The following is a 113,619-nucleotide window of genomic DNA, read 5'->3' on the forward strand; positions in this document are numbered from 1 at the left end:
ACAATGGCTATGGGTTTATAACCATGAGCGGCCCAATATGGCGCTGGATGGTTATACCCCAAAGCAGCATCTGACAAAGGCTGCATGACCTCTACTTTTGAATGCCCCTAAAAATGGGGGGATTACCACGCCGCTGTCAAAAAGGTGGGCAAAAAGGTGGGTGTCCCAGTTTTCCCCTATCCCAGTTTTCCCCTATCCCAGTTTCCCCTACAACCTGTTTTCGCGATCGTCTGATTACGTTTTATGAATCAGACATCATTTATATTTACCAACTCAGTTATCAAGAATAATTTGGTGCGAGACATAAAAGCAGATCTAGATCACGATAAAGTATCACTTTATGGTGTTAGCCTTCGACAATTAATATTAATCATTAAACTCTCTTACTGTATAAAGCAAAGCGACAATTTCTCAAACATATATTATAAAAATGTATCTAGCCACCGAAGCTATAATGAAAGAGTAACCATGAAAAATACCATTACATTACTGTCATTGTTTCTATTGCTGATCAGCCCGGTCCATGCCAAAAACTGCAAGAAGGGGCAACTATGTGGAAATTCATGCATTTCATGGAGTAAAACATGCCGTATAAACACACATAACTACCAATTAGCTACTCCATCGACTTCATCAACATTATCCACGCCAAGAAATCATGAAGAAAAAGTGACCGAATCGAAGTCTAGTAATTACTTATCAGATACGTTATACCCTTGAAATTGAATGTCCGTACGAAGCCAAATACGTCATCATATATTGCGACAAGACTTATAAAAGGGGATTTTGTCTTGCTATATAAAGTAGAGGGAAGCTGGGCTTATATCAGTAAGCAAGGGATTTATGGATGGGTTAAGGATGAATACCTTTCTTTGTCCCCGGTCACCTGAATTTAGAAAAGAAAGGAGCGATTATATCACTCCTTTCTTTTGGTAGTACGTTCTTACCCTTCCTGATTTTCCCCAGTTGCAGGCTCGGCACCGGCGGCGGGTTCAATCTCTATCCTGTCCACCCGCTGCAAACCGCGGGGCAGCTTGGCACCACGGCGACCGCGCTCGCCACGGTAGTAGTCCAGATCCGAGGGCTTGAGGGTCAGCTTGCGCTTGCCGGCAAACAGGGTGACATATTGCCCCTGCGGGATAATGGCGGCCATCACCATAAACTCTTCCCGTGCCTTGACCCGCGCCGACGGAATGCTGATCAGCTTGTTGCCCTTGCCCTTGCCGAGCACCGGCAGTGTGCTCAGCGGGAACAGCAGCATGCGGCCCTCGTTGGAGATGGCCATGCAGAGATCGGTCTCTGGCGAGCCAATCTTCTGGGGCGCCATCACCAGGCCCCCTTCCGGCACCGTCAGCAGCGCCTTGCCGTTCTTGTTCTTGCCAATCAGGTCGTCATATTTGCAGACGAAGCCGTAACCGGCGTCACTGGCGATGAGATAAGGCTCGCCCTCGTTGCCCATCACCAGATGGCGTACCTCTTCCCCCGCCCCCAGGGCGAAGCGGCCGGTGAGCGGCTCCCCCTGACTGCGGGCGGAAGGCAGGGTGTGCGCCTCCAGCGAATAGGTGCGACCCAGGCTAGAGAGGAAGACCGCCTGCTGGTTGCTGCGCCCGCAGGCGTGGGCCAGATAGCCATCCCCCGCCTTGTAGGAGAGGCCTTCCACGTCCACCTCGTGGCCCTTGGCGGCCCGCACCCAGCCCTTGTCGGACAGAATGACGGTCACCGGCTCGCTCGGGGTGAGCTCTTTTTCGGTCAGGGCCACTGCGGTGGCACGCTCCACCAGCGGGGTGCGGCGATCATCGCCGTACTTCTCGGCATCCGCCAGCAGCTCTTTCTTGAGCAGGGTGTTGAGGCGACGCTCGGAGCCCAGCAGCAGTTCGAGCTTGTCGCGCTCTATGGCCAGTTCGTCCTGCTCGGCGCGCAGCTTGAACTCTTCGAGCTTGGCCAGATGGCGCAGTTTGAGCTCGAGGATCGCCTCGGCCTGGGTCTCGCTGATGTTGAAGCGCTCCACCATCACCTTGCCCGGCTCATCCTCGGTGCGGATGATCTCGATCACCTCGTCGATGTTGAGGTAGGCGACCAGCAAGCCTTCGAGGATGTGCAGGCGAGCCAGCACCTTGTCGAGGCGATATTGCAGACGGCGGCGCACCGTCTCGCGGCGAAAGACGATCCACTCGGAGAGGATCATCTTGAGGGTCTTCACCTGGGGGCGGTTGTCCAGCCCCAGTATGTTGAGGTTGACCCTGTAGTTCTTCTCCAGATCCGTGGTGGCGAACAGGTGGGCCATCAGCCCCTCCACATCCACCCGGTTGGAGCGGGGAATGATCACCAGACGGGTCGGGTTCTCGTGGTCCGATTCATCCCGCAGGTCGGTGACCATGGGCAATTTCTTCGCCACCATCTGGGCGGCGATCTGCTCCATGATCTTGGCGCCTGAGGCCTGATGGGGCAGCGCCGTGATGACGATGTCGCCATCCTCCTCGCTCCACACCGCCCGCTGCTTGATGGAGCCCTTGCCGGTCTCGTAGATTTTGCGTATGTCGTCCCGGGGCGTGATGATCTCGGCGTTGGTCGGATAGTCCGGCCCCTGAATGTGCGTCATCAGCACATCCAGCCCCGCATTGGGGTTGTCCAGCAGCTCGGCACAGGCAAGAGCCACTTCCCGCGCGTTGTGGGGCGGAATGTCGGTTGCCATCCCCACCGCAATACCGGTCACCCCGTTGAGCAGTATGTGCGGCAGGCGGGCGGGCAGCACCACCGGCTCTTTCATGGTGCCGTCGAAGTTCGGCGTCCACTCCACCGTGCCCTGGCCGAGCTCGGAGAGCAGCAGCTCGGAGAAGCGCGACAGCCGCGCCTCGGTGTAACGCATGGCGGCGAAGGATTTGGGATCGTCCGGCGCACCCCAGTTGCCCTGACCGTCCACCAGCGGGTAGCGGTAGGAGAAGGGCTGGGCCATCAGCACCATGGCTTCATAACAGGCGCTGTCGCCATGGGGATGGTACTTACCCAGCACGTCACCCACGGTACGGGCGGACTTCTTGTGCTTGGAGAGCGCGGAGAGCCCCAGCTCGCTCATGGCGTAGATGATGCGCCGCTGCACGGGCTTGAGGCCATCGCCGATATGGGGCAGGGCCCGGTCCATGATGACGTACATGGAGTAGTTCAAGTAAGCCTGCTCGGTGAAGGCGCGCATGGGCTGGCGCTCTACCCCGTCCAGACTGAGCTCGATAGCATCACTCATATGTTTTTCTCTTGCTATGGCGCGCCCTCAGAGGGCACGCCGGAAATGCGGGTCGGCTGGCGGCCGACGGTGAATCACAAGACCCCATCCCAACCTCCCCCCTCCATGAGGGGGAGGAGAGGCTTGGCCCCCTCCCCTTGCGAAGGGGAGGGCCGGGGTGGGGTACTTGCGACTCGCTTTAGATGATGGCGAGGTTGCCCTTCTCTTCCAGCCACTCACGGCGATCCGGGGCGCGCTTCTTGGCCAGCAGCATATCCATCAGTTGCAGGGTCTCGTCCCCCTCCTCCAGCTCGCCCATGGTGAGCTGCACCAGGCGGCGGGTATTGGGATCCATGGTGGTTTCCCGCAGCTGTTTCGGGTTCATCTCACCCAGCCCCTTGAATCGGGTCACCATCACCTTGCCCTTCTTCTTCTCGGCCTCAACCCGCTGCAGCACGCCGTTCTTCTCGTCCTCGTCGAGGGCGTAGAAGACCTCTTTACCGATATCGATCCGGTAGAGGGGCGGCATGGCGACATAGACGTGGCCCTGATTGACCAGCGCGCGGAAGTGCTTCACGAACAGGGCGCAGAGCAGGGTGGCGATGTGCAGACCGTCCGAGTCCGCATCCGCGAGGATGCACACCTTGCCGTAGCGCAGGCCGCTGAGATCCTCGGAATCGGGATCCAGGCCTATGGCCACAGAGATGTCGTGCACCTCCTGCGAGGCGAGCACCTGACCGGCCTCCACCTCCCAGGTGTTCAGGATCTTGCCGCGCAGCGGCATGATGGCCTGAAACTCGCGATCCCGCGCCTGCTTGGCACTGCCGCCCGCGGAGTCACCCTCCACCAGGAACAGCTCACCCTGCATGGGGTCGGCACAGTTGCAGTCGGTCAGCTTGCCGGGCAGGGCCGGGCCTTGGGTTATCTTCTTGCGCACCACCGTCTTGGCGGCGCGCATCCGGCGCTGGGCGCTGCTGATACAGATCTCGGCGATCTGCTCCGCCAGCTCGGTGTTGCTGTTTAAGTAAAGGCTGAAGGCATCCTTCACCACACCCGACACGAAGGCCGAGCTCTGACGGGACGACAGCCGCTCCTTGGTCTGACCGGCAAACTGGGGATCCTGCATCTTGACCGAGAGGATGTAGGCGCAGCGATCCCAGATATCTTCCGGCGTGAGCTTGACCCCGCGCGGCAACAGGTTGCGGAACTCGCAGAACTCGCGCATGGCGTCCAGCAGGCCCTGGCGCAGGCCGTTGACGTGGGTGCCGCCGAGCGCAGTGGGGATCAGGTTCACATAGGATTCGGCGAGGCACTCGCCCCCCTCCGGCAACCAGCACAGGGCCCAGTCCACCGCCGATTGATCCGTGCTGAAGGCGCCGACGAAGGGCTGCTCCGGCAGGCAGGTGAACTGCTTGACCGCATCGATCAGGTAATCCTTGAGGCCATCTTCGTAGCACCACTCCAGCTTGATGCCGGTGTTCTTGTCGAGGAACTTGATGGTGAGGCCGGGGCAGAGCACGGCCTTGGCTTTGAGCAGGTGCTCGAGCTTGGAGACAGAGAAGCGGGGCGAGTCGAAGTAGCGCGCCTCTGGCCAGAAGCGCACCCGGGTGCCGGTGTTGCGGCGCCCGCAGGTGCCTGTGATGGTGAGCTCCTGCACCTTGTCGCCGCGCTCGAAGGCGATGTCGTAGACCTGGCCGTCGCGACGCACCGTCACCTCGACCCGATCGGAGAGGGCGTTCACCACAGAGATCCCCACCCCGTGCAGACCACCGGAGAACTGGTAGTTCTTGTTGGAGAACTTGCCCCCCGCGTGCAGCTTGCAGAGGATCAGCTCCACGCCGGAGACCCCTTCCTCCGGGTGAATGTCGACCGGCATGCCGCGACCGTCGTCGATCACCTCGAGGGATTGGTCCTCGTGCAGGATCACCTCCAGATTGCGGGCGTGACCCGCCAGCGCCTCGTCGACGCTGTTGTCGATGACCTCCTGGCCGAGGTGATTGGGCCGGGTGGTGTCTGTGTACATGCCGGGGCGACGACGCACCGGTTCGAGGCCATTGAGGACCTCAATGGCATCCGCATTGTATTGAGTGGACATGGAGGGCCTTGCGAATTGACGTTTGGGGGGGATCTTACTCGCTGGGAGGGCCTTGGACAAATAGGGCGGTGGCAAAGGGTGATCCAGACCGGAGAGGAGGCCCCGGGAGAGGCTCACCATCCGGCCATGGTCTGGCCCAGCCCTATGGTGCCCCCTTGCCGGCCATGCGGCATGGGACGGATGACGCCTTGTCAGCCGTCTAGTCGAACAGGGTATGACGCCGCCCCTGCCGCACATGGTCGTGAAGACTGTGCAATTGGGACGCCACCACCCGGTGACAGGAGAGCGGGGGCAAGGCGTCGATGGGGAAGTAGGCCGCGCCCCGGGTCTCGTCGGTCTCGCTGAGCAGAGCGCCGCCGGTCACCTCGCACAGGAAGAAGGCCTTGTGGGCATGGGGCAGTTGCGGAGGATGGGGATGCTTGAGCTTGTCGAACAGGGCCAGCAGTTGCACCGCCCGGCAGGCGAGGCCGGTCTCCTCCACCACTTCGCGCACCACGGCAGCCGCTGGCGAGTCGCCGATATCGCACCAGCCGCCGGGCAGGGTCCAGAGCCCGTCGCTACGCTCCTGCACCAGCAGGAGATGGCCGTCATCGTTCTGAATAAACGCCCGCACATCCAGCTTGGGGGTGGGATAACCGTTATCCAGGGCGATCCAGTCGGCGATGGCTTCGGGCGCCAGCTCGCTCTGGCTGGCGATAAGCGTGGCAGCCGCGTTTCGCAGCGCCTCGAAGCGGGCGATATCGAAGGGATCTTGGGAGTAGGTGAGCCCCGCCTGTGCCGTGGCCAGCACCTGTTCGAGGAAGGCGGCCAACGGCGGTTGCACGGCTAGAGCCCGAGGAAGCGGACGATCTGGGCGGGGTAGCGCTCGAAGCCTGTGAAGGCGTGGTCGCCACCGCACTCCAGGGAGAGGCGGGCAAAGCGGTATTCGTCCAGCGCCTTGCGATAGTCGAGCACCTCGTCCTCCTGCTGTTGCAGCACCCAGAGCCGCTCGGGAGCGGTCACCGGCACCGCCAGCGCTCGCAGCTCGTCCATGTGCTCAGGCAGCAGCTCATAACGCTCGCCGCTGTAGGGGTTGGTCTGGGGACCGAGGTAGTCGCAGAGCAGCTCGTGCGGGCGCACCGCCGGGTTGATGAGGGCGGCGCGGCAGCCATGCAGCTCACTGACTCTCGTCGCCATGAAGCCACCGAGAGAGCTGCCCACGGCGCCGAGCCGCAGCGCGCTGCCGTGACGGGCCTTCAGGTCGGCGATGGCCTGCTCGATGGCAGACCAGGCGGCGGCCGGCGTGCTGGGCTGGGCCGGGATCACCACCTCGATATCGGGCCTGTGCTCGGCCACCCAGGCGGCCATCTGCTGCGCCTTGGCGGAACCGGGGGATGAATTGAAACCATGCAGATACAGGAGAGCAGGCTTCATGCAGGCCTCCTCCCTTGCTGCGCCTTGGCGGAACCTGGTGAGGAATTGAAACCGTGCAGATACAGGAGAGCAGGCTTCATGCAGGCCTCCTCCCTTGCTGCGCCTTGCCCGAACCAAGCGAGGAGTTGAAACCGTGCAGATAGAGCAGGACGGGCATCATGGCTGCTCCTCAATACCCGGTGGCATCGGGGTCTGGCACGAACTGCCCCAGCGGCAGGCGCCACACCTGGCTGGCGATGCGACCATCCGGATGCAGGGTGAGATAGCGCCAGCCCGGGCCGGACTCGTCGAGCGTGAAACCATCACAGAGCGGCTTGAACTGGATGCAGGTGGAGGGGCTGGCGATCAGCCTCACCCCGCGATGCACCTCGTCAAACTCCTGATGCACATGGCCGAACAAGATGGTCTTCTGCTGGGGATGGCGGGCCAGCACGGCGAAGAGATCGTCGGCATTCTTGAGATTGTGCTGATCCAGCCAGGCACAGCCCACCGGCACCGCCTGATGGTGCAGGGCGATGAGGACATGGCGCTCTGGGTGCTGACGCAAGGCCTGATCCAGCACGGCCAGCTGGTGATCGCCGAGCACGCCGTGGGGTTTGCCGCGCACCTGGGTGTCCAGCAGGATCACCTGCCAGTGATCCCCCACCAGCTGCTTGGCTTCGCTGATCCCGGCCGCGTGGAGGTATTCGGTCATCAGGGGGCCGTCGTCATGATTGCCGGGCAACCAGTAGATGGGGCGGGCCAGGGTGGCCATCATGGCGGCGAAGCGCTGATAGGATTCCGGGCTGTGATCCTGGGAGAGATCCCCGGTGGCGAGGATGAGATCGAACGGGTGCGCGTTGACACGCACCTGGTCCAGCACGGCGGCCAGGCTGTCTGCGGTTCGCACGGCCAGCAGGCTGCCTTCGCCGCTGGCAAAGAGATGGGTGTCGGTAATCTGTAACAGGCGCACACTGCCGTCGGGCGCCTGAGGTAGCTCTGTGTCCAAAATCACGCTTCTTTTTTATGGGTTCGACTAGAGGATGTTAATCAGGCTGGTGCCGTGTCTGAGACAAAACTTGAGCCAATCGGCGAGGAACAGATTTACCTGCTCTTTTTCATCCCGCTGGTGCATTTTTGTATTGGGGTAATCATAACGTGGTTGCAACCTGGAAATCTGTTGCGCCGCACACACTTCCGCCATCCGCACATCGTGATACAAACGAATCTCTATCCGGGCCTGCAAGTAGCTCGGCAATTCGGGGTTGTGCTGGGCCAGGATCACCTGGCTGGTGAAGCGGCTCTCCTCGCTGACGGTGAGCTGGAACTGCAGGCCGTTGCCCACCTGATAGCGTCGCTCCGCCCCCACGCTGCCGCCGGGGGGCAGCAGTTTCATCAGTGCCATGTAATTGACCTCGCAGGTACGCTGCAAGGACATCAAATCAGGCACATAACGCTTCACCGGGCTCTGGACTAATGGCATATCGCGGCTCCATCAATCAGGGTCCATGGATAATTCACCCCGCAGGTACGCTGCAAGGACATCAAATCAGGCACATAACGCTTCATCGGGCTCTGAACTAATGGCATATCGCGGCTCCATCAATCAGGGTCCAAGGGTCACGGGTCTCGCGAAGGCGCGGCCAGGTGATCCAGTCAGGCACACCGCACCTGACTTGGGTCTGAACAGGCGCCACCTCAGCGCTCCGCCAGCCAGCGGGCGCGCAGCTCGCCATGGTTGAGGGCCAGCCATTGCAGGGCGATGACGGAGGCGGCGTTGTCGATGCGCCCCTCCTTGAGCCAGGTATAGGCCTGTTCGCGGCTCACCCTGTGCACCCTGATGTCTTCCCCCTCCTCCGCCAGACCGTGGATCCCCTCGGCCTGGCTGGCATCCACCTCGCCCACGAAGACCTCGATGCGCTCCGTGCTGCCACCCGGGCTCACTAGGTAGCTGATGGCGTGTTCGCAGCGACCCACCTCGATGCCCGCCTCTTCCACCGCCTCGCGCCGCACCACGGCCTCGGCGGTCTCCCCTTCATCTATGATGCCGGCCACCAGTTCCAGCAGCCAGGGGGTGGGACTGGTCTCGATGGCGCCGATGCGAAACTGCTCCACCAGCACGATCTCGTCCCGAACCGGGTCATAAGGCAAAAGAGCGGCGGCATGGCCACGCTCGAACAGCTCGCGCACTATGGGCTCATTCCAGCCCCCAGCAAATAACCTGTGCTGCAAACGATAGACATTCACCTTGAAAAATCCGTTATATCCAGCTGATTTTTCAATGATTTTTATATCTTCCACGCCGTAGTGGCCGGTTTCTGGCAAGGCTTGCTGCGACATCCGCGACTCCCGTCGGCTTGACTTGGCCCGGTTAGACCATAAAATCCGAGTTCATGAATGAACATTCATTCACTCACGCTCGGCATCGATGAGCGATGGATTTTAGCAGTCACAGGGCATTTGGCTAGGCGTTGGAGGGAGAAACCCCTGCCGCGTCTGCCCGGCGTCCCCGACCAGAACCGGATGGCTTTCGTTAAATTTTGCGGATACTGACTCGATTAAGCTGAAATCCGGCTTGGTTGGTGACAATATCTTTCCTACATCCAGCGGCAGCTTCGAGTTAATACATAAGGTTAAGAGAATCTATGAACAGAACACTCCTGTCAGTCATGGTCCTGCTCGGCCTCAGCGCCAGTGCCCAAGCTGAAAACTTGCTCGACATCTATACCCAGGCGCAGCAGAAAGATACCCAGCTGCTGGAGTCCAAGGCCGTTCGCGATCAGGCTTTCGAGAAGATCAACGAATCCCGCGCCACCCTCTTGCCGCAAATCAACCTCGGGGCCGGGCTCAACTACCTGGACAACAAGAACGACACCCAGACCAACAGCAATGCCACCGGCAGCCTGTCGCTGGATCAGTCCATCTATCGTCGCAGCAACTGGGTCAATCTTGACCTGACCGAGAAGAGCGCCACCCAGTCCGACGTCGCCTATAACCTGACGGTGCAGCAACTGATGGTGCGTACCTCCCAGGCGTACTTCGATGTGCTCAAGGCCCAGGACACCCTGGAGTTCGTGCGCGCCAACAAGGCGGCGGTCGAGCGTCAACTGGAACAGACCCAACAGCGCTTCGAGGTGGGTCTGACCGCCATCACGGACGTGCATGAAGCGGAAGCCTCCCGCGACCAGGCCCTGGCCGACGAGATCAGCGCCGAGAACACCCTGGACAACAGCTACGAAGTCCTGCGCGAGCTGACCGGGGTCGATCACCGCAACCTGGACGTGCTCAACACCGAGCGCTTCACGCCGCAGAAGACCGCCTTTGCCTCCGACAAATGGCTGGAACTGGCCCTGGACAAGAACCTGGAGCTGCACAGCGCCCGCATCGGCAAGGACATCGCCAAGGAGCAGATCGATCTGGCCAAGACCGGTCATGAGCCCACCCTGGATCTGGGCGCTGGCCTCAGCACCGGCTATTACGACTACAAGAACGAGAACATCAACTCGGACGGCAACACCCATCAGGCCAACGTCGGGCTCACCTTCTCGCTGCCGCTCTACAGTGGTGGCGCGACCAGCTCCCAGGTCAAGCAGGCCCAGTACAACTATGTCGCCGCCAGCGAACAGCTGGAGCGCAGCTTCCGCTCGGTGCAGAGCAGCGTGCGTTCCTCCTATAACAACGTCAACGCCAGCATCGGTTCGGTCCGCGCCTACAGCCAGTCCGTCATCTCCGCCGAGAGCGCCCTGAAGGCGACCGAGGCCGGTTACGAGGTGGGGACCCGTACCATAGTCGACGTGCTCGACTCCACCCGCAAGCTGTATGAAGCCAAACAGAAACTCTCCGAGGCGCGCTATGACTACATCCTCAGCATCCTCAGCCTCAAGCAGGCCGCCGGCGTGCTGGAGCAAAAGGACATAGAGGAGATCAACCAGGGGCTGATGCTGGCCCCGGCGGATGCCCCCAAGAGCAGCAACCGCAGCTACTGATCCGGCTCCTCCGAGTGAAAAGGCGACCCCAGGGTCGCCTTTTGTCTCTCTACTGGTCAGGTTTGGCCGGATGCGTCACGCCATGCCATATTCCCGCTCCACCAGGGCAATGCGCACCCGATAGGCGCTGTACCAGTCCTGACGCCCCCGCCGCTGGGCCACACCGTGGTCGACCTGCCCCTTCCACTGGCGGATGGCGTCCAGACTCTGCCAATAGGAGACGGTAATGCCGAGCCCGTCCCGGGCCGACTCCATCCCCAGAAACCCCGGCTGCTCCCGGGCCAGGGCGACCATCTGCTCGCTCATGGCGCCATATCCCGCATCCCCCTCCCGGCGCAGGGAGCTGAAGATCACCGCATAGTAGGGCGGGGTCAGTGCCAGCAGGCCGGTGTCACTCTCGCTCATCGCTCACGTCCTCTCTCCTTGATAAAAGCGGGTCATAAAAAAACCCGGCCGGGGCCGGGTCTGGTTGACTCATCCGCGCTCGCGGATGGTCTTGATGATGTCGCTGGTGGAGCAGCCATCCTCGAAGTTGAGGACCCGCACCTCGCCACCGTTGGCGGTCACCTCGTCATAACCGGCGATCTCTTCGGGCTGGTAGTCACCGCCCTTGACCAAGAGGTCTGGTAGGATCTCGGCGATGAGCCGCTGGGGAGTGTCTTCGCCAAAGGGCACGACCCAGTCCACGGCGCCCAGGGCCGCCAGCACCGCCATGCGGCGCTCGGTCGGGTTGACCGGACGACCCGGCCCCTTGAGGCGGCGCACCGACTCGTCGGTATTGACCGCGACGATCAGCCTGTCCCCCAGCTTGCCGGCGTTGGCCAGGTAGGAGACGTGACCGGCGTGCAGTATGTCGAAGCAGCCATTGGTCATCACCACCTTCTCGCCGCGGCGGCGGGCGGCATCGACCGCAATCTTGAGCTGCTGCTCGGAGAGCAAGCCAAAGCCGGTCTCGTGCTCGTTGTAAAGAGCATTGGCCAGCTCGACCGGGCTGACGGTGGAGGTGCCCAGCTTGCCGACCACGATACCGGCGGCGGTGTTGGCCAGGGCGCAGGCCTCGTCCAGGCTCTTGCCCGCGGCCAGGGCGGTGGCCAGGGTGGAGATAACGGTGTCACCGGCACCGGTCACGTCATACACCTCGTGGGCCTGGGCCGGCAGGTGCAGCTCATCCTGGCCGGCGCGGATCAGGGTCATGCCGTTCTCGGAACGGGTCACCAGCAGGGCATCCAGTTCGAAGCGCTCCACCAGCGCCAGGCCGCGGCTGACCAGCTCCTGCTCGCTCTTCACCTTGCCCACCACGGCCTCGAATTCGGACATGTTGGGGGTGAGCAGGGTGGCACCACGGTACTTCTCGAAATCCGTCCCCTTGGGGTCCACCAGCACGGGAATGCCGGCGGCGCGGGCGCGGGCTATCATGCCGGGCACGTCGTTGAGCGCGCCCTTGCCGTAGTCGGAGAGGATCATCACATCGGCCTGGGGCAGTGCCTGCTCCACCTTGCTCATCAGCAGGGCAGGGTCGACGGCGTGGAAGCCCTCCTCGAAATCGAGGCGCAGCAGCTGCTGGTTGCGGGACAGCACCCGCAGCTTGGTGATGGTGGGGTAATCGCCGAGGCGCACGAAGTCGCAGGCGACCTTGACCCCGGCCATCTGGCCCGCCAGCGCGTCGGCGGCCTCATCCTGCCCGGTCAGGCCCAGCAGCACGGCGTGGGCGCCGAGCGCAGCCGAGTTGAGCGCCACGTTGGCCGCGCCACCCGGGCGCTCCTCTATGTGCTCCACCTTGACCACGGGTACCGGCGCCTCCGGGGAGATACGACCGGTGGGGCCATGCCAGTAGCGATCCAACATGACATCGCCGACGACCAGGACGCGGGCTTTTTCAAAATCGGGCAGGGTGATCTTCATCTGTATCGACTCTCAAAACCTGAAAAATCAGCAGGGGATTTTATCACACTCTCCGGCGCCGTGTTAAAAAAGCCATGGGGCGCACCATTCGCCAGCGGCACGGCTTTTCGGCTAGAATCCCCCGATTGCGAGTGACCCATTCGCACGGGCAGCCATCCCCCGTGCCGGTTGGGCTCCCCTAGTGTGCATCTGCGAGCGAGAGACTCTTCATGGCCCAAGACAATGTTCCCCGCCTCACCCCAAGGCTGTTTCATCCCCGCTACTGGGGCAGCTGGCTTGGCCTGGGCCTGCTCTGGCTGCTGGTGCTGCTGCCCTGGCGCAGCCAGATGTGGCTCGGTCGCCAGCTCGGCACCCTGGCCCGCAACGTATTGAAATCCCGTGTCAAGATTGCCCGCCGCAATCTGGAGCTGGCCCTGCCCGAGCTCAGCCGCGATGAGCGTGAAGCCCTGCTCAGGCAGAACTTCGAGAGCGTGGGCTGCGCCATCTTCGAGGTGGGCATGGCCTGGTTCTGGCCCGACTGGCGCATGCGCCAGCTGATGACGGTCAAGGGGGAGGAGCATGTGCAGGACGCCGTGGCCCGGGGCCAGGGCATGCTGCTGCTCTCCTGCCATTTCCTGACCCTGGAACTCAATGCCCGCTGCTTCGGCCTGGTGCGGCCCGGGGTCGGCGTCTATCGTCCCAACACCAATCCCGTGCTGGAATATGCCCAGTACCACGGGCGCTGCGCCTCCAACAAATACCTGGTGGATCGCACCGACGTGAAGGGGATGATCAAGGCCCTGCGCAACGGCGACGCCCTCTGGTACGCGCCGGATCACGACTATGGCAGCCATGCCAGCGTGTTCGTGCCCTACTTCGCGGTGGAGCAAGCCGCCACCATCACCGGCACCGCCACCCTGGCCCGGGTCAAGAACAGCGTCACCCTGCCCTGCTACAACATCCGCACCCGCCATGGTTATGAGCTGCACATTGGCGCGCCGCTGACCGACTACCCCAGCGGTGACGAGGTGGCGGACGCCACCCGGGCCAACCGGGAGATAGAAGCCGCCGTGCGCCAGGCCCCCGAGCAGTACATGTGGCTCCATCGTCGCTTCAAGACCCGGCCCAGCAAGAGCGACCCCGGCTATTACTGATGCATTCAGTGTTGAAAAAACCGCCACGGCGGTTTTTTTTAACATTTTTTGCCGTAAAAGGTTTTCAATCGCAGCCTAATATTTTATTAATAATCAAAGTGATAAGCAGGGCCTGGCCCACGAAGGGAAGCAAATGCACATGATGAGAAGCCTGTTTCTAAGCGCCGCCACCCTGATGGTCTGCGCCTGCAGCCAGCAGTCTCCCCCCCTGGATCTCGGCCCCAGAGCGCTGAGCACCCCCGCCGAGATTGCCGCCCACTGGCAAGCCAGCCGCAAGATAGAGCCCCGCTATCCCAGGGACGCGGTCGCCGCCGCCGAGATGGGCTGCGCCACCCTGGAGTACCTGATCACCCCGACCGGCGAGGCCGCCCAGGTGCGCATCGTCTCGCGCAGTGATGAGCGTTTCTCCGACGCCGCCATCGAGGCGCTCTCCCGCTGGCAGTGGCAAGCGACCGAATTCAACAAGAGCCATCAGGCCCTCAAGGGCCAGACCCGCTTCGACTTCTGCATCGAGGTCAATGGTCAACCCTGCGAGCAGGCCCCCCTCGCTCAGACCTGTCAGGGCAGCGACCCCGTCATCAGCACGGCCCGGATCTATACCCAGGTGCGCTGAGCGCCGGACTCGGAAAGCAAAGCGCGGGGCCCAAGGCCCCGCGCTGCTTTTACCCCGCCCTCGCCTGCGGCCGGCGCTGACCTATTGCCGCAACCAGGCGATGATGGCGAGCTGCAACACCACATAATCGGCCCGGGCCAGCCAGCGGCGGCGCCCCGCCTCATCGAGCTGTGCCAGCTCGGCCAGCAGCGGCGCCATCTCCTTGCCCCACTCGGGGGCCGGCTCGCCCATGGCGACGCTGTGCGCCACTGCCTGGCCTATCAATGCCAGACCCGCCACCAGGTCGGGCCAGGCGCTCATATCTTGTTGCAGCGCACAGATCTGCTCGTGATGTTGCCACTGCTCCAGCCCCAGCTGTATCCGTTGGCGCGGCGAGAGTGCATCGAGATCGCCTGGCTGCGGCAAGACCCTGGCCACCAGGGCCTTGCCGAGTCCGGCCAGCCGATAGCCCCGCTGCGCCTTGGACTGTACCCCCAGCCGCAACCCGGGCATGGCCCCCAGGCGCTCTGCCAGGGCGAGCAGGGCCGCCGGCGAGCCGCTCTTGAGTTCCAGTTCCAGCTCGTCGATGGCCTCGCGCCCCTCCTGGCCGACTATCTCCCCCCTGTCCCAGGCCAGCTCTATCTCGGCCCCCTGCCAGGCGATCAGCCAGTGGCGGCGCAGGAAATCGGTCCGAAACTGGGGCACCAGGGCCACCTGCAACGCGGCCAGATCCTCTCCTTGCGGCCAGATGCTGGCGGGAAAATCCGCCAGGCAGGGGCGTTCCCCTCGCACCGGCCCGTTGTATTCGGGCCTGGCGTGCAAGCCGCCCAGCCCCTCCCCCCGGCACTTGATGGTCTGTTCGGCAAGATCATCGCTGCGGCGAATGCGCAGCCCCATGTCGAGCCGGCGCAGGGCCAGGTCCCGGGTATCGAAATAGATGTTGCCGAGCTCAACCTCGGAGTGAGAGACAATAGTGAGTGAATTCAAAAAGATATCCAGCTTGTTCGCCATGCTGTCGGCGGGGTCGCCGAGGGCGGGATCGGCGACGAGGAATTTGATTTCAATCTCGGTTTGCATAGGTTTTCCGGGCGAAAAGGGTGTTGGGGGAGGCGATGGCCACAGGCCGCGGATATAATGCCTGCGTGACGTTAAGATGAAGTTCGCTGTTTTATTGGTCGCGCAGTTCGGTTACCATGCGCGCCTCATAGAATCGTATCGAGTGTTTTTTCACCGACACAGGTTTGACCATGCCAGTAAATACTATTTTGGGCCTTTTTGCCAAGTCACCCATCAAGCCGCTGCAAAAGCACATAGTGAAAGTTCACGAGTGTTCCCAGCAGCTTATCCCCTTCTTTGACGCCATCGCCGATGGTCGTTGGGACGATGCAGAGCGGATCCGCCAGCAGATCTCCCAGCTGGAAAAGGAAGCCGACATCCTCAAGCGCGAGATTCGTCTGAAACTGCCCCGTGGCCTGTTTCTGCCGGTGGCGCGCACCGACTTGCTGGAGCTTTTGACCCAACAGGACAAGATAGCCAACCGTGCCAAGGATATTTCCGGCCGCATGCTGGGCCGTCATATGGAATTCCCCTCCGAGATGCGTGCCGACGTCATGGCCTATCTCAAACGCTGTATCGATGCGACCGCCCAAGCCGAGAAAGCCATCGGAGAACTCGATGAGCTGCTCGAGACCGGCTTCAAGGGACGTGAAGTGGAGATGGTTGCCGAGATGATCCATCAACTGGATCTGATCGAGGACGATACTGACACCATGCAGATTGGTTTGCGGCAGAAACTCCAGACCCTGGAGCACAACTACAACCCGATCGACGTTATTTTTCTGTACAAGATCCTCGAATGGGTAGGTGATCTGGCGGATCAGGCTGAGCGTGTAGGCGCCCGTCTGGAACTGATGCTGGCTCGTTCCTAATCGACTGACTGGGTAAAAATTACTAATGGACATTATCGCGAATTACGGCACCACTCTGGTGCTCGTGGCGGCCTTGTTCGGCTTTTTGATGGCCTGGGGCATAGGCGCAAATGACGTCGCCAATGCCATGGGCACATCGGTCGGCACCAAATCCCTGACCATTCGTCAGGCCATCATCATCGCCATGATCTTCGAGTTCGCCGGGGCCTACCTGGCCGGTGGTGAGGTCACTGCGACCATACGCAATGGCATCATAGACACCACAGCCTTCACCGACAGCCCGGATATCCTGGTGCTGGGCATGATTGCCTCCCTGCTGGCGGCCGGTCTCTGGCTGATCCTGGCCTCCTACTTCGGCTGGCCCGTCTCCACCACCCACTCCATCATCGGCGCCATCGTCGGCTTCGCCGTGGTGAGCGTGGGCCCGGAAGCGGTGCAATGGAGCAAGTTCGGCGGCATCGTCGGCTCCTGGGTGGTCACGCCGGCCCTGTCCGGAGTCATCGCCTACTTCATGTTCATCAGCGTGCAGAAGCTCATCTTCAACACCGATGATCCCCTGGCCAACGCCAAGCGTTACGTGCCCTTCTACATGTTCCTCACCTCCCTGGTGATCTGCCTGGTGACCATCAAGAAGGGGCTGTCCCACGTCGGTCTGCACCTGAGCAACGGCGAAGGGATCCTGCTCTCCGTGGGCATCTCTGTGGCCGTGGCCATCGCCGGCTGGTTCTACATTCGCGGTCAGAACTACAACCCGGTCGATGACAACAAGATGCACTTCGCCAACGTGGAGAAGGTATTCGGCATCCTGATGGTGATCACCGCCTGTGCCATGGCCTTCGCCCACGGCTCCAACGACGTGGCCAACGCCATCGGTCCCCTCTCCGCCGTGGTCTCCACCGTTGAGAGCGCCGGCCAGATCACCGGTCAGTCCTCCATCGCCTGGTGGATACTGCCGCTGGGCGGCATCGGCATCGTCATCGGTCTGGCGACCATGGGCGAGAAGGTGATGGCGACCGTCGGTACCGGCATCACCCACCTGACCCCGAGCCGTGGCTTCGCCGCCCAGCTGGCGACCGCCGCCACCGTGGTCATCGCCTCCGGCACGGGTCTGCCCATCTCCACCACCCAGACCCTGGTCGGTGCCGTGATGGGCGTTGGCCTGGCCCGCGGCATCGCGGCCCTGAATCTGGGGGTGCTGCGCAACATTGTGGTCTCCTGGGTCATCACCCTGCCCGCCGGCGCCATCCTGGCCATCGTCATCTTCTACGTGCTGGAAGCCTGCTTCTCCTGACGCGGCCAAGCCAGCCAGCAAAAAGCCCGGGTCACAGACCCGGGCTTTTCTTTATCTGAACCGGCGTCACTCCTCGCCGAGGAAGGTCCAGTCGTCGCGCACCCGGCTGATGGCATCGAGCCGCCGCTTGGCGAGCTGCTGGCGGATCTCCTCCCCCTTGAACCCCGCCGCCACTATCTCCTGCACGGGCACCGCCTGCGCACCAGCCAGGGCCGCCGCCACATAGTCGGGTTCGGCATAGACCCGCTCCTCGAAGCCGGTGCGGCCATGGAAGTCGGCGCGGCAGGCGTCCAGCAGCTGGGCGAACCGCTCGGGCCTGCGCCAGGCATCCGCCTTGTCGAACACCTTGAGCAGGGTGGCCGGCTTGAGCTCGAAGGCGATGTGGATATGGGTGTGCAGATCGCTCACCAAGAGCGCCAGATCCCGGCACTCCCCAGGCACCTTGAAGCGCTCACAGAAATCACGGATGAGGGGCAGTCCCTTCTGGCCATGGCCGTGATGGCTGGGCCAGAACGCGGGCGGGGTCAGCCCCTTGCCAAAGTCGTGGCACAGGGCGGCGAAGCGCACCGCCAGCGCGGGGGAGCGTTGGCAGGCCTGATCCAGCACCATCAGGGTGTGGATGCCGGTGTCTATCTCCGGGTGCCACTTGGCGGGCGCCGGAACCCCGAACAGGGCGTCGAGCTCGGGGAAGAGAGCCTTGAGGGCGCCGCACTCGCGCAGCACCTCGAAGAAGACCGCCGGAGTGGGCCCCATCAGCACTTTTTCCAGCTCCTTCCAGACCCGCTCCGGGGTCAGGTGGGCCAGCTCGCCGGCCGCGGTCATCTCCCGCATCAGCCCCAGGGTCTCGGGCGCCACCACGAAGCCCTGGCCGTGGAAGCGGGCTGAGAAGCGGGCGACCCGCAGGATGCGCAGGGGATCCTCACTGAACGCCGGGGAGACGTGGCGCAGCAGGCGCGACTCGAGATCCGCCAGACCGCCATAGGGGTCATGGAGGTTGCCCTGCTCATCCTCGGCGATGGCATTGATGGTGAGATCCCGGCGCAGCAAGTCCTGCTCCAGGGTAACATCCGGCGCCGCGTGGCAGACGAAACCGGTATAGCCCAGGCCCTGCTTGCGTTCGGTGCGCGCCAGGGCGTACTCCTCATGGGTCTCGGGATGGAGAAACACGGGGAAGTCGCGGCCGACCTGGCTATACCCCAGCGCCAGCATCTGGGCCACGGTCGCCCCCACCACCAGGTGATCCTGATCGCCTTGGGGCAACCCCAACAGGCGATCCCGGATCGCCCCCCCTACCAGATAGATCTGCAAATCGACTCTCCCCTCATGGATCCAGTCCCGATTATATCGGCTTTGCCCCCCGGGTACGATGACCCCACCAGATAGGGTTTCCGGGTCTTTGACATAACCCCGGTGAGGCTTTAACCTGCCGCCATCACAATGGAATGGATCCTTATGTACACACAGTTCTTCGGTCTGTCGGAAGCGCCCTTTTCCATCTCCCCCAACCCCAAGTATCTCTACATGAGCGAGAGACACGGGGAGGCGCTCGCCCATCTCAATTACGGCCTGCAAGATGGCGGTGGCTTCGTGCTGCTCACCGGCGAGGTGGGCACCGGCAAGACCACTGTGTCCCGCTGCCTGCTGCAACAGCTGCCCGCCGACACCGAGATCGCCTACATCCTCAACCCCTCCCTCACCGAGCGGGATCTGCTGGCGGCCATCTGTGACGAGTACCAGCTCCCCTATGACAAGGATGCCAGCCTCAAGACCCTGTTCGACCTCATCCGCGATCACCTGCTCGCCAATCTGGCGGCGGGCAAGCGCAGCGTGGTGCTGGTCGACGAGGCCCAGCACCTGCTGCCCGGAGTGCTGGAGCAGTTGCGCCTGCTCACCAACCTGGAGACCGACGAGAAGAAGCTGCTGCAGGTGATCCTGATAGGCCAGCCCGAGCTGCAGCAGATGCTGCGCCAGCCCTTGCTGCGCCAGTTGGCCCAACGCATCACGGCCCGCTACCACCTGCTGCCCCTGTCTGCCGGGGATCTCGATGCCTATGTCCGCTTTCGCCTGCAGGTGGCCGGCTGCGTGCAACCCATCTTCACCCCCAAGGCCATCGCCACCTTGCACCGGCTCTCCGGCGGCATTCCCCGCCTCGTCAACCTCATCTGCGACCGCGCCCTGATCGGTGCCTTCGCCCGCGCCAATCACAAGGTGAACCACAAGGACATCAGTGTGGCCGCCTATGAGGTGAGCGGCATCCGCGACGAGGGGAGCTGGCAATCCGGTCTGGCGGTCGCCCTGGCGGGGGCCCTGCTGGTCGCCCTCGGCTGGTGGGGCTGGCAGCTGGCTGGCATCTTCCCCGAGCGCCCCCGCATCAAGGTGGAGGTGCCGGTGACGGTCGATGAGACCGCAGAGCAGCAGGAGCAGCTGACCCGCGCCATCAACCAGGCCTTGGAGCCCGAGGTGGCCATGCAGAATCTCTACAAGGTGTGGGGCTATCAGACCAGCCGCGAGGAGGCCAGCTGCGACAGCGCGCCCCGCGCCGGGTTGCGCTGCCTGGAGGGCGAAGGCTCCCTGGCCGATCTCCAGGCCCTGCAATACCCGGCCCTCGTCAGTCTGAACGACGAGCTGGGCGGCCTCTACTACGCCACCCTCACCCAGCTCGGGCCCGACAAGGCCTCCCTGCTCATCGGCAAGCAGAGCTGGCAGGTGGAGCGCCAGTGGCTGGAAGACAACTGGGGCGGCAGCTACACCCTGCTCTGGCGTCTGCCCAAGGGGGGTGTGGCCCTCATTGGCAGCAATGCCGGCGCCGAACAGGTGCAGTGGCTCGACACGGCCCTGAGCCGCGCCCTGCAACAGCCCGAGCGCAAGGTGCGCCGCTTCGATGCACAGCTCAAGGCCAAGTTGCAGCAGTTCCAGCGCGAGCAGGGGCTGACCCCGGACGGCATCGCCGGCAGCAATACCCTGCTGCGCCTCAACGTGATGGCGGGCGAGCCCATGCCCAAGCTGGAGGAGGCCTCCTGATGCCGCGCCCGTTTCGCCCCCGCCCCCTACGTTCGTTTGCTGGAGTGACCGCCTGATGTCGACCCTGCTCAAGGCCCTGCGCCGGGCCGATGCGCCCCAGCATGCCCCCCACATTCCCGCCATGGGCCTGCCAGTCAGCCGGGAGGAAGAAACCGATCGCCCCTGGCTCTGGTGGGCGCTGGTGCCCCTGGCCATCGTCATGGGGGCGGCGGCCAACTACGGTTGGCATCTGCTCCATAACAAGCCCATCGAGGAGCGGGTCGAGGTCGAGGAGCGGGTCACGGCCCCCTTCATGCGGGTCGAGCCCAGGGCCATGGTCACCCGCCCCCTGCCGCCGCCCCTGCCCGAGCCCGTGGTCATCCCCAAACCGGCCCAGGCCCAGGCGAGTCAGACCAGGGACAGCCAGGATCTCGCCCAGCTGCTGCAAAACGCCCTCAACAACGTGCCCCTGGCCCCCGAGCCCAGTCGCCCCGCCGCCGCGCCCCAGGTGATGCCCATCGCGGCCCTGTCACCCGAGCTGCGCCAGCAGGTGCCAAGACTCGCCTATGGGGCCCACCTCTACTCCTCCAACCCGGCCAAGCGCAGCGTGGTGATCAACGGCCGCGAGGTGCGGGAGGGCAATGAGGTGGCGCCCGGGGTACAGCTCCAGGCCATCGCCCAGGATTACATAGTGCTGGGGGTGGGCGGCCAGTCCGTCAGCCTCAAGGCCCTGCAGGACTGGCCGGGCTGATCCCGAGGCGACCGAGCCCCATTGGCGGGCCGAATGACAAGAGTGGAGAGGGAGCCCGAGAGCTCCCCTTTTTAATCAACAAGATGAGAGCCAATGTGGGTCAATTGCGCCACCCGTCGCCCCGGATACCCGGGGCCTGGAGCATGACCCGGTTGGGCTTTTCATCCCTGACATGAGCACAACGTGAGCAATTCGAGCAACGCCACCTTCGCCAGCCGCATCCTCGACTGGTATCAGATCCATGGGCGCAAGACCCTGCCCTGGCAGCAGGAGAAGACCCCCTACCGGGTCTGGGTCTCCGAGATCATGTTGCAGCAGACCCAGGTCGCCACCGTGATCCCCTACTACGAGCGCTTCATGGCCCGCTTCCCCGATGTGCTGGCCCTGGCCGATGCCCCCGTCGACGAGGTGCTGCACCACTGGACCGGCCTGGGCTACTACGCCCGCGCCCGCAACCTGCACAAGGCCGCCCGGCAGATCCGCGATGACCATGGCGGCCTGTTCCCGGAGCGGCTGGAGGAGGTGATGGCCCTGCCCGGCATAGGACGCTCCACCGCGGGCGCCGTGCTCTCCCTCTCCCTCGGCCAGCCCCACGCCATCCTGGATGGCAACGTCAAGCGGGTACTGACCCGCTGGCTGGCGCTGCCGGGCTGGCCCGGCCAGAAGCAGGTGGAGCACGATCTCTGGGAGCTGGCGACCCGCCTCACCCCAAGGCTCGGGGTCGCCCACTACAACCAGGCCATGATGGACATGGGCGCCACCGTCTGCACCCGCAGCAAGCCCGCCTGTGACCGCTGCCCGGTGCAGAGCGATTGCCAGGGGCTGTCGCAGGGCAACCCCACCGCCTACCCCCACTCCAAGCCCAAGAAGAGCATCCCGGCCCGCAGCGGCATCATGCTGATGATCCGCCAGGGCGACCAGCTGCTGCTGGAAAAACGCCCGCCCCAGGGGATCTGGGGCGGGCTCTACTGCTTCCCCCAGGTCGACAGCCTGGAGGCCGTCACCGCCTGCCTGAGCCGTCTGGGGCTGAGCGAACAGCCCTATCGGGAACTGGCCGGTTTTCGCCATACCTTCAGCCACTTTCACCTGGATATTCGCCCCCTGCTCATCGAGCTGACGGCGCCGCCACCCGCCTCGCTCATGGAAGCCGATACCCGACTCTGGTATAACTTGTGCCATCCCGACGAGGTCGGTCTGGCCGCCGCCACCGCGCGCCTGCTGCGCTATCCCGACTTGCAACCACAGAGGTCAACATGAGCCGTACCGTATTTTGCCAACGCCTGAAAAAAGAGGCCCCCGGCCTGGATTTCCAACTCTACCCGGGTGAGCTCGGCAAGCGCATCTTCGACAACATCAGCAAGGAAGCCTGGACCGAGTGGCAACGCAAGCAGGTGATGCTGATCAACGAGAAGAAGCTCAACATGATGAACGTCGAGCATCGCCAGCTGCTGGAAAAGGAGATGGTGAGCTACCTGTTCGAGGCGGGTGAAGTGGACATCGAAGGTTACACCCCCCCCCAGCCAGTAACCAGGCGCCAAACCCTAGAGTGAGCCGGGCCCGTCCCCATCCGGGGGCCTGGCCACCACAGACAAGCAGTACAGTGAGCCAGGAGGCGACGCCTCTGCCGGCTCGCAACCGATGCGTGACGGGCGGCCTGACCGCCCATTTTTGAGGATCCTATGGGCCGAATTTTTTGGTTGCTGTGTGCCACCTTGCTGCTTTTTGCCTGCTCATCCAGCCCCAAGCCCGGCGGCGACAAGGATGAGGATCTGGTCAATGGCAAGGATGTGCGCGGCTTCGAGCACATGATCAGCGCCCTCTCCCATAACGTGAACGAGATATGGGGCCGGGAGGCGCTGTTTGCGGGCAAGTTTGACTACGTCAAATACACGGACGAATACAAGAGCCGGGCCCACATCGACTTCTCCAGCGGCCACATCATGGTCGAGACCGTCTCCGGGCTGGATCCCAAGGCTCACCTGCGCCGCGCCATCATAGAGACACTGCTGACCCCGGATGATCCGGCGGAAGTTGACCTCTATTCGGATCGGGAGATACTGCCCGGCGGCGAGCCCTTCCTCTATGGCCAGGTGCTGGACAACCAGGGTCAGCCGATCCGCTTCGACTGGCGCGCCGAACGCTACGCCGACTACCTGCTCAGCACCGCCATGAAGAAGCGCACCCTGGGCATTCGCAACATCTTCTACGTCGATATCCCCATGGTGGCGAACCACGAGGACAAGCGCGGCTACAAGTACGCCAGCATCATACGGGAGGCGTCGCGCAAATACGGGGTCGCCGAGAGCCTCATCTATGCGGTGATCAAGACCGAGAGCAGCTTTAACCCCTATGCGGTCAGCCACGCCAACGCCTATGGCCTGATGCAGGTGATCCCCGCCACCGCGGGACGGGACGTCTACGTGCGGGTCAAGGGCAAGAACGGCCAGCCCACCCGGGAGGATCTGTTCAACCCGGCCTACAACATAGACGTGGGCACCGCCTACCTGCACCTGTTGCAGACCGTCTATCTGGCCAATATCGAGGATCCCCGCTCCCGGCGCTACGCGGTGATCTCCGCCTACAATGGCGGCGCGGGCGGGGTGCTCAACACCTTCTCCCGGGATCGCAAGGCCGCGCCCGGCATGATCAACCGCCTCTCCCCCGAGGCCGTCTACCAGATCCTGACCGAGCAGCACCCCAAGGCGGAGGCCCGTCGCTACCTCTACAAGGTCAATCAGGCCGAGAAGGGGTTCAAGCGTGCCGGCATCAGGCGCGCCGGCTGATCCTGGCCAAGATGACAAAGAGGGCGCTCCAGGAGCGCCCTCTGTTTTTCCAGCCCGAACCGGTCGGTTACTTGGCGATAAAGCCACCCTTGCTCTGGGGCGTCGCCCCCACCTTCTCCAGATGCTCCACCTCGACCTCGGTCTTGTTCCAGCTGTGGTCCACTTCGCCGCGGATACGGATCAGGTCGTTCGGGCCCACTTCGGTGCCGCGCCACACGTCTTCGTCCACTTCCACCTCCACCTCGCCGCTGTCATCGCGGAAGGTATAATTCTCGCCGCCCAGATGCTTGACCAGCTTACCCTCCAGAGTCACCCACTGATCATCTGCCACGTCTTTCAACTGGGCGACCGAGACCTTGTTCTGCTCCTGGGGGCCGGTATAGGCCGCCATGGCGAAAGAAGAGACGGACATCAGGGCCACCAGGCCAATTACCTTTGCTTTGTTCATTTCATGCTCCTGTGGTTTCAGCAATGACCCCGTCAGTGGGGGTATGGGCCCATGATGTCAGGGGGAGCGTGAAACGAACGTGAAGCAACCCATTTGGGTGAAGCCGCCATGAGCGCAATCGCTTTCGGGCTAAACGGTGATTGTTGGATCAAATTCGGCAGGGTTACCATCCTCAAATGACTCGCAACCCTGGCGAGTCCCTGCCCGATGAGATACTCCATGTTAAGAGCCTGTTTTGTCTGCCTGCTGGGTCTGCTGGCCCAGACGGCCCAGGCGGCCGAGCCGCCCGCCTTTTCCCGCATCGTCATGTTCGGCGACAGCCTGTCCGACACCGGCAAGATGTATGGCAAGATGCGCGGTTACCTGCCGTCCAGCCCGCCTTACCACCAGGGGCGCTTCTCCAACGGTCCCGTCTGGCTGGAGCACCTGGCGACCCATTTTCCCGGCCTGAAGATAGCCAATGAGGCCGAGGGCGGCGCCACCGCCGTGGCCTATAACAAGATCTCCTGGCATCCCAAGTACCAGGTGATCAACAACCTGGATTACGAGATCACCCAGTTCCTGCAAAAGGATGCGCTCCAGCCGGACGATCTGGTGATCCTCTGGGTCGGCGCCAACGACTACCTGGCCTACGGCTGGAACACGGAGCAGGATGCCAAGCGGGTGCGCGATGCCATCAGCGATGCCGCCAACCGCCTGGTGCTAAATGGCGCCAAACAGATACTGCTGTTCAACCTGCCGGATCTGGGTCAGAACCCCTCGGCCCGCAGCCAGCAAGTGGTCGAGGCCGCCAGCCATGTCTCCCGCTACCACAACGCGCTGCTGCAAAACCTGGCGCGCCAGCTCGCCCCCACCGGCCTGGTACGCCTGTTCGACATCGACAAGCAGTTCGACGAGATGCTGCGCGAGCCGCAGAACTTCGGGCTGAGCGACACCGAGCACGCCTGCTATGACGGTGGCTATGTCTGGAAGCCGTTCAGCGCCCGCAGCGCCGCGAGCGACGACCAGCTCGCCCCCTTCGCCCCCGCGGAGCGCCTCGCCATCGCCGGCAACCCCCTGCTGGCCCAGGCGGTGGCGAGCCCCATGATGCGCAAATCGGCCCCCCTGAACTGCGAAGGCAAGATGTATTGGGATCAGGTCCATCCCACCCGGGTGGTCCATGCCGCCCTCGGCGAGCGGGCCGGCGCCTTCATCGAAAGCCAGTACGAATTTATCCCCAGATGACGCCTCCTCCCTGGGCAAGGGCCAGCCCTTGCCCGTCCCCGATATCCCCTCAATCCCACCCTGCTGCCATGGGAAAATAACTATCGTTATTTCAGTTAGTTGAAACCTTTTCAAAAGCGACTAACTTTAATGCGTCCTACGGCCATGACCGCCGGACCAAAAAGGGAAGGCCATGACGGCATGCTTCCTTCATATGAAACTGCAGAGGCACGATATGAACAAGTCATTGATTGCATTGATTGTTTCTGGATTGCTGGCGGCAAACGCCCAGGCGGCAGGACAAGACAACACCTGGTATACCGGTGCCAAACTGGGCTGGTCCAACTTCTATGGCGTCGATCACAATGACGCCATCAAGGACGCGGCCGACATCACCAAGGAAGATAATGACGATCTGGGGGCCGGTGCCTTCGTCGGCTATCAGGTCAATCAGAACGTCGGATTCGAGCTGGGTTACGACTGGCTCGGCAAGTACCGCTACGAGGCCACCGACAAGCTGGACTCCACCATGAAGGGCAAGGATGACGTGAGTGCCCAGATGGCGCAGCTGACCATGAAACTGGGCTACCCGGTCGCCGACAGCCTGGATCTTTATGGCCGGCTCGGTGGCGGCTACGCCTGGACCGACAGCCGGGAGCTGGACCATGATCGCGGCGCCGTCTTCGTCGGTGCCCTCGGCGCCGAATACGCCATCGATCGCAACTGGGCCGCCCGCTTCGAATACCAGTACACCACCCCCCTTGGCGACATGGGCATGGACCAGACCGGGGTCGAGCTCGACAACGGTCTGCTCTCGGTCGGCATGCTCTACCGCTTCGGCCAGGAGGCGCCGGCCCCGGCCGTGGTACCGCCCCCTCCTCCCATGCCGCAACCGGTCGAGCACACCTTCAGCCTGAGCTCGGACGTGCTGTTTGACTTCAACAAGGCGACCCTCAAACCCGAGGCCAGCCAGGCCCTGGATACCCTCTACTCCCAGATAGAGGCCGCCAGACCGACGGACGGCACGGCCACCGTCATGGGGTATACCGACCGGCTCGGCTCGGATAGCTACAACCAGACCCTGTCCGAGCAACGGGCCCGGTCGGTCGCCGACTACCTGGTCGGCAAGGGACTGCCTGCCGACAAGGTGCAAATACAGGGCATGGGCGAGAGCAACCCCGTCACCGGCGACAGCTGCGCCAGCGGCAGCAAGCGCGAGCTGATCGTCTGCCTGGCACCGGATCGCCGGGTCGAGGTCAAGGTGGAAGGGGTCTCGGAGATGGCGCAGTAAACGGCGGCCCATCTGACATACAACAACGGGAGGCCTGGCCTCCCGTTTTTCATGGTCGCGTTCGGCCAGGCTGGCGCCGGTGCATCACCCCTTGCGCAGCTCGGCGGCAATCTGGTCGAGCAGCTGCTGCCAGCCCAGACCAAGCTCGCTCACCAGGGTGCCGTAGCCATCGCTTGGCAGCACCCGCTCCAGGTGGAAGGGGGTATCTTGCAGCACACGGCCATCCTCGGCCAGCAGACGCCAGCGCCCGCTCAGCACGGCACGGCCGTCGAAGCGTCCCTGAAAACGCTGGACCCTGATGGTGAGCACAGGCCCCTGACGGGCCCCATCCTGACGCACCACCCAGCCCGGCAGGCGGGCGGAGAGACCATTTTGGGTCAGCTGGTTGAGCTGGCCATCGAGGGAGCCGGCCCAGCGCTGGTACTCGGTGAAGTAGAGCTCCTTGCCCTCCATCTGATAGACCAGCTTGCTGGCGTCCAGCTCATCCGAGAGGATGACAGGATGCAGCACCAGCTGGTGCTGGGGGCGGCTGATGGGCGCCGCCTGGGCTGAACCGTCGGCATCCAGGGAGTAGTAGTGCAGCGCCGGGGCGCTGCTGCACCCGGCCAGCAGACCGGTCAGGGCCAGGGCCGTGATGAGTCGTTTCATTGGGTACCTCGCTTGGGTTCAGGATCCTTGGGTCGGGCCCGATCGAAGATGAGTGAGCTCGGCTGTTCGTTAAGGGAGTGCACCAGGGGCTGCAGTTCACGCATCAGCTGATTGAGAGACTGCACGGACTGACGCAGCTCCTGATTGGTCTGGGAGGCGCCGTCATAGCTGCGCAGCGTCTCCTTGAGCTGGAGCAGGCTGGCGTTGAGGGAGGCCGGCAGCTGCTGGGTCGCCTGCTGGCTGGTGAGCTTGTCCAGATTGGCGCTGAGGGAGCTGACGTTCTTCATGGTCTTGTCCAGGTTCGCCAGGCTGCTGTTGACCTGGGCCAGGGTGGTTTCCATGTCCATGTCGACAAACTTGTCGAGGATGAGGTTCACCTTGCGCTCTATCTGATCCAGGCCGCCCTGGGTGGTGGGGAAGACTTCGAAACCGGCCATCTTGTGCGCCACAAACCGGGGGGCATCCGGATAGAAGTTGAGATCGATCACCTTGCCCCCGGTGAGCAGGCTGGCGGTCTTGAGGGTGGCCCTCAGCCCCTCCTGGAACTGCTTGCTGAACAGCTTGCGCCACTGCTCACGCTCGGCGTTGGCATAACGATGGGAGAGACGCTGTACCTCGATCCGCGCCAATACCGGGATCACCTTGCTCTTGAAGATCTGGGTCGCCTTGTCATCGATCAGGTAGGGGGCCGACACCACTGTGCCGACCCGCACGCCCCGATACTCCACCGCCGCCCCAGGATGCAGCCCGGCCAGGCTGGCATCAAACAGGAAGACATAATCGATGAACTGATCCAGGCTACCGGCCAGCACGCTGCTCTGATCCTTGAACAGGGTAAAGGTGTCGCTGTTGCTGACCGCGTCCCCCGCCACCCAGCCGGCGGGCAGGCCGACCGTGATGCCGCCATCGAGCAAGCCCTCGAGCGAATCCATCTTCACCTTCATCCCCTCACTGGTGAGGGAGGCCTCGAAGCCCGGCGTCATCCAGAAGCGGGAGTTGCTGGTGATCAGGGCGTCATAGGGAGCATTGACGAAGATCTGGTACTCCAGTTCGCTGCGCTCGGGCAGGAACTTCACCTCCTCTACCTGGCCTATGGTGTAGCCCTGGTACTGGATCGGCGAGCCGATGCTGAGGGAGCGGGTCTCCCGGCTGAGCAGGGTCAGCCTGAGCCCCTTGGCCGAGAGGGAGGCCAGGGGCGGCTTGTCGAGAATGGCGTAGCGGCTCTTGGCCTTGCCCTGCTTGCCCGGAGAGAGCTCGATATAGGCGCCCGATAACAGGGTGCCGAGCCCCGAGACCCCATCACGACCCACCCTGGGCTTGACCACCCAGAACTGGGTGTCGCCCTTGAGCATGTTGGCCGCGTTGTTGGAGAGACGCGCCGTGATGACGGCATGGCTGTAATCGTCGCTCAGCTCCACCGTCTCGATACGGCCCACGTCGACCTCACGGGAGCGGATCACCGTCTTGCCCGCCACTATGCCCTCGGCCGTGGCCACGGTCAGCTGGATGCTGGGCCCCTGTGAATACCAATGCTGAAACAGCATCCAGACGCCGATCAGCAGGGCCACCATGGGCACCAGCCAGATGGCCGCCGCCGAACCGAGCAAGTCAGAGCCGGCCTGTTTTACTGTCTTACGCTCACTCACGTTCGCGCTCTCCTTGTTGTAAATCCCAGATAAGACGGGAATCGAAACTCATGGCCGCCACCATGGTGATCAGCACCACACCGGAGAAGGCGACGGCGGCGGGACCCGGATAGATGGTCATCAGGTTGTCGAGGCGGATGAGGCCGGCCAGTATGGCCACCACGAACACGTCGATCATCGACCAGCGGCCGACAAATTCCGTCATGCGATAGAGCTTGAGCTTGCCCAGCGGCGAGGCGCCGTCCCCGCACTGCACCCGATAACAGAGCCAGAACAGCGCCAGTATCTTGGCCAGGGGCACCACCACGCTGGCGATGAAGATGACGGCGGCGATGGGGTAGGAACCCATGGACCAGAGCAGCACCACCCCCCCCAGGATGGTGGAGGGGCTGGTATCGCCGAGAAAGACGGTATCCATGATGGGATAGAGGTTGGCCGGGATATAGAGGATGGCCGAGGTGATCAGCAGGGCCCAGGTGCGCGCCAGCCCCCCCGGCTTGCGGCTGTGCAGGTAGGCGCCGCAGCGCCGGCAGCTGTGCTGGCCCTGCTCGCCCAGGGCGCCGCAGAGGTGGCAGTTGACCAGGCCGGCCTCCCGGGCCCCCATGCCGGGATCCAGCTCGCGCGCCTCGGTCGGCCCGAACAGGCGCTGCCACAGCCAGCGCCTGTCCAGGGAGGAGATGGTCTTGATCAACAGCAGGGTGTAGCCAACGAAGGCCCAGAAGGAGAGCCCCATCTTGATGTCGGCCATGCCCATCAGCTTGACCAGGGAGATGAGGACGCCGATGAGAAACACGTCCACCATCAGCCAGGGCTGGATCCGGCACAGCAGGCGGCTGAGAGATCGCAGCGCCTTGTCGTGCATGTGTTTGTCGAGGCGCCACAGCACCAGCATGATGGAGCCCAGGTAGACCAAGGGCAGGCCGATCAGGGTCAGGCTGAGCACGGCGCCGAGGAACAGGTAGCCCTCCTCCACCAGGGTGGTGATGCACTGCAGGAAGGTCATCTCCTGGCCCAGGCCCTTGGCGGAGAACGACATGAAGGTGAAGCTGTTGGCGAGCACGAACATGACGATGGCCGCCATGCCATAGGCGATGGGACGGCGCGCCTGATCCGGCAGATTGCGGGTCAGCACATGACCGCATCGCTCGCAATGACGGGCCTCTCCCGGCGCCAGCAGGGTGGCAGGGGCCAACAGATCGCACTCTTCACAGGCGGTCGGATCGTGGCGATAGGGTGACAATGGGGAGCTAGCAGGCAATTCGACATCTCTGTTTGGGGCCAACTTTGGCCATGAAGCCACGATTATCGCAGCAGGGCGTCCGGGCCACCAGCCCCTATCTCACCCCATCGATGGGGCCGCGATAGAATGACTTTGACAAGCCAGTGGCCATTTAGCACAATCAAACGCCACTTTTTTTCCGCGGGACAATAATTTATGACAACCGAATCCCCCAGCTACGCCACCATTGAGCAGGCCTTCTCCCTCGGGAACGGGCAAGATTCTGCCCTCAACTGGCTGCGCAAGAACCGCAGTCAGGTCGCTATCTTCCTGGTGAGCGGCATCAAGCTGGAAGGCACCATCAGTGGCTTCGACCAGTACAGCGTCTTGCTGACCGATGCCCATGGCAATCAGCAACTGGTCTACAAGGCCAAGATCTCCACCATCGCCATGCACTCGGGTCGCCCCCAGGTCAACATCCAGCGTGCCCGCAAGCCCCGTGTCTCCATGGCGCCGCGCCCCCATGGCGCCCCCGGCCGCTACGACAACAACGACCAGGGCGGCAGCAGCGAGCAGTAAGCCGCCTTGCCAGCGAGCCCGCCTCTCGGGCTCTTCTCCTGCATCTGGCGCCTGGCCACAGGCCGCCGACAGAGGTTCACTCCCCATCAGCTTGTCCCGCCGGGAGTGACCCTTCTCCTCCAGATCCCCTCCGCCATGGCCGCGCCACTTGCCTGGCTGCCCCGGCCTGCGCCGGGGGCAGCGGTTTAATCCGGCAGATTGCCGGGCACGCCATCCTTGATGAGGCATGACGCCATGCCGGCCGCCTCGGCGGCGGCCAGCCCTATGCCGGTATCCTCGAACACCAGACAACCGCCAGGAGCGACCCCCAGCCGCTCGGCCACCAGCAGGAAGGTATCCGGATTGGGCTTGTGCCGGGTCACGTCGTCCGCGGTCACCACCACGGGGAAGTAGCGATCAAGGCCGGTATTGCGCAGCACGGCCTCGGCATTGACCCTGGGCGACCCCGTGCCCACCCCCATGGGGATGCGGCCATGGTAGCGCTGCACCAGCTCGAGCATGGCGGGGAAGACGGTCGCCTTGTGCAGGTTCGCCACATAGTGATCCGTCTTGCAGCGGGTCACCGCCAGGGGATCGAGGGCGATGCGCTGATGCTCGGCCACCAGCAGGGCTATCTTGCGGCTGGGCATGCCCCCCAGCTCGTAAAACCAGTCGGCGTCAAACGCGAAGCCGAACTCGCGGGAGGCATGCTCCCAGGCCGCCAGGTGCAGCGGCATGGAATCGACCAAGGTACCGTCCAGGTCGAAGACCAGGCCTTGATATCGGGAGAGGGTCATGGGCTCTGTCACATCGAAAAAAGGAGCCCCATTCTAGCAGCCCGCCGGCAAGAGGCCATGGCCTGGGCGGTCAAAATGTGCGCCGCACTGGCGGCTGGTGGCGTCAGATGCCAGGGCCCGGCCGTCGCCACGCAAGGGGTTGGATGTGTGATGCGGCCAAGGCTGCCCACCAGGCCAGGCTTGATTGGCGCTGGGCCATCATCTAGGCGATCGAGATATGCTCGGTGGGCAAGTCATGGGGATCGAAGCTCCGGCTGCAGGCCCGTCCCGCCGACTTGGCGAGATAGAGTCCCTGATCCGCCTGCTCGAGCAACTGCTCCCATTGCATCTCCTGATCCGGCGCCCGATAGCTGAAGCCGATGCTGACCGTGAGGTGGGCCTTGACCCGGGAGGCGGGGTGGGGAATGGCGAGCCGGGCCAGCTGGTGGTGGATCCGCTGGCAGAGGAACTCCGCCTCACCGGGCTGGGGATTGCACAGCAGGATCACGAACTCCTCGCCCCCATAGCGGGCCACCAGGTTGGTGCGGCGCCGCTCGCACTCCTGCAGCAGCTGGGCGACCTGGCGCAGGCAGAGATCCCCCTTGCTGTGACCGAAATGGTCGTTGTAAGCCTTGAACTCATCGACATCTATCATCAGCACCGCCAGCAGGCCCTGCTGACGTCGAGCCGCCTCCCACTCCCGCGCCAGGGTCAGATCCCATTGGCGGCGATTGGCGATGCGGGTGAGGGGATCCTCCATGGAGAGCAGGGCGAGCTGCTGGTTGGCCTGCTCCAGTGCCTGATTCGCCTGCGCCAGCGCCTCGTTGGTTTCGGCCAGCAGCCGGGTGCGGGCGGCGACCCGCTCCTCCAGATCCCGGTTGAACAGCTCGAGGGCGGCGTGGTTGCGCTGACGGATCAGCAGCTGGGAGAGCATGGCGGCAAACTGCTTGAAGATCTCGCCATGGTAGGTCTTGATGGGCCGGCGCTGGAGCAGGTTGTCGGCGGCTATCCAACCGATGGGGGTGTCACCGTCCCACAGGGAGACCATGGCGTTCCAGCCACGGCCCACCTCCTGCTGCTCGTAATAGAGAGGGGCATCCTCGAGCACCAGTACATAATCCTTGCGGCGCAGGGCCTCCTGCACCACGGGGTGGGACGGGATCGGGCTGACGAAGTGACGCTCGTCCGTGATCTCTCCCGCCTCGTTGGTGCCCCAACTGCCCTGCATGGTGGTGAATTCGGCGTCGATCAGGAAGATGGCGACCCGATCGAACTGCAATGAACTGCGCGCCAGCATGACGGCATCGTGCAGCAGCTCCGACTCGCCGCGACAACCAGAGAGATGGACGCCAACCTGGTGCAGGGACTGCAGCAGATCGAGGAAGGATTGCTGCAATGCCTGGCTCCGGGCGAGGGAGTCCTGGGTGGTGAGCCGCTCGCTGCGCTCCTGGCTGACCAGGTTGCTCAGCATCCGGCTCTCCAGCTCGGCGGCGAGGTAGTGCATCAGCAGCTGGATGCCCTGCTTCTGACGGGGGGTGAGGCGATCGAGCCGACGGCGGGTTTCCAGATAGACACCCCCCTTGAGCCCCTGCTGGCGCTTGAGGGGAAAGCAGGCCCTCAGCTGGGTCGGCGGCGCCTCCACCGACTCCTGCCAGCCCCCGGCGTCACTCATCAGCTCGATGAGCAGCTGGCCCTTGGTCAGCGCCTGCTCGATGAAGGGAATGGGCAACCCCAGTCTGCCGGCATGGTCGGGCACCATGGCAACCAGGCCATGCTCGGGATCGAAGGCGAACAGCTCCCGCTGAGGCTTGTTCAGCCACAGATAGATACGGTCTGCCTCGGTCTTTTCCCTGATGGTCGCCAGCGTCACCTCGCAGAGGTGCTCAAAGCTGGTGAAGTGCTCCGGATCCCATTCCAGCATGTCAATCATCCTCAACTGAACCCGGGCAGTATATATAGCACGGGGTATATTGACTCGATTAACGGTGAAAAGGTCGATCCAGAGCCCACTTTTTCGCCATCAGATGAGGTTCAGGGTCACCATGGCATCCCGGATCCGCTGCTTGGTCGCCTCGCAAAGGGGCATCACCGGCAGGCGGCACTCCTCGCTGCACAGGCCGAGCAGGGAAACCGCATACTTGGCCCCGGCCGGGCTGGGCTCGGCAAACATGGCCTGATGCAGCGGGATCAGCCTGTCCTGCAGCTCGCGGGCGGCCTGCCACTCGCCGGCCAGGGTCAGGTTCTGCACCTCAGCCAGCAGCTTGGGCGCCACGTTGGCGGTCACTGAGATGCAGCCCTGGCCGCCGCCTATGTTGTAGGCCACGGCGGTCGCATCCTCGCCCGAGAGCCAGGCGAACGGCTTCTTGATCAGCTGGCGCTCGGTCCAGGGACGGGCCAGATCGCCGGTGGCATCCTTGACGCCGGCGATGCGGGGCAGCTCGGCGAGCCGGGCCAGGGTCGCCGGCTGGACATCGACGATGGCCCGCGGCGGAATGTTGTAGACGATGATGGGCTTGGTGGTGGCGTCATGGACCGCCTTGAAGTGATGGTAGAGCCCCTCCTGGTTCGGACGGTTGTAGTAACCGGCCACGTGCAGGGTGCCATCCGCACCGGCCTGTTCGGCGAAGCGGGTATATTCGATGGCCTCCACCGGGTTGTTGGAGCCGGCGCCGGCGATCACGGGCACCCGGCCCGCCACCTGCTTGACCACCAGCTCGACCACACGGCAATGCTCATCGTGGCTCAGGGTGGGGCTCTCCCCCGTGGTCCCTACCGGCACTATGCCGTGGGTGCCCTGCTCGATATGCCACTCCACCAGACGCAGCAATGCCGCCTCATCCAGTTGGCCATCACGAAAGGGGGTGATCAGCGCAACGATCGAACCTTGAAACATGGAATCTCCTTCTCCGTCGACTCTCGACATCAACAAAAAACCCCGCTACGAGGTGCGCAGCGGGGTTTTAAACATCTCAGGGTGGTGAGAGGGTTACGCGCGCACGCCAGCAGGCCCAAGTTTTGAGCTCTTTTTATGCTTTCGTTTCAACGCGTTGAACCGCATTACGCCATCCCTGAGGAAAAATAAGTGTTCGGGCATCTTTCTGGAACCCGGCATAAATGTCAAGGCGAAAGCGGCCATGTATAATGGCCGGCCACCAATCCCCGGAGAGAGTCATGAGTCATCCCCTGAGTGCCGTCAGCCAGATGCTGGAACGTAATCAAGCCCTGTTCGAGGGCAAGCACCTGCTGGTGTGCGGGGCACTGGAAGATGAGTACCCCAGGGAACTGGCCGGGATAGTCCGCGATCTGACGGTATTCACCACGGATTACAGCTACTTTCGGGGGCAGGGGGAGGCGCTGGGAGAACGCATCGTCTTCGGTCATGAGCTGGAGGGGGAACCCCGCTTCGACGCCCTGCTGCTGCTGATGCCCAAGGCCAAGGCCGAGGCCCAGTTTCTGCTGGCCATGATGACGCCCCTGCTGCTGGCGGGGGCGGATATCTTCCTCGCCGGCGACAACCGGGGTGGCATCAATGGCGCCGACAAGCTGATGGCACCCTATGGCGGCAAGCCCGTCAAACGCGACTCAGCCAGGCGCTGTTCCCTCTATCATGGCGAGTTGAGCCAGGCCGTCCCCGCCTTCCGGCTCGATGACTGGTTCAGCCAGTATCAGTGCCGGCTGGGTGACACACAACTGACGGTACAAGCCCTGCCCGGGGTCTTCAGCGCCAGCGAGCTGGATCTCGGCAGCCAGATGCTGCTCGCCAGCCTGCCCCCCCTGAGCGGCAGCCTGCTCGACTTTGGCTGCGGCGCCGGCGTCATTGGTTCCGTGCTGGCCAAGCGCAATCCCGGGCTCGAGGTCACCCTGGTCGATATCAACGCCCTGGCGCTGGCGTCCAGCCGCCGCACCCTGGCGGCCAATGGCCTGACGGGCACAGTGCTGGCCTCGGATGTCTACTCGGATCTGCCGGGCAGCTTCGATCAGATCGTCTCCAACCCGCCGTTTCATGCCGGGCTCAAGACCCACTACGCCGCCACCGAGACCTTCCTGGCCGAGGCGCCCCGCCACCTCAACGGCCGTGGCGCCCTGACCATAGTGGCCAATGCCTTTTTGCGGTATCAGCCTATACTGGAAGCCGTCTTCAAACAGACCGAGATCCGGGCGATGGACAACAAGTTCAGGGTGTATCGCAGCCAGCGCTAACGGCTGTCACAAAACTTGTATAGAGTCTCGCTTGGAATCTGTTATGGTATCCGCAAGACGTAAAACACCCCTTTAGGGGTGTTTTTTTGCAGTACACTGAAAACCTTTTCACATCGACTTCGGAGCGTAAAGAGACCATGGCTGGGATACTCACTATGATACTGGCGGGCGGCGAAGGCACCCGACTGCAACCGCTGACCACCACCCGCAGCAAGCCGTCCGTTCCGTTCGGTGGCAGCTACCGCCTCATCGACTTCGTGCTCAACAACTTCGTCAACGCCGACTTCCTGCGGATTTATGTGTTGACCCAGTTCAAGTCCCAGTCCCTCTATCTGCACATGAAGAAGGGCTGGAACATAGTCGGCATCACGGATCGCTTCATCGACCCCATCCCGGCCCAGATGCGGATGGGCAAGCGCTGGTACGACGGCACCGCCGATGCCATCTACCAGAACCTGCGCTTCATCGAGATCTCGGATCCGGAACATGTCTGCATCTTCGGCTCGGATCACATCTACAAGATGGACGTGAGCCAGATGGTCAGCTTCCACAAGCAGAAGGCGGCGGCCCTGACGGTGGCGGCCCTGCGCATGCCCATCGAGGAGGCAAGCGCCTTCGGGGTGATCGAGGTGGACGACGAGGGACGCATGATAGGCTTCGAAGAGAAGCCCAAGCACCCCAAACACATCCCCGGGGATCCCAGTCAAGCCCTGGTCTCCATGGGCAACTACATCTTCGAGACCGAAGCCCTCTACCGCGAACTCAAGCGGGATGGGGCGAACGAGGAGTCGAGCCATGACTTTGGCAAGGACATCATTCCGCACCTCTTCCCCCGCGCCCCCGTCTATGTCTATGACTACAGCACCAACGTGATCCCGGGGGAGGGACCGAACGTCTACTGGCGCGACGTGGGCACCCTGGATGGCTACTGGCAAACCCACATGGATCTGGTGGCCGACAACCCCCCCTTCTCCCTCTACAACCGCAAGTGGCCGCTGCACACCCACTACCCGCCGCTCCCCCCCGCCACCTTCGTCGACACCGACCAGTGCAAGGTGAAGATCGCCAACTCCCTCATCTCGGGGGGCAGCTTCATCCAGGGCAGCCAGATCCAGCGATCCGTGCTCGGTTTTCGCTGCAACATAGGCCCCTGCAGCCACATCAGCGAGTCCGTCTTGCTGGGGGATGTGAAGATAGGCGAGGGCTGCACGATCCGTCGCGCCATCATAGATAAAAACGTTGAAATTGCACCTGGCACCGTGATCGGTGAGAATCTGGCCCATGACAGGGAAAGGTTCACTGTCTCTGAAGGGGGAATCGTCGTGATCCCCAGGGGAGCGAGAGTTGGCTATTGACCCGTTAAAAATTCTATTTGTTGCCTCCGAAGTCGAGGGGCTGATCAAGACTGGCGGACTGGCGGATGTGGCCCGTGCGCTGCCGCGCTACCTGGCCCAGCAGGGCCATGACGTGCGCATCATACTGCCCTTCTACCAGACCATGAAGCGACGAGACGAGGCCAGACTGCTGGCCTCGCGCTGGCTGCCGACCCCGGCCGGGCAGGAAGATATCGGCTACCGCCTGTATCAGCTGGAACTGGACGGTTTCCCCGTCTACCTCATCGACTGCCCCCGCTACTTCGAGCGGGCCCAGCCCTATGCCGAATTCAACCAGGCCTATGGTGACAACGGCGAACGATTCGCCTTCCTGGCCGCCGCCGCCCTGCATGCCACCGAGCAGCTCGGCTTCGCCCCGGACATAGTGCACTGCAACGACTGGCACACAGGCCTGCTGCCACTGTTGCTCAAGACCCGGCACGCCCACAACCCCTTCTTCGCCCACACCCGCAGCGTCATCAGCATTCACAACGCCGCCTTTCAGGGCGTGTTCGATCGGGGACAATTCGGTGCCGTGCCCGAAATCAGTCACTACGAGCAGCGGGTGGCCCATGATTACGGCCACATCAACCTGCTCAAGTGCGGCGTGCTCTACGCCGACAAGATCAATGCCGTCAGCCCCAACTATGCCAGCGAGCTGCTGACCCACCTCGGCGCCCACGGCCTGGCCAGCGTGTTCCAGCAGCGGGCGGCGGATCTGCGCGGCATCCTCAACGGTTGCGACTATCAGGACTGGGATCCGGCCACCGACCCTCACCTGCCTGCCAACTACAGCGCCCAGGACTTGAGCGGCAAGCGGCTGTGCCGCGCCCGGCTGCAACAGGATGCCGGCCTGCCGGTCAGCGACGACCCCATCTATGGCATGGTGTGCCGCCTGACCGAACAGAAGGGGGTACACCTGCTGATCCCCGCCCTCGAATCCTTCCTGCGCCACAAGGTGCAGCTGGTGATCGTCGGCTCGGGCGATCCCACCCTGGCCGCCCAGTTGCAAGCCCTGGCCGCCCGCTTCCCGACCCGGCTCGCCTTCATCAATACCTATGACGACCGGCTGGCCCATCTGGTGGAGGCGGGGGCCGACCTCTTCCTGATGCCCTCCCTGTTCGAGCCCTGCGGCCTCAACCAGATGTACAGCCTGGCCTATGGCACCCTGCCCCTGGTGCGGGCGGTGGGCGGCCTCAAGGATACGGTCGTGGACTGGGATGCCGCCGAGCAAGCCACCGGCTTCTGCTTCACGGATCCCACCGCCAATGGCCTGCTCGATGCCATGCGCCGCAGCCTGCTCTATTGCCTGCAAGACCCCGAGCGCTTTGCCCGGGTGCAACACACCGCCATGCAGACCCGCTTCGACTGGCCCGACTCGGTCGCCCAGTACGTGCAGATGTATCGGGACGCCCTCGGCCGCTGAGGCACGCCTCACCCGACAATTGCTGAAGTTTTGCGCCCTTGACACGGCTTTCGTGGTCAAGGGCGAAAAAAGTCCGCTTCTGCTGTTGACGCCCCCCCAAAACTCTATAGAATCCCCGTCCGCAGTGATGCGAAGGTGGCGGAATTGGTAGACGCGCTAGCTTCAGGTGTTAGTGTCCCACGGATGTGAGGGTTCGAGTCCCTCTCTTCGCACCATACTGCAACATGCTTCATCAATGGCATGTAAAATAAGATTGATGACCGAATGTGCGAAGGTGGCGGAATTGGTAGACGCGCTAGCTTCAGGTGTTAGTGCCCCCCGGGTGTGAGGGTTCGAGTCCCTCTCTTCGCACCATGCTTCTCCAGACAGCATGTCAATCAAAACTGGTAACACAATGTGCGAAGGTGGCGGAATTGGTAGACGCGCTAGCTTCAGGTGTTAGTGTCCCACGGATGTGAGGGTTCGAGTCCCTCTCTTCGCACCATGCTTTCTCCAGACAGCATGTAAATCCAGACTGGAAACCCGATGTGCGAAGGTGGCGGAATTGGTAGACGCGCTAGCTTCAGGTGTTAGTGCCCCCCGGGTGTGAGGGTTCGAGTCCCTCTCTTCGCACCATGTTTCTGACATGTCAAAACAGAAAATGCGCTCCAACCGCATTTAAAACTCGCTGGAGAAAATCAGTGTGCGAAGGTGGCGGAATTGGTAGACGCGCTAGCTTCAGGTGTTAGTGTCCCACGGATGTGAGGGTTCGAGTCCCTCTCTTCGCACCATTCATTCTTGCAAAAGGCCCGTCACGACAGTGTCGGGCCTTTTGTATTTGCCCCCGGCTGACTATCCTTGCCCCAACCAGGTCAAGGAGACCCATCATGAGACTCAGCCCAGAGATCCACAACTTCTACGAACAGCTGGTCGGCAAGGCCATCCAGCGCCAGGGACTGGCCCAGCGCCTGAGCGAGAGCGAGCTGGCCGACCTCGGCTGCCTGACCCTCAACCAGCTCCCCGCCCACTATATCCGCCACGATGTGGACATGTTCTATTTCCTCGACCAGGCCAGACGCGAGGCCATGGCGCTGGAGGTAGATCTGGCGCTGGCCAATGCGCTGGAGCGGGTCACCAGCTCGGCCAATCGCGACTAGAGCCAGGGATCCTGCCACAGCAGGGCCACCACCCCGGTCAAGCCGGCGACCGGCAGCAGGATCAGCGCGGGCCTGAGCCTGGGCTCCTGCATGATCCAGGCGGCGAGAATGAAGCCCAGGCTCCAGAGCCCGTACTCCTTGTCATGACCCCAGAGCCCCACCCCCCCCAGCGCGAGCAGCAGGACGAGTCGGTATAACCAATTCATCTGTCATCCCCAGATATCAAATAATAATCATTATTATTTGACAGTTAACTCTATGCAACCCCTATCTATCCCTATTGCTCACTGGGGTCTCAGGACAATCGGCTAAAAAGTGCTACAAAAGTCAAATTTTGTATAAATTTTTAAACTAGACCTTCAAAAATGCTTGGTTGGTTTGAATTCTCGGGGAGGCGTCTGTGGTAGATTGCCGCCTCATTTGGCGTGCCCCTCGGGATGCGCCAACCTTGGCGAGCAAGAAGTTTAGGGAGCATCTATGCAAAACCAGCAAGACCAACAAGACCAGCAACACCACATCCGATTACCTGGTATGTCCCAGGTATTTGCCTGCCTGGCCGTTTTCCTGGCTCTGGCCTTCTCGTTCACCAGTGTGCTCAACCTGCCGATCCAGTTGGCGTTGTTCATCGCCTGGTTCGTCATCATGGGGCTCGGCATCCGGCTCGGCCATGATTACAAATCCCTGGAGCAGGCCGCCGTCGATGGCGTCGCCAAGGGGATGGGAGCCATCCTGATACTGATCTCCGTTGGCGCCCTGGTGGGCACCTGGATCGCGGGCGGCATAGTCCCCAGCATCATCTACTTCGGCCTCAAGGTGATACATCCCTCCATCTTCCTGCTGGCGACCCTGATCATCTGCTCCCTCACCTCCCTGGCCACCGGCACCTCCTGGGGTTCCGCCGCCACCGCCGGCATCGCCATGATGGGGATAGGCCACAGCCTGGGCGTCCCTGCCCCCCTGGTCGCCGGTGCCGTGCTCTCCGGCGTCTACTTCGGTGACAAGCTCTCCCCCCTCTCCGACTCCGTGGTGCTGGCCTCGACCATGTCCAACGTCGACGTGGTGGAGCACATCAAGGGGATGCTGCCCATCAGCCTGTTCTCTTACATCATCACCGCCGCCCTGTTCACCGTGGTCGGCATGCAGTACGCCGGCAACGTCAGCCTGGAGCAGGTCAACCTGGTGATGGCGGCCCTCGACAGCCAGTTCAACATCACTCCGCTGGCGATCGTGCCCGTGGTGCTGGTACTGGGCCTCCTGGCCAACCGCAAGCCCGCCTTCCCGGTGATCAGCTTCGGCGCCCTGCTGGGCCTGGTCTGGGCCATCGCCTTCCAGGGCATGGATCCGGTCAAGGCGATGCACTCGGCCTACAGTCCGTTCGCCATCACCTCAGGCGTCGACTTCATCGACAACATCCTGGGCCGTGGCGGCATGGAGTCCATGCTGGGCTCGGTGGCCGTCATCATCTTCGGGCTGGGCTTCGGCGGCCTGCTGGAGAAGGTGGGCATACTGGAAGTGATCGCCAACGCCTTCGAGAAACGCATCAACAGCATCGGCAGCCTGACCAGCCACACCATAGGCACCGCCTTCCTGGCCAACGTGTTCGGCTCCGCCATGTATGTGTCGCTGATCCTGACCCCCAAGATCATGGCCAAGAACTACGACCGACTGGGACTGGCGCGCAAGAACCTCTCCCGCAACGCCGAGTTCGGCGGCACCCTCACCTGCGGCATGGTGCCCTGGAGCGACAACGGCATCTTCATGGCCGGGGTGCTGGGGGTGGCCACCCTCGACTACCTGCCCTACATGTGGCTCAGCTTCACCTGCATCATAGTGACCATCACCCTCGCCTATCTCGGCAAGGCGGTGAACCGGGTGCCGGCGATCGAGGCCGCCAGCTCCCGCTGACCACCAGAAAGCAAAGAGGCGCCTCAGGGCGCCTCTTTCGTCTGTGTAACGTCTTACAACAGCCGGACCATCAGGGCGCGCAACGCCTTGATCAGGGCCGGTTTACCACTGACTCCCAGGCGGCGGGCCAGCAGATCCCAGCTGGCATATTGCCAGATGCTGGCGATGAGCAGGGCCCGCTCCTCCCGGGTCAGCATTCCCAGCCTGGCCAGGTTGGTCGCCAGCCAGCGCTGCAGGCTCGGCTGGCACAGCTCGAACGGCTTGTGCTGATGGGCAAAACAGCTCAGCTCATCCCAATCGAATCGCGCCAGACACTCCCCTTCTCCCTTCTCCATTGCCTCCCCCTCGAGGGGCGCCAGGCACAGCCACACCAGCTCGGGATCCAGCTCGCGCAGCGTCCCCGCCAGCAGCGTCGGCAACTGGCGGCGAAAACGCTCGTGCCAACGGCCCAGCTCGGCTTCCCGCTCGGGGCGCAGGGCCCGCAGCAGCAGGGCGGCATGGCTACCGCTGGCGGCATCCCGTTGCAGGCCGATGCGCAGGGCTCGCAACCCGGCCTTGCGCCAGAACGGCAGCAGATCCGCCGTGGCGGAGAAGGCGGCCCCCAGATAGTCGCACCCGGCCCCGGCGTAATGGTCGATGAGCGCCTCCAGCAGGCGGCTACCCAGCCCCTGCCTGTGCAGCGCCGGATGCACGGCGATGCGCAGCACCCTGGCATAGCCGGGCGCGCCGGCTTCCCGCAGGCCGCCATGGGCCAGCAGGGATTGCGGCAGCAGCTGACCCCGCGGTCGCCGCCGTCCCGCCCAGATGGCCTCGGCCAGCTCGGCGGGGATCCTCCCCTCCCGCGCCACCAGGGCCACCCCGACCAGGTTATCCTCTTGCTCCAGCAGATGAATATCGAGATCCGGGCTCTCCAGCAGGATGCGCAGATCGCTCGGGCTGGTCTGGTAGTGCGCCAGCACCAGCAGACCGAATACCTGGCCGAGCAGCGCCTCGTCCCCGGCCAGGGCCTGCTGGCTGATCTGGCGCCGCCGCGGCGCCGAGGGCGCCACCGGGGCCCGCACCCGGGCGTCCAGCCCCAGCAGGCGAAACACCAGAGCCTCCAGCGGGCAGCCGGCACGCCAGCGTATGGGCTCGCTCAGGCGCAACTCCTGCCATCCCGGGGTCTGCCGGTCGAGGTGAGCCTTGAAGCGCAGATGAAAGCCACGCCCCGTCCCCTCATAGCCATGCTCTGTGGTGGCGAAGACGATGCGGCCATAGCGGGCCAGCATGGCCTCGAGCAAGGGGGTGGGAATGGCGGCGGCCTCATCAACGAGCAGCAGATCGCAAGGGATCGCCTCCTGCAGCAGTTGCAGGGGGGAGAAGAACCCCAGCCCCTCAGACTCGGGCCCGGCATGTTCGAACAGGCTGGCCACCGTGGCCCTAGCGGGCGCCGTGACGGCGATGCGCAGCCCGGGATTGTTTCGCAGCAGGGCGGCCGCGGCCAGCCCGAGCGCCGCGCTCTTGCCGCGACCGCGGTCGGCGCACAGCACCAGGGGGCGACGACGATGGCCGTGCAGCATCTGCTCGATGGCCGAGATGGCTCTCCCTTGATCCTCCGTCACCGGGCACTCGGCCCGGATCGGCTGCCAGGTTTCTCTGCCTTCTGCCAGGGTGAGGGAGAGGGCGGGATCATTGGGCAAGAGGCGCGCCAGGCGGGCGATGAAGCCATGGCCTGCCCGTGGCAGCTCCTCCGGGGTGGAGACCAGCCGCAGCCTATCGGGATCCGCAAAGCCGGGCCACTCGGCGCGAGGCGGGGTCAGCAGGATCAGCAGGCCACCGGCACGCAGGGTGCCCGCCAAGGCGCCGAAGGCATCGGGATGAAAGCCGCTGAAACCATTGAAGACCAGGGTGTCGCACTCCTGACCGAGCCGGCGCAGCGCCTTGGCGGCGGGCTGGGGTGCATACTCCGCCGGCCCCTCGCCGAGCCAGAAGATGTCGCCACAGAGCCAGCTCTGCGCCGCCACCATGGTCTCGGACTCGCTCCCCTCCAGCCAGACGAGGCGCCGCTCCCCGGCTTCGCGCAGCCCCTGGCGCAGTGCCTTCATGCGCCCTGACCGGATCTAGGCTCGAACATCTTGTCCCCCATCTGATCGATGAAGGTGTGCGCCTTCTGCACCATGAAACGCTCGGCATCGGCCGGGTTGGCGAACAGGTCGGAGCGGATGAATCTGTGGCTGTGCAGCACCCCTGCTATCTCTTTGGTGATGCGTCCGGCCAGCCGATACTGACCCCCCTCGGCCATGGGCTCGGGGTAGATGAGATAGCCGGCATATTCGGTCGGCGTGACCTGAGGGGCGGCGGGGGTGTCGCCACCAAACAGGGACTTGAACAGGGTCTTGAACATGGCACCTCCGTGATGAAGGAACATTGTCCCCAAGGGGCTGAGGGCTGGCAAGGGGGGCTGCTTATTCCCAATCGTTATTTGCATGGAGAACCATTCTCATTTAGATTTCAGCCTATCCCAACATGAGGTGTGAATATGTACGTTTGTTTGTGCCGCGGCATTACCGATACCCAGATACGTCAGGCGGTACAGGCAGGCAAAGGCGAGTTGCGCCAGCTCAAGCAGGAGCTGGGACTGGGCAGCCAGTGTGGCAAGTGTCTGCCCATGGCCAAGGCGATCATCAAGGCCGAGCTCGACAAGGCGCCCCGCTACTACGAAGTGGCCTGAGGCCCCTCGCCCCTCTCCTTCCAAGCGGGCTCCTGCCCGCACGCCCTGTTGTTGTCCTCTTCCTGGTCTAAGCTTGACGGATCCAGCAAGGAGGATTGACGATGAAAGGTGATACCAAGATTATCGCGCACTTGAACAAGGTACTGGCCAACGAGCTGGTCGCCATCAATCAGTATTTCCTGCATGCCCGCATCTATGATGACTGGGGCCTCAAGGCCCTGGGACACAAGGAGTACCACGAGTCCATCGACGAGATGAAGCACGCGGACGAGCTGGTCAAGCGCATCCTGTTTCTGGAGGGGTTGCCCAACTTGCAGGATCTCGGCAAGCTGCGCATCGGCGAGACGGTGGAAGAGATGCTGCGCTGCGATCTCTCCCTGGAGATGGATGCCATCCCGGATCTGAAGAGCGCCATCTCATATGCCGAATCCAAGCACGACTACGTCAGCCGGGATCTGTTTCAGGATATTCTCGAGGACGAAGAGGAGCACGTGGACTGGCTGGAGACCCAGCTCGATCTCATCGGCCGCATCGGCCTGGAGAATTATCAGCAGTCCCAGCTCCATCACGGCTCCTGACCCCGGAGTCTGTGCCACCCCCGCTCCTGTCCAGACCCGCTACGGCGGGTCTTTTTCATGGCAGGGCGCCCAAGTTTCACCCGGATCACAGATATGGCGCGCCGATAGGCAGGGAGCCGCGCTTTCGATTAGGATAGGCCTCTTTCCTTTTTGACCCGGATACGACCATGGAACAGATAGCCAGAGAGATGGCGCCCCACAAGCGGGTAGCCCTGGTGGCCCACGACAACATGAAGACAGCCCTGCTCGACTGGGTTGGCCGCCGCAAGGAGGCGCTCAAGCTCCATCACCTCTACGCGACCGGCACCACCGGCAGCCTGCTTGGCAAGGCGGCTCAGCTGCCGATCACCTGCCTCTTCTCCGGCCCCATGGGCGGAGATCAACAGCTCGGCGCCCTGATTGCAGAGGGCAAGATAGACGTGCTGATCTTCTTCTGGGATCCCCTCAATGCCGTGCCCCATGATCCGGACGTGAAGGCACTGCTGCGCCTGGCCGCGGTCTGGAACATCCCGGTCGCCACCAATGAGGCGACGGCGGACTTCATCATGGACAGCCCCCACATGAATCAGGCGTTCCAGGTGCAGATCCCGGATTACGCCGGCTACCTCAAGGCGCGCACCCAATAAACTTTGCGCCGAACGGACACGAAAAAGGCGCCAATCTGGCGCCTTTTTGCTGGCTTGAGCCGACTCAGCGTTGCAGGCTCTTCTGGGCGAACTTGGGCCTGGCGTTCATGATCTGCTCCACCTGCTCGTCGCTCATCTTGCCACGGGACAGGCCCAGCACCTTGTAGGTGAGCAGGGGGCGGGCCGGCAGGGCAATCATCAGGGCGCGGATCTGGTTCTCGTCATCCTTGTCCCGTGCCGGTTTGCCATAGGCGTAGGTGAGCACCCCGGCGTCTATCAGGTTTTTGACGGCGGGCTCGGTGATCGGCAGGTTTATGACGCTTTTACGCTGCAGCACGAACTCGCGCAGCACCGCCTTCTCGTTGAAATCGAGGAAGGTGATCATTCGGGAGAGCTGCCCCTTCTGCTTGCGCGACTGCCACTCGTCACAGATCCACTCCCAGGCGATCAACATGCCCTGGCTGCAGAAATAGGAGATGGCAATCAACATGCCGACCCCGAGCCAGGCGGCGTGCTGGTCGGCCCAGACACTCACGGCCCCCTTCATCAGCCCGGTCGGAAACAGCAATATGATGCTGCAGCACAGCAGCAGCCAGACCATGAGCCAGTTGAGGCGGTTCAGTTGGTAAAAATGTTGGATCCACCGTTTCATCGTTCACCCTTGCCAGATCATTGTGGACAGTAGTCAGGTCAAAGCAAGGGGTGTGCCAAGGCGCAAGAAATGACAAGGGGGGCACCAGGCCCCCCGCTCATTCTCAGCCGCGCCTCAGAACTGCTGGAACCAGCGCTGGATCTGGGCCGGATCCTTGCTCTGGGTCAGGGAGAGCATCAAGAGGATGCGCGCCTTCTGCGGGTTGAGAGTTTCGGCGGCGACGAAGCCGTACTTGGCGTCGTCGATCTCCGCATCCAGGGTGGTGGCACCGGTCGGCACGCGGGCGGAGCGCACCACCCGAATGCCGTCCTTGCTCGCCTGGGCCAGGGTTTCGAACAGGCTGTGGTAGAGGTTGCCGTTGCCCACCCCGGCGCTGACGATGCCGTCAAACCTGGCCTCCACCAGGGCCTTGGCCGGCAGATCCGAGGCGTTGGCGTAGCTGTAGACGATGCCGACCTGGGGCAGCGTGTCGAGCTTGCTCACGTCGAACGGGGTCTGGCTGGTGTGCTGGCGGGCAGGGCTGCGCTGATAGTCAATCTTGCCGTTGTGGATGTAGCCGAGCGGGCCGAAGTTCGGGGAGGCGAAGGTCTGTACCCCCGTGGTGCTGGTCTTGGTGACGTCGCGGGCATCGAGCACGGTGTCGTTCATGGCCACCATGACCCCGCGCCCCCTGGAGGCGGGATCGGAGGCGGTGACCACGGCGTTGTAGAGGTTCATGGGGCCGTCGGCGCTCATGGCGGTGGAGGGGCGCATGGCGCCCACCAGCACCACCGGCTTGTCGCTCTTGACGGTGAGATTGAGGAAGTAGGCGGTCTCTTCCATGGTGTCGGTGCCGTGGGTGATGACGATGCCGTCCACGTCATCCTTGGCCAGTAGCGCGTTGACCCGCTTGGCCAGCGTGAGCCACACCTCGTCGTTCATGTCCTGGGAGCCGATCTTCACCACCTGCTCCCCCTGCACCTCGGCCAGGTTCTTCATCTCGGGCACGGCGGCGATCAGGGTCTCGATGGCCACCTTGCCCGCCTCGTAGTTGGACTGGGTGGCGGACTGGCCCGCCCCGGCGATGGTGCCGCCGGTGGCCAGTATATGCACCTGCGGCAGCGCCATGGCCAGGGGGGAGAGGGTCAGGCCGAGTACGGCGGCGATCAGGGTCTTGCGGATCGGTAGGGTCATGCTGCAAATCCTTCTGGATGATAAAAATTGCAGCAAGTTTGCGCTTTCTGTTGCGGTGGTTTGTGATGACTCTCACCAAAAAACAGCTGAGTACAGAACTTTAACCTGATTTATACCTCTATAGAGATGATTTAACTCCCCCCAAAACCCTGGGCCTGGATCAGGGCGATCAGCTCTGCCTTGCTCAGTTCACTCTCGATGACGGCCTTGCCGCTGGCAAAGTCGACAGTGGCGGTGCTGACCGCAGGCTGGGCCAGCAGGGCCTTTTGCAGGCTGGCGGCGCAGCCGCCGCAAGACATGCCGGATACGGTGAGTTCGATGGTCATGGGCTCTCTCCTCTGTTGATATGCAGTCAGCCTAACGCTGCCGCCTCCGGCAAGGTCAAGCCCTAGCGTGCCACCACGGACTCGCGCACCACAAGACGACCATGGAACTTCAACTGCTCATCGACAGGGCGCAGGCTCTGCTTCAGTTGGGCCTGCAACATCCGCACACTCTCCTGGGCCAGCCGCTCGCTCGGGTACTCGATACAGGTCAGAGTGGGGGTCAACTGACTCGCCAGCGCCGATCCTTCCAGGCTGATGACAGACACATCCTGGGGAATATTGAGGTTGAATTCGCGCAGCAAACGCATGGCATCGGCGGCCTGGGCATCCTGCTGCACCACCAGCGCGGTAAAGGGGAGATAGCGGTTGAGCAAGCCGAGCAGCGCCTGCTGGTTGTCGGTGCCATCGATCACCAGCTGGCTGTTATAGGGCAGGGACTGCTGTTGCAGAGCCTGTTGATAGCCTTGAATGGCACTTTTTCCCGCGGGCGATAGCTTGTCGTCAAGCATCAGCACCAGTTGGCGATGACCCTTGCCGAGCAGGAAGCGGCAGGCACTCTCGGTGGCAAAGGTCAGGTCATAGCAGAGATTGAGATTGTCCGTCTCGCTCACCCCGTCCAGCTGGACCAGGCGCTCATCCTGTTCCAGCGACTGTTTGGCGCCGAGCACCAGCACACCATCGCAACGACCACCCAGCAGTTCGTCCACCGCCTGCTGCTGCTGTTGCGCCTCGTCGGCAAAGCGCACCAGCATGCTCTTGCCCGCCTTGGCCAACGCCCCTTCCAGCAACGGCAGCATGCAGGCCAGACGGTTGCCTAGCTGGGGGGAGAGGATGATGCCGACGCAATCCGTCGCCTGGGTCGCCAGGGAGCGGGCCGTGGCATTGGGGCGAAAGTTCAGCTGTTCGGCGGCCTGCAGCACGGCCAATCGACTCTCTTCACGCACACCGCGCGAGCCGCTCATGACGCGGGAGACGGTGGCTTTAGATACATTCGCAAGGCGAGACACGTCGGTAATATTGGCCATGGTTTCACTTCCGGTAACCGGTTTACAACAGGTTGCATCCTACCATGCCCCCAACGAGGCGGGAACCTCCAGACTCCCGCCCCGTGAGCCAGGTTTTATTGCAGTGGAGACGCCGTCTGACGAATGCCATCCTCACCAAATACGATGTCATTGCCTCGAGGCGAGAGATCCATGCTGCCGTAGTCGTAGGACATGTCGAGCACCTCTTCTTCCCCTGCCCCATTTCCCTTCCAGGACCAGGCGATCCAGCCCACAGACTCGCTCTGGGACTTGCTCAGCAGGTGGTAGTGATCGACGTTGTAGGGCGCCTGGAAGCGCTTGTCGCCGAACTCGCCGAACAGGAAAGCCAGGCGCTGCCCCTTCATCTGGGCGATGGCGGTGTCGATCTCGGCCGTGGTGTCCCACAACCAGTGGTAGGCGTGCAGGGAGAAGATCAGGTTCTGCTGCGGGTCGGCACCCAGCAACGCGCTACCGCGGCCACCGAGGAAGCTCTGCACATACTGGCCGCAGTGGGCCCCATCGATCACCAACGGCATGGTGTAGCCGCCGTCGCGCAGCTGCTTGATGAGACTCTTGTAGGTCGTGACGAAGTCCGCGTAATGGTTGGTGTCCTCTCCCCACTCGTTGGCAATATTGAGCAGGATCTTGCCCTGGTACCTGGCATCCTGCATCACCGCCTTCCAACTGCCGAGCCAGAGCGTGCTGACGGCGCTTTGCAGCGGCTGTGGGTTGCTCTGGCAGGTCACGTCACTCTCCCAATACATGGGCATGGCGACCATGTTGCGCGCGACGATGGCATCGAGCGCACGGCGCAGCTCCTGCGCCGTGGTGAACTTGCGCAGTTGCAGCCGCACTATGTTGGCACCGGTATCGGCGATCGGCGTGATGGCGGCGAAGGCCGCGCCCGGGTTGTCGCCATATTGCAAATTGATGCCGCGGGCAACGAAGCGCTGGCCGTTGGCGGAGTAGAGCTGGCCATCCTTCACATACATCTGGCCCGACGTCGATGGGATTGAGCCACCACCGCTGCCGTCCGCCACCTTGCAGCTCTGGTTGTTCTCCCAGCCCCAGCCGTCGCCATCCGGGTCACTGGCGGACGAGGCACAGGTCGGATAGGTGGTCGAGCCACCCGAGCCGGTCGCCACCTGACAGCTCTGCCCATTCTCCCAGCCCCAGCCGTCGCCATCCGGATCGCTGGCCGCCGAGGCGCAGGTCGGGTAAGTGGTCGCGGCCAGGGCCGGGGTGCTCAGCAACAGCGCGGGCGCGGCACTACACCCCAGCAACATGGCGGCGATGATTGTTTTTTTCTTCACGTTGACATCCTTCTTGTATTTCCATGAAATAAGCGGCCATCCCATTATCACTGACAGTGATACGGCAAATGTCATTGTCACGTAAAAAGTAAATTAACCGCTGCGCATTATTCTGAGTGATACAAACAAGCACCAGCGCTCAGAAATAATAATGGTCCGTCTATTCTCACCGAGAGTTAACAGGAAAATAGAATGGGCTGCGCCATTGCGGCGCAGCCAGTGCGGAATATTAATTTGTTGCTATTTTGATGGATTTGACAAACATATAACCCCAGTCATTGGGGGACTTGCCAAAACTGATGCTGTTCTTGCCTTCCTGCAAGGTAACCGGGATCACCTTGTTCTGACCTGTATCACTGGTCTGAGGGAAGTCGAGTTGCTGCGGCTCACCGCCGTTGACCACCAGGGTATTCTTCTTGCCGCCCCACTTGGCGTTGAAGAAGAGGTGTAACTGGTATTCACCTGCCTTGGGCACCTCTACCGTCCAGGTCACCTTGTCCCCTTCGCTGGCGAACGGGCCGAGAAAGCCGTCATCGTCGATGGCCAGTTGATCCTTGGCGCTGGCAACCACATTGAGCTGGCCTTCCTTGGCCGACTGTTCGAGCAGATAATCCGCCGCCATCGCCTGCATGGCGAAGGCCGGTAATGCCCACCAGAGGGCGCCGAGCAACATATGCTTTTTCATCTTACTCTCCCTAATAGAGACGGTCCTGCTGCTATATTCCTGGTCATGTGAAAGACAACCCCGTCATTTATATCAACCGTACAACAATGCTTTTCATGACCGATAAAAATAGGGCGCATCAGACACCTTCTCTTGATTGAATGAAATAGCGTTGAATATGGGCTATGCACAAGGCACAGCCCATCTGTGCTTATTCAGCCACCACCTTGACGGACTTCACGAACATATAGCCCCAGTCACCGGCGAACTTGCCGAAGCTGATCTCGTTCTTGCCCTGCTTGAGCTGTACCGGGATCACCTGCACCTGACCGGCCTCGTCGGTCTGCGGGAACTCGATCGGGTAGCTGTCGCTGCCATTGATGACCACGCTGTTCTTTTTGCCGCCCCACTTGCCGTTGAAGTGCAACTGCAGGTTGAAGGTTCCTGACCAGGGTGCCTCGACGCTCCAACTGATCTTGTCGCCCTCGCTGGCGAACGGGCCGGCAAAACCATCTGCCGCCACTTCCAACTGGTTCTCGGCGCTCTTGACCACGTTAAGCAGCCCCTCCTTGGCAGTGAGTTCGGCGGAGCTGAACGCGCAGTAGCTGGCCGGCAACTCGCCCTTGGCCTCCCCCACCTGCACCTTGATGGATTTGGCACTCTGTTCGAGGCCGTCATCGGCGCTGAAGGTCAGCTCGTACTCGCCGGCCTGGGGGAACCAGGCACGGGTTTCAGCCTGGTCGGCGTGACAGAACCTGGCCTCGAGGGCCCCTGTGCTGCGCCAACCCGCCTTGACCTGCGGGGTCGGCAGCTGGTCGTCACGCCAGCTGGCGCTCAGCAAGACGCCCTGATCCACGGTCGTGGCAAGGTCCTTGCCCGCGCCGACCACGGGCGCCAGGTTCTGCTGGGTGTGCTTGACCGCGATGACGTTGGAGGGCCGGGATACCCCAGACTCGTTCTTGGCGACCACCCGGTAGTAGTAGGTCTGGCCCAGTTTGAGCGCACTGTAGTCGTCGCTAAACAGGCTCATCTTGCTCGGATCCCATTCGTTGATGCCGTCCGAGACATCCTTGCCGACCCGGGTCCAGGGACCCTCGGCGGAGGTGGCACGCTCGACGTCATAGGCACGTCCCACCGGCGCCCCCATCCAGTTGATGGCAAACGGCGACTCGGTATCGCGCAGCAGCGGGGCATCAGGTACCGGCAGGGCCGGGGCTTCGTCCAGACCCGCCATCTGGGCCGAGGCCCGGCGTACCAGGTTGACCACGTCCACCTCCTGGTTGGCCTTGCCCTCCAGCGGGAAACCGGGCAGGTGGTAGCTGTAGTGCCCCGTGTACTCCTTGTGCCAGTAGAAGCCACCGTCGTGGCGATGACCCCGGAAGCCCCAGATCAGTCCCCCCACCGCCTTGGCGCCGTCCACCTCGGTGTGGACGATGGATTGCATGATGTTGTTCAGCTCCTGATGATCGAGCAGGCCGAACTCGCCCACCAGATAGACCTTCTTGCCAGCGATGGCGGTCAGATCCTTCTTCACCTGATCCGGGTGGTTGTTGCCGGCGTTGGTGTAATAGTGGTTGCTGATGATGTCGACGTTCGGATCCTTGAGGGAGAACTCATTGATCTTCTTGTAGGTGCCATCGATGACCAGCTGATGCGGAGCGAACCGCTTGATCCAGGCCGCGGTTTGGGTCAGGAAGGCCTCGTTGGTGTGCTCCAGCTCGTTGCCGGTCTCCCAGGCCATGATCGCCTTCTCGTCATAGTAGTGACGACCGGTAATGGTGTTCTTGCGGGTGATCACCTGGCGGATGATGTCCTGATAGGCCTTGTAGGTCTTGCTCGAGGTCTTGTAGAAGTCATCGGCCGACTCCTTGTAGAAGGCCGCCAACTGCTCGCGCCCCCCCCACCACCACCAGTGATCGATGAAGGGCAGGATGAGGCGCAAGCCCTGCTTGTCGGCCTCGGCAATCATGTTGTCATAGACCACCATGGCTTTTTCGTTCAGCACGGGCATGCCATCCGGAGTGGTCGGCGCCAGAATATGGGTCTCACGCTCGCAGGCCTGATCGTTCTCCTGCTGCACCGACAAGACGTAGACGCGCTGGGCCTTGGTCCCCGTCTGGACGATCGCCTTGATCCAGTTGGCCTGCTCCTCGGCGGTCGGCCACTTGAAGTACTGACCCCAGCCGCGCGAGTCGGCCTTGCAGACGCCGCGGGCATCGTCTTCGATGCGGTGCAGCTCGGGGGCATGAATGCCGGCGAAGCGAAATGCCTGCTTGCCATCCATCAGGGCGGCGCCCTGACGGGTGATGAAGTGATCAAACTGCGATCCGGCCGCCAGGGCACTGCCGGCCAGGGCCGACAGCACACAGGTGCTCAAGGTATTGAGTAATATGCGTTTCATGGTCGTTCTCCTTAGAACCACACTTCGCCCTGGACACCGAAGTTCCAGGTGTCCGTCTTGCCGCTGCGCGAATAGGCGCCGGCGGAGAGGGTGCTGGTGTCCCAGTTGTAATTGCCGTCGATGGCGTCGGCGACACCGCTGTCCCACTTGGCGTAGGTGGCGAACAGGCGCAGCTGCGGGCGGCTCCAGAAGCCGGAGTCGAAGGTCAGGGTCGGCGCTATGGTCGCCTTGGTCATGCCCCCCTTGCCCTTGCCGTCGGCGCCCTTGTAGTTGTCGTCGTCGAGGTACTCGTAGCCGACCTCATACTGCATGGCGAAGTGCTTGGTGATCTGCTGCATGGGGCGCACGCCCGCCACCCACATGGAGCGACCCCAACCGCTGTCATCACCGGTCCACCAGCGGTAGTTCTTGTCTTTTTGATAGAAGGCGAAGGTGGAGACATCCCAGCCGTTGCCAAGGGAGGCCAGACCGTCGAGCACCAGGCGCCAGGATTGGGTGTCATCCAGGTTGGACCAGCCCCAGCCGTTCTTGCCGAGAGAGTCCCCGGCCGCCAGGCCTTTGCCGAGCTGGGCCACGAAGCGGGAGTAACCGCCGGTCAGGCCGTAGAAGCCGTCGAAGTTGTAGATACCGGTCACGCCATAGCCCTTCTCGGCGCTCTCCTTCCAGGCGTTACCCTCGTTCTGGTTCATGTGGTGGGCGACCAGTTGCAGGTCGATGGGACCGCCGCCGATCTTCTTGAACCAGAGATTGAGGGAGTAGTCGTCCGGGTAGCCCTGATCATCCGCGTCCTTGGGGTAGCGCTTGCCCTCGTCGCTCGGGGTGAAGGCGTAGACACCGACGTCAAACTTGGCGAAGCCGAGATCGATGTTGTCGGCGCCGCCGCCGGTACCGTTGTACTGGATGTACTCCCAGTCATATTGGTGGCTGGAGGTATTGGAGCTGCTGTAACGCTTGCCGGCCCAGAACACCACCTCAGGGGCGAAGTCGAGATTGGTCATCTGGGCGAAGGCTTCACGCACCTGGATATCGTGACCGTCATCATCGACGCAGTTCCAGTCAGACGTGCAATCGGTCTCGTGAGTGAGGTTGGCCTGGATCTTGGCGATCGGGCCTGCGTCCGAGGTCAGGGTCACCTGGGGGATCAGCTCGAGCTTGGTGTTGTCTTCGTTGCCAAGACGCCATTTGCCGTCCGGCATCAGGCCGACGGAGTCGACCCGGTTGCCGTCCTGGTTGGCCAGGATGCCGGAGCGGACATAGCCGTGCATGGCGAAGTCATACTTGTCTGCCAACGCCGGGGTGCTGAGCATGGCCAGGGTCAACAGGGAAAGGGGCATGACTTTGTGCATATTTTCCATCTTTGCTCTTCCTTTTTGTAACGTCCTATCGTGGTAAAAAAGGCCCCGGCAGCCCTGGTGCGGGCCGCCGCAGGCAAGAGGCGGCCCCACGGTGCTGCCGGCACCGTGTATGGGTACTGTGGTGAGAGAGTCAGATCAGGGGGTAGGCAACCAGGCCGCGCCCCGCACCCCGCTGCTGTCACCGTGCCGCGCAGGCAGCAGCCTCGTCAGGCAGCGGTCGGTGAACAGCCAGGGAGTGATGGCCGCCGGCAGATCGTCGTAGAGACGCGCTATGTTGGAGAGGCCTCCGCCGAAGACGATGACGTCCGGATCCAGCAGGTTGATGACGCTCGCCAGACTGCGCCCCAGCGCATGGAGGAAGTGCTCGTAGTGGGCCTGGGCCTCGCCATCCCCCTCCGCGGCCGCCATCAGGATCCCCTTCGGCGACAGGCTGCGGCCGTGGCGCTCGACGAAACGCCCCGCAAACCCTGTGCCCGAGACGAAGCGCTCGATGCAATTGCTGCGTCCGCAGTAACAGGGCTGGGCCGGACCATCCCGCTGTGGGTCGTAACCCGGCAGCGGGTTGTGACCCCACTCGCCGCTGATGGCGTTGGGGCCCACCAGCAGGCGCTGGTGCGCTACTATGCCACCGCCACAGCCGGTGCCGAGGATGACCCCGAACACCAGGTTGGCGCCGCTGCCGGCCCCATCCATGGCCTCGGACAGCGCGAAGCAGTCCGCATCGTTAGCCATCCACACCGGCTGGCCGAGGGCGGCCTCGAGATCGGCCTTGAGCGGATGGCCATTGAGGAACAGGCAGTTGGCGTTCTTGATGCAACCGTTGTCGGAACGCACCGCCCCGGGCAAGCCAATACCGATGCTAAAGGGGGCGCCGGCCTCCTCGGCAAAGCCGCGGATAAACCCGGTCACCACCTCGATGAAGGTGGCGTAACCCTGCTGCGGGGTTGCGATGCGGCGCCGGCACAGCTCGTTGCCGCTGCCATCGAGCAACAGCCCCTCCATCTTGGTGCCGCCGATATCCAGTCCCAGTCGTAACATGCCACTGCTCCTTTCCGATCAGGCCGCCTGACGGCGATAGAGTTCGATGAGCTCGACCACCAGCTCCTTGGCCAGCATGGAGGTCATCAGGTGATCCTGGGCGTGCACCAGCACCAGGGTGACCGGGATCTTGCCCTCTCCCTGATCCGCCTCGATCAGCTTGGTCTGCACCGCGTGGGCGGCGTTGGCCGCCTCTGTGGCCTGCTTGAGCAGATCGTCGGCCTCGGTGAACTGGCCCTGCTTGGCGCAGCGCAGCGCCTCGTAGCAGAGGCTGCGGGACTGGCCGGCATTGATGATGATGCCCATGACGGTTTCTTCGAGATCAAACATGTCGTGATTCCTTGTGGTTGGTCGGTTGCGGGCTCAGAAGCCACCGTTGCGCGATACGTCGGCGAACCATTCGCCACTCTTCTTGATGCGGCGCTCGCCGCTGGCGAGATCGAGGCGAACGAAGCCATAGCGGTTCTTGTAGGCATTGCTCCACGACCAGTTGTCGATGAAGGTCCACAGGTGATAGCCCAGGCACTGACACCCCTCGCCTATTCCCTTGTGTACCCAGCGCAGGTGGTCGCTGACGAAGGCGATGCGGTAGTCATCCTGGATCTGGCCATCCTCGCCGAGGAACTTCTCCTCCCCCTCGACCCCCATACCGTTCTCGGAGATGAAGCAGGGAATGTTGCCGTAGTGGTCACGCAGGTTGACCAGGATGTCGTAGATGCCCTGTTCGTAAATCTCCCAGCCCCGGTGCGGGTTCATCTTGCGTCCCGGCATCTCGTAGTAATCGAAGAACCACTCGGGCATGAAGGGGCTGGCGGGGTTGACCGCGTTGCTGCGGGCCTTGACCCGGCGCGGCTGGTAGTAGTTGACCCCGAGCAAGTCCACCTTGCCGGCGGCCAGCAGCGCGCGATCGCCCGGCTCGCAGACCGGCAGTTGATCGTATTCACGCAGCAGCGCCACCAGCTCGGCTGGAAATTCGCCCTTGACCGCCGGATCCAGGAAGCTGCGGTTGAACATCAGATCGGCGATGTTGGCCGCCTTCAGATCCGCCGGGTGCTGGGAGCGCGGATAGGAGGGGGTCAGGTTGAGGATGATGCCGATCTGGCCATCCTGGCCCTGACTGCGATAAGCCTGCACCGCCTTGGCGTGGGCCAGCATGGTGTGGTACGCCACGGTGGCGGCCCGGCGAAAGTCCACCACGTTCGGGTAGTGGAAGTCGTAGAGGTAACCCCCCTCCACCGGCACGATCGGCTCGTTGAAGGTGAACCAGTGCTTCACCTTGCCCCCGAACAGTTGGAAGCAGGTGGCGGCGAACTCGGCGAAGGCGTCGACCACCTCCCGGCTCTCCCAGCCCCCCAGCGCCTGCATGCTCATGGGCATGTCGAAGTGGAACAGGTTGATGAAGGGAGTGATGCCGTTCGCCAGTAGCTCGTCGAGCATGGCGTGGTAGAAGCGCACCGCCTCCGGGTTGGGCTCCCCGCGCCCTTCGGGCAGCAGCCGGGCCCAGGAGATGGAGGTGCGAAAGCTGTTGTGGCCAATCTGCGCCATCAGGGCGATGTCATCGCGAAAGTGCTGGTAGAAGGTGGAGGTGTCGGCCGGACCCACTTGCTGGTGGAAGCGGCTCGGCGACGTGGCGAACCAGTGATCCCAGATGGTCGGAGCCTTGCCCCCTTGCAGGCTGGCGCCTTCGGCCTGAGGGGCGGATGAGGCACTGCCCCACCAGAAGGTGTCGGGGAAACGGTACTGCATGGTGATTCTCCTGTGTGGCCGCCACGATGGCGGCCGGTTGGCGATGGGATTAACGGGTGGCTCGGGTTGCCATGGTGACGTCACCGGTGAAGGCCTTCTCTGCCTCCTCGGTCTCCTCTTCCTGCTTGAGCAGACCGCGCTCATAGGCCTTGAGGAAGGGGTAATACATGACGGCGGCGCTGCACATGCAGAGAATGCACATCAGGGCCGGGCTGATGGCCCAGTTGGCGGCCCAGGAGGCACCTATCGGCGCCGGTGTCGTCCAGGGAGTGAGGGAGACCACTCGCTCGACCAGACCCAGATCCAGGGCGAACCAGGCCAGGGTGGCGTTGATCATGGGCACCAGGATGAAGGGCAGGAAGAACACCGGGTTCATCACGATGGGCGCACCAAACAGGATGGGCTCGTTGATGTTGAACAGGCCGGGTACCACCCCCATCTTGCCGATGGATCTCAGGTGGGCTGCCTTGCTGCGCAGCAGCAGGAAGGCCAGGGGCAGGGTGGAACCGACGCCGCCGATCAGCAGGTAGTGATCCCAGAAGCCTTGCAGGAAGATGTGGGGCAGGGCTTCACCTGCGGCCATGGCGGCCTGGTTGTTGGCCAGGTTGGCCATCCAGAACGGGTTCATGATCCCGGTGACGATGAGGGCGCCGTGGATCCCGGCGAACCAGAGGATCTGGCACAGCAAGACGGCCAGCAGCATGGCGGGCAGGGAGTCGGAGGCGGCGACCAGGGGTTTGATCAGCGCCATGATGGCCTCGGGCACTATCATGCCGGTGGCACTCTCCAGCAACAGATTGAGCGGGTGCAGGGTCAGGATGATCACCAGCACCGGGATCAGCACCTCGAAAGAGCGGGCCACACCGGTCGGCACCTGAGGCGGCAACTTGATGGTGATGTTGTGCTTCTTGAGGAAGGCATAGACCTCGGCCGCATAGATGGCGGTGATCAGCGCGGTGAAGATCCCCTGACCGGAGAAATACTGCATGGACATGGTGCCATCCTTGACCGGCGCGGCCACCAGCATGAAGGCCATCAGGCAGAGCAGGCCGGTGGTGACGGGGTCCAGCCCGTTCTGGCGGGCCAGGCTGGCGCCTATTCCCACCGAGATGAACAGGGTCATCAACCCCATGCTGAGCTGGAACGGCAACAGCAACTGGGCCTGATAGGTGCTGGCAAAATCGAGCCAGGCCCGGGCGAAGCCCCACTGGGTCTCTTGCGAGAAGGGGGGGAAGATGAAGACCAGCATGAAGCTGCCGACGATCATGAAGGGCAGCGCGGCGATGAAGCCGTCACGAATGGCCTGGATGTACTTCTGTTGCCCGAGGCGGCCAGCCAGCGGGCTTATCTTCTGCTCGATCACCGAGACGAAGCGGTCGTAAAGCGTGTTCATGGACTCTTCCTTGTTGTGGTAATCGAAGTCAGCCAATCAGCGACAGGGCGTGATCCAGCACCTTGTCACCCCGTTGCATGCCGTAGTCGATCATGTCGATGACGGCGACAGGGACACCGTGCGGCGCGGCGCGCCCCGCCAGCTCGGCCTGCATGTACTTGACCTGGGGGCCCAGCAGCACCACCTGGTAGTGGGGCATCTGGACATCGAACTCGCTGGCACCGAAGGCATTGATCTCGGCAGGCAGGCCGCGCTTGGCCGCCTCTTCCTTCATCTTCTTCACCAGCAGGCTGGTGGACATGCCGGAGGAGCAGCACAACATGATCTTCTTCATCACTTAATCTCCTTGGGGTGGTATGAGGTGGATTGTGCCGCTCGAGAAAAGATTTGGAAACCGGTTTCCATTTCAAGTCACGACATTTGTGATCCACGTCCAGCATTGGCTGGATAGCCAGGCTTTTTTTGTGAGCCAGCTAGAAAAATGGGGAAACTTGGTGGGCCGATACGGACGCTGAGTCCAAAAGGGAGCAAAATGGGGGCACACCGGAGCGCCTGGTAACCCGAGGAATAGCGCAACAATGAACATGCAAGTGATGGGGATGCTGACCAGCATCGTCGAACAGAGGATGATACCGGTTGCCAACTGGTTGACCCGCAGTCGCCATGTGATGGCGCTGCGGGATGGATTCCAGCTCGCCATGCCCTTCATCATAGTAGGGAGTCTGTTGGTCCCCCTTCTCTACCCCCCGATCGCCAGTGACAATGGCCACCCACTGGCCATCGCCATACGGGATCTCTCCCGGCAGCTGATGCCCTGGCTCTATCCCGTTTACAGTCACACCGCAGGGCTGGTCTCCCTCATCATCGCCTTCGGGGCGGCCGCCAGCCTGGCCAAGGCCTATCAGATGCCGGAGCGCCTATCCGGTCTATGTGGCTGTGTCGCCTTCTTGCTGCTCATCGACTTTCGCTCGGTGCAGGGGGGGGTCTTCGGTTATCTCGGCGGGCTTGGCATCTTCACCGCCCTGCTGGCGGCCTTCTACACGGTGGAGGCGATCCGCCTGTTTCAGCGAGCCGGCTGGATCATCAAGTTCCCCGAGGAAGTCCCCCTGATGACCCGGCAGGGCTTCCAGCTCATCATCCCGCTGCTGTTCGTCACCCTCTCCCTCAGCTTGTTGCGACTCTGGTTGCAGCAGCATTTCGGCATCTCCCTGCCGGAGCTGATGAGTCACCTGTTTCACCCCCTGGTGACCGGTGCCGACACCCTGCCCGCCCTGCTCGTCGCCCTGCTGGTGGCGCACCTGCTCTGGTTCATGGGGGTGCACGGCGCCCTCATCGTCAACGGCCTGCTCTCCCCGTTCTGGATGGCGGGGCTCAGCGTCAACCAAGCGGCGCTGATGGCGGGCGAGCCCCTGCCCCACATCTTCCTGCAGGGGTTCTGGGACTATTACCTGCTCATCGGCGGCATAGGTACCACCCTGCCCCTGGTGTTCATGGCGATGCGCAGCCGCAGTCGCACCCTGCACTCGGTCGGTCGGCTCGGCTTCATCCCCTCCCTGTTCAACATCAACGAACCCATCCTGTTCGGCTTCCCCATCATCATGAACCCGCTGTTCTTCCTGCCCTTCATCGGAGTCCCCATGGTCAATGCCACCCTGGCCTGGCTGCTGACCGAGTGGGGCTACCTGGATCGCTTCGTGGCCATGCTGCCCTGGTCCATGCCCTCGCCGCTGGGGGCCGCCTGGGCCGCCAACGGTAGCTGGGCCAATGCCTTGATGGTGCTGGTCTGCATCCTCAACAGCTACGTGCTGTATCGCCCCTTCTTCATCGCCCACGAGCGAATGCTGCTGGCCCAGGAGGCGGAGCGCAGGGCCCACTGACCCCAGCCTCCTTGGGCGATTCAAGCGGTCGCCTCCGCTCTGACACAGATCCCATCGCGAGAGGGGGGCATCATGCCTCCCTCTTTACATTTAGCCGCGCCTCCAGAGGAGGCCTGGTTCAGCGGTTGCCCGCCCGGGCAAAGCAACCCTGTGCACTCACCTCATAGGGGCCCAGGCAGGCAGGCAGGAAGGCCGATTGCCCCCTCGCCAGCGCCAGCGGCGGCTGGCCATCCCAACGCAAGATCAGGGAGCCGTTGATGGCAAACAGGATCTCCGCACTCGTGGTGGCGAGGCTGTGAGTGCCGGCATCGTAGACGCTGAAGGTAAAGTCGGACACGGGCACGTCGAAGTGCTGGGCCAACCCCGCCCGGCGAGGTGATAGCAGGAGCTCGTCGGCGGGTTTGGGCTGACAACGGGTACAGGCGATCAACTCGTCGACATCCAGGTGCTTGGCGGTGAGACCGGCGCGCAGCACGTTGTCGGAATTGGCCATGATCTCGAGCCCGGTCCCATGGACATAGGCGTGGGGGGTACCCGCATCCAGATACATGGCCTGGCCCGGTTTCAGCGTCACCACATTGAGCAGCAGCGGCGCGAACAGGCCCACATCCCCCGGATACTGGTCGAACAGGGTCAGTACCAGAGCGAACACCTCCTCGCCCTGATGATCATCGGCATAGGCTCTGAGGGCGACGAGGGCCGCCTCCTTGCACTCCCCCTCCAGGGTCAGCAGGGCGCGAAAGAAAACCGAGAGGCCGGCCGGGCTCTGATCGGCGGCAAACGCCCCCACCAGCGGGGCCAGACTCGGTGCGGCTACCCGCTCAAACAGCGCCAGGATGGCGCCAAACTCACGAAAGCCGTTCATCGCCTGATAGGGGGTGAGGGCAAACACCAGCTCGGGTTTGTGGTTGTCATCGCGATAGTTGCGATGGGGCGCATCGACGGCGATGCCCGCGGCCTCTTCACGGGCAAAGCCCACCTCGGCCTGGGCCTTGCTCGGATGTACCTGGATGGAGAGCGCCTTCTCGGCGCACAACACCTTGAACAGGAACGGCAAGGAGCCAAAGCGAGTCACTGTGGACTCCCCCAGCATGGCGAGGGAGCGCCCGGCGATAAGCTCGGACAATCGAACCGACAGACCCCCCACCTCGACGAGGGAGCAGCCATTGGCATGGGCTCCCATCCAGAGTTCGGCCTGAGGGGCGCCTGCGGGATTCTGGATCCCGAACAGACGGGTCAGGGCATCTGTACTGCCCCAGTCGTATCCCTGGATAGGGTTGTTCATCAGCAATGCGGTTGGCAGGTGCATGGTATGGCGTCTCATTGATCACGTAAGGGAACAGGACGAAATGTACCATGGTCAAATCCAAAAACGGAAACCGATTTCCGTTTTTGGATCACTGCGGCAACTTGGGAGGGCTGGGTTGGCGGATCAGGCGACAGCGAAGTCCCAGGATTGGGTCAGCTGGATGTAAAGGGAGGCGGTGAAGAACGAAGGAGGCGGTAATGATGCTGGCAGCCAATGGGCTGTGGCCGCCCCCAGGCTGGTGGTAACCAGGGAGTCGAGCTGGGTGGTGGCGAGGATGGGGCTTGATCGCCGATGCGCGCCCCCTGGCAGGGGTCATCCCATGGAGATAGCGGCTTAGCCCATCAGCCCCAGCTAGTTCATCATGGCCGCTCCCGGTCCGACGGCTGGTGACCCGCGAGCCCGGGGTGGTGGCGATAATGTGATGGACGACCGCCCCTTCAGCCCATCAACCCCAGGTAGTTCATCAGGGCGGCGCCCAGACTGGTGGTGACCAGAGAACCTAGCGTGGTGGTGGCGATGATGTTCGCCGCCAGGGCGCTGTCACCCCCCATGGCGCGGGTCATCACATAGCTGGCGGCGGCGGTGGGGGTGGAGCTGATGAGGAAGAGGATGCCGAGGGCCTGGGGGCTGAAACCCAGGGCCCAGGCCCCCGTCACCAGCAGCAGCGGAATGCAGAACAAACGGTTGGCGGTAGCCCAGCCGGTCAGCATGGCGCCGCCGCGCAGGGCCTTGAGGTTGAGGCTGGCGCCGGTGCAGAGCAGCGCCAGCGGCAGTGTCATGTTGGCGAAATAGTTGCCCGTAGTGGTGACCAGCTGGGGCAGCTCTATGCCGAGCAGGCCGAACGGCAGCGCCGCCAGGATGGCGATGATGAGGGGATTTTTGACGATCCCCTTGAGGATGGGCTTGAGCCCTTTTCCGCCCCCCAGGCTGCGGGTGAGGGTGATGACGGCCAGGATGTTGTAGAGCACTGTGATCGAGCCCACCAGCAGGGCGGCGGCGCCTATGCCCTCGGGGCCATAGGCGTTCTGCACATAGGCCAGGCCCATGATCCCCATGTTGCCGCGAAAGCTGCCCTGCACGAAGATGCCGCGTTGGGCGCGCACTGGGATGAAGCGAGCCGCCAGGGCTTCCAGCACCAGGAAACCGGCCAAAGTGCCGAGCAGGCCATAGACGATGAGCCAGGGGCTCGGCATGGTGGAAAAGTCGGTGCGCACCATGCTGAGAAACAACAGGGCAGGCAGGGTGACCTGGAACACCAGGCGGGAGGCGGACTCCACGAAGCTGTCGGGCAAGAGCCCCAGCCGCTTGAGGCCTATGCCCAGCGCCAGCACCACGCAGATGGGGCCAGTGATGGAGAGGGAGAAGTGAAGGCTGGCGGTCAAATCCATGGTTCGCGTCCTGCGGCAGAGGAGGCCCTGGCGGGCAGAAGGCCCATTCTAGCGCCATGGGCTTGTATTCACAGGCTTTAATCACAACAATGTCTGCATCCCGGTTGTCGCCCTCCCCTGTCACGGATCCCCCATGGAAAAGAAACTGACCATCCTCGATATCGCCCGCCTGAGCGGGGTCGGCAAGTCGACCGTCTCCCGGGTGCTCAATCAGGATCCCAGGGTCAATGCCCAGACCCGGGCCAGGGTCGAATTGGTGATCGCAGAGCACGGCTTCGTGCCGAGCAAGTCGGCCCGGGCCATGCGCAGCCAGAGCCAGCAGGTGGTCGGCATAGTGGTGTCGCGCCTCGACTCCAGCTCGGAGAACCAGGCGGTGCGCGGCATGCTGGAGACCCTCTACCAGCGCGGCTACGACGCCGTGCTGATGGAGAGCAAGTTCTCCCCCGCCAAGGTGAGCGAGCACCTGGCCGTGCTGGAGCGGCGCGGGGTGGACGGCATCATCCTGTTTGCCTTCAACGATCTCGACTATGCCGCCATGGCGCCGCTCAGGGAGAAGCTGGTGCTGATGGCCCGCGAGCGCCCCGGCTTCTCGTCGGTCTGCTTCGACGATGAGGGCGCGGTGCGCGCCGTGCTCGCCCACCTAGGGGAGCGCGGCCTGACAGAGGTCGCCTATCTCGGGGTGGAACGCAGCGATCTCACCACAGGTCTGCGCCGGCACCAGGCCTATCTGGACTACTGCCGGGAGCGTGGGCGCACGCCCCGCAGCGCCCTAGGGGATCTCGGCCTGCACAGCGGCTACCGGCTGGCGGCCGAGCTGCTCACCCCCACCACCCAGGCCATGGTCTGCGCCAGCGACACCCTGGCCATCGGCGCCGCCAAGTACCTGCAGGAGCAGGGTCGCACCGACATTCTGGTGAGCGGCCTTGGCAGCAATCCCATGTTGACTTTCCTCTTTGCCAACACCCTCAGCCTGGATTTCGGCTACAAGGATGCCGGCATCCTGGCCGCCAGACAGCTGCTCGACCAGATTGAAGAGGGGCAGGCCCCCAGGGCCACCATAGCCCCCTGCCAGCCCCTGTAGTCTATCTTTTCCCCCCATGACCGGTGTTTTGCGCTTTTTGTGACCACCACCACGAATTGGGAACGTTCCCATTGCTGATGTCCGCCACTGGCTTCATGCTGATTGGGAACGATACCAATAAGCGGGCGGTCATTGGCCAGCCGGCAAAGAAACGACCATTATTCATGGAGTCACAGAGGGAAGGCTCATGTCAAAAGTCAACACACAGCATCTGGCGCAGCTGATCGAACGGATCGGCGGCAAGGACAACATCACCACCGTCAGCCACTGCCTGACCCGGCTCAGGTTCGTGCTGGCCGATCCGGCCAAGGCGGACCCCAAGGCCATCGAGACCATTCCGGCGGTCAAGGGCAGCTTCACCCAGGGGGGCCAGTTCCAGGTGGTGATCGGCAACGAGGTGGATCAGTGGTACAAGGCGCTCACCGAGGAGATAGGGGTGAGCGGCGCCAGCAAGGATGCCGCCAAGCAGGCCGCCCGCCACAACATGAACCCGCTGGAGCGCGGCATCTCCCACCTGGCGGAGATCTTCGTCCCCCTGCTGCCCGCCATCATCACCGGCGGCCTGATCCTGGGTTTTCGCAACGTCATCGGCGACATCAAGATGTTCGATGACGGGACCCACACCCTGGTGGAAATCAGCCAGTTCTGGGCCCAGGTCCACGCCTTCCTCTGGCTCTTGGGTGAAGCCATCTTCCACTTCCTGCCGGTGGGGGTCTGCTGGTCTGCGGTCAAGAAGATGGGCGGCTCCGAGATCCTCGGCATAGTGCTGGGTATAACCCTCGTCTCGCCGCAGCTGATGAACGCCTATGGCATCGGTCAACAAACCCCGGAAGTGTGGGACTTTGGCCTCTTCGTCATCCAGAAGGTGGGCTATCAGGCCCAGGTCATTCCGGCCCTGCTGGCGGGTGTCTTCCTCGCCTGGGTGGAGACCAACCTCAAGCGCATCATCCCGGCCTACCTCTACCTGGTGATAGTGCCCTTCATCTCCCTGCTGCTGGCGGTGATCGTGGCCCACGCCCTGATCGGCCCGTTCGGCCGCTGGATTGGTGACGGCGTCGGCTTTGCCGCCAAGGCCGCCATGACCGGCTCCTTTGCCCCCATCGGCGCCGCCCTGTTCGGCTTCCTCTATGCCCCCCTGGTCATCACCGGCATCCACCACACCACCAACGCGGTGGACCTGCAACTGATGCAGAGCATGGGCGGCACCCCCATCTGGCCGCTGATCGCCCTCTCCAATATCGCCCAGGCGTCTGCGGTCGTCGGCATCATCCTGATCAGCCGCAAGGAGAACGAGCGGGAGATCTCGGTCCCGGCCGCCATCTCCGCCTACCTTGGCGTGACCGAGCCGGCCATGTACGGCATCAACCTCAAGTACAAGTTCCCCATGCTGTGCGCCATGGTGGGCTCCAGCTGTGCGGCCCTCATCTGCGGCTTCAGCGGCGTGATGGCCAACGGCATCGGGGTGGGCGGCCTGCCGGGCATCCTCTCCATCCAGCCCCAGTACTGGGCCATCTACGCCGTCGCCATGCTGGTGGCCATAGTGGTGCCCGTGGTGCTGACCCTGCTGGTCTACAAACGCCAGCAGGCGGCCGGCAAGCTGGATCTGGCCACCGCCTGATCCCCAAGACATCGGCGGAGCCCTGGCTCCGCCCTTTTTATTGGCCTGTTCAACCCAGTTTCAACCAATGAGCGATCCAACCATGACACAGACACCCTGGTGGCAAAGCGCCGTGATTTACCAGATCTACCCCAAGAGCTTTCAGGATTCCGGCGCTCGCGGCACCGGCGATCTCAAGGGGATCATGGCCCGCCTCGACTACCTCAAGACCCTAGGTGTCGATGCCCTCTGGCTGACCCCGGTCTACGTCTCCCCCCAGGTGGACAACGGCTACGACATCGCCGACTACCTGGCCATAGACCCGGCCTACGGCACCATGAGCGATTTCGAGGCGCTGCTGGCGGCCGCCCACGAGCGCGACATCCACATCGTGATGGACATAGTGGTGAACCACACCTCCACCGAGCACGCCTGGTTCAAGTCGGCGCTGGGGGATAAGAACAGCCCCTACCGCGACTACTACATCTGGAAAGATCCGGTGGATGGCGGCGTGCCCAACAACTGGCAATCCAAGTTTGGCGGCAGCGCCTGGGAGCTGGACCCCGCCACCGGCCAGTACTATCTGCACCTCTTTGCCCGCGAGCAGGCGGACCTGAACTGGGAAAACCCGGCGGTGCGCGCCGAGGTCAAAAAGATCATCCACTTCTGGGCGAAGAAGGGGGTGGACGGTTTTCGCCTCGACGTCATCAACCTCATATCCAAGGATCAGCGCTTCCCGAGCGACGACCTGGGTGATGGCCGCCGCTTCTACACCGACGGGCCGCGCATCCACGAATTTCTGCAGGACATCAGCCGCGACGTCTTCGCTCCCGTGGGGGCCATGACGGTAGGGGAGATGTCCTCCACCAGCCTGGAACATTGCCAGCGCTATGGCGCACTGGACGGCTCCGAGCTCTCCATGGTGTTCAACTTCCACCACCTCAAGGTGGATTACCCCAATGGCGACAAGTGGACCAAGGCGCCGTTCGATTTCCTCGAACTCAAGCGCATCTTCAACCACTGGCAGAGCGGCATGCACGGCAAGGGCTGGTCGGCGCTGTTCTGGTGCAACCACGACCAGCCGCGCATCGTCTCTCGCTTCGGTGATGAGGGTGAACATAGGGTGGTGGCCGCCAAGATGTTGGCCAGCACATTGCACGGCCTGCAAGGCACTCCCTACATCTATCAGGGGGAGGAGATCGGCATGACCAACCCCGGCTATCAGTGCATCGACGACTATCAGGATGTGGAGAGCCGCAACATCTTCGCCATCAAGCAGGCGGAAGGCATGGCGGAGGCCGAGATCCTCGCCATTCTGGCGGCCAAGTCCCGGGACAACTCCCGCACGCCCATGCAGTGGAGCTCGGCCCCCAACGCAGGCTTCACCCAAGGTTCGCCCTGGCTCAAACCCGCCGCCAACTACCCCGAGATCAACGCCGAGGCGGCGCTGGCCGACCCAGACTCGGTGTTCTGGCACTACCGGGATCTCATCGCTCTTCGCAAGGCGCACCCTATCTTCACCCAGGGGGATTATCAGGAACTGCTGACGGGGCACGAGCAGATCTGGGCCTATGCCCGCCGCGCCAAGGGCCAGACCCTGCTGGTGGTGAGCAACTTCTACGGCGAGCCGGTGACTTTCGAGCTGCCCGCCGAGCTGCAAACCGGCGCAGGCCGATTGCTGCTTGGCAACTATCCCGACAGCCCAGCCCGGCCACAATCCTGCGAGCTGCGCCCTTATGAATCCCTGATCTGGCTGATGGAATAGATGATGACAGAGACAATGACAGTGGTGGCCACAGAGGCTCGGCAACCCGTGCATGGGCCCGAGTGGCAGAAGATGGTGGCGGGGGAGCCCTATGATGCGGGGGACCCCGAACTCAGGGCGGCGCGGGAGCAGTGCCGCTCCCTGCTGGGGGAACTGAACCGGGAGCGGACCGATGCCCCGGGCCGGGATGAGCGCCTCACCCGCCTGCTGGGCGGTCGCGCTGCGCGCTGCTTCATCACGCCTCCCTTCTTCTGCGACTATGGCGCCAACATCTTCGTCGGCGAGAATTTCTACGCCAACTTCAACTGCACCATCCTGGATGTGTGCGAGGTGCACATAGGTGACAACGTGCTGCTGGCCCCCGGGGTGCAGATCTACACCGCCACCCACCCGGTGGCGGTAGCACCTCGGGTGGCCGGAGTGGAGCTCGGCAGGCCGGTGCGCATCGGCAACAACGTCTGGATTGGGGGCAGCGTCGTCATCTGTCCCGGCGTCACCATAGGGGACAACAGCGTCATCGGGGCGGGATCCGTGGTCACCAAGGACATTCCGGCAGGCGTGGTGGCGGTCGGCAACCCCTGCCGGGTCTTGCGCCCCATGACGGCAGAGGAGCTGGCGGCCGGGGAGCCAGGCTGACACAGAGGGGCAGGTCGTACCTGCCCTTTTATTTTTCCTGACGACCCCTTCGCGTTCCTTTGCTCCGGAAAGGAACGTAACGAATAGGCGGGACACCAACGAATAGGCGGGACACCCACCTTTTCCCACCGGACGGAGATAGACAGGACACCCATCTATTTTCCTATGCAAAAAGCCATGACATCCAGCCCTTGCCCCTTGTCACACTCTGCCACACAAAGATGCCGCCGATGGCACACTCTCGCCACAAACGGAGTATGCAATAAGAGGTAGATAACAAGGAGGCTAGTATGAAACCCACATCCCTCAGCTGGGCACTGCCACTTGGGCTGACCCTGATCTGGCTGGCCGGACTGCCCGCCTGGCCAAGCAACATCTGGCCCTGGCGCCACGATCTGCTGATCCTGACCGGTCTGCTTGGCCTCGGCGCCATGACCCTCTCCCTGCTGCTGTCCCTGCGCCTGCCAAGGCTAGAGGCTTGGTGCGGCGGGCTGGATCGCATGTTGCACCTGCACCGCAGCAGCGCCCTCTGGGCTACCGGCACCCTGATGGCCCACTGGCTGCTGGTGGAAGCCCCCAAGTGGGCCGTCGCCGCCGACTGGCTGACCCGACCAGCACGCCGCGGTGCTGGTGCTGGTGCTGGTGCTGGTGCTGGTGCTGGCAACGATGCCCTCTGGCACAGCCTCGGCAATACCCTGGGGGAGTGGGGTTTCTATCTGCTGCTGGCCCTGGTGGTGGTGAGCCTGCTCGCCGTGGTGCGCTACGAGCGCTTCAAGGTGGTCCACCGGCTGGCCCCCGTCATCTACCTGATGGGCTGGCTGCACGCACTCTGCCTGCTGCCGCGCATCGGCGTCATGACACCGGTCGGCCTGACCCTGATCATCGGTGGTGGGATGGGTGCCATGGGGGCCCTCTACTCCCTCTCTGGCCGGGTGGGCCAAAACGAGCGCCGCCAGGGGACGGTAAGCACCCTCTCCCCTCTGGACCAGCGAACCCTGGAGATCCGGGTCAATCTGGCCTCTCCCCTGCCCGGCTACCGTCCGGGTCAATTCGCCTTCTTCGATTTCGCCGGGCGCGGCGAGCCCCACCCCTATACCCTGGTGGATGTCTCGGCAGATAGGCGCACCCTGACCCTGGCCGTACGTGCTCTCGGGGATCACACCCGCTGGTTGCAACAACACCTCAAGATTGGCGATGCCGTCACAGTCACCGGTCCCTACGGCGCCTTCTCCCTGCCCTTGTCGGCCCAGGGTCTCTGGATCGGCGCAGGCATTGGCGTTACGCCGTTTGTGGCCTGGCTCGAAGCACTGGCACGACGCGGCGAACGCCGCCCTGGCACCACGCTGCTCCAGTGCGCCCCCAGCATGGAGGAAGCGCCTTACCATGAGCATCTGGCACAGCTGTGTCGCCAGACCGGGGTCGACTATCGGTTGCATCTGGAACGCGAGCAGGGCCGACTCAATCTGGCAGAGCTGGGCGAGCGGCAGCGAGATCCTGTCTGGTTCTGCGGCCCGGAGCCCATGGCACATATCCTGAGCGAACACCTGAAACCCTCCCTGCACCGGGAACTGTTCCGCTTCCGCTAACGAGCAAAGTGCCCATGCAGACAGTGCCGTTCAGACTGAACACCTGAGCGGCATTTTTCTTCAGGACGCTTTCTTCAGGACACCCACCGAATCAATAAACCCATTTTTCTCAGGACATCCATCAAATGAATGCACTCAGATGATGTTACTTAGAGACTCATCAGCAAATTCAAGCGCACCTCTTACCTGATGAGGCGTGCCGATAATGCTCACTTCGTTGGGATATCCAAAACGGTCTCAATCGGGCGAAAACTTGCCGCGAGCCCCCCTTGCCAGGGACGGATATCAGATAACAATCGACACAGGCACAATCGCTATAACCGGGGTTGGTAACATCGTGTTTGACCGCAATGTTCGGCATATCGCTGGCAACCGACCTTGTCGCCTACCACTCTGATGCCCCGATGTCGAAACAGAGCGACCTGCCTCAGCCACTGTGATTCATCCAGCCCAAGGCGCCGCATGATGGGAGCCAGGTCCGCGGGAATATGTCCTCGCTTGTCCGCTCTGATAGCCCTCCCAGTCCAATCCATCAGGGTCAGATAGTCGGCAAACCCGTAAGGCAGCGCCTCGGGCTCATGCTTGGTTGAGAAAGGAAGCAGATGCAGGGCAGGTGTTGCATCCGCTGTCGATGCGTCAATCCGCTGCTGGATACTGGTGTAGTCACTCTCTTCTGGCGTATCAGCAATGCCCGCCCGAACCGGGTTGAGATCCACATAGGCCATGCCAGAGAGCAGAGCGGCTTCAGTAAGCAACGCCTGGCTCTTAAAACGCCCCTCCCAGAAGTGACCTTTGCAGCCATCCTCCTCGTTGGCCTGGCGGGCCAGGGATTCATTCAGCAGACGCACCAACCAGCTGATGGAATAAAGGCGTTCGCGCCATTGTGCTATCAGCGACTGCAGCACGGCTTGCTCCGGGACCAGAAGTACCTCCTCCTGATACCAGCGGCGCAGCAAGGGAGGCCAGTGGAACAAGATGGCCCAGCGCTCCGCCACCTCGCGATCACTCCAACCCTTGGCTTTATCGGGCGCCACCTTGAGCACCAGATGATAGTGATTATTCATCACCGCATAGGCGCAGATCTCGATGGCGAATACCTGCGAGAGCAACCCCAGCTTGTCGACCACCCACTGCCGCCTGTGCTCATAACTCTGGCCCGAATGACTATCTTCCCCACACAGGAAGGCCCGCCGCACACAGCGGCTGACCACATGGTAATAGGGCGTGTCTTCCAGGCTGATTTGACGTGAACGGGCAATGGTCATGGGGCTTTCCTCCAGTATCACGACATAAGCCAAGCCCAGCACACAAGCCCTGTCAAAGCCTGAAAAGGTGGGTGTCCCAGACTTCATGAAGAAACAAATAAGGCTCCCACCGGGAGCCTTATTGCATTCATAACAGTGCTCTGCTTCAACCCAACGGCGGCGTACGCGGCGGTACCATACGCTTGCTGCCGGTGGACTCGAAGGCCGAGGCGACGCGCAGCAGGCTGTTGTCGTCATAGGCGCGGCCGGCGAAGGTCAGCCCCACCGGCATACCGATATCGGCCATCACCCCCATGGGGACGGTAACGGTCGGCACGCCGAGGTGGCGAATGGCGAGGTTGCCGTTGGCGACCCAGATGCCGTTGCTCCAGGCGATGTCGGCGGAGGCCGGATTCACGTCCGAATCAGCCGGGCCCACATCGGCGACGGTGGGGAACAACACGGCGTCGAGCTTGAGCCCGTCCATCCAGTCCTCCAGATCCAGCTTGCGGGTCCGCTCCAGGCCGCGCAGGCCGTCCGGCACCGAGGCAATCTCATCCCAGGATTTCAGGCCACGCTTGGCCATATTGACGTACTCGTCCATGCCCGCCGCCAGATCCCCCTCGCGGTTCGGCAGGGTACCCGGATCGTGGGGGAAGATCTTAGGGCCATCCACATCGGCCAATTGCTTAAGCTTGGGGTCGCCGTTGGCACGCAGGAAGTCGTCAAACGCCCAGCCGGAGAGCTCCCACAGCTCGTCGTTGAGAAACTCAGGGCTCACGATGCCGCGATTGAACACGGTGGGCGCACCGGGTCTGTCCCCTTCACAGTTGGAGACCAGGGGGAAGTCCACTTCGATGACTTCGGCGCCAGCGGCTTCCAGCGCCTGACGGGCCTGCTCCCACAGAGCGATCACGGTCGGGCGGGTATGGATGCGCTGACCGGTCGGGCCACCGATGCCGGGGTGCTCGCTGGTGCCGGCCAGTTCATCCTTGTTGATAAACATGCGCGGCACGCCGAGGCGCTTGCCCTTGAGGGCATCAGGCTTGGCAGCCAACTCAAGGTAGGAAGCCGGACGCACCTCGGAAGCCTTGGGCAGTTGCACCCAGGGCTGCATGCGCCACAGATCCCCACGGGTCTCGGCATCGTCGGCCACGACCACATCCAGCACTTCCAAGAGATCGGCCATGGTACGGGCATAAGGCACCACCACGTCCATGGTCGGGGTCAGGGGCCAGTTGCCGCGCACCGAAATCACGCCACGGGATGGGGTGTAGGCACACAGGCCGTTGTTGGAGGCAGGGCCCCGGCCGCTCGACCAGGTCTCTTCGGCAAGACCGAAGGCGGCGAAGCTGGCGGCGGTGGCGGTACCGGCCCCGTTGGAGGAGCCGGAGGCAAAGGGCGCGGTCAGGTAGTCGGCGTTGTAGGGGCTCTCGGCACGGCCGTAGACGCCGCGCTGCATGCCGCCATTGGCCATGGGGGGCATATTGGTTTTGCCAAGGCAGATGGCACCGGCGGCGCGCAGGCGCTCAACGGTAAAGGCATCGCGCTGGGCCACCAGATCCTTGAAGGCCGGGCTGCCGGAGGCGGCGGTCAGCCCCTTGACCAGATAGCTGTCCTTGGCGGTGTAGGGGATGCCGTCGAGCGGCCCCAGGGTTTCGCCACGGGCGCGGCGGGCATCGGACGCTTGCGCCTCTTTCAGCGCATCGGGATTGGGCACCACCACGGCGTTAAGGCGGGTTTGTGTCTCGGGGCAGTCATAGGCCTCGATACGGGCCTGATAGGCCTTGACCAGTTCGACCGCGGTGGTGCGGCCGAATTCGAGCGCGGCACGCAGCTCGGCAATGGAAACCTCTGTCACTTCGATCATGGGGATCTCCTGTAAAAGGGTGACTGTTTGTCATGATGATCGCCGCATCGGCGCCTGCGACCATCACATTATCAAGAGATAAAACCCCACGGCGTGGGGTTTTGAATACCAACTGGAACCGTTCTTACTTGCCGGAGGGGATCTGCTGGGTAATGCAGTGAATATTGCCCCCCCCCAGCAGGATCTCGCGAGCCGGTACGCCGACCACTTTATGCTCGGGGAAGATCTCTTCCAGAATGCGCTGGGCTTCGCCATCGGTGGCGGCATCCAGCAGCGGGTAGACGATGCTGCCGTTGGTGATGAGGAAGTTCACATAGGAACCGGCCAGACGACCTTGTGCCTCGCGCGGCACACCGCTGCCGCTCTCGACGCCGGCGGACTCTTCGAAGGTCGAGTAGAGCGGGCCCGGCTGGGGCAGCTTCCACACTTTCAGCTTGCGACCCTTGGCATCCACCGCCGCTTCCAGCACCTGGAGGGCGGCCAGGGAGCGCTCGTATTGCGGATCTGTCTCGTCGTCGGTCCAGTGCAGGGCCACTTCACCCGGGCGCACGAAGCAGCACATGTTGTCGATGTGGCCGTCGGTCTCGTCCATGTAGACCCCTTCGTCCAGCCAGATAAAGCTCTTCACCCCCAGATAGTCGCGAAGCAACGCTTCGATCTGCTCCTTGCTCAGGTGCGGGTTGCGGTTCTCGTTGAGCAGGCACTCGGCTGTGGTCATGCAGGTGCCTTCGCCGTCCACGTGGATGGAGCCTCCTTCCAGAATGAGCGGCGCGTCGTAGCGATCCATGCCGTGCTGCTCCAACATCCGGGCTGCCACGTCCTCATCCTGATTCCAGGGGTAGTAGAGGCCGCCCTTGTGGCCGCCCCAGGCGTTGAAGCCCCAATCCACGCCGCGGCATTCGCCGGCAGCGTTGGTGACCACGGTCGGGCCTGTATCGCGGGCCCAGCAGTCATCGCAGGCCATTTCGACCAGGGTCACATGAGCGGGCATGATGGCGCGGGCCTGCTCCATGAACTGGGCCGGCACCCCCATAAAGACCGGCGTCGCGCCACCGATGGCATCCGCCACCTTGGCGAAGGTGGCCTGGGCGAAGCGACCGGCTTCCCGCCAGTTGTCCGGGCGGAACGGCCAGATCATCCAGACGGCCTGCTGGTGCGCCCACTCGGCGGGCATGGTGAAGCCGTCGGCGGCCGGAATGGAGTTGATGGTCTTGATGCTCATCGCAAGGCTCCTTGCATGGATTGAGGCCCCCGATTTGCCTGGGAACCCTGGAAAAATAAGAGTGGGTCGCAGTGTAAGAAGTTGCTCGCCCATCCATCAAATGAATAGGATGGATTGTCCCATAAACACGGCGAATAATCCCCCCATGAAACTGCACCAGCTCGACCTCAATCTGCTGCTCGCCTTTGACGCCCTGATGACGCAAGGGAGCGTGACCCGCGCCGCCGAGTCGCTCTTTATCAGCCAGCCCGCCATGAGCCACTCCCTCGGCCGGTTGCGGGCCTTTCTCGGCGACCCGCTGCTGGTGCGCACGCCCCAGGGGATGTTGCCGACTCCCCGTGCCCAGCGCCTGCACCTGGGGGTGCAGCAGGCGCTGCGGCTGCTGGAGCAGCAGCTCTGGGAGGAGGACGAGTTCGCGCCGCACCAGTCGAAGCGCCGCTTCGTGCTCTGCACCACGGATTACGTGGAGTGCGTGCTGATCCCGCCCCTTATCCAGCGCCTCAGGAAGCTGGCGCCGGGCGTCACCATCGAAATCCGCATCCTGCGCGATACCCTGCCGGAAGCCGAGCTGGCGAGCGGCGAGATCGATCTGGTGCTGGGGTTTGACGAGTACATGCAGGTGCCGGGGTATCTGGGCAAGGAGACCTGGCTCACCGAACCCCTGGCCGGGCTGGTGCGCGCCACCCTGGAGCTGGAGGAGGAGCGCATCACCCTCGAGCAGCTAATCGAGATGCCCCATGTGTTCCACTCGCCGCTCGGCACCTCGGAGGCGAGCCTCGACCGCTATTTGCAGAGCCTGGGCCATAGCCGCACCATCTCGGTCAACAGCCAGAGCTATATGTCCGCCGCCGCCATCGTGAGCCAGAGCGATCACCTGCTGGTGCTGCCCAGCATGGTGGCCGAGCTGCTCGCCAGCCACTGGCCGCTGAAAAGCCTGCCCCTGCCGGCGGACGTGCCGGATTACCATCTCAACTGCGTCTGGCACCCGGTGCATGCGCAACAACCGGCCTTGGTATGGCTAAAAAATCTGATGAAGGAATTGGTAAGTCCGGTATAAGCCCGCAGCGTCTGGCACGCCCAACCACCCGCCCTCAGCAACCATGGCCCCGTGACCCAAGGCTGCGGGTCCTTGAAACAACAGTGGCTCCCTCGGGAGCCACTGTTGTTTCCGTCTCGCTGGTCAGGCCCGCAAGGCGGCCATGATCTGGCTGACCACATTGCCGAGCAGCTCGGGTTCGGGGCGGCACTGGCCAACGGTGACCAGCCCCTGGATGCTGACCAGCAGGAAGGCGGTCAGGGTCGTGATGGCGGCATCCGAGCCGAGCCGGCCCCCGGCCCTGGCCTGCTCCAGCACGGCGGCAAGGTCGGCCTCCAGCTCGCCATAGCTTCCCTTGAGCCGCAGCCGCAGCTCCTCATCCTGCTCGGCCAGCTCCACCAGGGTGCGGGTCACCAGGCAGCAACCTCCCAGGGTGTCGCTCACCACCTGACGCAGGAAGGCCTCTATGGCCGCCAGCGGTTCCCCTTGCGCGAACAGGTCGCGACGGCTGGCGCGCTTGCTCGCAATGTAGTGATCCACCGCCGCCAGCAGCAGGCCGCGCTTGTTGCCAAAGGCCGCATACAGGCTGCCCGGATGCAGACCGGTCGCCGCCACCAGTTCCTGCATGGTGGTCTTGGCATAGCCCTTGGCACGAAACGCCTCCATGGCATTTCGCAAGACGGTTTCGCGGTTGAACTCGGCACTGCGCATCGGGTTTCCTGTGACGGAGGCTGGAATGGCGGCAAGTCTACCCCAGGGAGAGGGTCAGGCCAACCTATCTTGAACAAGCATTCAAAAAAGAGTTGCGTCCGGGACAAAAAACATCTTGAATGCACGTTCAAGAATCATCGCCCAGGACACTCCCCCATGAATACCCTGTTTCAACCCTATCGCCTCAACGCCAGCCTGACCCTGGCCAACCGTTTCATGATGGCCCCCCTCACCCGCTGCATGGCGGGCCCGGGCCTGGTGCCGACCGAGCAGATGGCCGCCTACTATGGCCGCCGCGCCGACATCGGCCTCATCATCTCCGAGGCCACCATCATACGTCCGGACGGCCAGGGCTATCCCAACACCCCGGGCATCTACAGCCCCGAGCAGATCGCAGGCTGGAAAAAAGTGACCGAGGCCGTGCACGGCAAGGGGGGCAAGATCTTCGCCCAGCTGTGGCACGTGGGCCGCCTCTCCCACCCCTTCTTCCACCACGCCGAGGTGCTGGCCCCGTCCGCCGTCGGTTTCGAGGGCTCGGTGCCGCGCATGCGCGAGTTGACATACCAGGTGCCCCGCGCCCTGACCGTGGCCGAGATCGTCCAGCTGGTCGAGGATTACACCCAGGCCGCCGCCAACGCCATCGAGGCGGGCTTCGATGGGGTGGAGATCCACGGTGCCAACGGCTACCTCATCGATCAGTTCCTGCACCACGCCAGCAACCTGCGCGGCGACCAGTACGGCCAGACCCCGGAGAACATGAGCCGCTTCCCCCTGGAGGTGGTGGATGCCATCAACGCCCGCATCGGCTCGGATCGGGTGGGCCTGCGCCTCTCCCCCGGCGCCTATGTCCATCTGGAAGGGGATGCCCGGGATCGCGCCGTGTTCGACCACCTGCTGGCCGAGCTGAATCACCGCAATCTGGCCTATGTGCATCTGGGCATCTTCGATGACAGCCTCACCTTCGACTATCTGGGGGGTCGCGCCTCCGATTATCTGCGCGAGCACTACGACGGTCACCTGGTGGGGGTGGGCAACTACAGTGCCGAGACCGCCTTTGATGCCATCAAGGCCGATCGCTTCGACCTCGTCGCCATCGGTCGCCCCCTCATCGCCAACCCGGACTATCTCGCCAAGGTCAAACAGGGCGAGGCACTGACCCCTTATGCCGACACCATGCTGGCGGAGCTGGTCTAAAACCACGCCCTGACCCGGCTCTGCTGCCGACACCAGGCTGGCGGAGCGGGTGCAAGACATACCGAATACCCGCTACCACCGGGCCGATACCCGCTCGCCCCGTGGATAGGATCCGGCGAGCCGCTCCCCTCGTTCACCCTGCCGACCAAGGATGGGATCCGCGCCCGATACCGGCGCGGGTTTCCAATGTTTGGGCCCCCTCCCGGGCCCTTTTTTGTGCCCGCCACACCGCCTCCCAGCCTCTCTATCCCTGCCTCCCGGCCGCCAGAAAGTCGTTGCCATCAGCAACCATCTGACTATATTAGTTGCTATCAACAACCAAAAGGAGACTCACAGATGGACCCCCGCCCCCTGCGCGCCCTGTCGCGCGAGCTGGTTCGCGAACTCGGCATGCTCTCCCAGCAGTGCGGCTCCCTGGCCCTCAGTCCGCTCGAGGCCCACCTGCTCATCGAGCTGGAGAGCGGCCCCGCCACCAACCAGCAGCTGGCCGAGCGCCTTCGCATCGACAAGTCCAACGCCAGCCGCCCCCTGGCTCGCCTGGCAGAGCGCGAGCTGATCGCCTGGCAGCCCCACCCCTCGGATGGGCGCAGCAAGGAGGCGCGGCTGACCGCCTTTGGTCAGGAGCAGTTAAGGGAGCTGCACCGGCAGATGGATGAGGCCATGGCCGAGACCCTGGCCCAGCTCGCCCCCGCCGAGTGCGAGCGGCTCTGGGAGGGGATGCGGCTCTATCGCAGCGCCCTCTCCCGTACCCGGCGCCAGCAGGGTTATCGCATTCGCCCCATGGCAGCGGCCGACAACCCCCATATCGCCGCCGTGATCCGCGCCGTCTCCGCCGAATACGGCCTCACCGCCGACAAGGGGTACGGGGTGGCGGATCCCAATCTCGACTTCCTCCATGAGACCTATCAGGGGGAAGAGAGCCGCTACTGGGTGATAGAGGGACCGGATGGCACCATCCTCGGCGGCGGCGGCATCGCCCCCCTGGCGGGGGAGGCGCACACCTGCGAGCTGCAGAAGATGTACTTCCTGCCCGCCCTGCGCGGCCTGGGGCTGGGGCGACGGCTGGTGTTGCAGGCCCTGGCCGAGGCGCGCACCCTGGGTTACCAGCGCTGCTATCTGGAGACCACCGCCGATCTGCGGGAAGCCACCAGCCTCTACGAGTCCCTGGGCTTCGAACACCTGCCGGGGCCCCTTGGCTGCACCGGCCACGACGCCTGCGAGATCTGCATGGTGCTTGCGCTCTGATCCCCCTGCAGCCGGGCCCATCCCCTTCTCTCCCCCCAGGAGACGGGCAAAAAGAGACCCCGCCGCAGCGGGGTCTCTTTCATGGCGCCTGGGCTGGCCTCAGTGATCCTTGACCCCTGCCCCGGTCTCCTGCTCGGCGAGAAGCAGTGGCCGCCTGGCCCAGAAGCCCGCCAGCAGGGAGCCGGACAGGTTGTGCCAGACCGAGAACAGGGTGCCCGCCACCGCGGAGGCCGGGGTGAAGAACTTCATAGCCAGCGCCGTGGCCAGCCCGGAGTTTTGCAGCCCCACCTCGAAGGCGACGGTGCGGCAGATGCGCTCCTCGAAGCCGAGCCAGCGGCTGACCCAGTAGCCCGCCGCAATGCCGATGCCGTTGTGCAGGATCACCGCCAGCGCCACTATGGGGCCGATGGCGGCAAACTGGCCGGCGTTGAGGGCCACCACTGTGGCGATGATCAGCACTATGGCCACCATGGAGACCAGGGGCAGCACGGGTTCGAGCCTGGAGGTCAGGGTGTGCAGCCAGGCATTGACCAGCACGCCGATGACCACGGGCACCAGCACTATCTTCACCAGGCTCAGCAGCATGTCCAGCACGGGCACATCGACGCTCTTGCCTGCCAGCAGCTGCACCAGCAGCGGGGTGACGAGCACCCCCAGCAGGGTGGAGAGGGCCGTCATGGTGATGGAGAGGGCCACATCCCCCTTGGCCAGATAGCACATCACGTTGGAGGAGGTGCCCCCGGCCACGCTGCCCACCAGCACCATGCCCACGGTCAGCTCGGCATCGAAACCCAGCAGCAGGCTGACAAGCAGGGCCGCCAGCGGCATCACGCTGAACTGCAATACCAGACCCAGCCCTATAGCCTTCTTGTTGTTGACCACGTCGAGGAAGTGCTGGGGTTTGAGGGTCAGCCCCATGGCCAGCATGATGATGGTGAGCAGGGGCACTATCTGGGTCTTGAGGTCGACGAACAGCGCGGGCTGCCAATAGGCCAGCACTGAAAACAGCAAGGCCCAGAGCGGGAAGAGGTGGGTAATGCGTCCAAGCATGGTGATCTCCTGATCCGAAAGTCAAACGCGGGCAAAAAAAGAAGGCCCGTCGGGCCTTCTCTTATATCAGTTTTTGCAGAGTGCGTGCGCGTCTTATATCAGTGCTCGCGGGTCTGACGGAACTGGACGTCCGGGTGACGCTCCTGGGAGAGGCGCAGGTTGACCATGGTCGGCGCGATATAGGTGAGGTTGTCACCGCCATCCAGGGCCAGGTTGACCTCGTTCTTGCGCTTGAACTCCTCGAACTTCTTCACGTCCGTCCCTTCCACCCAGCGGGCGGTGGCGACGTTGACCGCCTCGTAGATGGCCTCGACGTTGTATTCGCTCTTGAGGCGCGAGACCACCACGTCGAACTGCAGCACACCGACCGCACCGACGATGAGATCGTTGCTGATGAGCGGACGGAACACCTGCACCGCGCCCTCTTCGGAGAGCTGCACCAGCCCCTTGAGCAGCTGCTTCTGCTTGAGGGGGTCACGCAGGCGGATGCGGCGGAACAGTTCCGGTGCGAAGTTCGGGATGCCGGTGAATTTCAGATCCTCACCCTGGGTAAAGGTGTCGCCGATCTGGATGGTGCCGTGGTTGTGCAGGCCTATGATGTCGCCGGCGCAGGCCTCGACCGCCTGCTCCCGATCACCGGCCATGAAGGTGACGGCGTCGGAGATGTTGACGTCCTTGCCCAGACGCACATGGCGCATCTTCATGCCCTTGGAGTAGGTGCCTGACACGATGCGCATGAAGGCGATGCGGTCGCGGTGTTTCGGGTCCATGTTCGCCTGGATCTTGAACACGAAGCCGGAGAACTTCTCCTCGGTGGCCACCACTTCGCGGCTCTCGGCCTTGCGCGGCATGGGGGCCGGGGCCCAGTCGGTCAGGCCGTCCAGCATGTGGTCGACGCCGAAGTTGCCAAGGGCGGTCCCGAAGAAGACAGGGGTCATCTCGCCGGCGATGAAGGCGTCGTGATCGAACTCGGGGGAGGCGCCCTGCACCAGCTCCAGTTCGCCCCGCAGCTGGGCCGCCAGATCGTCACCTATGGCCGCGTCCAGCTCCGGGTTGTTCAGCCCCTTCACCACCCGCTTCTCCTGGATGGTGTGGCCCTGACCGCTCTGATACAGATAGGTCTCGTCCTTGTAGAGGTGGTAGACCCCCTTGAAGGACTTGCCGCAGCCGATGGGCCAGGTGATGGGGGCGCACATGATGTTGAGCTCGCGTTCCACCTCGTCCATCACTTCCATCGGGTCGCGCACTTCGCGGTCCAGCTTGTTCATGAAGGTGAGGATGGGGGTGTCCCGCAGCCGGGTCACTTCCATCAGCTTGCGGGTTCTGTCTTCAACACCCTTGGCGGCGTCGATGACCATCAGGCAGCAGTCGACCGCCGTGAGGGTACGGTAGGTATCTTCGGAGAAGTCCTCGTGACCCGGGGTGTCGAGCAGGTTGACCAGGCAGTCGGCGTAGGGGAACTGCATCACGGACGTGGTGATGGAGATGCCGCGCTGCTTCTCCATCTCCATCCAGTCGGATTTGGCATGCTGGCCCGAGCCACGGCCCTTGACGGTACCGGCGCGCTGAATGGCCTGTCCGAACAGCAGGACCTTTTCGGTGATGGTGGTTTTACCCGCATCCGGGTGCGAGATGATCGCAAAAGTGCGTCTCTTGGAGACTTCACTCAGAAATTCAGCTGACATAATTCGACGTTCTTCTATTGAGCGGCGGCCTTGGCCCCCGTGGGAATAAATGCGGGACAGCACCTTGGGATCAGGGCTCCCATGCACACAACGACGCCACGCAGCCGGGTCATGGAACCCGCAGGTGGAAAAAGGAGGAGCGCTGCGTTACATGGGCCTTCTCGCCTGAGTCAAAGCAAAATTGCGCGACATTATACCCGCGCGAGTGAAAAATACCCAGCCCGGCATGAGGGGGCAGAAGGCCGCTTCGGGATCAGGCCGCCTTCACCACCCGGTTGCGCCCCGCCAGCTTGGCTGCGTACATGGCCTCGTCGGCCCGGCGTATCAGCTCCCCGAGATTGTCATCCTCTGCCCTGTACTCGGCACAGCCTATGCTGACGTGGATGGGGTGATCCTCAGGCACTCCCTCGATGACGAGGCGGGAGACCGCAATCCTGACCCGCTCCGCCACCTCGGCCGCCTCCTCAAGCTCGGTATCGGGCAGCAGCACCAGAAACTCCTCCCCTCCGTTGCGCCCTACCCTGTCCAGGCTGCGTACCTGCTCCTCGATGCAATGGGCCACCGCAGTCAGCACCTGATCCCCCACTTGGTGGCCGAGCCGGTCGTTCACCTTCTTGAAGTGATCTATGTCCAGCAGCAGCACGCACAGGGGCTTGCCGCTCTCGCGTGCCTGGCTGAACCATTTGCGCCCCTTGGCCTGGATCTGACGCCGGTTGTGGATGCCGGTCAGCTCGTCCGTCATGGCGAGGCGCCGCAGCTTGCGACTGCGGCCCAGCAGGAAGAGCACTATGCCGCCGAGCAGCAACAGCCCCAACACCGTCACCAGGGTCTGCCAGTGGCGCCGCTCCTGCAAACGGTCCAGCTGCTGGGTCTGCAACGCCTGCTGGCTCTTGAGCGCCTCGTTCTCCGCCTCCTTGCGGGCGAGATCGAATTCGAAGCGCATCTGGATGGATCTCTGCTCGCCGAGCTGATGCTCCAGGGACTCCTGGATCGTCACATAGTGCCTGAGGGTCTTGAGGGCGGCATCGGCCTGCCCCTGCCGCTCCAGGATCCGCGACTGGACCCGATAGATGGTCGCGAGGAAGCGCTGGTTATCCTCCTGGCGGAAGATGGGCTCCGCCAGCGCCAGGAAGTAGAGCGCCCGATCGAGATCCCCCCGGGCCTCCTCCAGCAGGCCCATCACCAGCCGCCACTGCCCCAGGGTCGCGGCATCCGTCTCCTGATCACGGCTGAGCAGGGCATCCGCCTGCTGCAACCTGGCACTGGCCTCCTCCCGTCGATTGAGCTTGAGCAGGCTGTGGGCCACCTCGGTCAGGGCCCAGGCCTCGTCCATCCGCGCGCCGCTGGCCTTGAAGTGGTTGGCCGCCTCCTCGAACAGGGTCAGGGCCTCGCCGTAGCGCTCCGTCTCCGTGTAGAGGATGGCCAGCTGGGCCCGGATCACCGTCAGGCTTACCGCGTCCCCCTGCTGCTCATAGGCCTGCTCCAGCGCCTTGAAATACTCCTGCGCCCGATCGAATACCCCCATGCGCCGGTAGGTGTTCGCTATCTCCCCCATCAGCTTGAGCCGCCCGTGCTCCAGGCCGAGTCGCTCATAGAGGTCATGGGCCACCAGCTGATCCCGCAGGCCCGCCGCCAAGCCGCCCTGGTAGGCCAGCATGCCGCCGCGATAGCCGAGGGCATCGGCCTCGAGGCGCTGCTCCCCCGCCGCCCTGGCCAGGGAGAGGGCGAGATCATAGTCAAGCCGGGCCCGGGCCATCTCCCCCAGCAGCTGGTTGTGCCAGCCCCGGCAGATGAGCAGGGCCGACTCCGTCACCCTGTCACCCTCCTGGCGGGCCTGGAGCAGCGCCTTGCTGGCGAAGGTGATGGCGGCGCTGTAGTCACTGCTGGTCTCCGCCGGCAGGGCCCAGCATTGCAGCCGCACCAGCCGCCCCTGGAGGGGGCTGGCGGGGTCTACCTGCCGCGCCAGCGCCTCGACCCGGCGCAAGCGCGCCCCCTGGGGCTGAACACCGTTTTCCAGTTCGGTGAACTCGGCGAGCAGGGCCTCCTCGGCCGGATCGCGCGCGCCGACATCGAGGGGGGCTACCAGCAACAGACAGAGCAACCAGGGAGAGAGGGGGTGTGCGCCTATGACGGGCCTCCTGCGGCATTTCGTTGATAAATCGGAGAATTAAGCCCCTTCATCATATCCTGACTCGGCCAGACCCATGGTGAAAAAAACAGCCATCTCCTCTATAGTCAGCCCGTTGGCACGCCAGGGCGCCCAGGCATGCCCCACTCATCCCCCTGGTCGGCTCGTCAAAAGAGACCCATCTTGTTCCAGCTTGGTGAAGGCAACACGGATTGGAAGTAGAGGCACCCAGGTGACAGAGAAGTTACCCCAGGATTACGAGACGCTGCTGGTTGCCTATTGCAGGCTGCAACAGGAGAACGAGCGGCTGAGGCGCATCGCCGACGACGCGCTGGAGAAGCTGGATGCGGCCAGTGACGGCACTGGCCTGTGCATCTGGCAGAACCATGTGCCCACCGGCAAGCTCATCATCTTCAATCGGCGCTGGGGCGCCATGCTGGGCTACCAACCCAAGGAGCTGGAGGCCCACTTCGACACCTGGCGCGATCACCTGCACCCGGAAGACAGGGAGCGGGTGCTGCAGGCCTTCTTCGATCACCTCAGCGGCAAGACCCCCTTCTATCAGGCGCTGCACCGCATGCTGTCCAAGGAGGGCAAGGTGACCTGGGTGCTGGACCGGGGCCGGGTGGTGGAGCGGGACGCCGACGGCCATCCCCTGCGGGTCATGGGCTCCCACATAGACGTCACCCACGAGAAGGAGTACGAGCTGCAACTGGCCCAGCTCGCCCACCGGGATCCCCTCACCCACCTGCTCAATCGCGCCGCCCTGCAGCGCCAGTTTCCCGGCGAGCACCAGGCGCTCTGCTTCATCGATCTCGATGACTTCAAGCAGGTCAATGACCGCCTGGGCCACAGAGCCGGCGACGAGCTGCTGGTCGAGCTGGCGCGCCGCCTCAAGAGCCTGTGTCCGCAAGAGGCGGTCATCGGCCGCCTCGGCGGCGATGAATTCATCCTGCTGCTGCCCTGGCCATGTCAGGAGCCGCGCACCCAGCAGCTGGCGCTGGCCTGCCAGCAGGCCATCTCGGCCCCCTTTCCCCTGGCCAACGGCGAGGCCCGCATCGGGCTGAGCATGGGCATAGCCCAGATCCGCCCCCAGGATGATTTCGGCTCGGCCCTGGCCCGGGCGGACAAGGCCATGTATCGAGTCAAGCACGGGGGCAAGGGAGGATTCCACATCGCCCAGCCCAGCGGCCAGCCCCTGCTGGATCAGGAGCAGGTCAACGAGCGGGCCCTCGATTATCGGTGCCAGCCCCGGTCCTGATCCCCTCCAGCCATCGGCCTCAGCTGCGCTGCCAGCGGCGCAGCAGGCGACCGCGCAGGCCGCAGTCCAGCAGCCAGCTTCTGTCGAAGACCCGCAGCAGGGCCGGTTTGGCGTGACGGGACATGGCGACGGCGTGAAACCGGGTGCCTCGGGCGCGCTGGCTGTCCATCTGCGCCACCAGGGAGGCGGGCAGGCGCTGGGCGATGAAATCAGAGATCACCAGCACGTCCGCCAGCTCGAAGGCCGGGGCCTGCAACTGGCGCAGGGCCGCACTCAGGCAGGGCAGCAGATCGGTGCCGCCATTGAAGGTCATGGCGAGGAAACGCTGGGCCTCATCGAGGCCGTCGGCATCGGTCAGCTCGAAGCTGGCCACATCGGTGGAAAACAGCATCACGAAGCAGCGCCGCTGCTCGCTCAGGGCCAGCTGCAACAGCGCCAGGGCCAGGGCCTTGGCACACTGCTCGGGATAGCCCCCCATGGAACCCGAGGTATCGATGCAGACGATCACCGGCCCCATGGGTTGCAGCTCCCGCTCCCCCTGGGCCGTGGTACGCGGCAGCAGCTGTTGCCTGGGCAGGATGCCCCTGGCCTGGTAACTGAGCAGGCGCCGCTCCAGGTAACGGCGGTAGAACTCCAGCTCCAGCTCGGGGACCCCCAGCATCACGGCCTCGCTCGGCAACATGCGCATCAGATCGCTGCCCTGATGAATGCCCACCAGATCGTCGGGCACGTCGTCACTGAGCACGGCCTCCTGGATCAGGGTGGGCTGGGGCGGCTGCGGTCTGGCCTCCTGCTCCTGGCTGTGCAGGCTGCGCCCCATGCTCTGGGCTATCTCCTGCAACATGGGCTCCTTGCCCAGCATGGCCGCATACTGGCGGATCAGCACCAGGGAGGCGGGCTGCCAGCGCCCCTGGGCCAGGTTCCACAGGCCGCCCGCCGTGCGCCGCTGGGGATCCAGCACCTGCTCGAGCTCCTCGCTGGCCCCTATCTGATCCTCCAGCTCCTGTTGCAGCTTGAGCCGCTGTGCCTCGGCCAGCTGCTGCTGCAAGCGCAGCAGGGCCCCCACCAGGCTGGCGCGCCACCGTTCGAGCAGCAGGCGCCGGGTCCCTTCGACCGGGTGGTCCACCAGCTGATGGGCCAGTTGGCGCCCCTCATCGGCGAAGTCGCTGCCCCGCTCCAGGGCGCTGAGCAGGGCCGGCAACTCGGCCACCAGCCGGGGCAGGGAGAGGGAGAGACAGTGCTGATAGAGCAGGAACTCCTGCTCCAGTACGGGGGGCACCGGGGTATGGGCTATGGTGTCGCTCACCTGATGGCGCCAGCGCTGCAGCCTCTGCTTGAGGGCGCGGCCCTGGGACTTGCCCAACCGGATGAAGCGGGATATCTGGGTGCTGGCCAGCAGGGCCACCACCATCTCTGACACCATCTCTCCCTCCGAGACGGCCAGCAAGGTGCTCATGGTGCCGATGTCGAGCATTCAGCCCGGCTCCCCACACAGCAGGGGCAGGCGTCCCCGCCACTGGGCCAGCTGATCCGCCGTCTGCTCGAGCTCGCGGGTCAGGCTGAAGAAGCCCTCCTCGACCACCACCTGCCAGCGCGAGTCGAGGAAATGGTGGGGCTGATGGCCGTCGAAGCGCTGGCGCTGGCGACGAAGATCGGTGCGCAGGGCCATCAATTGCTCGTTGAGGCTGGCAAGCTCCTTGTACCAGGGGGCGCTGATGAGGCCGGGCAAGGGGGCGCGGCGCACCAGCACCAGGGGAATGGGATGGCGCTGACTGTCGAGCAGTTGCAGGCGCTGCTCGCCGTCCAGCTCCAGCTCCAGGGTCAGCCCGGTCTTGCTGCCGACCGGGTGGAACAGCACCTGATCGCCCTGCTGCCAGTGGCCGAGCACCACCTTGTCGCACTCCAGGGTCTGCACCAGCAGATCCGGCTCCTCCGGGCTGAGCCGGGCCGGGGTGAGCAGGTGCAGCTGGATCTGCAGGCCGCGCGCGCCCTGCTTGTCGGCCTCATCCAGGGGCAGGCGCCACCCCTTGCCGCGCTTGCCCAGCATCCCCTTGTGGGGCTCCGCCTTGAGGGCCAGCCGGGCGCTCATCTGCTGCTGCAACGCCTGCAGGGCGGAGGTGATGGCCAGATGGCGGGAGATGAGCGTCTGCTGCTGGTAGCAGTGCAGGCGGGCAAACTCCTCCATCAGGGTGAGCAGGGCGGCGCGGCTGTCGCCGTTGTGCCACAGGCAATCCTTGAGCAGCAGCAGATCCAGGGACGCCACCTCGGCGCGGCCATGGAAGAAGGCGCTCGCCTTGCACAGTCTGACCGCCTTCTTCCAGCGCCTATCCGAGACATAGCAGGGCTCGTCACCGAGATGATCGAGGCGCTGGCGCAGCCGATAGATGAGCTCGAACACCTCGTTTGGCAGGGTCACCTGCTCTATCTGCCGCTGCCACGACTGGTACTCCTCGCTGTGGATCTGCAAGCTGGCCGTGAGCTGACGGGGGTTGGCGCCGTCGCTGGCCAGCATGGCCTGAAAGTTGGATTTTTCCTGCACTCTGTCCATCCAGATCCGCACCAGCATGCGGTCATAGAGCGCCTCCAGCCCGCTGTCCGGGGCGGGCAGCTCGTTGGAGGCGCTGATCAGCAGGCGCATCGGAATCGGCAGGGTCTCGTCGCCGTTGCGAAACTGGCGCTCGTTGATGGCGGTCAGCAGGGTGTTGAGGATGGCGGGCCCCGCCTTCCAGATCTCGTCCAGAAACACCACCTCGGCCTGGGGCAGATAGCCTGCGGTCAGGCGCAGGTACTTGCCCTCCTCCTTCAAGGCCTGGATAGAGAGGGGGCCGAACACCTCCTCCGGCGTGCTGAAGCGGGTCATCAGGTATTCGAAGTGGCGCGCATCAAAGAAGGCCAGCTTGAGGCGCCGCGCGATCAGGCTCTTGGCGATGCCGGGGGGGCCGAGCAGGAAGACGCTCTCCCCCGAGAGCGCGGCCAGCAGTCCGAGCCGCAGGGCGTCCTGGCGCTCATAGAGCCCCTCGCCGAGGGCCGTCAGCAGGCTGGGCAGGCGTTCATGAATGGGCGCGACACGGGCGGGGCTGTGGACAGAAAGTGGCATAGAAGAGCATTCCGACGCTGGGATCTGGATAATCCCGGTTCACGCCATGACGACCAGGCGAGCCGGGGGTGGTTTGATGATGATGTTGGCTGTTTCTGTTCTGCTTGCCAAGCCATGCCCTCAGGCCGAGGTGGACACGACAGTATGGCGGAGGATGCAGAAAAAGGCGTTCGAGTGTACCCTGCACCCCAGACTTTTCCCCAACCCAGATCAAGAGCGAGTCATCCTCTATGCAAGATCCCGTTCGCCAGCGCATCCTGGCCCGCATCGGCATCCAGGGCTGGCAGCTCAGACGTCCGCAGCTGCTGGCGGGCAAGGAGAGCGAGGCGGCCAGCGAGGCGAGCCTCACCCAAGCGCCCCCTGCCGGCAAACTCTGGGTGCGGGCGCAGGCCCTGCCGGCCCCCACCCTGCTCGATGACGTCTGCCGGCTGCTCGGGATCGCGCCCCATGAGGTGAGCCTGTTGCCAGGCATACCGGAACAGGCGACGCCGCCGCTGCTCTGGCTCACCGAGCCGGATCCTGACTGGCCCCAGGCCCTGATCTGTTCCCTCAGCCCGGATGCGGCCGGCAAGCGGGCCCTGTGGCAACAGCTGCGCCAGCGGCTGCCTGCATACCAGGCGCCCGAGTCATTGTGATCGGCCCCGGGCCGCAATGCAGCCCGGCCCCCTCATCTTTACCAAACTTTACATTTGGCTGGCGAGATCTCTGCCCGCCGTCACCGGAGTGACCATGCACCGCTTTCGCCCCCTGCTCGAGACCGACTTCGAGCTTGTCTATCCCATAGAGCAGGCCGCCCACAAGGAGCCCTGGAGTCAGGCCAACCTGCTCTCCTGCTTCGGGCCGCGCTACCTCAACGGCCTGATGCTGGTGGAGGATAGCCCTGCCGGTTTCTATATCTCGGATCTGGTGGCGGGGGACAGCTCCCTGATGAACATCTGCGTGCATCCTGACTTTCAGGGCAAGGGGTTGGGACGGGCGCTGCTCAAGGAATATCTGGCCCGCAGCAAGGCGAAGGGGGCCGAGGCCTGGTTCCTCGAGGTGCGTGCCGGCAACGCCGCCGCCATCGGCCTCTACGAGAGCGAAGGGTTCGCCGAGTATTGTCGCCGGGCCGACTACTATGGCAGCGGCCCGGAGCGGGAAGATGCCGTGCTGATGTCGCGCCTGTTCGACTTCGGCTAACGGCTCGAACGACTCAGGGCTGCACGGCGCCAAACGCCGGATCTTTCAGCGCCAGGGTAGTACGCAGCACGGCCTCGAAGCCGGCGGCCGACCATGGGCCATGAAGCAGCTAGAAAGCCAAAGAAACTCAGGGCTGCGCGGCGCCAAACGCCGGATCTTCCAGCGCCAGGGTGGTACGCAGCACGGCCTCGAAGCCGGCGGCCGACCATGGGCCATGAAGCGACTAGAAAGCCAGAGAAACTCAGGGCTGCGCGGCGCCAAACGTCGGATCCTTCAGCGCCAGAGTGGTACGCAGCACGGCCTCGAAGCCGGCGGCCGACCATGGGCCATGAAGCGGCTAGAAAGCCAGAGAAACTCAGGACTGCGCGGCGCCAAACGCCGGATCTTCCAGCGCCAGGGTGGTACGCAGCACGGCCTCGAAGCCGGCGGCCGACCATGGGCCATGAAGCGACGAGAAAGCCAGAGAAACTCAGGGCTGCGCGGCGCCAAACGCCGGATCTTCCAGCGCCAGGGTGGTACGCAGCACGGCCTCGAAGCCGGCGGCCGAGAGCGGCATGAAGAAGCCCCGTCGGTAGGTCACCCCCGGCATCCAGATCTGCTGGATATCCACCACTATCTGCACCGGCTTGAGGGGGCCGCCCGCCTGCTGCAGATAGATGCCGGGAGGTGTCTTCACCTTGGGAAAGCGGCGCAGCACCCGCTCACTGCCATCCCCCGCACTCGGGTTGAGGCGCACCTTGGCCAGCCCCGCCAGGGTCGACGCCAGGGCAGGGTCCTGCCACAGCGCCTTGTCGAGCAGTTTGCAGCGCCGGCACTTGTCCGCCTCGATCACATAGAGCATGGCCATGCCGGACTCCCGGGCGAGCTGCTGGGCCCGCGCCTCCCCCTGCTCGCCCCTGAGCCAGGGGTTGCCACGGCGCTGGGCTTCCTGACTCCACCAGTACCAGCCCAGCCCTCCCGCCACCAGCACCACCACCAGCCCCCCTACCCACCATGTTGCCAGATGTTTCATCACGCAGCCTCCGCCAACCACCTCCCACTGTTATCGCCGATCTTGATTGATTTGGCAGCAAAATCCGCACTTTCTGATCTCGGACAAAACAGCGCACACTTGTAAGCCGTAATATTAGAGTTTACACTCCAGCCCATTTTTTACGCCCCTGCCGGGCGTGACGCTCTCATTGAGGATCTATTGATGTCGCAGCTTCATCTGGTTCATCTGCTTCGCGAACGCATCGCCCGCCTCGGCAATAAAGCCGCCCTGCGGGTGCAACAGGATGGCCAGTGGCGCGCCATCGGCTGGCGCACCCTGGGCCAGGCCATGGACTACTGCGCCCAGGCGCTGATCCGCGCCGGACACCAGCCCACCGAGATGGTCGGCATCTATGCCCGCAACATGCCGGAGTGGACCCAGGCCGATCTCGGCATCCTGGCCGCCCGCGGCGTCAGCGTGCCCATCTACCCCACCAGCACCCTGGATCAGCTGCGTTATATCGTCAAAGACGCCGGCATCAAGCTGCTGTTCGTCGGCGAGCAGCCCCAGTTCGATCAGGCGCTGCAACTCATCGAGAGTGGCGAGATAGGCCAGATAGTCACCCTGGATGGCAACGTCGATCTGCGCGGCTGCCCCCAGGCGAGCCACTTCCAGGCCTTCCTGGTCTCCGGCAATCACCTGGCCAGCGAGCTGGCACGGCAAGCGCGCGAGCAGCAGTACCGCATGGATGACCTGTTCACCCTGATCTACACCTCGGGTACCACGGGGGAGCCCAAGGGGGTCATGCTCGATTTTGCCAACATCGCCGCCTGCTTCGAGATGCATGATCGCCGCCTCGACGTGAGTGAACAGGATGTGTCGCTCTGCATGCTGCCGCTGAGCCATGTGTTCGAACGGGCCTGGAGCTACTACGTGCTCTACTGCGGCGCCGAGAACGTCTACATCCGGGATCCCCAGAAAGTGATGGAGGTGATCGGCGAGGTGAAACCGACCCTGATGTGCGCCGTGCCGCGCCTCTACGAGAAGGCCTATGCCCTGATCCAGGCCAAGGTGGCCCAGGCTCCGCGCCTGCGCCGTGCCCTGTTCGGCTGGGCCACCCGGGTCGGCAGGCAGGGGCTGGCCGCCCGCCAGGCGGGTGAGTCCCCCTCCTCCCTGCTGCGGCTGCGACTCGCCCTGGCCGATCGCCTGGTGTTTCGCAAGCTGCGCGAGCGCTTCGGCGGCCGCACCCGCTTCCTGCCGGTGGCGGGGGCTCGCCTCGCGGACGACGTGAACCTCTTCTTCCAGGCCATGGGATTCAACCTCAAGTACGGCTACGGCATGACCGAAACCACGGCCACCGTCTGCTGCTACGAAGACGCTCGGTTCAAGCTGGGCTCCATCGGTACTGCGCTCGATGGCATAGAGGTGAAGCTCGGCGAGGACAAGGAGCTGCTGGTGCGCTCACCGACCGTGATGCGTGGCTACTACAACAAGCCAGAGGCCACGGCCGAGGTGATGACAGCGGATGGCTTCCTGCGCACCGGGGATGCGGGCGAGCTGGACGACGAGGGCAACATCTACTTCACCGAGCGCCTCAAGGAGCTGATGAAGACCTCCAACGGCAAGTACGTGGCGCCCCAGCTGGTGGAGGGAGCCCTCGGCAAGGACCGTTTCATCGAGCAGGTCGCCATCATAGCGGACGCCCGCCACTTCGTGTCGGCACTCATCGTCCCCTGCTTCGAGTCCCTGGAGGAGTATGCCCGCTCCATCAACCTGCAGTACCAGTGCAAGACGGAGCTGCTGCGCCACTCCCGGGTGGTGGAGTTCTTCGAGTCGCGGATCCAGGAGCTGCAACAGGAGCTGGCCAAGTTCGAGCAGGTGAAGAAGTTCACCCTGCTGCCGAGCGCCTTCTCCATGGAGCTGGGGGAGATCACCCCCACCATGAAGCTGCGCCGCAAGATCATCGAATCCAAATACCAGCGCGAGATCGAGGCGATGTACAGTCGCGTCTGACCCCTCGCCGGGAGCAGGAGAGTGCCGGGATCAAGCCTTTCGTACGCGCTGCGCAAGGCTTGACGGCAAAGAGGCACTCCCCTGCCGGGTCTGAGGCGGCGAATACCGACGCCCCCCCATGTGACCTAAGCGTCGGCCATACGGCAGCCGCGCCTTTTCGTCCCTTCCTGCCCTCCCTTCGCGCCTCAGGAATGCGTCGCCCCCGCCGTCATGCCACTTCGCGTCACCCACCAGCAACACAGCGCCAGCAGGCTCACCGCCGCACCAAGCAGGCACACGCCCTGCCAGCCGGCATGGGCATAAGTGACGGTAGTACCAATCGCCCCGAGCCCGCTGCCCACCGCATAGAACAGCATGTAGAGGCCGACCAGCCGGCTATGGGCCTCGGGGTGGGCACGAAAAATCAGGCTCTGGTTGGTGACGTGCAGCGCCTGCCCGCCCAGATCGAGCAAGACGATGCCGATCACCAGCGCCCAAAGCGACCACCCCATCAGGGACAAGGGCCACCAGGCCAGCAGCAGGAGTGCCAGCGCAGCCCCGCTGGTGCGCTGGCCGTGACCCCGATCGGCCCACCGCCCGGCACGGGCGGCGGCCAGGGCGCCCACCACGCCGACCAGCCCGAATGCACCGATGACGGTATGTGAGAAACCGTAGGGCGGCGCGCTCAACGGCAACACCAGCGCGCTCCAGAAGATGTTGAAGGCGCCGAACATCAACAAGGCCAGCATGCCGCGCACTTGCAACACCTTTTCCTGTCGCAGCAGCGTCAGCATAGAGGCGATCAGCCTCGGGTAACTCATGGTGCTCGACACCGGGGACAAGGGGGGCAGCCGCCGCCACAGTGGCAGCGCGATCACCAGCATCAGCAAGGCGGCGCTGACGTAAACGCCCCGCCAGCCCGTCAGGTCGCTGACGCCACCGGCGAAAACCCGCGCCAGCAGCAAGCCGATGAACACCCCGCCCTGCGCCGCACCCACGACGCGCCCTTGCTCATGAGGCGCGGCGGCGCTGGCGGCATAGGCGATCAGCCCCTGGGTCATCGCCGTGCCCAGCAGACCCACGGCGGCCATGCTGGCCAGCAGAAGAGGCGCGGACTGCGACACGCTCACCATCACCAGTGCCGCCATCAAGGCCAGCAGCTGCACCGCCATCAGGCGGCGGCGATCCACCAGATCGCCCAGGGGGACCAACAGCAGCAAGGCCAGGGCGCAACCTGTCTGCGTGGCCGTGACCACGCCACCAACCGCCCCATGGCTGATGCCAACATCCCGTGCCAGCACGTCCAGCAAGGGTTGTGCGTAGTACACATTCGCCACACTCAGGCCACTGGCGGCGGCAAACAGCAACACCAGGCTGCGCGGCATATCCGAAGGGCGGACTGGGGCGAGGCCCGCCGATGTCGGCACCGTCGAAACAGGGGATAGCGTCATGATCCATGCTCCATTCAATCTGGTTTCAAAATAAAACCAGTTGAATGCTAGGACCTCCAGTTTTAAAATGCAACCAGATTGAACATCAATGGCCAGCCGCCAGGAGAAGTCATGCCACGCAGCACGTTCGTTAACGACGAACCTTGCCCCGTCGCGCGCTCCCTCGATGTCGTAGGGGATCGCTGGTCACTGCTCATCGTGCGCGATGCGTTCGACGGCATGCGCCGTTTCGGTGACTTCCAGTGCAGCCTTGGCATGGCCCGCAACATACTGTCCGACCGTCTGCGCAAGTTGGTGCAGGCCGGCATTCTCGAAACGACGGCAGCGTCGGACGGATCGGCCTATCAGGAATATGTGCTGACACCCCAGGGCGAAAGCCTGTTCCCCGTCATGGTGGCGCTGCGGCAGTGGGGCGAACAGCACCTGTTTGAACCGGGTGAGCGCCACTCGGTACTGATCGACAAGCACACGGGACAACCCGTCTCGCCGATGGCGCCGACGGCGCAAGACGGTTCCGTGCTGACGCCGGCCACGACTGAGGTTCGGAAACTAACCTGACCCTATGCCCCCTGGCGGAGCAAACCAGCGAAACGATGACGTGCCGTGCCGGCGGCCAGGAAGCAGCATGGCCGCCGACATGCCATCACGTCTTACCCCAGCGCCGCAGGAAAGCCATGGCGCCTGGCCACCCACACCACGATCAGTGTTGCCGCCAACAGCGCCAACAGCGCGGGCGGGAACGCCGCAACGCCGAGGCGATCCAGCAGCATGCCGCCTATGATGCCGCCACCCGCGATCGCCATGTTCCAGGCCGTGACCAGCATGGACTGCGCCATGTCGGCCGCGTCCCCGACCGTCTTGGCGATGGCAGTCTGGAACAGGGTCGCCGCACCGCCGAAAGCCAGGCCCCAGGCGGCGACCGCCGCATACACGACGGCCGGCGTACCATTTGCCATGTCAAGCGCCAGCGCGGCCAGGCCGAACAAGGCCGTGCTGGCGAGCGTCAGCAAACGCAGGTGGCGGTCGATCAGCACACCGATAATCCAGATCCCCAGCAGGGAGGTGACGCCGAATACCAGCAGCGCCAATCCCGTCCGTTCGGCCATGCCCGCAGCCGTGAGAAAAGGCGCTATGTAGGTGTAGAGGATGTTGTGCGCCAGCACGAAGGTCAGTACCACAAAGAGCACCGAACGCACCCCGGCCAGGGTGAACACCTGGCCCGGCGACAACCGCTTGGCCGTTGCCTGTCCGGCGAAATCCGGCACCTTGAGGCGTACCCACACCATCAGGATCAGCGCCAGTGCGCTCATGATGCCAAAGCACGTCCGCCAACCCACCAGGTTGCCAAGGAAGGTGCCGGCCGGCACGCCGAGGGACAGCGCCAATGGCGTGCCGACCATCGCAATGGCAATGGCCCGCCCCTTCTGGTGCTCGGGCACCATGCGTGCGGCATAGCCTGCCAGCAGCGCCCACAACAACCCGGCCGACACCCCTGCCACACAGCGCGCCACCATGGTCAAGGCATAGCTCCCAGAGAGGGTGGTGACGGTATTGGCGACGAGGAAACCCGCGATGGCAGCCAACAACAAGGGGCGGCGCCGCACCCCCTGGGTGGCGGCGGTCAGGGGAATCGCGGCGACGAGCGAACCGATGGCATAAATCGTGACGGTCTGACCTACCCAGGCCTCTGACACCGCCAGGCCCAGCGCCATTTGCGGCAAGAGCCCGGCCGGCAGCGCCTCGGTCAAGATGGTGATGAATGCCGCCATCGCCAGCGCCAGCAGTGACGCCAGGGGCAGACGGTCGTTGGCCACGCCGCTCATCGTTCGGCCTCCATGGCGCCATAGACCGCATCGCGCAGCTCGTTGACGAAGCGACCGGACATGCCTTCGTACAGGGTGTTGGTGAAGGCCACCACGCTCAGGGCCTGTGCGGGATCCACGAACCAGGAGTGGCCGTAGGCGCCACCCCAGCGCCAGGTACCCGGCGATTCTGGTGATGCGGCAAGCCGCGGATCCCGCAGTACCGAGAAGCCCAGCCCGAAACCGAAGCCCGGCGCATTGGGCAGATCCAACCCAGCGGTCTGGTCCAGCGCCACTTCGGTGACCAGTTCGCAGGGCAAGAGCGCGCCACCGCCCTGACGCAGGGCCTCCAGCAGCCGCAGAAAATCCCCGGCCGTGCCCGCCATGCCAGCGCCACCCGATGGGAAGGCCTGTGCATCCAGGATGCGCGCCGGGCTGTAGGCAATGCCGACGGCCCCGACTGGCGAAACCACCTCACCCTCCGCCAGGGGGTGCGGTCGCGGCCCCTGGTTGACATAGGCGGTTGCCAGACGCCGAGGATCGCGGGCGACGAAGCCGGTATCGACCATGCCCAGCGGGCCCGTCACCCACTCGCGTACCACTTCGTCCAGCGGTGCGCCGTGGACGCGCGCGATCAGCGCCCCCAGCACGTCTGTCGCCAACGAATAGCCCCAGGCCGTGCCCGGTTCGTACAGCAAGGGGACGCTGGCGAGGCGGCGCAGGTTCTCGGCCAGGCTGATGCCGGAGGCGTCCATGCCGTCCGAAACGCCGGCCCGCGCATAAGGCCCCCCCGCGTCGGCCTCGAAGAAACGATAACCAAGACCGGCCGTGTGGCTGAGCAGCTGCCGCGTCGTGATGTGCGCCGGGCTGCCGTCGGCCAGCCGGGGTCGAAACTCGGGCAGCCAGCGCGCGATCTCCTCATCCAGATCGAGCCAGCCTTGTGCCACCAGCACCAGCGCCGCGGCGCAGACGATGGGCTTGCTCACCGACGCCAGCCGGAACACCGTCTCGACGGCCATCGGCCGCATGCTTGCCCGATCGGCCAGGCCGGCGGCCTGCGCGTGGATCAACTCGCCGTCGCGGGCGACCAGCACAACGGCACCGACCAGGCGCTGCTCATCCAGCGCCTGCTGGACGACGGCCTGGATACGGGGGGACAGAGGCGCAGGCGACACGCCTTGGCGCAGGGACAATGGAAGGTTCGTCATGGCAAATACCTAGATTCAATGGACAGAGCCTCGACGATAGAGAGGATTGTATTGAAGAAAAAGTAGGCTTAAGTTCCATGCTATAAGGAATTAAATGTCCGCAATGAAGGGGGAGCACACCTTGGACAGTCTGAATGGTTTCGTGGTGTTCGTGCAGGTCGCCGAAACCCGCAGCTTCGTCGCCGCTGGCCGGCTGCTGGGCGTCTCGGCCTCCGCCGTCGGCAAGAGCGTGGCGCGACTGGAGGAGAAGCTGGGCGTGCGCTTGTTCCATCGCAGCACCCGCAGCGTCACCCTGACCGCCGAGGGCACCCTGTTCCTGGAGCGCAGTCGTCGCATCCTGGCCGAGATCGAAGCGGCGGAGCAGGAGTTGTCGCAAGCGAGTGCGGCACCGCGCGGCCGTCTGCGAGTCAGCCTGCCGCTGGTCAGCTCGCTGGTGCTGCCGGTGCTCGGCGACTTCATGCAAGCCTATCCCGAGATCGAACTGGATCTGGACTTCACCGACCGCATGGTGGATGTCATCGAGGAGGGCTTCGACGCCGTGGTGCGCACCGGCGAGCCGGCCGACTCCCGGCTGTCGGCACGCCGACTGGGCAGATTCCAGATGCATCTTGTCGCCTCGCCGGACTACCTGGCGCGCCGAGGCTGGCCACGCACGCCAGCCGATCTGTTGCAGCACAGCTGCCTGCACTATCGCTTCCCCACCAGCGGCAAGCTGGAGAGCTGGGCGCTGCGGCAAACACCTGGCGAGCCGGAGCTGCAGCTGCCGACCTCGATGATCTGCAACAACATAGAGACGCGCGTGTGCTTTGCACTACGAGGGCTGGGGATCGCCTACCTGCCGGATTTCGCAATCCGCGAGCCATTGTCCGACGGACGGGTGCTGCCTGTCCTGGCCGACCATGTGGAAGGCACAGGCGTTTTCCACCTGCTATGGCCGGCCAGCAAGCACCCCTCGCCCAAGGTGCGAGCACTGGTGGACTTCCTTTGCGCCAGGGTGTTCCCGACCACGAAGGGCAACACGGCCATCTCCGGGAGCCGCCAATAGCCGGGCCTCCTACCCGGCGCCGATACTCGGCTGCGATGCACCGAGATACTCGATGCTCGCCCGCCCTTGGCCCCGCAAATGGCCCCAGGCTCCCCCACAGTCCCTCTCGCCTTTGCTCCTCGTCGCCGCGCCGGGGTCAAGCCCCGGGCTGGTGCCATCATCAAACAAAAAAGCCGCTCGATGAGCGGCTTTTGCATGGGCACGGTGAGAAGAAACTTACTTCTTCTTCTTGGCCTTGGCGTTCGGCAGGTCGGTGATGGAGCCTTCGAACACTTCGGCAGCCAGGCCCACGGACTCGTGCAGAGTCGGGTGAGCGTGGATGGTCAGCGCCAGATCTTCGGCGTCGGCACCCATCTCGATGGCCAGACCGATCTCGCCCAGCAGCTCACCGCCGTTGGTACCCACGATGGCACCACCGATGACGCGGTTGCTGTCCTTGTCGAAGATCAGCTTGGTCATGCCGTCGGAGCAGTCGGACGCGATGGCACGGCCGGACGCAGCCCAGGGGAAGGTGGCGACTTCGAAGTTCAGGCCCTGTTGCTTGGCTTCCTTCTCGGTCAGACCGACCCAGGCCATCTCTGGCTCGGTGTAGGCGATGGACGGGATCACTTTCGGGTCGAAGTAGTGCTTCTTGCCGGCGATGACTTCGGCCGCCACATGGCCTTCGTGCACACCCTTGTGAGCCAGCATCGGCTGACCGACGATGTCACCGATGGCGTGGATGTGCGGAACGTTGGTACGCAGCTGCTTGTCCACTTCGATGAAACCGCGCTCGTTGACGGCAACACCGGCTTTCTCGGCGTCCATCAGCTTGCCGTTCGGCACACGACCGACCGCGACCAGCACGTTGTCGTAGCGAACCGGTTCGGCCGGGGCGTGCTTGCCTTCGTAGGAGACGTACAGGCCGTCTTCACGGGCTTCAACGGCGGTGACCTTGGTCTCCAGCATGATGTTGAATTTCTTGGCCACGCGCTTGGTGTAGATCTTGACGATGTCTTTGTCCGCAGCCGGAACCAGCTGATCGGCAAATTCCACCACGTCGATCTCGGAACCCAGAGAGGAGTACACGGTACCCATTTCCAGACCGATGATGCCGCCACCGATGACCAGCAGTTTGCCGGGAACGGTTTTCAGCTCCAGCGCATCGGTTGAATCCCATACGCGGGGATCGTCGTGGGGGATGAAGGGCAGCTTCACCGGACGGGAACCGGCGGCGATGATGGCGTTGTCGAAGGTGACCGTGGTCTTGCCATCGGCGCCTTCCACTTCCAGGGTGTTCGGGCCGGTGAACTTGCCGAAGCCGTTCACGACCTGGACTTTACGCATCTTGGCCATGCCCGCCAGACCGCCGGTCAGCTGGTTGATGACCTTCTCTTTCCACAGACGCACCTTGTCGATGTCGGTCTGCGGGGCACCGAAGACGATGCCGTGCTCGCCCAGCGCCTTGGCTTCTTCGATCACTTTGGCAACGTGCAGCAGCGCCTTGGACGGAATGCAGCCCACGTTCAGGCAGACGCCACCCAGGGTGGAGTAACGTTCGACGATAATGGTATCCAGACCCAAGTCAGCCGCACGGAAAGCAGCGGAATAACCGGCAGGGCCAGCACCCAGTACTACGACCTGGGTTTTGATTTCTTTACTCATCATGACCTCTTTGTCGTTCTTATATCCCCGGACAGCACAGTCTTATGCCAGAGAAGGCGGCTGCAGCCGTGAAAAAAACGGGGCAAGTTTACAATCCTGTTAATGAAATGAGAAGCAAAAAGGGCGGGCTCTGGGCCCGCCCTCTCACTTACAGGACCAGTCGACGAATGTCGGACAACACAGCACCCAAGAGGGTGATGCAGCGAGCACCGTCACCGCCATCAATGGCGACACACTGGTCATGGTTCAACGTCATTACAGCACCAGTCGACGGATGTCGGACAGCACACCACTCAGGGTGGTGACGAAGCGGGCACCGTCGGCACCGTCGATGACGCGGTGGTCATAGCTCAGGGCCAGCGGCAGCATCAGGCGCGGCACGAACTCCTTGCCGTTCCACTTCGGCTTCATCTCGGACTTGGAGACGCCCAGGATGGCCACTTCCGGCGCGTTGACGATCGGGGTAAAGCTGGTACCGCCGATGCCCCCTAAGCTGGAGATGGTGAAGCAACCGCCCTGCATGTCGGCAGCGGTCAGCTTGCCGGCACGGGCCTTCTTGGAGATCTCCGCCAGATCGCGGGACAGCTCGAAGATGCCCTTCTTGTTGACGTCGCGAACCACAGGCACCACCAGGCCACCCGGGGTGTCTACCGCCACACCGATGTGGATGTACTTCTTCATGATCAGCTTGCTGCCATCTTCGGACAGGGCGCTGCAGAAGCGCGGGTGCGCTTCCAGGGCCTTGGCGGCCGCCTTCAGGATGAACACCAGCGGGGTGATCTTCACGTCCAGCTTCTGCTTCTCGGCCAGCACGTTCTGCTCTTTGCGGAACGCTTCCAGATCCGTGGTATCGGCTTCGTCGAACTGGGTGACGTGGGGGATCATGGCCCAGTTGCGGTGCAGGGCAGGACCGGAGATCTTCTGGATACGGGTCAGTTCCAGCTCTTCGACCGGGCCGAACTTGCTGAAATCAACCTTGGGCCAGGCCACGACGCTCATGCCGTTGCCAGAGCCTTGGCCTGCAGCCGGAGCGGACTCGGCGCGCTTGACCGCATCCTTCACGTAGGCCTGCACGTCTTCTTTGACGATGCGGCCCTTGCGACCGGAGGCTTTCACCTTGGCCAGGTTGACACCGAACTCACGGGCCAGACGGCGTACCGCCGGGGAGGCGTGAACATAGGCATCGTTGGCGACGAAGTCGGAAGCGGCAGCAGCCTGAGCAACCGGCGCAGCGGCAGCAGCAGCCGGAACGGCGGCAGCAGGTGCGGGGGCGGGGGCGGCGGCAGGCGCGGCAGCCGGCGCGGCACCAGCCACTTCGAATACCATGATAAGCGACCCGGTGGAGACCTTGTCACCCGCCTTCACCTTGATCTCTTTCACCACACCGGCGAACGGCGCAGGGACTTCCATGGAGGCCTTGTCACCTTCCACGGCGATCAGGGACTGGTCGGCGTCGACCTTGTCACCCACGGCCACCATGATCTCGGTGACTTCCACTTCGTCACCGCCGATGTCAGGTACATTGACCTCTTTGGCAGCGGCGGCAACCGGGGCAGCGACGGGAGCGGCGGCCTGAACCGGCGCGGCAACCGCGGCCGGGGCGGCGCCCGCCACTTCGAATACCATCACCAGGGAACCGGTGGAGACCTTGGCGCCGGCGGCAACCTTGATCTCGACCACGCGGCCCGCGAACGGCGCCGGCACTTCCATGGAGGCCTTGTCACCTTCCACGGCGATGATGGACTGGTCCGCTTCGACCATGTCGCCCACGGCAACCATGATCTCGGTCACTTCCACTTCGTCGTCACCGATATCGGGGACGTGCACGTCTTTGGCAGCGGCAGCAGCAGGGGCAGCCGGTGCGGCGGCCACGGGGGCGGCAGCCTGAGCCGGAGCGGCGGCAGCCGCACCCTCGGCTTCGAAGACCATGATCTGGGAACCGGTGGCAACCTTGTCGCCCACCTTGATCAGGATCTCTTTGACGATGCCCGCGGCCGGAGCCGGGACTTCCATGGAGGCCTTGTCACCTTCCACGGCGATCAGGGACTGGTCGAGCTCGACCTTGTCACCCACGGCCACCATGATCTCGGTGACTTCAACCTCATCGGCACCGATATCCGGCACCATAATCTGTTTGGACATTGTGCTTTATCCTCTTACGCGGATGTCACGTTGACGTTGGAAAAGCGCGCTGCCACTGCCATAGCCCTGGCAGGAGAGCGGCTTCATCCTCTTATACGTTGGTCACGCCAAGCAGGGTGAGGCCCTGCCCGGCACATGGCCGGACAGGGCGCTCAATCCTCTTAGGCGTACAGCGGGTTGACCTTGTCGGCATCGATGCCGTATTTGGCGATGGCATCGGCCACCACCTGCTTGTCAATCTCGCCGCGCTTGGCCAGTTCGGTCAGGGCAGCAACCACCACGTAGAACTCGTTCACCTCGAAGTGACGACGCAGGTTGGCACGGCTGTCGGAGCGGCCGTAACCGTCGGTACCCAGCACGCGGTAGTTTTCGGTCGGTACGAAGGCGCGAACCTGATCGGCGAAGGACTTCATGTAGTCGGTCGCGGCGATGGTGGCGTCGCTGCCCAGCACCTGAGCGATGTAGGGCACACGCGCTTCGGCGGTCGGGTGCAGCATGTTCCAGCGATCCGCGTCCTGACCGTCACGGGCCAGCTCGTTGAAGGAGGTGACGCTGAACACGTCGGAACCCACGCCGTACTCGCTCGCCAGGATCTGGGCGGCGGTGCGCACATGACCCAGGATGGAGCCACAACCCAGCAGCTGTACCTTGGCCTTGGTGCCGGCCACGGATTCCAGCTTGTAGATACCCTTGCGGATGCCTTCCTCGGCGCCTTCCGGCATGGCCGGCATGGCATAGTTCTCGTTCAGAGTGGTGATGTAGTAGAAGACGTTCTCCGGCTTCTCGCCGTACATGCGGCGCAGGCCGTCCTGTACGATCACCGCTACTTCATAGGCGTAGGACGGGTCGTAGGAGACGCAGTTCGGGATGGTGTTGGCCAGGATGTGGCTGTGACCATCTTCGTGCTGCAGACCTTCGCCGTTGAGGGTGGTACGACCGGAGGTCGCGCCCAGCAGGAAGCCACGGGCTTGCTGGTCACCGGCTGCCCACGCCATGTCGCCGATCCGCTGGAAGCCGAACATGGAGTAGTAGATGTAGAACGGGATCATCGGGCAGTCGTTGGTGCTGTAAGAGGTGGCAGCCGCCAGCCAGGAGGACATGGCGCCCAGCTCGTTGATGCCGTCTTGCAGAACCTGACCCTGCTTGTCTTCCTTGTAGTAGGAGACGATGTCGCGGTCTTGCGGGGTGTACTGCTGACCGTGCGGGCTGTAGATGCCGATCTGGCGGAACAGACCTTCCATACCGAAGGTACGGGCTTCGTCAGCCAGGATCGGGACGATGCGCTTGCCGATGGACTTGTCTTTGAGCATCACGTTCAGGGAACGCACGAACGCCATGGTGGTGGAGATCTCGCGCGCCTGCTCACCCAGCAGCGGGCCGAAGGCATCCAGCGCCGGGATGTCCAGCTTGGTGGTGCTCTCGCGCAGACGGGTCGGCACATAACCTTTCAGGGCGGTGCGACGGTCGTGCAGGTACTTGTGCTCGGCGGAGCCTTCCTCGATCTTCAGGTACGGCAGATCGGCCAGCTGCTCGTCGGTCACCGGCAGGTTGAAACGGTCGCGCAGGTAACGCACGGAACCCAGATCCATCTTCTTGACCTGGTGAGCGATGTTCTTGCCTTCGGCCGCTTCACCCATGCCATAACCCTTGATGGTCTTGGCCAGGATCACGGTCGGCTTGCCCTTGGTCTGTGCGGCCTTGGAGAAGGCGGCAAACAGTTTACGGGGATCGTGACCACCGCGGTTCAGGGCGAAGATCTCCTCGTCGGACATGTCCTTGACCAGGGCGGCGGTTTCCGGGTAACGGTTGAAGAAGTGCTCTCGCACGTAGGCGCCATCGCGGGACTTCATGGTCTGGTAGTCACCGTCCACGGTCTCGTTCATCAGCTGGATCAGCTTGCCGGAGGTGTCTTTCTTCAGCAGCTCATCCCACTTGCGACCCCAGATGACCTTGGTGACATCCCAGCCGGCGCCGGCGAACAGGCCTTCCAGCTCGTTGATGACCTTGCCGTTGCCGACAACGGGGCCGTCCAGACGCTGCAGGTTGCAGTTGACCACGAACACCAGGTTGTCGAGCTTTTCACGCACGGCAACGGTCAGGGCGCCCTTGGCTTCCGGCTCGTCCATCTCGCCATCGCCCAGGAAGGCGTAGACGGTCTGCTCGGCACAATCCTTGATACCACGGTCGGTCAGGTACTTCAGGAAGCGCGCCTGATAGATGGCGGCGATGGGACCCAGACCCATGGAAACGGTCGGGAACTGCCAGAATTCCGGCATCAGTTTCGGGTGCGGATAGGAGGGGATACCCTTGCCGTCCACTTCCTGACGGAAGTTGTCCAGCTGATCTTCGGTCAGACGACCCTCGACGAAGGCACGGGCGTAGATGCCCGGGGAGATGTGACCCTGGAAGTAGACCAGGTCGCCACCGTCCTTCTCGTTGCGAGCACGGAAGAAGTGGTTGTAGCAGACTTCGTAGATGGTCGCGGAGGAGGCGAAGGAAGACATGTGACCGCCCAGGTCCAGGTCTTTCTTGGAGGCGCGCAACACTATCATCACGGCATTCCAGCGGATGATGGCGCGAATGCGACGCTCCATCTCCAGGTCGCCCGGGTAGGCCGGTTCGTCACTGGCGGGGATGGTGTTGATGTAGTCGCGATTCGCTTTCTCAGCCACTTCCACACCGCTGACGCGGGCTTTCTCGGCCAGTTGTTCAAGGATGAACTGAGCGCGTTGCGGACCCTCTTCACGCAGCAAGGATTCCAGAGAGGCAAGCCACTCCAGCGTTTCTATCGGGTCCACATCGTTCTTCAGGATATCAGACATGGCTGGTTCCTATTGTTATTGCACGGGATGTAAGTTGCGCAAAATTCGACAATAAAGCCTTGTGGGATTAGTTTTCCTGCTGACGGATCCGACGCATGGATCGCTGGATCCGGCTGTCTTCCCTCTGCATATCCAACAAGGTGTCCTCGATAAAGGCCAGGTGCTCATGACAAGCAGTCCTGGCCCGCTCCGGAGCCCCCGACAGGATAGCCTCGATCAGCGACGCACGATGGCGACGGATCTTGGCGACCACTCCCGGACGGCGATTCAAAATCTCGTTATTTCGCAAAATGTTCTGCTCGAGCATGGGGCCCATGGCCCGCAGCAGGTGCAGCAGCACCACGTTGTGAGAGGCCTCGGCCACCGCCAGATAGAACTGGGTGACGGCGCTCGACTCACTCGCGAGGGACCCTTGCTGACCCGCCGCCTCGATCGCCGCCTGGGCGGCGCGGATGCGCTCGAAGTCTGCCTCAGTGCCTCGCAACGCCGCATAGTAGGCACAGATGCCTTCGAGCGCGTGGCGAAACTCCAGCAGGTCATACTGGGCTTCCGGGTGAGTGCTGAGCAGCTCGAACAGGGGATCGGCGATCCCCTGGCTCAAACCATTTTGCACATAGGTGCCACCGCCCTGACGACGATACAACAACCCGCGAGCCTCCAGACGCTGGATAGCCTCGCGCAGGGAGGGGCGTGACACCTGAAACTGGATGGCGAGTTCCCGCTCGGGCGGCAACTTCTGGCCAGGCTGCAGGCTGCCTTCCAGGATCATGTGTTCCAGCTCGGCGACGATGGCGTCGGCCAATTTGGGTTGAGTAATTCGACGATAGGGCATGGGGCAGCTTTGTTAAATTGGTATTACCAATTTTATGAATGGGGCGAAAATTAGCAGAGGGGATGGGAAATGTCCACCCAAAATCTGATCTGTATCAAGAAAGTAAACCACCCATTTATGGGTAAAGAGAGGAAAACATGATCTCACTCATAGAAAATGGTCTGACCAATATTCTTGAGCCAGATCACAAACAACATTCCGGCAACAGCCAACAAAAATGGCTTGTCGCACCGACAAGCCATTGATCTTAAAAACACAAAATCGATTTTAACCGTATCAAATTTTGTTGAGGCCCTGGCGGTATCGTCGCCAGTCAAAACTCGCGCCCGGATCCGTCTTGCGTCCCGGCGCAATGTCGCAATGCCCCACCACCCGATCGGCCAGCACGGCGGGGAAGCGAGCCTGAATGGCACTGGTTAGGTGGGTCAGCACCTCATACTGGGCATCGCTGTAGGGCAGCTCGTCCGTCCCCTCCAGCTCGATGCCGATGGCGTAGTCGTTGCAGGCCTCTCGCCCCTCCCAGCAAGAGACGCCAGCGTGCCAGGCTCGCGCAGTGAACGGCACATACTGCACCAGCTCACCGTCCCGCCGGATCAGGCAGTGGGCCGAGACCCGCAGCTGATGGATATCGGCAAAGTAAGGGTGGGCGCTCGGATCCAAGCGGCCGAGAAACAGATCGTCGATGAAGGGGCCGCCAAACTGGCCGGGGGGCAGGCTGATGCCATGGACCACCAGCAGGGAGATGTCTTCCGGGCTGTCCCGTTCGTTGTGATGGGGCGACGGCACCTTGCGGGCCTGCTCGCACCAACCCTCTGAATCAATGGAAAATAGTGTGTTAGGCTGGGTCATGGTCTCTCTTGCTCATGGTATTGATGTGCCCGTTACCGTCCCTCGAAGCGGCTCAGCCGGCCCCAGACTCCAGGTACCCCGGATAGAGGGGAGCGCCTGATGGCCGCCCCCGCGCTGGCCCGCTGGTTCTGGCTGCTGGCCTGGCTCTCCCTGATGGGGCTGCTGACCCTCTATTTTCATGACGAGTCGCAACCCGGAGTGACCGCCAGCGGCGAACTGCGGCTGCCGATGGATGCCAGCGGCCATTATCGTCTGGAGGGTGCCATCAACGGCCAACCGGTGCAACTGCTGCTGGACACGGGGGCCACTCGCGTCACCATCCCGGCGGATGTGGCGACGCGACTGGGGATCCAGGCCCTGGGCCAGAGCCGGGTCAATACCGCCGCCGGCGCCATCCTGGTCGGCAATGGCCGGATAGAAACCCTGGCGATGGGTCCGCTGACCTTGTACGATCTGGCCGTCTACATCAACCCAGCCGCCACCGGCGATGAGATCCTGGTCGGGATGAATGCCCTCGGCCGGCTGGAGCTGACCCAGAGAGACAGGCAGTTGCTTCTCCGACCCTTGCAGGAATAAAGGCATGTTACAACAGGACATCAGTCGCGCCGTGCGCGCCGCGTTACTCGAAGATTTGGGGGGCGCGCTGACCGCCCAGAACCAGCCGGATGCCAGCGCCGACATCACGGCCCAGCTGATCCCGGCGGATCGCCAGGCCAGTGCCCGCGTCATCACCCGGGAAGCCGGGGTTTTCTGCGGCAAGGCCTGGGTGGATGAGGTGTTCGCCCAGCTCGGTGGCGAGGTGAAGGTGGAGTGGAAGGTGCAAGATGGAGACCCGCTCTCCCCCGATCAGGAGCTGTTCCGCCTCCATGGCCCGGCCCGTGTGCTGCTGGCCGGCGAGCGCAATGCCCTGAATTTCGTGCAGACCCTCAGCGGCGTCGCCACCCTCACCGCCCGCTATGTGGCCGAGCTGGCCGGCACCCAGTGCCGCCTGCTCGACACCCGCAAGACCCTGCCCGGCCTGCGGGATGCCCAAAAATACGCGGTCACCTGCGGCGGCGGCAAGAACCATCGCATCGGCCTGTATGACGCCTACCTCATCAAGGAGAACCATATCCTGGCCTGTGGCGGCATAGTGGCGGCGGTCGACGAGGCTCGCCGCCTCAACCCGGGCAAACCGGTCGAGGTCGAAGTCGAGTCCCTGGCCGAGCTGGCTCAGGCCCTCGATGCGGGCGCCGACATCATCATGCTGGACAACTTCGATGTGCCCATGATGGGCGAGGCGGTGGCCTTGAATGCCGGTCGCGGCGAGCGCCGGGCCAGGCTGGAGGTCTCCGGCAATGTGACCCTGGCCACCCTGGCCGAGTTCGCCGCCACCGGGGTGGACTACATCTCGGTCGGCGCCCTGACCAAGCATGTCCGGGCGCTCGATCTCTCCATGCGCTTTATCTGAGCCCTCTCCCGGCCTGACGCGGCCTCACCCGATACGCCATATCGTCGGGATGAGGCCCGCACACCCAGGCGCCCTCTCCTCCCGTCAGCCGGCAACCGTGCCCCCGACCATCACCCCTCTTTTCCCGTCAGCCGGCAACCGTGCCCCCGACCATCACCCCTCTTTTCCCGTCAGCCGGCAGCCGTGCCCCCGACCATCACCCCTCTTTTCCCATCAGCCGGCAGCCGTGCCCCCGCGCATAGCGTCATCTCCTCCCCTCGCCCCCTCACTCCCCCGATGACGGGCGACTTGCAAAAGATGCCATTGGGGCCTTTTCTTTAGGCAAGGCCCACCCATGGTAAAAGGAGCGACCTGGCTAGCCGACAGGATGAAAGGGAACCAAAGGAGACTTCTAACCTCCTGATTTATATCCGTTTGCATCACTATGTTGAGACTCGTCAACTAAACTGAACTGCGTTGTTGCCAAGTGCGATGGCTCGGCTAAGCTGCCAACAGCGGTGAGGTCACCGCCAGCGTTATCAGGACCCATTTGAAATAAGGATATTGAAGATGAGAAAGCAAACCGGCTTTACCCTGATCGAACTGATGATAGTCGTGGCCATCGTCGCCATTCTCGCCGCCATCGCTCTGCCGGCGTATCAGACCTATACCAAGAAATCAAAAATGACCCAACTAGTCACAGCCACTGGCTCATTGAAAACCGCAGTTGAGGTATGTATGCAAACATACGGTCCAGGTCAATGTGCTCTCAACAGCGGTAATGGAATGCCTACATCTGAAGGAGACTACGCAGGAGTCAACCTTACGTATACAGCTCCCGTCTCGGGTTCTAATACCGTAATTAGATCCGCTGTTGCCACTCCAGCTTCTGGGTCGGCCTCTACATTGGCTCCCCTTACCACTTCTAACTACGTAGAGCTAACTGCCAGTTCTTCCGTGCCAATGGTTTGGACAATAACTTGCGACACTAATGCAACCAACGATGGCTACTGCCCCAACTAATGACCTCTAGCCCCCATAGCGGCCTGGCCCTGAGCCTGGCCGCTTCCTCCCTGATCAGTGAGTCCGACTCACACCACTACCTGAGCCAGGCCCGCGCCCAGCGCAAGTCCTTGGTCACCTATCTTATCGAGAACCAGATCCTCGCCAGCAAGGCGCTGGCCGAGTTCTGCGAGCTGGAGTATGGGGTACCTCTGCTGGACCTTGCCGCCTTCGATCTGGCCGAGATCCCGCAGAAATACCTCAATCAGAAGCTGATCGAGAAGCACCATGTGCTGCCCATCTACACCCAGGGCCACACCCTCTACATCGCCATGTCCGACCCCACCAATGTGGCAGCGCTGGAGGACTTTGGCTTCAGCTTCGGCCTGCATACCGAGGCCCTGCTGGTCGAAGAGGACAAGCTGAGCCAGGCCATCGCCAAGCTGCTGGAGAGCGAGCACGATGCCCTGGGCATGGATGAGATCGACGAGGCCGAGATCTCGGCCCTCGAGGTGGCCGACGAGGCCAGTCGCCTCGACGAGAACGTCAACACCGCCGACGACGACGCCCCCATCGTCAAATACATCAACAAGATACTGATGGATGCCATCCGACGGGGTGCATCGGATCTGCACTTCGAGCCCTATGAGTTCAAGTACCGCATCCGCTTTCGCATCGACGGTATCTTGCACGAGGCCGCCACCCCGCCGGTCACGCTGGCCAATCGCTTCGCCGCCCGCCTCAAGGTGATGGCCAGACTCGATATCGCCGAGCGGCGCCTGCCCCAGGATGGCCGCATCAAACTCAAGCTGTCGCGCAACCGCTCCATGGACATGCGGGTCAACACCCTGCCCACCATGTGGGGCGAGAAGGTGGTCATCCGCCTGCTCGATTCCTCGGCGGCGCGCCTCAACATCGATCAGCTCGGTTTCGATGAGGCCCAGAAGCAGCAATACCTGACCGCCCTTGGCAAGCCCCAGGGCATGATACTGGTGACCGGCCCCACGGGGTCGGGCAAGACGGTCTCTCTCTATACCGGTCTCAACATCCTCAACACCCTGGAGGTCAACATCTCCACCGCGGAGGATCCGGTGGAGATCAACCTGCCCGGCGTCAATCAGGTGCAGGTCAACCCCAAGGCGGGGCTCACCTTCGCCAGTGCCCTGCGCTCCTTCCTGCGCCAGGATCCGGACATCGTCATGGTGGGTGAGATCCGGGATCTGGAGACCGCCGAGATCGCCATCAAGGCGGCCCAGACCGGCCACCTGGTGCTCTCCACCCTGCACACCAACTCGGCGGCCGAGACCCTGACTCGAATGATGAACATGGGAGTGCCCGCGTTCAACATCGCCTCCTCGGTGACCCTCATCATGGCCCAGCGTCTCGCCCGCAAGCTGTGCGATCACTGCAAGGAGCCCGAGGTCATCCCCGAAGCCGAGCTGTTCACCCTGGGGTTCAGCGTCCAGCAGGTCGCCGCCGGGATCCGCCTGTTCAAGCCCAAGGGCTGCAAGGAGTGTACCGGGGGATACAAGGGGCGAGTCGGCATCTATGAAATCCTGCTGATGTCGGAAAACATTGCCAGACTCATCATGCAGGGGGCGAACTCGTTGCAGATCGCCGCCATCGCCCAGGAGGAGGGGATGCGCACCCTGCGGGTATCGGGCCTGGAGAAGGCCCGCCTCGGCGTCACCAGCCTGAGCGAGATCAACCGGATCACTACCAACTGACCCATCACGCCGCCACGCTGGCGGCCCTCATTGCAAGGATGCAAGGATGGCTACCCTATCGAAGAAGCGCAATGTCCCCGCCAAGGTGCATACCTTCCGCTGGAAAGGGGTCAATCGCAAAGGCAAGGAGATCTCGGGAGAGCTCCAGGCCGAGCACGTCAGCATGGTCAAGGCCGAACTGCGCAAGCAGGGGGTCAACGTCTCGCGGATCAGCAAGAAGAGCAGCGGCCTCTTCTCCAAGGGCGGGGCCAGGATCAAACCCATGGACATCGCCGTGGTGAGCCGCCAGCTCGCCACCATGCTGAGCGCCGGCGTCCCCCTGGTGCAGAGCCTGCAGATCATCGCCCGCAGTCACGAGAAAGTCGCGATGCGCGACCTGATGGGCCAGATAGCCAGCGACGTCGAGACCGGCACCCCCATGTCGGAGGCCCTGCGCCAGCACCCCAGGCACTTCGACGATCTCTACTGCGATCTGGTGGAGGCGGGGGAACACTCAGGGGCGCTCGAGACCATCTATGACCGCATCGCCACCTACCGGGAGAAGGCCGAGGCGCTCAAGTCGAAGATCAAGAAGGCCATGTTCTACCCCGCCATGGTGATCCTGGTGGCCATCGTCGTCACCTCCATCCTGCTGCTGTTCGTCATCCCCCAGTTCGAGGACATCTTCAAGAGCTTCGGTGCCGAGCTGCCCATCTTTACCCAGTTCGTCATCGCCATTTCCCGCTTCATGCAGGATTGGTGGTATGTCATCTTCGGGGGCATCGCCCTCGCCGTCTTCCTCTATGTGCGGGCCTGGCGCCGCTATCAGAAGGTGCGCGACAACACCGACAAGTTCATCCTGACCATCCCCGTGGTCGGCATGATACTGCACAAGGCGGCCATGGCCCGCTTCGCCCGCACCCTCTCCACCACCTTCAGCGCCGGCATCCCCCTGGTCGATGCCCTGGTCTCGGCGGCGGGGGCCTCGGGCAACCATGTCTATCGCTCCGCCATCCTGGCCATTCGCAACGAGGTGATGGCCGGCATGCAGATCAACGTCGCCATGCGCACCGTGGATCTCTTCCCCGACATGGTGATCCAGATGGTGATGATAGGGGAGGAGTCCGGCGCCATCGACGACATGCTCTCCAAGGTGGCCACCATCTTCGAGCAGGAGGTGGACGACCTGGTGGACGGTCTCACCAGCCTGCTCGAACCCATCATCATGGTGGTGCTGGGGGTGCTGGTGGGTGGCATGGTGGTGGCCATGTACCTGCCCATCTTCAAGCTGGGCTCCGTCATACACTGACCCCGACCGACGAGCCCCCCTCGTCGGTCGGGTTGCCATGATATACTCGCTTCCCCTGACTCGAGACTCGATGCAATCCATGACTGAACTGGCGACCGCCCTGCCCTGGCTCTACCTTGCCCTGGTGTTTCTGTTCTCCCTGACCATAGGCAGCTTCCTCAATGTGGTGATCCACCGCCTGCCCATCATGCTGGAGCGAGACTGGCGGGCCGAGTATCAGGGCTACTTCGAGCCAGAGAAGGCAACGCCGCCCCAGGCCCCCTACAACCTGATGGTGCCCCGCTCCTGCTGCCCCCATTGCGGCCACGCCATCGGCGCCCTGGAGAACATCCCGCTGCTGAGTTGGCTCTGGCTCAGGGGGCGTTGCCGCGCCTGCGCCGCCCCCATCTCGGCGCGCTATCCCCTGGTGGAGCTGCTGACCGCCCTGCTCTCCGTGGTGGTGGCAAGCCGCCTGCCCGCCGAGCCCCTGTTGCTGGCCTGCCTGCTACTGACCTGGGTGCTCGTCGCCCTGACCTTCATCGATCTGGACAAGATGCTGCTGCCTGACTCCCTCACCCTGCCCCTGCTGTGGGCCGGTCTGCTGGTCAATCTGCTCTGGCAACGGGTGCCCCTGGCCGATGCGGTGATCGGCTCCATGGCTGGCTACCTGGTGCTGTGGAGCCTCTATTGGGCCTTCAAGCTGCTGACCGGCAAGGAGGGGATGGGCTACGGGGATTTCAAGCTGCTGGCCGCCCTGGGGGCCTGGCTCGGCTGGCAGGCCTTGCCGCTCATCCTGCTGCTCTCCTCCCTGATCGGCGCCCTGGTCGGGCTCGGCCTCATCGTCCTGCGCCGCCATCAACACGGCAACCCCATCCCCTTCGGCCCCTATCTCGCCCTCGCTGGCTGGGTGGCGATGCTCTGGGGCAACGAGATCGGCGCCTGGTATCTGCGCATGGTGCTCTGACCCTGTCCTGGGGCACAATGTTAGGCAAACCAGCATCATGACCACTTCGACGGGAGAGGCCAACCCATGTATGTAGTCGCCATCACAGGCGGGATAGGCAGCGGCAAGACCACTGTCGCCAACCAGTTTGCCGAGCTCGGCATAGCGATCATCGATGCCGATGTGATCGCCCGCGAGGTGGTCGAGCCCGGCATGCCGGCCCTGGCGGCCATCCATCGGCACTTCGGCGCCGGGGTGCTCGACGAGGAGGGGCGCCTGGACAGGCGCAGACTGCGCGAGCGGGTCTTCAGCGACCCCGACGCCAAGGGCTGGCTCAATGCCCTGCTCCACCCCCTCATTCGCCAGGAGATGCAGCGCCAGTGCGCGGCGGCACGCTCCCCCTACTGCCTGCTGGTGGTGCCCCTGCTGGTCGAGAACCGCCTCACCGCCATGGCCGACCGGATCCTGGTGGTCGACGTGGATGAAGAGACCCAGATCACCCGTACCTGCCGACGCGACGGGGTCAGTCGTGAGCAGGCCAAGGCCATCGTCGCCGCCCAGGCGAGTCGAATGGCACGCCTGGCCGCCGCCGACGACATCATAGAGAACCGGGATGGCGCCCCCGAGGCGCTGCGGGCGCGAATTTTGGCCCTGCACCAGACATATCTGGCATTTGCCTCTCAACAAGCCAGGCAAGTGTGAGTACACTAGGCCGGTTTATGGCTGGCCAGGATTAGGCATGATTTACGATTTCCCTCTCAACGAAAAAAGCCGGACCTATCTACGTCTGGAAGCGCTGTTCAACCAGATCCACGACAATCTGACCAGCGAACATCCCTGGTCTCATATCGCCTTCTTCAAGGGGTTGTTCGATCTGCAGGAACTGCTCGAGCGGGGAGACCTGCGCTCGGATCTCATCAAGGATCTCGAGCGATTGAGCCAGCGGCTCGGCCACTGGGCAGAGCTGCCCGGTGTCGATCTGGAACAGATCCGGCAGATGCAGCAGGAGAGCAGCCAGCTCTCACGCCAGCTGCTGGGGGCGGCGCGCCCCGGCTCCCGCCTGAAGGAGGACAAGCTGCTCAGCTCCATTCGCCAGCGCTTCTCCATCCCGGGCGGCTTGTGTGCCTTCGATGTCCCCCAGCTGCACCACTGGCTGACCACGCCGCCCTCCCTGCGCCACCAGCAGATGGAGCAATGGTTGTGCGACATCCAGCTGCTGATGAACGCCATCGGCCTCCTGCTGCGGCTGTGGCGCGAGGCGGCCAGCTTCAGCGATCGGGTCGCCAGCAATGGTTTCTTCCAGGACACGGCCGAGAATGCGGAGCTGATCCGCATCCGCCTGCCCCACGCCATGGGGTGCTACCCCACCCTGAGCGGCCACAAGAATCGCTTCGCCCTGCGCTTCCTGCCGACCCAGGATCAGCCCATAGG

100 protein-coding genes and 5 tRNA genes (1 of these 105 only partly in view) are annotated in these 113,619 nt (G+C 63.3%); 50 read left to right on the forward strand and 55 right to left on the reverse strand.

What is annotated here, in order from left to right:
• Window positions 1-722: 722 nt before the first annotated feature.
• Window positions 723-890: an SH3 domain-containing protein gene (locus tag ACLHZ1_RS03165; RefSeq protein ID WP_427261053.1), complete on the forward strand. Its 168-nt coding sequence runs from the start codon at window positions 723-725 to the stop codon at window positions 888-890.
• A 53-nt stretch (window positions 891-943) separates the two neighbouring features.
• On the opposite strand, the gene parC is transcribed toward ACLHZ1_RS03165, so the two are convergent.
• From parC to nudF, 8 genes are all read right to left on the reverse strand, one after another.
• Complete coding sequence (gene parC, locus ACLHZ1_RS03170; RefSeq protein ID WP_427260941.1) at window positions 944-3,238, reverse strand: DNA topoisomerase IV subunit A; 2,295 nt, start codon at window positions 3,236-3,238, stop codon at window positions 944-946.
• Window positions 3,239-3,416: 178 nt separating this feature from the next.
• Window positions 3,417-5,312: a DNA topoisomerase IV subunit B gene (gene parE / locus ACLHZ1_RS03175; RefSeq protein WP_427260942.1), complete on the reverse strand. Its 1,896-nt coding sequence runs from the start codon at window positions 5,310-5,312 to the stop codon at window positions 3,417-3,419.
• Window positions 5,313-5,511: 199 nt separating this feature from the next.
• Complete coding sequence (locus tag ACLHZ1_RS03180; RefSeq protein WP_427260943.1) at window positions 5,512-6,135, reverse strand: NUDIX hydrolase; 624 nt, start codon at window positions 6,133-6,135, stop codon at window positions 5,512-5,514.
• Window positions 6,136-6,137: 2 nt separating this feature from the next.
• The gene (locus ACLHZ1_RS03185; RefSeq protein ID WP_427260944.1) at window positions 6,138-6,725 is read right to left on the reverse strand and encodes a YqiA/YcfP family alpha/beta fold hydrolase; all 588 of its coding nucleotides are present in this window, start codon (window positions 6,723-6,725) and stop codon (window positions 6,138-6,140) included.
• Window positions 6,722-6,805 (reverse strand): YqiA/YcfP family alpha/beta fold hydrolase, encoded by an 84-nt coding sequence (locus tag ACLHZ1_RS03190; RefSeq protein WP_427261054.1) that lies wholly within the window; start codon window positions 6,803-6,805, stop codon window positions 6,722-6,724. Before ACLHZ1_RS03190 ends, ACLHZ1_RS03185 begins: the two co-directional genes overlap by 4 nt.
• Before the next feature lie 89 nt (window positions 6,806-6,894).
• Window positions 6,895-7,713 carry a 3',5'-cyclic-AMP phosphodiesterase gene (cpdA, locus tag ACLHZ1_RS03195; protein WP_427260945.1) on the reverse strand — a complete coding sequence of 273 codons (819 nt, stop codon included), beginning with the start codon at window positions 7,711-7,713 and terminating at the stop codon, window positions 6,895-6,897.
• A gap of 27 nt (window positions 7,714-7,740) precedes the next feature.
• Window positions 7,741-8,187 (reverse strand): DUF1249 domain-containing protein, encoded by a 447-nt coding sequence (locus ACLHZ1_RS03200; protein ID WP_427260946.1) that lies wholly within the window; start codon window positions 8,185-8,187, stop codon window positions 7,741-7,743.
• Window positions 8,188-8,402: 215 nt separating this feature from the next.
• On the reverse strand, window positions 8,403-9,044 hold the full coding sequence (gene nudF, locus ACLHZ1_RS03205; RefSeq protein WP_427260947.1) for an ADP-ribose diphosphatase: 642 nt from the start codon (window positions 9,042-9,044) through the stop codon (window positions 8,403-8,405).
• A 305-nt stretch (window positions 9,045-9,349) separates the two neighbouring features.
• On the opposite strand from nudF, the gene tolC reads away from it, so the two are divergent.
• Window positions 9,350-10,690, forward strand: coding sequence for an outer membrane channel protein TolC (gene tolC / locus ACLHZ1_RS03210; protein ID WP_427260948.1), 1,341 nt, complete (start codon window positions 9,350-9,352; stop codon window positions 10,688-10,690).
• A 75-nt stretch (window positions 10,691-10,765) separates the two neighbouring features.
• Here the strand turns inward: tolC and ACLHZ1_RS03215 are convergent, their stop codons facing one another.
• The gene (locus ACLHZ1_RS03215; RefSeq protein WP_427260949.1) at window positions 10,766-11,095 is read right to left on the reverse strand and encodes an antibiotic biosynthesis monooxygenase family protein; all 330 of its coding nucleotides are present in this window, start codon (window positions 11,093-11,095) and stop codon (window positions 10,766-10,768) included.
• Between the two features lie 69 nt (window positions 11,096-11,164).
• Window positions 11,165-12,592, reverse strand: a complete 1,428-nt coding sequence (hldE, locus tag ACLHZ1_RS03220) for a bifunctional D-glycero-beta-D-manno-heptose-7-phosphate kinase/D-glycero-beta-D-manno-heptose 1-phosphate adenylyltransferase HldE (protein WP_427260950.1) — start codon at window positions 12,590-12,592, stop codon at window positions 11,165-11,167.
• Between the two features lie 209 nt (window positions 12,593-12,801).
• Between hldE and lpxL the strand changes: the two genes are divergently transcribed.
• The gene (gene lpxL, locus ACLHZ1_RS03225) at window positions 12,802-13,725 is read left to right on the forward strand and encodes an LpxL/LpxP family Kdo(2)-lipid IV(A) lauroyl/palmitoleoyl acyltransferase (protein ID WP_427260951.1); all 924 of its coding nucleotides are present in this window, start codon (window positions 12,802-12,804) and stop codon (window positions 13,723-13,725) included.
• A gap of 133 nt (window positions 13,726-13,858) precedes the next feature.
• A complete protein-coding gene (locus ACLHZ1_RS03230; protein ID WP_427260952.1) occupies window positions 13,859-14,338 on the forward strand; it encodes an energy transducer TonB in 480 nt (159 codons plus the stop codon).
• Window positions 14,339-14,419: 81 nt separating this feature from the next.
• On the opposite strand, the gene ACLHZ1_RS03235 is transcribed toward ACLHZ1_RS03230, so the two are convergent.
• Complete coding sequence (locus ACLHZ1_RS03235; protein WP_427260953.1) at window positions 14,420-15,394, reverse strand: inorganic triphosphatase; 975 nt, start codon at window positions 15,392-15,394, stop codon at window positions 14,420-14,422.
• Window positions 15,395-15,564: 170 nt separating this feature from the next.
• Here ACLHZ1_RS03235 and ACLHZ1_RS03240 point away from each other — a divergent pair, with 170 nt between their 5' ends.
• On the forward strand, window positions 15,565-16,245 hold the full coding sequence (locus tag ACLHZ1_RS03240) for a TIGR00153 family protein (RefSeq protein WP_042001894.1): 681 nt from the start codon (window positions 15,565-15,567) through the stop codon (window positions 16,243-16,245).
• Window positions 16,246-16,270: 25 nt separating this feature from the next.
• Complete coding sequence (locus ACLHZ1_RS03245; RefSeq protein ID WP_427260954.1) at window positions 16,271-17,536, forward strand: inorganic phosphate transporter; 1,266 nt, start codon at window positions 16,271-16,273, stop codon at window positions 17,534-17,536.
• Window positions 17,537-17,602: 66 nt separating this feature from the next.
• Here the strand turns inward: ACLHZ1_RS03245 and ACLHZ1_RS03250 are convergent, their stop codons facing one another.
• Window positions 17,603-18,844: a multifunctional CCA addition/repair protein gene (locus ACLHZ1_RS03250; protein WP_427260955.1), complete on the reverse strand. Its 1,242-nt coding sequence runs from the start codon at window positions 18,842-18,844 to the stop codon at window positions 17,603-17,605.
• 144 nt (window positions 18,845-18,988) lie between these two features.
• Here ACLHZ1_RS03250 and ACLHZ1_RS03255 point away from each other — a divergent pair, with 144 nt between their 5' ends.
• The 5 genes from ACLHZ1_RS03255 (at window position 18,989) to mltC (ending at window position 24,070) form a co-directional block, all read left to right on the forward strand.
• Window positions 18,989-20,557: an ExeA family protein gene (locus ACLHZ1_RS03255; RefSeq protein WP_427260956.1), complete on the forward strand. Its 1,569-nt coding sequence runs from the start codon at window positions 18,989-18,991 to the stop codon at window positions 20,555-20,557.
• A 55-nt stretch (window positions 20,558-20,612) separates the two neighbouring features.
• Window positions 20,613-21,287 carry a GspB family T2SS assembly factor variant ExeB gene (gene exeB, locus ACLHZ1_RS03260; protein WP_427260957.1) on the forward strand — a complete coding sequence of 225 codons (675 nt, stop codon included), beginning with the start codon at window positions 20,613-20,615 and terminating at the stop codon, window positions 21,285-21,287.
• 183 nt (window positions 21,288-21,470) lie between these two features.
• Window positions 21,471-22,544, forward strand: a complete 1,074-nt coding sequence (gene mutY / locus ACLHZ1_RS03265) for an A/G-specific adenine glycosylase (RefSeq protein ID WP_427260958.1) — start codon at window positions 21,471-21,473, stop codon at window positions 22,542-22,544.
• Window positions 22,541-22,837, forward strand: a complete 297-nt coding sequence (locus ACLHZ1_RS03270; protein ID WP_427260959.1) for an oxidative damage protection protein — start codon at window positions 22,541-22,543, stop codon at window positions 22,835-22,837. The genes mutY and ACLHZ1_RS03270 overlap by 4 nt, the downstream gene beginning before the upstream one ends.
• A gap of 129 nt (window positions 22,838-22,966) precedes the next feature.
• Window positions 22,967-24,070, forward strand: a complete 1,104-nt coding sequence (gene mltC, locus ACLHZ1_RS03275; protein ID WP_427260960.1) for a membrane-bound lytic murein transglycosylase MltC — start codon at window positions 22,967-22,969, stop codon at window positions 24,068-24,070.
• Between the two features lie 67 nt (window positions 24,071-24,137).
• Here the strand turns inward: mltC and ACLHZ1_RS03280 are convergent, their stop codons facing one another.
• Entirely contained in the window at window positions 24,138-24,518 is a 381-nt protein-coding gene (locus ACLHZ1_RS03280) for a YgiW/YdeI family stress tolerance OB fold protein (RefSeq protein WP_427260961.1), read from the reverse strand.
• 219 nt (window positions 24,519-24,737) lie between these two features.
• Between ACLHZ1_RS03280 and ACLHZ1_RS03285 the strand changes: the two genes are divergently transcribed.
• Window positions 24,738-25,742, forward strand: a complete 1,005-nt coding sequence (locus tag ACLHZ1_RS03285) for an SGNH/GDSL hydrolase family protein (protein ID WP_427260962.1) — start codon at window positions 24,738-24,740, stop codon at window positions 25,740-25,742.
• A gap of 214 nt (window positions 25,743-25,956) precedes the next feature.
• Complete coding sequence (gene ompA, locus ACLHZ1_RS03290; protein ID WP_427260963.1) at window positions 25,957-27,012, forward strand: porin OmpA; 1,056 nt, start codon at window positions 25,957-25,959, stop codon at window positions 27,010-27,012.
• A gap of 84 nt (window positions 27,013-27,096) precedes the next feature.
• Here the strand turns inward: ompA and ACLHZ1_RS03295 are convergent, their stop codons facing one another.
• The 3 genes from ACLHZ1_RS03295 to ACLHZ1_RS03305 are packed head-to-tail and all read right to left on the reverse strand — an operon-like array spanning window position 27,097 to window position 30,564.
• Window positions 27,097-27,660, reverse strand: a complete 564-nt coding sequence (locus ACLHZ1_RS03295) for a PqiC family protein (RefSeq protein ID WP_427260964.1) — start codon at window positions 27,658-27,660, stop codon at window positions 27,097-27,099.
• Window positions 27,657-29,306 (reverse strand): intermembrane transport protein PqiB, encoded by a 1,650-nt coding sequence (gene pqiB, locus ACLHZ1_RS03300; RefSeq protein WP_427260965.1) that lies wholly within the window; start codon window positions 29,304-29,306, stop codon window positions 27,657-27,659. The genes ACLHZ1_RS03295 and pqiB overlap by 4 nt, the downstream gene beginning before the upstream one ends.
• The gene (locus ACLHZ1_RS03305; protein WP_427260966.1) at window positions 29,299-30,564 is read right to left on the reverse strand and encodes a PqiA/YebS family transporter subunit; all 1,266 of its coding nucleotides are present in this window, start codon (window positions 30,562-30,564) and stop codon (window positions 29,299-29,301) included. The genes pqiB and ACLHZ1_RS03305 overlap by 8 nt, the downstream gene beginning before the upstream one ends.
• Window positions 30,565-30,741: 177 nt before the next feature.
• Here ACLHZ1_RS03305 and hfq point away from each other — a divergent pair, with 177 nt between their 5' ends.
• Entirely contained in the window at window positions 30,742-31,104 is a 363-nt protein-coding gene (hfq, locus tag ACLHZ1_RS03310) for an RNA chaperone Hfq (protein ID WP_005895045.1), read from the forward strand.
• Between the two features lie 185 nt (window positions 31,105-31,289).
• Here hfq and ACLHZ1_RS03315 read toward each other — a convergent pair whose 3' ends face one another.
• From ACLHZ1_RS03315 to dapA, 3 genes are all read right to left on the reverse strand, one after another.
• Window positions 31,290-31,880, reverse strand: a complete 591-nt coding sequence (locus ACLHZ1_RS03315; RefSeq protein WP_427260967.1) for an HAD family hydrolase — start codon at window positions 31,878-31,880, stop codon at window positions 31,290-31,292.
• 202 nt (window positions 31,881-32,082) lie between these two features.
• On the reverse strand, window positions 32,083-33,780 hold the full coding sequence (locus tag ACLHZ1_RS03320; protein ID WP_427260968.1) for a diguanylate cyclase domain-containing protein: 1,698 nt from the start codon (window positions 33,778-33,780) through the stop codon (window positions 32,083-32,085).
• A gap of 99 nt (window positions 33,781-33,879) precedes the next feature.
• Window positions 33,880-34,752 (reverse strand): 4-hydroxy-tetrahydrodipicolinate synthase, encoded by an 873-nt coding sequence (gene dapA / locus ACLHZ1_RS03325; protein WP_427260969.1) that lies wholly within the window; start codon window positions 34,750-34,752, stop codon window positions 33,880-33,882.
• 278 nt (window positions 34,753-35,030) lie between these two features.
• Between dapA and rsmC the strand changes: the two genes are divergently transcribed.
• From rsmC to ACLHZ1_RS03370, 9 genes are all read left to right on the forward strand, one after another.
• A complete protein-coding gene (rsmC, locus tag ACLHZ1_RS03330) occupies window positions 35,031-36,059 on the forward strand; it encodes a 16S rRNA (guanine(1207)-N(2))-methyltransferase RsmC (protein WP_427260970.1) in 1,029 nt (342 codons plus the stop codon).
• 86 nt (window positions 36,060-36,145) lie between these two features.
• Window positions 36,146-37,414 carry a glucose-1-phosphate adenylyltransferase gene (gene glgC, locus ACLHZ1_RS03335; RefSeq protein WP_427260971.1) on the forward strand — a complete coding sequence of 423 codons (1,269 nt, stop codon included), beginning with the start codon at window positions 36,146-36,148 and terminating at the stop codon, window positions 37,412-37,414.
• Window positions 37,404-38,858, forward strand: a complete 1,455-nt coding sequence (gene glgA / locus ACLHZ1_RS03340) for a glycogen synthase GlgA (RefSeq protein ID WP_427260972.1) — start codon at window positions 37,404-37,406, stop codon at window positions 38,856-38,858. Before glgC ends, glgA begins: the two co-directional genes overlap by 11 nt.
• 129 nt (window positions 38,859-38,987) lie before the next feature.
• Window positions 38,988-39,073 (forward strand) — tRNA-Leu (locus tag ACLHZ1_RS03345).
• Between the two features lie 53 nt (window positions 39,074-39,126).
• Window positions 39,127-39,212, forward strand: a tRNA-Leu gene (locus tag ACLHZ1_RS03350).
• 44 nt (window positions 39,213-39,256) lie between these two features.
• A tRNA-Leu gene (locus ACLHZ1_RS03355) sits at window positions 39,257-39,342 on the forward strand.
• A 45-nt stretch (window positions 39,343-39,387) separates the two neighbouring features.
• Window positions 39,388-39,473, forward strand: a tRNA-Leu gene (locus ACLHZ1_RS03360).
• Between the two features lie 69 nt (window positions 39,474-39,542).
• Window positions 39,543-39,628, forward strand: a tRNA-Leu gene (locus ACLHZ1_RS03365).
• Window positions 39,629-39,724: 96 nt separating this feature from the next.
• Window positions 39,725-39,994 carry a late competence development ComFB family protein gene (locus tag ACLHZ1_RS03370; RefSeq protein WP_427260973.1) on the forward strand — a complete coding sequence of 90 codons (270 nt, stop codon included), beginning with the start codon at window positions 39,725-39,727 and terminating at the stop codon, window positions 39,992-39,994.
• Here the strand turns inward: ACLHZ1_RS03370 and ACLHZ1_RS03375 are convergent.
• Window positions 39,991-40,200 (reverse strand): hypothetical protein, encoded by a 210-nt coding sequence (locus ACLHZ1_RS03375; RefSeq protein ID WP_427260974.1) that lies wholly within the window; start codon window positions 40,198-40,200, stop codon window positions 39,991-39,993. The genes ACLHZ1_RS03370 and ACLHZ1_RS03375 overlap by 4 nt on opposite strands.
• 271 nt (window positions 40,201-40,471) lie before the next feature.
• On the opposite strand from ACLHZ1_RS03375, the gene nhaC reads away from it, so the two are divergent.
• Window positions 40,472-41,899, forward strand: a complete 1,428-nt coding sequence (gene nhaC, locus ACLHZ1_RS03380; protein ID WP_427260975.1) for a Na+/H+ antiporter NhaC — start codon at window positions 40,472-40,474, stop codon at window positions 41,897-41,899.
• Between the two features lie 53 nt (window positions 41,900-41,952).
• Here nhaC and ACLHZ1_RS03385 read toward each other — a convergent pair whose 3' ends face one another.
• Entirely contained in the window at window positions 41,953-43,998 is a 2,046-nt protein-coding gene (locus tag ACLHZ1_RS03385) for a tRNA(Met) cytidine acetyltransferase TmcA (RefSeq protein WP_427261055.1), read from the reverse strand.
• Window positions 43,980-44,282, reverse strand: a complete 303-nt coding sequence (locus ACLHZ1_RS03390) for an HlyU family transcriptional regulator (protein ID WP_427260976.1) — start codon at window positions 44,280-44,282, stop codon at window positions 43,980-43,982. Before ACLHZ1_RS03390 ends, ACLHZ1_RS03385 begins: the two co-directional genes overlap by 19 nt.
• Before the next feature lie 135 nt (window positions 44,283-44,417).
• Between ACLHZ1_RS03390 and ACLHZ1_RS03395 the strand changes: the two genes are divergently transcribed.
• From ACLHZ1_RS03395 to ACLHZ1_RS03405, 3 genes are all read left to right on the forward strand, one after another.
• The gene (locus ACLHZ1_RS03395; RefSeq protein ID WP_042001828.1) at window positions 44,418-44,609 is read left to right on the forward strand and encodes a bacterioferritin-associated ferredoxin; all 192 of its coding nucleotides are present in this window, start codon (window positions 44,418-44,420) and stop codon (window positions 44,607-44,609) included.
• A 101-nt stretch (window positions 44,610-44,710) separates the two neighbouring features.
• Entirely contained in the window at window positions 44,711-45,187 is a 477-nt protein-coding gene (gene bfr, locus ACLHZ1_RS03400) for a bacterioferritin (protein WP_042001826.1), read from the forward strand.
• Window positions 45,188-45,354: 167 nt separating this feature from the next.
• Window positions 45,355-45,813 carry a methylglyoxal synthase gene (locus tag ACLHZ1_RS03405; protein WP_427260977.1) on the forward strand — a complete coding sequence of 153 codons (459 nt, stop codon included), beginning with the start codon at window positions 45,355-45,357 and terminating at the stop codon, window positions 45,811-45,813.
• Between the two features lie 64 nt (window positions 45,814-45,877).
• On the opposite strand, the gene ACLHZ1_RS03410 is transcribed toward ACLHZ1_RS03405, so the two are convergent.
• The 13 genes from ACLHZ1_RS03410 to ACLHZ1_RS03470 all read right to left on the reverse strand — a co-directional run bounded on the left by ACLHZ1_RS03410 (window position 45,878) and on the right by ACLHZ1_RS03470 (window position 59,233).
• Complete coding sequence (locus ACLHZ1_RS03410) at window positions 45,878-46,465, reverse strand: superinfection exclusion B family protein (RefSeq protein WP_408793955.1); 588 nt, start codon at window positions 46,463-46,465, stop codon at window positions 45,878-45,880.
• 114 nt (window positions 46,466-46,579) lie between these two features.
• A complete protein-coding gene (gene ansB / locus ACLHZ1_RS03415; protein WP_427260978.1) occupies window positions 46,580-47,638 on the reverse strand; it encodes an L-asparaginase 2 in 1,059 nt (352 codons plus the stop codon).
• Window positions 47,639-47,769: 131 nt separating this feature from the next.
• Window positions 47,770-47,964: a heavy-metal-associated domain-containing protein gene (locus ACLHZ1_RS03420; RefSeq protein WP_427260979.1), complete on the reverse strand. Its 195-nt coding sequence runs from the start codon at window positions 47,962-47,964 to the stop codon at window positions 47,770-47,772.
• 62 nt (window positions 47,965-48,026) lie between these two features.
• Window positions 48,027-48,989: a LacI family DNA-binding transcriptional regulator gene (locus ACLHZ1_RS03425; RefSeq protein WP_427260980.1), complete on the reverse strand. Its 963-nt coding sequence runs from the start codon at window positions 48,987-48,989 to the stop codon at window positions 48,027-48,029.
• Window positions 48,990-49,084: 95 nt separating this feature from the next.
• Window positions 49,085-50,302 (reverse strand): carbohydrate-binding domain-containing protein, encoded by a 1,218-nt coding sequence (locus ACLHZ1_RS03430; protein WP_427260981.1) that lies wholly within the window; start codon window positions 50,300-50,302, stop codon window positions 49,085-49,087.
• Between the two features lie 229 nt (window positions 50,303-50,531).
• A complete protein-coding gene (locus ACLHZ1_RS03435) occupies window positions 50,532-50,987 on the reverse strand; it encodes a CBM35 domain-containing protein (RefSeq protein WP_427260982.1) in 456 nt (151 codons plus the stop codon).
• 190 nt (window positions 50,988-51,177) lie between these two features.
• Window positions 51,178-53,367, reverse strand: coding sequence for a CBM35 domain-containing protein (locus tag ACLHZ1_RS03440; protein ID WP_427260983.1), 2,190 nt, complete (start codon window positions 53,365-53,367; stop codon window positions 51,178-51,180).
• Between the two features lie 11 nt (window positions 53,368-53,378).
• Window positions 53,379-54,713, reverse strand: coding sequence for a maltoporin (locus ACLHZ1_RS03445; RefSeq protein ID WP_427260984.1), 1,335 nt, complete (start codon window positions 54,711-54,713; stop codon window positions 53,379-53,381).
• A gap of 144 nt (window positions 54,714-54,857) precedes the next feature.
• Window positions 54,858-55,760, reverse strand: coding sequence for an ROK family protein (locus tag ACLHZ1_RS03450; RefSeq protein WP_427260985.1), 903 nt, complete (start codon window positions 55,758-55,760; stop codon window positions 54,858-54,860).
• Between the two features lie 18 nt (window positions 55,761-55,778).
• Complete coding sequence (gene chbA / locus ACLHZ1_RS03455; protein ID WP_408756666.1) at window positions 55,779-56,090, reverse strand: PTS N,N'-diacetylchitobiose transporter subunit IIA; 312 nt, start codon at window positions 56,088-56,090, stop codon at window positions 55,779-55,781.
• A gap of 33 nt (window positions 56,091-56,123) precedes the next feature.
• Window positions 56,124-57,506 (reverse strand): glycoside hydrolase family 1 protein, encoded by a 1,383-nt coding sequence (locus tag ACLHZ1_RS03460; protein ID WP_427260986.1) that lies wholly within the window; start codon window positions 57,504-57,506, stop codon window positions 56,124-56,126.
• Between the two features lie 49 nt (window positions 57,507-57,555).
• Entirely contained in the window at window positions 57,556-58,899 is a 1,344-nt protein-coding gene (locus ACLHZ1_RS03465) for a PTS sugar transporter subunit IIC (protein ID WP_427260987.1), read from the reverse strand.
• A gap of 28 nt (window positions 58,900-58,927) precedes the next feature.
• Window positions 58,928-59,233 (reverse strand): PTS sugar transporter subunit IIB, encoded by a 306-nt coding sequence (locus tag ACLHZ1_RS03470; RefSeq protein ID WP_427260988.1) that lies wholly within the window; start codon window positions 59,231-59,233, stop codon window positions 58,928-58,930.
• Window positions 59,234-59,477: 244 nt separating this feature from the next.
• On the opposite strand from ACLHZ1_RS03470, the gene ACLHZ1_RS03475 reads away from it, so the two are divergent.
• A complete protein-coding gene (locus ACLHZ1_RS03475; protein WP_427260989.1) occupies window positions 59,478-60,776 on the forward strand; it encodes a PTS sugar transporter subunit IIC in 1,299 nt (432 codons plus the stop codon).
• 118 nt (window positions 60,777-60,894) lie between these two features.
• Here ACLHZ1_RS03475 and manA read toward each other — a convergent pair whose 3' ends face one another.
• Window positions 60,895-62,085, reverse strand: a complete 1,191-nt coding sequence (gene manA / locus ACLHZ1_RS03480) for a mannose-6-phosphate isomerase, class I (protein WP_427260990.1) — start codon at window positions 62,083-62,085, stop codon at window positions 60,895-60,897.
• A gap of 437 nt (window positions 62,086-62,522) precedes the next feature.
• Complete coding sequence (locus tag ACLHZ1_RS03485; RefSeq protein WP_427260991.1) at window positions 62,523-63,473, reverse strand: AEC family transporter; 951 nt, start codon at window positions 63,471-63,473, stop codon at window positions 62,523-62,525.
• A 133-nt stretch (window positions 63,474-63,606) separates the two neighbouring features.
• Between ACLHZ1_RS03485 and treR the strand changes: the two genes are divergently transcribed.
• The 5 genes from treR (at window position 63,607) to ACLHZ1_RS03510 (ending at window position 70,138) form a co-directional block, all read left to right on the forward strand.
• A complete protein-coding gene (gene treR, locus ACLHZ1_RS03490; protein ID WP_427260992.1) occupies window positions 63,607-64,554 on the forward strand; it encodes a trehalose operon repressor TreR in 948 nt (315 codons plus the stop codon).
• A 187-nt stretch (window positions 64,555-64,741) separates the two neighbouring features.
• Window positions 64,742-66,172, forward strand: a complete 1,431-nt coding sequence (treB, locus tag ACLHZ1_RS03495; RefSeq protein ID WP_427260993.1) for a PTS trehalose transporter subunit IIBC — start codon at window positions 64,742-64,744, stop codon at window positions 66,170-66,172.
• A gap of 82 nt (window positions 66,173-66,254) precedes the next feature.
• The gene (gene treC, locus ACLHZ1_RS03500) at window positions 66,255-67,916 is read left to right on the forward strand and encodes an alpha,alpha-phosphotrehalase (protein WP_427260994.1); all 1,662 of its coding nucleotides are present in this window, start codon (window positions 66,255-66,257) and stop codon (window positions 67,914-67,916) included.
• 3 nt (window positions 67,917-67,919) lie between these two features.
• A complete protein-coding gene (locus ACLHZ1_RS03505; RefSeq protein ID WP_427260995.1) occupies window positions 67,920-68,552 on the forward strand; it encodes a sugar O-acetyltransferase in 633 nt (210 codons plus the stop codon).
• A gap of 290 nt (window positions 68,553-68,842) precedes the next feature.
• The gene (locus tag ACLHZ1_RS03510) at window positions 68,843-70,138 is read left to right on the forward strand and encodes a ferredoxin reductase family protein (RefSeq protein WP_427260996.1); all 1,296 of its coding nucleotides are present in this window, start codon (window positions 68,843-68,845) and stop codon (window positions 70,136-70,138) included.
• A 314-nt stretch (window positions 70,139-70,452) separates the two neighbouring features.
• Here ACLHZ1_RS03510 and ACLHZ1_RS03515 read toward each other — a convergent pair whose 3' ends face one another.
• The 3 genes from ACLHZ1_RS03515 to aguA all read right to left on the reverse strand — a co-directional run bounded on the left by ACLHZ1_RS03515 (window position 70,453) and on the right by aguA (window position 74,474).
• A complete protein-coding gene (locus ACLHZ1_RS03515) occupies window positions 70,453-71,403 on the reverse strand; it encodes a transposase (protein ID WP_427260997.1) in 951 nt (316 codons plus the stop codon).
• A gap of 145 nt (window positions 71,404-71,548) precedes the next feature.
• Window positions 71,549-73,252: an amidase gene (locus tag ACLHZ1_RS03520; protein WP_427260998.1), complete on the reverse strand. Its 1,704-nt coding sequence runs from the start codon at window positions 73,250-73,252 to the stop codon at window positions 71,549-71,551.
• Between the two features lie 124 nt (window positions 73,253-73,376).
• Window positions 73,377-74,474, reverse strand: coding sequence for an agmatine deiminase (gene aguA, locus ACLHZ1_RS03525; RefSeq protein WP_427260999.1), 1,098 nt, complete (start codon window positions 74,472-74,474; stop codon window positions 73,377-73,379).
• 145 nt (window positions 74,475-74,619) lie between these two features.
• Between aguA and ACLHZ1_RS03530 the strand changes: the two genes are divergently transcribed.
• Window positions 74,620-75,531 carry a LysR family transcriptional regulator gene (locus ACLHZ1_RS03530; RefSeq protein WP_427261000.1) on the forward strand — a complete coding sequence of 304 codons (912 nt, stop codon included), beginning with the start codon at window positions 74,620-74,622 and terminating at the stop codon, window positions 75,529-75,531.
• Between the two features lie 123 nt (window positions 75,532-75,654).
• Here ACLHZ1_RS03530 and ACLHZ1_RS03535 read toward each other — a convergent pair whose 3' ends face one another.
• Window positions 75,655-76,221, reverse strand: coding sequence for a TetR/AcrR family transcriptional regulator (locus ACLHZ1_RS03535; RefSeq protein ID WP_427261001.1), 567 nt, complete (start codon window positions 76,219-76,221; stop codon window positions 75,655-75,657).
• A 156-nt stretch (window positions 76,222-76,377) separates the two neighbouring features.
• Between ACLHZ1_RS03535 and ACLHZ1_RS03540 the strand changes: the two genes are divergently transcribed.
• Together ACLHZ1_RS03540 and ACLHZ1_RS03545 are read left to right on the forward strand one after the other, a co-directional pair.
• Window positions 76,378-77,415: an alkene reductase gene (locus ACLHZ1_RS03540; RefSeq protein WP_427261002.1), complete on the forward strand. Its 1,038-nt coding sequence runs from the start codon at window positions 76,378-76,380 to the stop codon at window positions 77,413-77,415.
• Between the two features lie 336 nt (window positions 77,416-77,751).
• Window positions 77,752-78,660: a bifunctional helix-turn-helix transcriptional regulator/GNAT family N-acetyltransferase gene (locus ACLHZ1_RS03545; protein WP_427261003.1), complete on the forward strand. Its 909-nt coding sequence runs from the start codon at window positions 77,752-77,754 to the stop codon at window positions 78,658-78,660.
• Between the two features lie 99 nt (window positions 78,661-78,759).
• On the opposite strand, the gene ACLHZ1_RS03550 is transcribed toward ACLHZ1_RS03545, so the two are convergent.
• From ACLHZ1_RS03550 to ACLHZ1_RS03560, 3 genes are all read right to left on the reverse strand, one after another.
• The gene (locus ACLHZ1_RS03550; protein WP_408793922.1) at window positions 78,760-79,710 is read right to left on the reverse strand and encodes a bile acid:sodium symporter family protein; all 951 of its coding nucleotides are present in this window, start codon (window positions 79,708-79,710) and stop codon (window positions 78,760-78,762) included.
• 98 nt (window positions 79,711-79,808) lie between these two features.
• Entirely contained in the window at window positions 79,809-81,398 is a 1,590-nt protein-coding gene (prfC, locus tag ACLHZ1_RS03555; protein WP_408794272.1) for a peptide chain release factor 3, read from the reverse strand.
• A gap of 250 nt (window positions 81,399-81,648) precedes the next feature.
• Window positions 81,649-83,484 (reverse strand): diguanylate cyclase, encoded by a 1,836-nt coding sequence (locus ACLHZ1_RS03560; protein ID WP_427261004.1) that lies wholly within the window; start codon window positions 83,482-83,484, stop codon window positions 81,649-81,651.
• Window positions 83,485-83,755: 271 nt separating this feature from the next.
• Here ACLHZ1_RS03560 and ACLHZ1_RS03565 point away from each other — a divergent pair, with 271 nt between their 5' ends.
• Window positions 83,756-84,784 (forward strand): diguanylate cyclase domain-containing protein, encoded by a 1,029-nt coding sequence (locus tag ACLHZ1_RS03565; RefSeq protein WP_427261005.1) that lies wholly within the window; start codon window positions 83,756-83,758, stop codon window positions 84,782-84,784.
• Between the two features lie 19 nt (window positions 84,785-84,803).
• Here the strand turns inward: ACLHZ1_RS03565 and viaA are convergent, their stop codons facing one another.
• Window positions 84,804-86,258: an ATPase RavA stimulator ViaA gene (gene viaA, locus ACLHZ1_RS03570; protein WP_427261006.1), complete on the reverse strand. Its 1,455-nt coding sequence runs from the start codon at window positions 86,256-86,258 to the stop codon at window positions 84,804-84,806.
• Entirely contained in the window at window positions 86,259-87,881 is a 1,623-nt protein-coding gene (locus ACLHZ1_RS03575) for an ATPase RavA domain-containing protein (RefSeq protein ID WP_427261007.1), read from the reverse strand.
• Window positions 87,882-88,111: 230 nt separating this feature from the next.
• Here ACLHZ1_RS03575 and ACLHZ1_RS03580 point away from each other — a divergent pair, with 230 nt between their 5' ends.
• The gene (locus tag ACLHZ1_RS03580) at window positions 88,112-88,516 is read left to right on the forward strand and encodes a DNA polymerase III subunit psi (RefSeq protein ID WP_427261008.1); all 405 of its coding nucleotides are present in this window, start codon (window positions 88,112-88,114) and stop codon (window positions 88,514-88,516) included.
• Between the two features lie 94 nt (window positions 88,517-88,610).
• Window positions 88,611-89,060 (forward strand): ribosomal protein S18-alanine N-acetyltransferase, encoded by a 450-nt coding sequence (gene rimI, locus ACLHZ1_RS03585; RefSeq protein WP_408793911.1) that lies wholly within the window; start codon window positions 88,611-88,613, stop codon window positions 89,058-89,060.
• Between the two features lie 469 nt (window positions 89,061-89,529).
• Here the strand turns inward: rimI and ACLHZ1_RS03590 are convergent, their stop codons facing one another.
• The gene (locus ACLHZ1_RS03590; protein WP_427261056.1) at window positions 89,530-90,072 is read right to left on the reverse strand and encodes a hypothetical protein; all 543 of its coding nucleotides are present in this window, start codon (window positions 90,070-90,072) and stop codon (window positions 89,530-89,532) included.
• Between the two features lie 183 nt (window positions 90,073-90,255).
• On the opposite strand from ACLHZ1_RS03590, the gene ACLHZ1_RS03595 reads away from it, so the two are divergent.
• Window positions 90,256-92,046 carry an AMP-dependent synthetase/ligase gene (locus ACLHZ1_RS03595; RefSeq protein ID WP_427261009.1) on the forward strand — a complete coding sequence of 597 codons (1,791 nt, stop codon included), beginning with the start codon at window positions 90,256-90,258 and terminating at the stop codon, window positions 92,044-92,046.
• Window positions 92,047-92,231: 185 nt separating this feature from the next.
• Here the strand turns inward: ACLHZ1_RS03595 and ACLHZ1_RS03600 are convergent, their stop codons facing one another.
• Window positions 92,232-93,410, reverse strand: coding sequence for an MFS transporter (locus tag ACLHZ1_RS03600; protein ID WP_427261010.1), 1,179 nt, complete (start codon window positions 93,408-93,410; stop codon window positions 92,232-92,234).
• Between the two features lie 177 nt (window positions 93,411-93,587).
• Between ACLHZ1_RS03600 and ACLHZ1_RS03605 the strand changes: the two genes are divergently transcribed.
• Entirely contained in the window at window positions 93,588-94,034 is a 447-nt protein-coding gene (locus tag ACLHZ1_RS03605) for a winged helix-turn-helix transcriptional regulator (RefSeq protein ID WP_427261011.1), read from the forward strand.
• Window positions 94,035-94,126: 92 nt separating this feature from the next.
• On the opposite strand, the gene ACLHZ1_RS03610 is transcribed toward ACLHZ1_RS03605, so the two are convergent.
• Entirely contained in the window at window positions 94,127-95,299 is a 1,173-nt protein-coding gene (locus ACLHZ1_RS03610; protein ID WP_427261012.1) for an MFS transporter, read from the reverse strand.
• A complete protein-coding gene (locus ACLHZ1_RS03615) occupies window positions 95,296-96,486 on the reverse strand; it encodes a serine hydrolase domain-containing protein (RefSeq protein WP_427261013.1) in 1,191 nt (396 codons plus the stop codon). The genes ACLHZ1_RS03610 and ACLHZ1_RS03615 overlap by 4 nt, the downstream gene beginning before the upstream one ends.
• A gap of 94 nt (window positions 96,487-96,580) precedes the next feature.
• Here ACLHZ1_RS03615 and ACLHZ1_RS03620 point away from each other — a divergent pair, with 94 nt between their 5' ends.
• The gene (locus tag ACLHZ1_RS03620) at window positions 96,581-97,531 is read left to right on the forward strand and encodes a LysR family transcriptional regulator (RefSeq protein WP_427261014.1); all 951 of its coding nucleotides are present in this window, start codon (window positions 96,581-96,583) and stop codon (window positions 97,529-97,531) included.
• A gap of 216 nt (window positions 97,532-97,747) precedes the next feature.
• Here ACLHZ1_RS03620 and lpdA read toward each other — a convergent pair whose 3' ends face one another.
• The 5 genes from lpdA to ampD form a co-directional block, all read right to left on the reverse strand.
• Window positions 97,748-99,175: a dihydrolipoyl dehydrogenase gene (gene lpdA / locus ACLHZ1_RS03625; protein ID WP_427261015.1), complete on the reverse strand. Its 1,428-nt coding sequence runs from the start codon at window positions 99,173-99,175 to the stop codon at window positions 97,748-97,750.
• 255 nt (window positions 99,176-99,430) lie between these two features.
• Window positions 99,431-101,317: a pyruvate dehydrogenase complex dihydrolipoyllysine-residue acetyltransferase gene (gene aceF / locus ACLHZ1_RS03630; RefSeq protein WP_427261016.1), complete on the reverse strand. Its 1,887-nt coding sequence runs from the start codon at window positions 101,315-101,317 to the stop codon at window positions 99,431-99,433.
• A gap of 161 nt (window positions 101,318-101,478) precedes the next feature.
• Window positions 101,479-104,139 carry a pyruvate dehydrogenase (acetyl-transferring), homodimeric type gene (gene aceE, locus ACLHZ1_RS03635; protein WP_427261017.1) on the reverse strand — a complete coding sequence of 887 codons (2,661 nt, stop codon included), beginning with the start codon at window positions 104,137-104,139 and terminating at the stop codon, window positions 101,479-101,481.
• Window positions 104,140-104,206: 67 nt separating this feature from the next.
• Window positions 104,207-104,971 carry a pyruvate dehydrogenase complex transcriptional repressor PdhR gene (gene pdhR, locus ACLHZ1_RS03640; RefSeq protein ID WP_042001733.1) on the reverse strand — a complete coding sequence of 255 codons (765 nt, stop codon included), beginning with the start codon at window positions 104,969-104,971 and terminating at the stop codon, window positions 104,207-104,209.
• 276 nt (window positions 104,972-105,247) lie between these two features.
• Window positions 105,248-105,820: a 1,6-anhydro-N-acetylmuramyl-L-alanine amidase AmpD gene (ampD, locus tag ACLHZ1_RS03645; protein ID WP_427261018.1), complete on the reverse strand. Its 573-nt coding sequence runs from the start codon at window positions 105,818-105,820 to the stop codon at window positions 105,248-105,250.
• 99 nt (window positions 105,821-105,919) lie between these two features.
• On the opposite strand from ampD, the gene ACLHZ1_RS03650 reads away from it, so the two are divergent.
• The 8 genes from ACLHZ1_RS03650 to zapD form a co-directional block, all read left to right on the forward strand.
• Window positions 105,920-106,396, forward strand: coding sequence for a retropepsin-like aspartic protease family protein (locus ACLHZ1_RS03650; RefSeq protein WP_427261019.1), 477 nt, complete (start codon window positions 105,920-105,922; stop codon window positions 106,394-106,396).
• Window positions 106,397-106,400: 4 nt separating this feature from the next.
• Window positions 106,401-107,270 (forward strand): carboxylating nicotinate-nucleotide diphosphorylase, encoded by an 870-nt coding sequence (gene nadC, locus ACLHZ1_RS03655; RefSeq protein WP_427261020.1) that lies wholly within the window; start codon window positions 106,401-106,403, stop codon window positions 107,268-107,270.
• A 549-nt stretch (window positions 107,271-107,819) separates the two neighbouring features.
• On the forward strand, window positions 107,820-108,272 hold the full coding sequence (locus tag ACLHZ1_RS03660; RefSeq protein WP_427261021.1) for a pilin: 453 nt from the start codon (window positions 107,820-107,822) through the stop codon (window positions 108,270-108,272).
• Window positions 108,272-109,978 (forward strand): PilB family type IVa pilus assembly ATPase TapB, encoded by a 1,707-nt coding sequence (gene tapB, locus ACLHZ1_RS03665; RefSeq protein ID WP_427261022.1) that lies wholly within the window; start codon window positions 108,272-108,274, stop codon window positions 109,976-109,978. The genes ACLHZ1_RS03660 and tapB overlap by 1 nt, the downstream gene beginning before the upstream one ends.
• A gap of 46 nt (window positions 109,979-110,024) precedes the next feature.
• Window positions 110,025-111,266, forward strand: a complete 1,242-nt coding sequence (locus ACLHZ1_RS03670) for a type II secretion system F family protein (RefSeq protein WP_427261023.1) — start codon at window positions 110,025-110,027, stop codon at window positions 111,264-111,266.
• A 70-nt stretch (window positions 111,267-111,336) separates the two neighbouring features.
• Window positions 111,337-112,209, forward strand: coding sequence for a prepilin peptidase (locus ACLHZ1_RS03675; protein ID WP_427261024.1), 873 nt, complete (start codon window positions 111,337-111,339; stop codon window positions 112,207-112,209).
• 66 nt (window positions 112,210-112,275) lie between these two features.
• Entirely contained in the window at window positions 112,276-112,890 is a 615-nt protein-coding gene (coaE, locus tag ACLHZ1_RS03680) for a dephospho-CoA kinase (RefSeq protein WP_427261025.1), read from the forward strand.
• A 37-nt stretch (window positions 112,891-112,927) separates the two neighbouring features.
• Window positions 112,928-113,619 carry the 5' portion of a cell division protein ZapD gene (gene zapD / locus ACLHZ1_RS03685; protein WP_408793886.1) on the forward strand. It continues 31 nt past the right edge of the window, so only the first 692 of its 723 coding nucleotides appear in the window; the start codon lies at window positions 112,928-112,930; the stop codon falls past the right edge of the window.

It is taken from the genome of Aeromonas sobria, from assembly GCF_050266975.1.
Lineage (GTDB): Bacteria > Pseudomonadota > Gammaproteobacteria > Enterobacterales > Aeromonadaceae > Aeromonas > Aeromonas sobria_B.

Coding starts and splice junctions, on each gene's coding strand:
- parC (WP_427260941.1), bottom strand. CDS start 3,238: ATGAGTGATGCTATCGAGCTCAGTCTGGACGGGGTAGAGCGCCAGCCC.
- parE (WP_427260942.1), bottom strand. CDS start 5,312: ATGTCCACTCAATACAATGCGGATGCCATTGAGGTCCTCAATGGCCTC.
- ACLHZ1_RS03185 (WP_427260944.1), bottom strand. CDS start 6,725: ATGAAGCCTGCTCTCCTGTATCTGCATGGTTTCAATTCATCCCCCGGT.
- ACLHZ1_RS03190 (WP_427261054.1), bottom strand. CDS start 6,805: ATGAAGCCTGCTCTCCTGTATCTGCACGGTTTCAATTCCTCACCAGGT.
- ACLHZ1_RS03200 (WP_427260946.1), bottom strand. CDS start 8,187: ATGCCATTAGTCCAGAGCCCGGTGAAGCGTTATGTGCCTGATTTGATG.
- nudF (WP_427260947.1), bottom strand. CDS start 9,044: ATGTCGCAGCAAGCCTTGCCAGAAACCGGCCACTACGGCGTGGAAGAT.
- tolC (WP_427260948.1), top strand. CDS start 9,350: ATGAACAGAACACTCCTGTCAGTCATGGTCCTGCTCGGCCTCAGCGCC.
- ACLHZ1_RS03215 (WP_427260949.1), bottom strand. CDS start 11,095: ATGAGCGAGAGTGACACCGGCCTGCTGGCACTGACCCCGCCCTACTAT.
- hldE (WP_427260950.1), bottom strand. CDS start 12,592: ATGAAGATCACCCTGCCCGATTTTGAAAAAGCCCGCGTCCTGGTCGTC.
- lpxL (WP_427260951.1), top strand. CDS start 12,802: ATGGCCCAAGACAATGTTCCCCGCCTCACCCCAAGGCTGTTTCATCCC.
- ACLHZ1_RS03230 (WP_427260952.1), top strand. CDS start 13,859: ATGCACATGATGAGAAGCCTGTTTCTAAGCGCCGCCACCCTGATGGTC.
- ACLHZ1_RS03235 (WP_427260953.1), bottom strand. CDS start 15,394: ATGCAAACCGAGATTGAAATCAAATTCCTCGTCGCCGATCCCGCCCTC.
- ACLHZ1_RS03240 (WP_042001894.1), top strand. CDS start 15,565: ATGCCAGTAAATACTATTTTGGGCCTTTTTGCCAAGTCACCCATCAAG.
- ACLHZ1_RS03245 (WP_427260954.1), top strand. CDS start 16,271: ATGGACATTATCGCGAATTACGGCACCACTCTGGTGCTCGTGGCGGCC.
- ACLHZ1_RS03255 (WP_427260956.1), top strand. CDS start 18,989: ATGTACACACAGTTCTTCGGTCTGTCGGAAGCGCCCTTTTCCATCTCC.
- exeB (WP_427260957.1), top strand. CDS start 20,613: ATGTCGACCCTGCTCAAGGCCCTGCGCCGGGCCGATGCGCCCCAGCAT.
- ACLHZ1_RS03270 (WP_427260959.1), top strand. CDS start 22,541: ATGAGCCGTACCGTATTTTGCCAACGCCTGAAAAAAGAGGCCCCCGGC.
- mltC (WP_427260960.1), top strand. CDS start 22,967: ATGGGCCGAATTTTTTGGTTGCTGTGTGCCACCTTGCTGCTTTTTGCC.
- ACLHZ1_RS03280 (WP_427260961.1), bottom strand. CDS start 24,518: ATGAACAAAGCAAAGGTAATTGGCCTGGTGGCCCTGATGTCCGTCTCT.
- ACLHZ1_RS03285 (WP_427260962.1), top strand. CDS start 24,738: ATGTTAAGAGCCTGTTTTGTCTGCCTGCTGGGTCTGCTGGCCCAGACG.
- ompA (WP_427260963.1), top strand. CDS start 25,957: ATGAACAAGTCATTGATTGCATTGATTGTTTCTGGATTGCTGGCGGCA.
- ACLHZ1_RS03295 (WP_427260964.1), bottom strand. CDS start 27,660: ATGAAACGACTCATCACGGCCCTGGCCCTGACCGGTCTGCTGGCCGGG.
- hfq (WP_005895045.1), top strand. CDS start 30,742: ATGACAACCGAATCCCCCAGCTACGCCACCATTGAGCAGGCCTTCTCC.
- ACLHZ1_RS03315 (WP_427260967.1), bottom strand. CDS start 31,880: ATGACCCTCTCCCGATATCAAGGCCTGGTCTTCGACCTGGACGGTACC.
- ACLHZ1_RS03320 (WP_427260968.1), bottom strand. CDS start 33,780: ATGCTGGAATGGGATCCGGAGCACTTCACCAGCTTTGAGCACCTCTGC.
- dapA (WP_427260969.1), bottom strand. CDS start 34,752: ATGTTTCAAGGTTCGATCGTTGCGCTGATCACCCCCTTTCGTGATGGC.
- rsmC (WP_427260970.1), top strand. CDS start 35,031: ATGAGTCATCCCCTGAGTGCCGTCAGCCAGATGCTGGAACGTAATCAA.
- ACLHZ1_RS03370 (WP_427260973.1), top strand. CDS start 39,725: ATGAGACTCAGCCCAGAGATCCACAACTTCTACGAACAGCTGGTCGGC.
- ACLHZ1_RS03375 (WP_427260974.1), bottom strand. CDS start 40,200: ATGAATTGGTTATACCGACTCGTCCTGCTGCTCGCGCTGGGGGGGGTG.
- nhaC (WP_427260975.1), top strand. CDS start 40,472: ATGCAAAACCAGCAAGACCAACAAGACCAGCAACACCACATCCGATTA.
- ACLHZ1_RS03390 (WP_427260976.1), bottom strand. CDS start 44,282: ATGTTCAAGACCCTGTTCAAGTCCCTGTTTGGTGGCGACACCCCCGCC.
- ACLHZ1_RS03395 (WP_042001828.1), top strand. CDS start 44,418: ATGTACGTTTGTTTGTGCCGCGGCATTACCGATACCCAGATACGTCAG.
- bfr (WP_042001826.1), top strand. CDS start 44,711: ATGAAAGGTGATACCAAGATTATCGCGCACTTGAACAAGGTACTGGCC.
- ACLHZ1_RS03405 (WP_427260977.1), top strand. CDS start 45,355: ATGGAACAGATAGCCAGAGAGATGGCGCCCCACAAGCGGGTAGCCCTG.
- ACLHZ1_RS03410 (WP_408793955.1), bottom strand. CDS start 46,465: ATGAAACGGTGGATCCAACATTTTTACCAACTGAACCGCCTCAACTGG.
- ansB (WP_427260978.1), bottom strand. CDS start 47,638: ATGACCCTACCGATCCGCAAGACCCTGATCGCCGCCGTACTCGGCCTG.
- ACLHZ1_RS03420 (WP_427260979.1), bottom strand. CDS start 47,964: ATGACCATCGAACTCACCGTATCCGGCATGTCTTGCGGCGGCTGCGCC.
- ACLHZ1_RS03425 (WP_427260980.1), bottom strand. CDS start 48,989: ATGGCCAATATTACCGACGTGTCTCGCCTTGCGAATGTATCTAAAGCC.
- ACLHZ1_RS03435 (WP_427260982.1), bottom strand. CDS start 50,987: ATGAAAAAGCATATGTTGCTCGGCGCCCTCTGGTGGGCATTACCGGCC.
- ACLHZ1_RS03440 (WP_427260983.1), bottom strand. CDS start 53,367: ATGAAACGCATATTACTCAATACCTTGAGCACCTGTGTGCTGTCGGCC.
- ACLHZ1_RS03445 (WP_427260984.1), bottom strand. CDS start 54,713: ATGCACAAAGTCATGCCCCTTTCCCTGTTGACCCTGGCCATGCTCAGC.
- ACLHZ1_RS03450 (WP_427260985.1), bottom strand. CDS start 55,760: ATGTTACGACTGGGACTGGATATCGGCGGCACCAAGATGGAGGGGCTG.
- chbA (WP_408756666.1), bottom strand. CDS start 56,090: ATGTTTGATCTCGAAGAAACCGTCATGGGCATCATCATCAATGCCGGC.
- ACLHZ1_RS03460 (WP_427260986.1), bottom strand. CDS start 57,506: ATGCAGTACCGTTTCCCCGACACCTTCTGGTGGGGCAGTGCCTCATCC.
- ACLHZ1_RS03465 (WP_427260987.1), bottom strand. CDS start 58,899: ATGAACACGCTTTACGACCGCTTCGTCTCGGTGATCGAGCAGAAGATA.
- ACLHZ1_RS03470 (WP_427260988.1), bottom strand. CDS start 59,233: ATGAAGAAGATCATGTTGTGCTGCTCCTCCGGCATGTCCACCAGCCTG.
- ACLHZ1_RS03475 (WP_427260989.1), top strand. CDS start 59,478: ATGAACATGCAAGTGATGGGGATGCTGACCAGCATCGTCGAACAGAGG.
- manA (WP_427260990.1), bottom strand. CDS start 62,085: ATGCACCTGCCAACCGCATTGCTGATGAACAACCCTATCCAGGGATAC.
- ACLHZ1_RS03485 (WP_427260991.1), bottom strand. CDS start 63,473: ATGGATTTGACCGCCAGCCTTCACTTCTCCCTCTCCATCACTGGCCCC.
- treR (WP_427260992.1), top strand. CDS start 63,607: ATGGAAAAGAAACTGACCATCCTCGATATCGCCCGCCTGAGCGGGGTC.
- treB (WP_427260993.1), top strand. CDS start 64,742: ATGTCAAAAGTCAACACACAGCATCTGGCGCAGCTGATCGAACGGATC.
- treC (WP_427260994.1), top strand. CDS start 66,255: ATGACACAGACACCCTGGTGGCAAAGCGCCGTGATTTACCAGATCTAC.
- ACLHZ1_RS03505 (WP_427260995.1), top strand. CDS start 67,920: ATGACAGAGACAATGACAGTGGTGGCCACAGAGGCTCGGCAACCCGTG.
- ACLHZ1_RS03510 (WP_427260996.1), top strand. CDS start 68,843: ATGAAACCCACATCCCTCAGCTGGGCACTGCCACTTGGGCTGACCCTG.
- ACLHZ1_RS03515 (WP_427260997.1), bottom strand. CDS start 71,403: ATGACCATTGCCCGTTCACGTCAAATCAGCCTGGAAGACACGCCCTAT.
- ACLHZ1_RS03520 (WP_427260998.1), bottom strand. CDS start 73,252: ATGATCGAAGTGACAGAGGTTTCCATTGCCGAGCTGCGTGCCGCGCTC.
- aguA (WP_427260999.1), bottom strand. CDS start 74,474: ATGAGCATCAAGACCATCAACTCCATTCCGGCCGCCGACGGCTTCACC.
- ACLHZ1_RS03530 (WP_427261000.1), top strand. CDS start 74,620: ATGAAACTGCACCAGCTCGACCTCAATCTGCTGCTCGCCTTTGACGCC.
- ACLHZ1_RS03535 (WP_427261001.1), bottom strand. CDS start 76,221: ATGCGCAGTGCCGAGTTCAACCGCGAAACCGTCTTGCGAAATGCCATG.
- ACLHZ1_RS03540 (WP_427261002.1), top strand. CDS start 76,378: ATGAATACCCTGTTTCAACCCTATCGCCTCAACGCCAGCCTGACCCTG.
- ACLHZ1_RS03545 (WP_427261003.1), top strand. CDS start 77,752: ATGGACCCCCGCCCCCTGCGCGCCCTGTCGCGCGAGCTGGTTCGCGAA.
- ACLHZ1_RS03550 (WP_408793922.1), bottom strand. CDS start 79,710: ATGCTTGGACGCATTACCCACCTCTTCCCGCTCTGGGCCTTGCTGTTT.
- viaA (WP_427261006.1), bottom strand. CDS start 86,258: ATGCTCGACATCGGCACCATGAGCACCTTGCTGGCCGTCTCGGAGGGA.
- ACLHZ1_RS03575 (WP_427261007.1), bottom strand. CDS start 87,881: ATGCCACTTTCTGTCCACAGCCCCGCCCGTGTCGCGCCCATTCATGAA.
- ACLHZ1_RS03580 (WP_427261008.1), top strand. CDS start 88,112: ATGCAAGATCCCGTTCGCCAGCGCATCCTGGCCCGCATCGGCATCCAG.
- rimI (WP_408793911.1), top strand. CDS start 88,611: ATGCACCGCTTTCGCCCCCTGCTCGAGACCGACTTCGAGCTTGTCTAT.
- ACLHZ1_RS03590 (WP_427261056.1), bottom strand. CDS start 90,072: ATGAAACATCTGGCAACATGGTGGGTAGGGGGGCTGGTGGTGGTGCTG.
- ACLHZ1_RS03595 (WP_427261009.1), top strand. CDS start 90,256: ATGTCGCAGCTTCATCTGGTTCATCTGCTTCGCGAACGCATCGCCCGC.
- ACLHZ1_RS03600 (WP_427261010.1), bottom strand. CDS start 93,410: ATGCCGCGCAGCCTGGTGTTGCTGTTTGCCGCCGCCAGTGGCCTGAGT.
- ACLHZ1_RS03605 (WP_427261011.1), top strand. CDS start 93,588: ATGCCACGCAGCACGTTCGTTAACGACGAACCTTGCCCCGTCGCGCGC.
- ACLHZ1_RS03610 (WP_427261012.1), bottom strand. CDS start 95,299: ATGAGCGGCGTGGCCAACGACCGTCTGCCCCTGGCGTCACTGCTGGCG.
- ACLHZ1_RS03615 (WP_427261013.1), bottom strand. CDS start 96,486: ATGACGAACCTTCCATTGTCCCTGCGCCAAGGCGTGTCGCCTGCGCCT.
- ACLHZ1_RS03620 (WP_427261014.1), top strand. CDS start 96,581: ATGTCCGCAATGAAGGGGGAGCACACCTTGGACAGTCTGAATGGTTTC.
- lpdA (WP_427261015.1), bottom strand. CDS start 99,175: ATGAGTAAAGAAATCAAAACCCAGGTCGTAGTACTGGGTGCTGGCCCT.
- aceF (WP_427261016.1), bottom strand. CDS start 101,317: ATGTCCAAACAGATTATGGTGCCGGATATCGGTGCCGATGAGGTTGAA.
- aceE (WP_427261017.1), bottom strand. CDS start 104,139: ATGTCTGATATCCTGAAGAACGATGTGGACCCGATAGAAACGCTGGAG.
- pdhR (WP_042001733.1), bottom strand. CDS start 104,971: ATGCCCTATCGTCGAATTACTCAACCCAAATTGGCCGACGCCATCGTC.
- ampD (WP_427261018.1), bottom strand. CDS start 105,820: ATGACCCAGCCTAACACACTATTTTCCATTGATTCAGAGGGTTGGTGC.
- ACLHZ1_RS03650 (WP_427261019.1), top strand. CDS start 105,920: ATGGCCGCCCCCGCGCTGGCCCGCTGGTTCTGGCTGCTGGCCTGGCTC.
- nadC (WP_427261020.1), top strand. CDS start 106,401: ATGTTACAACAGGACATCAGTCGCGCCGTGCGCGCCGCGTTACTCGAA.
- ACLHZ1_RS03660 (WP_427261021.1), top strand. CDS start 107,820: ATGAGAAAGCAAACCGGCTTTACCCTGATCGAACTGATGATAGTCGTG.
- tapB (WP_427261022.1), top strand. CDS start 108,272: ATGACCTCTAGCCCCCATAGCGGCCTGGCCCTGAGCCTGGCCGCTTCC.
- ACLHZ1_RS03670 (WP_427261023.1), top strand. CDS start 110,025: ATGGCTACCCTATCGAAGAAGCGCAATGTCCCCGCCAAGGTGCATACC.
- ACLHZ1_RS03675 (WP_427261024.1), top strand. CDS start 111,337: ATGCAATCCATGACTGAACTGGCGACCGCCCTGCCCTGGCTCTACCTT.
- coaE (WP_427261025.1), top strand. CDS start 112,276: ATGTATGTAGTCGCCATCACAGGCGGGATAGGCAGCGGCAAGACCACT.